The organism is Paenibacillus paridis, assembly GCF_006345825.1.
Lineage (GTDB): Bacteria > Bacillota > Bacilli > Paenibacillales > Paenibacillaceae > Pristimantibacillus > Pristimantibacillus paridis.
In genome coordinates this window covers 1-115,343 of sequence record NZ_VCIX01000079.1, presented here as the reverse complement: position 1 = coordinate 115,343, position 115,343 = coordinate 1, and the positions used below count along the sequence as shown (strand labels likewise).

At 48.8% G+C, this 115,343-nt stretch carries 103 protein-coding genes and 2 riboswitches (1 of these 105 running past the window's edge); of the genes, 83 read left to right on the top strand and 20 right to left on the bottom strand.

Annotation, left to right across the window (positions count from 1 at the left end):
• The 4 genes from FJQ58_RS09165 to FJQ58_RS09150 all read left to right on the top strand — a co-directional run.
• Positions 1-1,466, top strand: partial view of a response regulator gene (locus FJQ58_RS09165; protein ID WP_139992545.1) — the 3' portion only. 79 nt of this gene lie to the left of the window's left edge; only the last 1,466 of its 1,545 coding nucleotides appear in the window; the start codon falls outside the window, past its left edge; the stop codon is at positions 1,464-1,466.
• A gap of 133 nt (positions 1,467-1,599) precedes the next feature.
• Positions 1,600-2,697 carry a D-xylose ABC transporter substrate-binding protein gene (gene xylF / locus FJQ58_RS09160; RefSeq protein ID WP_139992543.1) on the top strand — a complete coding sequence of 366 codons (1,098 nt, stop codon included), beginning with the start codon at positions 1,600-1,602 and terminating at the stop codon, positions 2,695-2,697.
• A gap of 85 nt (positions 2,698-2,782) precedes the next feature.
• The gene (locus FJQ58_RS09155; protein ID WP_139992541.1) at positions 2,783-4,306 is read left to right on the top strand and encodes a xylose ABC transporter ATP-binding protein; all 1,524 of its coding nucleotides are present in this window, start codon (positions 2,783-2,785) and stop codon (positions 4,304-4,306) included.
• A 2-nt stretch (positions 4,307-4,308) separates the two neighbouring features.
• A complete protein-coding gene (locus FJQ58_RS09150) occupies positions 4,309-5,481 on the top strand; it encodes a sugar ABC transporter permease (RefSeq protein WP_139992590.1) in 1,173 nt (390 codons plus the stop codon).
• 102 nt (positions 5,482-5,583) lie between these two features.
• Here FJQ58_RS09150 and FJQ58_RS09145 read toward each other — a convergent pair whose 3' ends face one another.
• Positions 5,584-6,123: a GNAT family N-acetyltransferase gene (locus FJQ58_RS09145; RefSeq protein WP_238403921.1), complete on the bottom strand. Its 540-nt coding sequence runs from the start codon at positions 6,121-6,123 to the stop codon at positions 5,584-5,586.
• A gap of 361 nt (positions 6,124-6,484) precedes the next feature.
• On the opposite strand from FJQ58_RS09145, the gene FJQ58_RS09140 reads away from it, so the two are divergent.
• The 4 genes from FJQ58_RS09140 to FJQ58_RS09125 all read left to right on the top strand — a co-directional run bounded on the left by FJQ58_RS09140 (position 6,485) and on the right by FJQ58_RS09125 (position 10,973).
• Positions 6,485-7,990: an alpha/beta hydrolase family protein gene (locus FJQ58_RS09140; RefSeq protein ID WP_139992537.1), complete on the top strand. Its 1,506-nt coding sequence runs from the start codon at positions 6,485-6,487 to the stop codon at positions 7,988-7,990.
• Between the two features lie 540 nt (positions 7,991-8,530).
• Positions 8,531-10,033, top strand: a complete 1,503-nt coding sequence (locus FJQ58_RS09135) for an alpha/beta hydrolase family protein (protein WP_139992535.1) — start codon at positions 8,531-8,533, stop codon at positions 10,031-10,033.
• Positions 10,034-10,221: 188 nt separating this feature from the next.
• Positions 10,222-10,479: a hypothetical protein gene (locus FJQ58_RS09130; RefSeq protein WP_139992533.1), complete on the top strand. Its 258-nt coding sequence runs from the start codon at positions 10,222-10,224 to the stop codon at positions 10,477-10,479.
• Positions 10,467-10,973 carry a hypothetical protein gene (locus FJQ58_RS09125; protein WP_139992531.1) on the top strand — a complete coding sequence of 169 codons (507 nt, stop codon included), beginning with the start codon at positions 10,467-10,469 and terminating at the stop codon, positions 10,971-10,973. Before FJQ58_RS09130 ends, FJQ58_RS09125 begins: the two co-directional genes overlap by 13 nt.
• Positions 10,974-11,169: 196 nt before the next feature.
• Here the strand turns inward: FJQ58_RS09125 and FJQ58_RS09120 are convergent, their stop codons facing one another.
• A complete protein-coding gene (locus tag FJQ58_RS09120) occupies positions 11,170-12,105 on the bottom strand; it encodes a DUF4358 domain-containing protein (protein WP_139992529.1) in 936 nt (311 codons plus the stop codon).
• 154 nt (positions 12,106-12,259) lie between these two features.
• Positions 12,260-13,147 (bottom strand): helix-turn-helix transcriptional regulator, encoded by an 888-nt coding sequence (locus FJQ58_RS09115; protein WP_139992527.1) that lies wholly within the window; start codon positions 13,145-13,147, stop codon positions 12,260-12,262.
• A gap of 126 nt (positions 13,148-13,273) precedes the next feature.
• On the opposite strand from FJQ58_RS09115, the gene FJQ58_RS09110 reads away from it, so the two are divergent.
• Positions 13,274-14,161, top strand: coding sequence for a sugar phosphate isomerase/epimerase family protein (locus FJQ58_RS09110; protein ID WP_139992525.1), 888 nt, complete (start codon positions 13,274-13,276; stop codon positions 14,159-14,161).
• 31 nt (positions 14,162-14,192) lie between these two features.
• Positions 14,193-15,242, top strand: coding sequence for a Gfo/Idh/MocA family protein (locus FJQ58_RS09105; protein WP_139992523.1), 1,050 nt, complete (start codon positions 14,193-14,195; stop codon positions 15,240-15,242).
• Positions 15,243-15,329: 87 nt separating this feature from the next.
• Here FJQ58_RS09105 and FJQ58_RS09100 read toward each other — a convergent pair whose 3' ends face one another.
• Entirely contained in the window at positions 15,330-17,033 is a 1,704-nt protein-coding gene (locus FJQ58_RS09100) for a methyl-accepting chemotaxis protein (RefSeq protein ID WP_139992521.1), read from the bottom strand.
• A 304-nt stretch (positions 17,034-17,337) separates the two neighbouring features.
• On the opposite strand from FJQ58_RS09100, the gene FJQ58_RS09095 reads away from it, so the two are divergent.
• From FJQ58_RS09095 to FJQ58_RS09055, 9 genes are all read left to right on the top strand, one after another.
• On the top strand, positions 17,338-26,499 hold the full coding sequence (locus FJQ58_RS09095; protein ID WP_139992519.1) for a family 43 glycosylhydrolase: 9,162 nt from the start codon (positions 17,338-17,340) through the stop codon (positions 26,497-26,499).
• A 208-nt stretch (positions 26,500-26,707) separates the two neighbouring features.
• A complete protein-coding gene (locus tag FJQ58_RS09090) occupies positions 26,708-28,240 on the top strand; it encodes a sugar ABC transporter ATP-binding protein (protein WP_139992517.1) in 1,533 nt (510 codons plus the stop codon).
• On the top strand, positions 28,212-29,222 hold the full coding sequence (locus FJQ58_RS09085) for an ABC transporter permease (protein WP_139992515.1): 1,011 nt from the start codon (positions 28,212-28,214) through the stop codon (positions 29,220-29,222). Before FJQ58_RS09090 ends, FJQ58_RS09085 begins: the two co-directional genes overlap by 29 nt.
• Positions 29,219-30,259, top strand: a complete 1,041-nt coding sequence (gene yjfF / locus FJQ58_RS09080; RefSeq protein ID WP_139992513.1) for a galactofuranose ABC transporter, permease protein YjfF — start codon at positions 29,219-29,221, stop codon at positions 30,257-30,259. Before FJQ58_RS09085 ends, yjfF begins: the two co-directional genes overlap by 4 nt.
• Positions 30,260-30,402: 143 nt before the next feature.
• Entirely contained in the window at positions 30,403-31,449 is a 1,047-nt protein-coding gene (locus FJQ58_RS09075; RefSeq protein WP_139992511.1) for an ABC transporter substrate-binding protein, read from the top strand.
• 127 nt (positions 31,450-31,576) lie between these two features.
• A complete protein-coding gene (locus FJQ58_RS09070) occupies positions 31,577-33,352 on the top strand; it encodes a cache domain-containing sensor histidine kinase (RefSeq protein ID WP_139992509.1) in 1,776 nt (591 codons plus the stop codon).
• A 40-nt stretch (positions 33,353-33,392) separates the two neighbouring features.
• The gene (locus tag FJQ58_RS09065; RefSeq protein ID WP_139992507.1) at positions 33,393-34,598 is read left to right on the top strand and encodes a response regulator transcription factor; all 1,206 of its coding nucleotides are present in this window, start codon (positions 33,393-33,395) and stop codon (positions 34,596-34,598) included.
• Positions 34,595-36,478, top strand: coding sequence for a substrate-binding domain-containing protein (locus FJQ58_RS09060; protein ID WP_139992505.1), 1,884 nt, complete (start codon positions 34,595-34,597; stop codon positions 36,476-36,478). The genes FJQ58_RS09065 and FJQ58_RS09060 overlap by 4 nt, the downstream gene beginning before the upstream one ends.
• A 99-nt stretch (positions 36,479-36,577) precedes the next feature.
• Positions 36,578-37,738, top strand: a complete 1,161-nt coding sequence (locus tag FJQ58_RS09055) for a sn-glycerol-1-phosphate dehydrogenase (protein WP_139992503.1) — start codon at positions 36,578-36,580, stop codon at positions 37,736-37,738.
• A 580-nt stretch (positions 37,739-38,318) separates the two neighbouring features.
• Here the strand turns inward: FJQ58_RS09055 and FJQ58_RS09050 are convergent.
• Positions 38,319-39,146 carry an aldo/keto reductase gene (locus tag FJQ58_RS09050; RefSeq protein WP_139992501.1) on the bottom strand — a complete coding sequence of 276 codons (828 nt, stop codon included), beginning with the start codon at positions 39,144-39,146 and terminating at the stop codon, positions 38,319-38,321.
• Positions 39,147-39,171: 25 nt separating this feature from the next.
• Positions 39,172-40,338: an iron-containing alcohol dehydrogenase gene (locus FJQ58_RS09045; protein ID WP_139992499.1), complete on the bottom strand. Its 1,167-nt coding sequence runs from the start codon at positions 40,336-40,338 to the stop codon at positions 39,172-39,174.
• A 185-nt stretch (positions 40,339-40,523) separates the two neighbouring features.
• Between FJQ58_RS09045 and FJQ58_RS09040 the strand changes: the two genes are divergently transcribed.
• The 11 genes from FJQ58_RS09040 (at position 40,524) to FJQ58_RS08990 (ending at position 52,898) form a co-directional block, all read left to right on the top strand.
• Positions 40,524-41,429 carry an ArsR/SmtB family transcription factor gene (locus FJQ58_RS09040; protein WP_139992497.1) on the top strand — a complete coding sequence of 302 codons (906 nt, stop codon included), beginning with the start codon at positions 40,524-40,526 and terminating at the stop codon, positions 41,427-41,429.
• Between the two features lie 666 nt (positions 41,430-42,095).
• A complete protein-coding gene (locus FJQ58_RS09035) occupies positions 42,096-44,165 on the top strand; it encodes a bifunctional aldolase/short-chain dehydrogenase (RefSeq protein WP_139992495.1) in 2,070 nt (689 codons plus the stop codon).
• 15 nt (positions 44,166-44,180) lie between these two features.
• Positions 44,181-44,555, top strand: coding sequence for a sensory rhodopsin transducer (locus FJQ58_RS09030; RefSeq protein ID WP_139992493.1), 375 nt, complete (start codon positions 44,181-44,183; stop codon positions 44,553-44,555).
• Positions 44,556-44,580: 25 nt separating this feature from the next.
• Positions 44,581-45,801 carry an L-rhamnose isomerase gene (rhaI, locus tag FJQ58_RS09025; protein WP_139992491.1) on the top strand — a complete coding sequence of 407 codons (1,221 nt, stop codon included), beginning with the start codon at positions 44,581-44,583 and terminating at the stop codon, positions 45,799-45,801.
• Positions 45,798-47,267 (top strand): rhamnulokinase, encoded by a 1,470-nt coding sequence (locus tag FJQ58_RS09020; RefSeq protein ID WP_139992489.1) that lies wholly within the window; start codon positions 45,798-45,800, stop codon positions 47,265-47,267. The genes rhaI and FJQ58_RS09020 overlap by 4 nt, the downstream gene beginning before the upstream one ends.
• 36 nt (positions 47,268-47,303) lie before the next feature.
• On the top strand, positions 47,304-48,062 hold the full coding sequence (locus FJQ58_RS09015; RefSeq protein WP_139992487.1) for a DeoR/GlpR family DNA-binding transcription regulator: 759 nt from the start codon (positions 47,304-47,306) through the stop codon (positions 48,060-48,062).
• A 673-nt stretch (positions 48,063-48,735) separates the two neighbouring features.
• Positions 48,736-49,458 carry a (Fe-S)-binding protein gene (locus tag FJQ58_RS09010; protein ID WP_139992485.1) on the top strand — a complete coding sequence of 241 codons (723 nt, stop codon included), beginning with the start codon at positions 48,736-48,738 and terminating at the stop codon, positions 49,456-49,458.
• A gap of 2 nt (positions 49,459-49,460) precedes the next feature.
• On the top strand, positions 49,461-50,990 hold the full coding sequence (locus FJQ58_RS09005) for a LutB/LldF family L-lactate oxidation iron-sulfur protein (protein WP_139992483.1): 1,530 nt from the start codon (positions 49,461-49,463) through the stop codon (positions 50,988-50,990).
• Positions 50,983-51,708, top strand: coding sequence for a LutC/YkgG family protein (locus FJQ58_RS09000; RefSeq protein ID WP_139992481.1), 726 nt, complete (start codon positions 50,983-50,985; stop codon positions 51,706-51,708). The genes FJQ58_RS09005 and FJQ58_RS09000 overlap by 8 nt, the downstream gene beginning before the upstream one ends.
• A 97-nt stretch (positions 51,709-51,805) precedes the next feature.
• Positions 51,806-52,531 carry a FadR/GntR family transcriptional regulator gene (locus FJQ58_RS08995; RefSeq protein ID WP_139992479.1) on the top strand — a complete coding sequence of 242 codons (726 nt, stop codon included), beginning with the start codon at positions 51,806-51,808 and terminating at the stop codon, positions 52,529-52,531.
• Positions 52,532-52,535: 4 nt separating this feature from the next.
• Entirely contained in the window at positions 52,536-52,898 is a 363-nt protein-coding gene (locus FJQ58_RS08990; protein WP_139992477.1) for a hypothetical protein, read from the top strand.
• Positions 52,899-52,960: 62 nt separating this feature from the next.
• On the opposite strand, the gene FJQ58_RS08985 is transcribed toward FJQ58_RS08990, so the two are convergent.
• Positions 52,961-53,863, bottom strand: coding sequence for a J domain-containing protein (locus tag FJQ58_RS08985; RefSeq protein WP_139992475.1), 903 nt, complete (start codon positions 53,861-53,863; stop codon positions 52,961-52,963).
• Between the two features lie 258 nt (positions 53,864-54,121).
• On the opposite strand from FJQ58_RS08985, the gene FJQ58_RS08980 reads away from it, so the two are divergent.
• From FJQ58_RS08980 to FJQ58_RS08950, 7 genes are all read left to right on the top strand, one after another.
• Positions 54,122-55,228 (top strand): rhamnogalacturonan acetylesterase, encoded by a 1,107-nt coding sequence (locus FJQ58_RS08980; protein WP_139992473.1) that lies wholly within the window; start codon positions 54,122-54,124, stop codon positions 55,226-55,228.
• Between the two features lie 105 nt (positions 55,229-55,333).
• A complete protein-coding gene (locus FJQ58_RS08975) occupies positions 55,334-55,855 on the top strand; it encodes a hypothetical protein (RefSeq protein ID WP_139992471.1) in 522 nt (173 codons plus the stop codon).
• Positions 55,856-55,998: 143 nt separating this feature from the next.
• Positions 55,999-56,042, top strand: a riboswitch (PreQ1 riboswitch).
• Positions 56,043-56,190: 148 nt separating this feature from the next.
• The gene (gene queC, locus FJQ58_RS08970) at positions 56,191-56,856 is read left to right on the top strand and encodes a 7-cyano-7-deazaguanine synthase QueC (RefSeq protein WP_139992469.1); all 666 of its coding nucleotides are present in this window, start codon (positions 56,191-56,193) and stop codon (positions 56,854-56,856) included.
• Positions 56,856-57,308, top strand: coding sequence for a 6-carboxytetrahydropterin synthase QueD (gene queD / locus FJQ58_RS08965; protein ID WP_139992588.1), 453 nt, complete (start codon positions 56,856-56,858; stop codon positions 57,306-57,308). Before queC ends, queD begins: the two co-directional genes overlap by 1 nt.
• Positions 57,295-58,026, top strand: a complete 732-nt coding sequence (queE, locus tag FJQ58_RS08960; RefSeq protein ID WP_139992467.1) for a 7-carboxy-7-deazaguanine synthase QueE — start codon at positions 57,295-57,297, stop codon at positions 58,024-58,026. The genes queD and queE overlap by 14 nt, the downstream gene beginning before the upstream one ends.
• A gap of 30 nt (positions 58,027-58,056) precedes the next feature.
• On the top strand, positions 58,057-58,554 hold the full coding sequence (gene queF, locus FJQ58_RS08955) for a preQ(1) synthase (protein ID WP_139992586.1): 498 nt from the start codon (positions 58,057-58,059) through the stop codon (positions 58,552-58,554).
• Between the two features lie 219 nt (positions 58,555-58,773).
• Positions 58,774-60,267 (top strand): serine hydrolase domain-containing protein, encoded by a 1,494-nt coding sequence (locus tag FJQ58_RS08950; RefSeq protein WP_139992465.1) that lies wholly within the window; start codon positions 58,774-58,776, stop codon positions 60,265-60,267.
• Positions 60,268-60,363: 96 nt separating this feature from the next.
• Here FJQ58_RS08950 and thiD read toward each other — a convergent pair whose 3' ends face one another.
• Positions 60,364-61,203, bottom strand: a complete 840-nt coding sequence (gene thiD, locus FJQ58_RS08945; protein WP_139992464.1) for a bifunctional hydroxymethylpyrimidine kinase/phosphomethylpyrimidine kinase — start codon at positions 61,201-61,203, stop codon at positions 60,364-60,366.
• 122 nt (positions 61,204-61,325) lie between these two features.
• Positions 61,326-61,428: riboswitch (TPP riboswitch) on the bottom strand.
• Between the two features lie 79 nt (positions 61,429-61,507).
• On the opposite strand from thiD, the gene FJQ58_RS08940 reads away from it, so the two are divergent.
• The 10 genes from FJQ58_RS08940 to FJQ58_RS08895 all read left to right on the top strand — a co-directional run bounded on the left by FJQ58_RS08940 (position 61,508) and on the right by FJQ58_RS08895 (position 69,111).
• Positions 61,508-62,065, top strand: coding sequence for an SLOG family protein (locus FJQ58_RS08940; RefSeq protein ID WP_139992462.1), 558 nt, complete (start codon positions 61,508-61,510; stop codon positions 62,063-62,065).
• 126 nt (positions 62,066-62,191) lie between these two features.
• Entirely contained in the window at positions 62,192-62,686 is a 495-nt protein-coding gene (locus FJQ58_RS08935) for a hypothetical protein (RefSeq protein WP_139992460.1), read from the top strand.
• 441 nt (positions 62,687-63,127) lie between these two features.
• Positions 63,128-63,790 (top strand): hypothetical protein, encoded by a 663-nt coding sequence (locus tag FJQ58_RS08930; RefSeq protein ID WP_139992458.1) that lies wholly within the window; start codon positions 63,128-63,130, stop codon positions 63,788-63,790.
• Between the two features lie 61 nt (positions 63,791-63,851).
• Complete coding sequence (locus FJQ58_RS08925) at positions 63,852-64,253, top strand: NUDIX hydrolase (RefSeq protein WP_139992457.1); 402 nt, start codon at positions 63,852-63,854, stop codon at positions 64,251-64,253.
• 153 nt (positions 64,254-64,406) lie between these two features.
• On the top strand, positions 64,407-64,832 hold the full coding sequence (locus FJQ58_RS08920) for a DMT family transporter (protein ID WP_139992455.1): 426 nt from the start codon (positions 64,407-64,409) through the stop codon (positions 64,830-64,832).
• Positions 64,833-64,862: 30 nt separating this feature from the next.
• The gene (locus FJQ58_RS08915; protein WP_139992453.1) at positions 64,863-65,561 is read left to right on the top strand and encodes a Crp/Fnr family transcriptional regulator; all 699 of its coding nucleotides are present in this window, start codon (positions 64,863-64,865) and stop codon (positions 65,559-65,561) included.
• 20 nt (positions 65,562-65,581) lie between these two features.
• On the top strand, positions 65,582-66,064 hold the full coding sequence (locus tag FJQ58_RS08910; RefSeq protein ID WP_139992451.1) for a DMT family transporter: 483 nt from the start codon (positions 65,582-65,584) through the stop codon (positions 66,062-66,064).
• Positions 66,065-66,237: 173 nt separating this feature from the next.
• Positions 66,238-66,843 carry a DUF2087 domain-containing protein gene (locus FJQ58_RS08905; protein ID WP_139992449.1) on the top strand — a complete coding sequence of 202 codons (606 nt, stop codon included), beginning with the start codon at positions 66,238-66,240 and terminating at the stop codon, positions 66,841-66,843.
• A gap of 128 nt (positions 66,844-66,971) precedes the next feature.
• Complete coding sequence (locus tag FJQ58_RS08900) at positions 66,972-68,345, top strand: hypothetical protein (protein ID WP_139992447.1); 1,374 nt, start codon at positions 66,972-66,974, stop codon at positions 68,343-68,345.
• Between the two features lie 100 nt (positions 68,346-68,445).
• Complete coding sequence (locus tag FJQ58_RS08895; protein ID WP_139992445.1) at positions 68,446-69,111, top strand: DNA alkylation repair protein; 666 nt, start codon at positions 68,446-68,448, stop codon at positions 69,109-69,111.
• Positions 69,112-69,115: 4 nt separating this feature from the next.
• Here the strand turns inward: FJQ58_RS08895 and FJQ58_RS08890 are convergent, their stop codons facing one another.
• Complete coding sequence (locus FJQ58_RS08890; protein WP_139992443.1) at positions 69,116-70,510, bottom strand: MFS transporter; 1,395 nt, start codon at positions 70,508-70,510, stop codon at positions 69,116-69,118.
• A 123-nt stretch (positions 70,511-70,633) separates the two neighbouring features.
• Between FJQ58_RS08890 and FJQ58_RS08885 the strand changes: the two genes are divergently transcribed.
• Positions 70,634-70,939, top strand: a complete 306-nt coding sequence (locus FJQ58_RS08885) for an ArsR/SmtB family transcription factor (RefSeq protein WP_139992441.1) — start codon at positions 70,634-70,636, stop codon at positions 70,937-70,939.
• 80 nt (positions 70,940-71,019) lie between these two features.
• Positions 71,020-72,582, top strand: a complete 1,563-nt coding sequence (locus FJQ58_RS08880; RefSeq protein ID WP_139992439.1) for a sensor domain-containing diguanylate cyclase — start codon at positions 71,020-71,022, stop codon at positions 72,580-72,582.
• Between the two features lie 42 nt (positions 72,583-72,624).
• Here the strand turns inward: FJQ58_RS08880 and FJQ58_RS08875 are convergent, their stop codons facing one another.
• Positions 72,625-73,296, bottom strand: coding sequence for a class I SAM-dependent methyltransferase (locus FJQ58_RS08875; protein ID WP_139992437.1), 672 nt, complete (start codon positions 73,294-73,296; stop codon positions 72,625-72,627).
• Between the two features lie 230 nt (positions 73,297-73,526).
• Here FJQ58_RS08875 and FJQ58_RS08870 point away from each other — a divergent pair, with 230 nt between their 5' ends.
• The 5 genes from FJQ58_RS08870 (at position 73,527) to FJQ58_RS08850 (ending at position 76,017) form a co-directional block, all read left to right on the top strand.
• Positions 73,527-74,093, top strand: a complete 567-nt coding sequence (locus FJQ58_RS08870) for a GNAT family N-acetyltransferase (RefSeq protein WP_139992435.1) — start codon at positions 73,527-73,529, stop codon at positions 74,091-74,093.
• A 146-nt stretch (positions 74,094-74,239) separates the two neighbouring features.
• Positions 74,240-74,473 (top strand): hypothetical protein, encoded by a 234-nt coding sequence (locus FJQ58_RS08865; RefSeq protein ID WP_139992433.1) that lies wholly within the window; start codon positions 74,240-74,242, stop codon positions 74,471-74,473.
• Between the two features lie 139 nt (positions 74,474-74,612).
• The gene (locus tag FJQ58_RS08860) at positions 74,613-75,005 is read left to right on the top strand and encodes a phage holin family protein (protein ID WP_139992431.1); all 393 of its coding nucleotides are present in this window, start codon (positions 74,613-74,615) and stop codon (positions 75,003-75,005) included.
• An 85-nt stretch (positions 75,006-75,090) separates the two neighbouring features.
• Positions 75,091-75,492 (top strand): YhjD family protein, encoded by a 402-nt coding sequence (locus FJQ58_RS08855; protein WP_139992429.1) that lies wholly within the window; start codon positions 75,091-75,093, stop codon positions 75,490-75,492.
• A gap of 135 nt (positions 75,493-75,627) precedes the next feature.
• Complete coding sequence (locus FJQ58_RS08850; RefSeq protein ID WP_139992427.1) at positions 75,628-76,017, top strand: cupredoxin domain-containing protein; 390 nt, start codon at positions 75,628-75,630, stop codon at positions 76,015-76,017.
• Between the two features lie 79 nt (positions 76,018-76,096).
• Here FJQ58_RS08850 and FJQ58_RS08845 read toward each other — a convergent pair whose 3' ends face one another.
• The gene (locus FJQ58_RS08845; RefSeq protein ID WP_139992425.1) at positions 76,097-76,363 is read right to left on the bottom strand and encodes a hypothetical protein; all 267 of its coding nucleotides are present in this window, start codon (positions 76,361-76,363) and stop codon (positions 76,097-76,099) included.
• 107 nt (positions 76,364-76,470) lie between these two features.
• Here FJQ58_RS08845 and FJQ58_RS08840 point away from each other — a divergent pair, with 107 nt between their 5' ends.
• The 5 genes from FJQ58_RS08840 to FJQ58_RS08820 all read left to right on the top strand — a co-directional run bounded on the left by FJQ58_RS08840 (position 76,471) and on the right by FJQ58_RS08820 (position 79,240).
• Positions 76,471-76,758, top strand: a complete 288-nt coding sequence (locus tag FJQ58_RS08840) for a Dabb family protein (RefSeq protein ID WP_139992423.1) — start codon at positions 76,471-76,473, stop codon at positions 76,756-76,758.
• Positions 76,759-76,910: 152 nt separating this feature from the next.
• The gene (locus FJQ58_RS08835) at positions 76,911-77,330 is read left to right on the top strand and encodes a DUF86 domain-containing protein (RefSeq protein WP_139992421.1); all 420 of its coding nucleotides are present in this window, start codon (positions 76,911-76,913) and stop codon (positions 77,328-77,330) included.
• Between the two features lie 80 nt (positions 77,331-77,410).
• Positions 77,411-78,067: a helix-turn-helix transcriptional regulator gene (locus FJQ58_RS08830; RefSeq protein WP_238403927.1), complete on the top strand. Its 657-nt coding sequence runs from the start codon at positions 77,411-77,413 to the stop codon at positions 78,065-78,067.
• A gap of 218 nt (positions 78,068-78,285) precedes the next feature.
• Positions 78,286-78,762, top strand: a complete 477-nt coding sequence (locus tag FJQ58_RS08825) for a DUF948 domain-containing protein (RefSeq protein ID WP_139992419.1) — start codon at positions 78,286-78,288, stop codon at positions 78,760-78,762.
• Positions 78,763-78,811: 49 nt separating this feature from the next.
• Positions 78,812-79,240 carry a YtxH domain-containing protein gene (locus FJQ58_RS08820; RefSeq protein WP_139992417.1) on the top strand — a complete coding sequence of 143 codons (429 nt, stop codon included), beginning with the start codon at positions 78,812-78,814 and terminating at the stop codon, positions 79,238-79,240.
• Between the two features lie 82 nt (positions 79,241-79,322).
• Here FJQ58_RS08820 and FJQ58_RS08815 read toward each other — a convergent pair whose 3' ends face one another.
• The 4 genes from FJQ58_RS08815 to FJQ58_RS08800 form a co-directional block, all read right to left on the bottom strand.
• Positions 79,323-80,540: a sugar phosphate nucleotidyltransferase gene (locus tag FJQ58_RS08815; RefSeq protein ID WP_238403918.1), complete on the bottom strand. Its 1,218-nt coding sequence runs from the start codon at positions 80,538-80,540 to the stop codon at positions 79,323-79,325.
• Positions 80,541-80,739: 199 nt separating this feature from the next.
• Positions 80,740-82,485 (bottom strand): alpha-glycosidase, encoded by a 1,746-nt coding sequence (locus FJQ58_RS08810; protein WP_139992415.1) that lies wholly within the window; start codon positions 82,483-82,485, stop codon positions 80,740-80,742.
• A gap of 46 nt (positions 82,486-82,531) precedes the next feature.
• The gene (locus tag FJQ58_RS08805) at positions 82,532-83,338 is read right to left on the bottom strand and encodes an SDR family oxidoreductase (RefSeq protein ID WP_139992413.1); all 807 of its coding nucleotides are present in this window, start codon (positions 83,336-83,338) and stop codon (positions 82,532-82,534) included.
• Between the two features lie 210 nt (positions 83,339-83,548).
• Positions 83,549-85,189 (bottom strand): MDR family MFS transporter, encoded by a 1,641-nt coding sequence (locus FJQ58_RS08800; RefSeq protein ID WP_139992411.1) that lies wholly within the window; start codon positions 85,187-85,189, stop codon positions 83,549-83,551.
• A 285-nt stretch (positions 85,190-85,474) separates the two neighbouring features.
• On the opposite strand from FJQ58_RS08800, the gene racE reads away from it, so the two are divergent.
• The 8 genes from racE (at position 85,475) to FJQ58_RS08760 (ending at position 90,812) form a co-directional block, all read left to right on the top strand.
• Positions 85,475-86,284, top strand: a complete 810-nt coding sequence (gene racE / locus FJQ58_RS08795) for a glutamate racemase (RefSeq protein WP_139992580.1) — start codon at positions 85,475-85,477, stop codon at positions 86,282-86,284.
• Positions 86,285-86,476: 192 nt separating this feature from the next.
• On the top strand, positions 86,477-87,364 hold the full coding sequence (locus FJQ58_RS08790) for a M14 family metallopeptidase (protein WP_139992409.1): 888 nt from the start codon (positions 86,477-86,479) through the stop codon (positions 87,362-87,364).
• Positions 87,365-87,454: 90 nt separating this feature from the next.
• The gene (locus tag FJQ58_RS08785; RefSeq protein ID WP_139992408.1) at positions 87,455-87,688 is read left to right on the top strand and encodes a hypothetical protein; all 234 of its coding nucleotides are present in this window, start codon (positions 87,455-87,457) and stop codon (positions 87,686-87,688) included.
• Between the two features lie 46 nt (positions 87,689-87,734).
• Positions 87,735-88,037: an iron-sulfur cluster assembly accessory protein gene (locus FJQ58_RS08780; protein WP_139992406.1), complete on the top strand. Its 303-nt coding sequence runs from the start codon at positions 87,735-87,737 to the stop codon at positions 88,035-88,037.
• A gap of 36 nt (positions 88,038-88,073) precedes the next feature.
• Positions 88,074-88,301, top strand: coding sequence for a YuzB family protein (locus tag FJQ58_RS08775; RefSeq protein WP_139992404.1), 228 nt, complete (start codon positions 88,074-88,076; stop codon positions 88,299-88,301).
• 118 nt (positions 88,302-88,419) lie between these two features.
• Positions 88,420-89,034: a DUF3990 domain-containing protein gene (locus tag FJQ58_RS08770; RefSeq protein ID WP_162341399.1), complete on the top strand. Its 615-nt coding sequence runs from the start codon at positions 88,420-88,422 to the stop codon at positions 89,032-89,034.
• The gene (locus FJQ58_RS08765; protein WP_139992400.1) at positions 88,997-89,296 is read left to right on the top strand and encodes a hypothetical protein; all 300 of its coding nucleotides are present in this window, start codon (positions 88,997-88,999) and stop codon (positions 89,294-89,296) included. Before FJQ58_RS08770 ends, FJQ58_RS08765 begins: the two co-directional genes overlap by 38 nt.
• An 82-nt stretch (positions 89,297-89,378) precedes the next feature.
• Positions 89,379-90,812 carry a PDZ domain-containing protein gene (locus tag FJQ58_RS08760; RefSeq protein ID WP_139992398.1) on the top strand — a complete coding sequence of 478 codons (1,434 nt, stop codon included), beginning with the start codon at positions 89,379-89,381 and terminating at the stop codon, positions 90,810-90,812.
• A 63-nt stretch (positions 90,813-90,875) separates the two neighbouring features.
• Here FJQ58_RS08760 and FJQ58_RS08755 read toward each other — a convergent pair whose 3' ends face one another.
• Positions 90,876-92,915, bottom strand: a complete 2,040-nt coding sequence (locus tag FJQ58_RS08755) for an LTA synthase family protein (RefSeq protein ID WP_139992396.1) — start codon at positions 92,913-92,915, stop codon at positions 90,876-90,878.
• A 24-nt stretch (positions 92,916-92,939) separates the two neighbouring features.
• A complete protein-coding gene (locus FJQ58_RS08750) occupies positions 92,940-94,085 on the bottom strand; it encodes a THUMP domain-containing class I SAM-dependent RNA methyltransferase (protein WP_139992394.1) in 1,146 nt (381 codons plus the stop codon).
• Positions 94,086-94,230: 145 nt separating this feature from the next.
• Here FJQ58_RS08750 and FJQ58_RS08745 point away from each other — a divergent pair, with 145 nt between their 5' ends.
• Complete coding sequence (locus FJQ58_RS08745) at positions 94,231-94,863, top strand: O-methyltransferase (protein ID WP_139992392.1); 633 nt, start codon at positions 94,231-94,233, stop codon at positions 94,861-94,863.
• A 935-nt stretch (positions 94,864-95,798) separates the two neighbouring features.
• On the opposite strand, the gene FJQ58_RS08740 is transcribed toward FJQ58_RS08745, so the two are convergent.
• Positions 95,799-97,019, bottom strand: coding sequence for an MFS transporter (locus tag FJQ58_RS08740; protein WP_139992390.1), 1,221 nt, complete (start codon positions 97,017-97,019; stop codon positions 95,799-95,801).
• 400 nt (positions 97,020-97,419) lie between these two features.
• Here FJQ58_RS08740 and FJQ58_RS08735 point away from each other — a divergent pair, with 400 nt between their 5' ends.
• The 5 genes from FJQ58_RS08735 to FJQ58_RS08715 all read left to right on the top strand — a co-directional run bounded on the left by FJQ58_RS08735 (position 97,420) and on the right by FJQ58_RS08715 (position 102,803).
• Positions 97,420-99,087, top strand: coding sequence for a GspE/PulE family protein (locus tag FJQ58_RS08735; protein WP_139992388.1), 1,668 nt, complete (start codon positions 97,420-97,422; stop codon positions 99,085-99,087).
• 32 nt (positions 99,088-99,119) lie between these two features.
• On the top strand, positions 99,120-100,157 hold the full coding sequence (locus FJQ58_RS08730; protein ID WP_139992386.1) for a type IV pilus twitching motility protein PilT: 1,038 nt from the start codon (positions 99,120-99,122) through the stop codon (positions 100,155-100,157).
• Positions 100,158-100,190: 33 nt separating this feature from the next.
• The gene (locus FJQ58_RS08725; protein WP_139992384.1) at positions 100,191-101,402 is read left to right on the top strand and encodes a type II secretion system F family protein; all 1,212 of its coding nucleotides are present in this window, start codon (positions 100,191-100,193) and stop codon (positions 101,400-101,402) included.
• 199 nt (positions 101,403-101,601) lie between these two features.
• Positions 101,602-101,955, top strand: coding sequence for a prepilin-type N-terminal cleavage/methylation domain-containing protein (locus FJQ58_RS33170; protein WP_274382321.1), 354 nt, complete (start codon positions 101,602-101,604; stop codon positions 101,953-101,955).
• 71 nt (positions 101,956-102,026) lie between these two features.
• On the top strand, positions 102,027-102,803 hold the full coding sequence (locus FJQ58_RS08715) for a prepilin peptidase (RefSeq protein ID WP_139992380.1): 777 nt from the start codon (positions 102,027-102,029) through the stop codon (positions 102,801-102,803).
• On the opposite strand, the gene FJQ58_RS08710 is transcribed toward FJQ58_RS08715, so the two are convergent.
• Both FJQ58_RS08710 and FJQ58_RS08705 read right to left on the bottom strand, forming a co-directional pair.
• On the bottom strand, positions 102,796-103,302 hold the full coding sequence (locus FJQ58_RS08710; RefSeq protein ID WP_139992378.1) for a type IV pilus modification PilV family protein: 507 nt from the start codon (positions 103,300-103,302) through the stop codon (positions 102,796-102,798). The genes FJQ58_RS08715 and FJQ58_RS08710 overlap by 8 nt on opposite strands.
• Positions 103,303-103,321: 19 nt before the next feature.
• The gene (locus tag FJQ58_RS08705) at positions 103,322-103,777 is read right to left on the bottom strand and encodes a type IV pilus modification PilV family protein (RefSeq protein WP_139992376.1); all 456 of its coding nucleotides are present in this window, start codon (positions 103,775-103,777) and stop codon (positions 103,322-103,324) included.
• Positions 103,778-103,850: 73 nt separating this feature from the next.
• Between FJQ58_RS08705 and FJQ58_RS08700 the strand changes: the two genes are divergently transcribed.
• The 10 genes from FJQ58_RS08700 (at position 103,851) to FJQ58_RS08655 (ending at position 114,953) form a co-directional block, all read left to right on the top strand.
• Positions 103,851-105,788, top strand: coding sequence for a hypothetical protein (locus tag FJQ58_RS08700; RefSeq protein WP_139992374.1), 1,938 nt, complete (start codon positions 103,851-103,853; stop codon positions 105,786-105,788).
• Positions 105,789-105,825: 37 nt separating this feature from the next.
• Positions 105,826-106,869 (top strand): type IV pilus biogenesis protein PilM, encoded by a 1,044-nt coding sequence (gene pilM / locus FJQ58_RS08695; RefSeq protein ID WP_139992372.1) that lies wholly within the window; start codon positions 105,826-105,828, stop codon positions 106,867-106,869.
• Entirely contained in the window at positions 106,866-107,468 is a 603-nt protein-coding gene (locus FJQ58_RS08690; RefSeq protein ID WP_139992370.1) for a hypothetical protein, read from the top strand. The genes pilM and FJQ58_RS08690 overlap by 4 nt, the downstream gene beginning before the upstream one ends.
• Before the next feature lie 2 nt (positions 107,469-107,470).
• The gene (locus FJQ58_RS08685; protein ID WP_139992368.1) at positions 107,471-108,157 is read left to right on the top strand and encodes a hypothetical protein; all 687 of its coding nucleotides are present in this window, start codon (positions 107,471-107,473) and stop codon (positions 108,155-108,157) included.
• A gap of 212 nt (positions 108,158-108,369) precedes the next feature.
• Positions 108,370-109,440: a uroporphyrinogen decarboxylase gene (hemE, locus tag FJQ58_RS08680; RefSeq protein ID WP_139992366.1), complete on the top strand. Its 1,071-nt coding sequence runs from the start codon at positions 108,370-108,372 to the stop codon at positions 109,438-109,440.
• Positions 109,433-110,386: a ferrochelatase gene (hemH, locus tag FJQ58_RS08675; protein WP_139992364.1), complete on the top strand. Its 954-nt coding sequence runs from the start codon at positions 109,433-109,435 to the stop codon at positions 110,384-110,386. Before hemE ends, hemH begins: the two co-directional genes overlap by 8 nt.
• Positions 110,387-110,391: 5 nt before the next feature.
• Positions 110,392-111,858, top strand: a complete 1,467-nt coding sequence (gene hemG / locus FJQ58_RS08670) for a protoporphyrinogen oxidase (protein ID WP_139992362.1) — start codon at positions 110,392-110,394, stop codon at positions 111,856-111,858.
• A gap of 101 nt (positions 111,859-111,959) precedes the next feature.
• Positions 111,960-113,258 carry a CapA family protein gene (locus FJQ58_RS08665; protein ID WP_139992360.1) on the top strand — a complete coding sequence of 433 codons (1,299 nt, stop codon included), beginning with the start codon at positions 111,960-111,962 and terminating at the stop codon, positions 113,256-113,258.
• A gap of 31 nt (positions 113,259-113,289) precedes the next feature.
• Positions 113,290-114,033, top strand: a complete 744-nt coding sequence (locus tag FJQ58_RS08660; protein WP_139992358.1) for a glycerophosphodiester phosphodiesterase — start codon at positions 113,290-113,292, stop codon at positions 114,031-114,033.
• A gap of 53 nt (positions 114,034-114,086) precedes the next feature.
• Positions 114,087-114,953, top strand: coding sequence for a DUF92 domain-containing protein (locus FJQ58_RS08655; RefSeq protein WP_139992356.1), 867 nt, complete (start codon positions 114,087-114,089; stop codon positions 114,951-114,953).
• The last annotated feature ends 390 nt before the right edge of the window (positions 114,954-115,343 follow it).

Genomic DNA, 115,343 nt, shown 5'->3' with positions numbered 1-115,343 from the left:
CCTGTGAATTTAAGCAAGCGAGAAACGGCGCGAGAGCGATTGAGTTGGCCAGCGAGTGGCAGCCGGATCTTATTCTGATGGACATTAAAATGCCTGGCGTAAACGGAATTGAAGCCATTGAGCGGATATCGGTCTTTTTGCCGGATACAAAATTTATTATGGTAACGGCTTACGACACGTTTGATTATGCCCGCAAAGCAATTAAGCTGGGAGTTAAGGATTATTTGCTCAAGCCTAGCAAGGCGAGTGAAATTGTAGCCGTTATCGGCAAAGTTATCGATGAAATTGTGCAGGAGAAAACCATGGTGGAGCAGCGTTTGGTTGAAGAGGAGAAGCTGCGGAAGATGATGCCGCTCGTGGAATCCGATATTGTAACGCAGCTGCTGTTCGACCATGTTCATGAAGTACATATTGATGACATGCTTCAACTCCTTGGAGGAGAGATTACGAGCGAGGCATTCGTCATGCTCGTCATGCTGCCAAACGAAGGAGCGCCAGAAGCAATCTATTGCGCGTTGAAAACAAAGGTAAGAGAGGTAGGAAAAGGCTGGGTAGGGGCCATGTCGGGCCGTCAAATTCCAATTATCGTGTTCCGCGAGGCGGCCAAAACGTTCCGTGCGCAGGCCGCATCGCTCGTGCAGCAGCTTCTGCTGCTGCAGCGTTCCGCAGGCGGCGACTTTTTCATAGGCATCGGTGGCTGCTACGCGGGACTTGGCAATGTTCGATTATCCTACCAAGAAGCACTGCTTGCAAGTGCGAATACGGAGCAGCCTGCCAAGCATCAATTTTATGGCGAGATGGATAGGGAAGGCACTTTCGGAAGCGGTTATCAGGACAAAGAAACAGAGAAGCAGTTCGTCGACCTAATTCGTTTAGGGCAATGGCCGGAGGTGCGGAAAATGATTATGGGCTTAATTGACCGCTGTGACCAGAATCAGGCTTCCTTGACGGAATCGGGGCAATATGTGCTGGAGCGGTTATGGATCATCGCCCGGGTGGCTATGGAAATGGGAATTGAGATTGAAAAGCCGTTATTTTCCTTTCAAGTACGCCAGTATCAGCAGCTGCGCGCCGAAACCGAGGGTTTGCTAAGCAAGATGATGTCTACAATTGAAGCCCATCAAGCAAAGGTACAGCCTGATGCGGTAGGCCGAATGAAGCAGTACATTATAGAACATTCCGAGAAAGAGATTTCACTGGAGATGATGGCGAATCGAATAGGGCTGAGCCCCTTTTATATGAGCAAGATGTTCAAGGATCAGGAGGGCATTAACTATATCGATTTTCTCACCGAGTGCAGAATTGAGAAAGCGAAGAAGCTGATGGCTGACCCAGATCGCAGCTTAAAGGAGATTACGTTTGAAGTGGGCTATAACGATCCAAATTATTTCAGCAAGGTGTTCAAAAAGGTGTGCGGCGCATCCCCAACTGATTATCGGCGGGCGATTATAGGCAGTAAGCGATGAGAGGGCAGTCCACCTTAAAAAAATGCAGATGATCGCAAAAGAGTGCTGGAAGTGGTTCGCTCACCACTTCCAGTTGCATGCTATATTTGAAAATGTAAGCAGTTACATTTCGTGAGATAAGGGAGCGAAGAAAATGGGGAAACGTTTGACAAGAGGCGGGGTTGTATCCATTGCATTAGCTTTGATTCTGGTGCTGTCAGCCTGCTCAGGCGGCAACGGCAATGGGAAAGAAAATTCTGGATCCGGCACGAAAGAAACGACCGGGAAGGCGAACAATGCCAAGTCCGGAGATGAAAAGCTGGTCATTGGCTTCTCGCTGGATACGCTTCAAGAGGAACGCTGGCAGCGTGACCGGGATTTGTTCATAGCGGCAGCCGAAGCACTGGGCGCGAAGGTAGAAGTACAGGCAGCGAACAGCGATGACGCGAAGCAAATCTCGCAAGCGGAAAATCTGATCAGCCAAGGCGTCGATGTGCTGGTCGTTGTTCCCCATAATGCGGAAGCTACCGCGGCTATCGTAGAAAAAGCCCATGCGGCAGGCATTAAAGTGCTAGCCTATGACCGCTTGATCAAAAACTCTGACCTCGATCTGTATATCTCATTCGATAACGAAAAAGTAGGCGAAATGCAGGCCGAAGCGATCGTGAAGCTGGCGCCAAAAGGGAAATTCGTTTACATTGGCGGTTCGGAAACTGACAATAATGCTCATTTGTTCAAGAAAGGCGCGTTCAATATTTTGCAGCCGCTCATTGACAGCGGTGACATTCAGGTCGTATTCGACCAATGGACGAAGGATTGGAATCCGGCGAACGCACTGACGAACATGGAGAATGCGCTTACAGCAAACGATAATAAAGTCGATGCCGTCGTCGCAGCGAATGACGGTACAGCAGGTGGAGTTATCCAGGCATTGGCTGCTCAAGGGCTCTCCGGCAAAATTCCAGTATCCGGCCAAGACGCCGAGCTTGCGGCAGCACAGCGTATCGTGGAAGGCACGCAAACGATGACGGTTTACAAGCCGATCAAGGATTTGGCTGAGAAAGCGGCCGAGCTTGCGGTGAAGCTGGCTAATGGCGAGGATGTTGGCGCGGATAAGTCGGTCAATAACGGTAAAATCGATGTGCCTTCGGTCTTGCTTGATCCCGTCGCAGTCGACAAATCCAATATCGATGCGACAGTCATTGCGGACGGCTTCCATTCCAAAGAAGATGTTTACAAAAACGTGAAATAGAGGCTGGCGACGAAGAATGAGGGGATGAAGCGATGGGCAATATGACGCGTCTCCCCTCTTTGTTATTTTCGGAGGTGTTCAAGGGATGACGGCTGCATTAGAGATGCGCAACATTACAAAACAATTTCCAGGCGTTAAAGCGCTGAACGACGTAACCTTTTCGGTAAAAAAAGGAGAGGTGCATGCGTTATGCGGCGAGAACGGCGCTGGCAAGTCCACCCTGATGAAGGTACTTAGCGGGCTTTATCCTCATGGTACCTACGATGGGCAAATCATGATCAACGGCGAAGAGAAGCGCTTTGGCAAAATCAAAGATGCGGAAGAAGCGGGCATCGCCATCATCTATCAAGAGCTTGCCCTTGTGAAGGAGCTGTCGATCGGTGAGAACTTGTTCCTTGGCAAGGAGCCGGCAGTCTTTGGCATCATCAACTGGGAACGGGTATTCAAAGAAAGCGAGCGGTGGCTCAAAGAGGTTGGCCTTCATGACGTGAATCCGGAGCAACCGATCGGGGCGCTCGGGATCGGAAAGCAGCAGCAGATTGAAATCGCCAAAGCGCTGTCCAAGAGGGCAAACATCCTGATTTTAGATGAGCCGACAGCAGCATTGACGGAGCAGGAGGTCGAGATACTGCTCGGCATTTTGCGGGAGTTCAAGAAGCGGGACGTTACCTGTATTTATATCTCACACAAGCTTAATGAGGTATTTGCGATTGCGGATACAGTAACAGTTCTCCGTGACGGACAGACGGTGGGAACCTATCCAATTGCCGAAGTCAACGAGGATAAAGTCATTTCGCTTATGGTTGGACGAGAACTGAAGGAGCGCTTTCCTAGGGTGGCAGCAATTCCAGGCGAGGTCGTGTTAAAGGTAACGGACTACACCGTTATGAATCCCGAGCGTCAGGGGAAGAAGGTTATTGATAATCTAAGCTTTGAGCTGCGCAAGGGTGAGATTCTAGGTATTGCCGGGTTGATGGGAGCGGGCAGAACAGAGCTTGTCATGAGCTTGTTTGGCTCCTATGGCGGGCAAAACCAAGGAACGATTGAAATTGAGGGCAAGCGAGTTAAGCTCAAAAATACCCAACAAGCGATCAAGGCAGGCTTGGCGCTTGTATCGGAGGACCGGAAAAAATACGGCCTTGTGCTTGGCATGGATATCAAAAGCAATGTGAGCTTAGCGAGTCTTGGCGCGATATCCTCTGGCGGCATTCTTCGCCCGAATGAAGAAATTGCGGCAGGCAATCAATATTTGCGTTCGCTGCGCGTGAAGGCCAATTCGGTAGAGACGATTGTCGGCACGTTGAGCGGAGGCAATCAACAAAAAGTGGTGCTCGGCAAATGGCTGATGACGGTTCCGAAAATATTGATTTTAGATGAGCCGACCCGGGGAATTGACGTAGGCGCCAAATTCGAAATTTACAACATTATGAATGAATTGATCGCGCAGGGCGTTTCCATCATTATGGTATCCTCGGAGCTGCCGGAGCTGCTTGGCATGAGCCACCGAATTATGGTTATTGCGGAGGGCAAGCATATGGGGGAATTTGCCGCTGAGGAAGCGACACAGGAAATGATCATGACGGCTGCCACAGGAGGAAAAGGAAGATGAGCATGAATCAAGAAACGGTATTGAACCAAACGAAAACAAAGCGGCGTCCGAATTGGTTTAAATTCGATGCCCGTGCCTATACGATGATCGGAGCGCTATTGTCCATTTGGGTGTTGTTTTCATTGCTGCATGAGCGCTTCTTGTCGCCAACGAATATATCAAATTTATTTTTGCAAATGTCGGTAACGTCTATTCTGGCTATCGGCATGGTGCTCGTTATCGTTGCCGGCCAGATTGATTTGTCGGTAGGCTCGCTTGTGGGGTTGACCGGGGGCATCGCAGCGATTCTAAACGTATGGTACGAATGGAACACAATTCCGGTTATTCTTGCTACTTTGGCCATCGGCGCTGCAATCGGCTTCATCCAGGGCTGGATCATTGCCTACCGGGCGGTTCCGGCGTTTATAGTTACCTTAGGCGGGATGCTTATCTTCCGGGGCATTTTGTTCGGGACGACAGGAAGTGTGACGATCGCTCCGCTGACGCCTTCCATGAAAGCGATTGGACAATCTTATGTAGGCGATCTGATTGGCTGGATTTTTGGCATTGCCGCTTTGGCGGTGGCTGGTTATTTGGTTATGCGCAAGCGTGCGGCTAGAGCGAAATTCGGGTTCGATGTCGAGCCTTTTGCGGTAAGCGTGCTGCGTTTGGGTGTCATTGGTGCGCTTGTCATCGGCTTCGTGTATTTGATGAACAGCTATAAGGGCATTCCTGTTCCCTTTGTCATGGTCATCGTATTGGCGCTCATTTTCACCTTCATATCGAAAAATACGACGTTCGGGCGTCAAGTATATGCTATCGGCGGAAATGCCGAGGCTGCGCGCCTATCAGGCATCAACATCAAGCGGCGCATTCTGCTGGTATTCGTTCTCTGTAATACGTTAGCTGCGATTGCTGCGCTTGTTCTGACCGCCCGACTGAATGCGGCAACGATGAGCTCCGGGCAAAACTATGAGCTGGATGCCATTGCGGCATGCGTAATCGGGGGAACAAGCCTGATGGGCGGTACCGGTACCATCGTCGGGGCCATTATTGGAGCGCTCGTCATGGCAAGCTTGGACAACGGCATGAGCTTAATGAATCTGGAGTCCTTTTGGCAGTATATTGTCAAAGGCGGCATTCTCATTCTCGCGGTGTATGTGGACATTTATACGAGGCAGCGGAAGAAGGTTTGAGTTTACAGCAAGTCAGCAAGAAGCTGGAGGACCAGGGAGGCGCATTTGGTAAATGCACCTCCCGTTACTTTGGATAATATAAAAATGTATAAGTTTGTTAGCTTATCCGTTCAAATAGTCCTCGCGCAATAGGCCGTAGTAATCTATATCCTCGTAGTTATCCCATTTCAAATAATGCTGCAAAAAAGTGCCTTCATACTTCATTCCCGCTTTTTTCATGACGCTGGATGAAGCGGGGTTCTTGCTCATTGCTGCCGCATGGATTTTGTGGAGTCCAAGCTCTTCGAAGCCGAATTGAATAATTCTCCGAACTCCCTCGGTTATAAATCCTTGATTCCAGTATGGCTTGCCCAGCCAATAGCCGAGTTCGGCTCTGTTGCTGCTTTTGTTAATCTGCATGCCAATCGATCCCATAAATGCTTCTTTCTCTTTGTGGATGACGGCAAAAGAGTAACCGTCTCCGTCGCCTGCAACCTCTGCGCGATGAAGAATAAAGCTGACGGCGCTGCCTTTAGGGTAGGGATAAGGGATGTTAAGAGTCGTCCGCGCTATCTCGTAGTCGTCGATTAAGAGCTCCAATGCGTCAGCATCTGTTTCCTCTAGCTGCCTCAGTATCAATCGATCTGTCGTTAATAACGTCATGATATCCCTCCTTTAGGTGAAATTTTATTTATTATAAACGAATCTTCGAGTAATAGTAAGTGAAAAGAAACGAGCAGTACAAAGATTTTCAATGTAGTTTAATAGGATATTTGGAAATAGGATGGCAAAATTCCATTATATTGAAGGTATCTGTGAGTTGCTGTCGAATATTAGCTGGTAATAAAGAATCATTTGTTATTAATGCGGCGGCGCTTCGCCAAGATTTCGATCCGTCTTTTAAGGGGTGTTTGTTGTGCTGATAAATGGTGCATTGCTTGTGTTGCCATGTGGTGAATGAAGACAGGCGGGTATCCCGATGTCTGTTAGCCACAGATTATGTGCTGAAATGAGGGAATGAACGATGAGGCTATTTGAACTGCTGTTGCTATTATCAAACGTCGAATTGCTTGCGCTGTCGATCTTGTGGAGAAGCAAATACAAGCTGCTATTTGCCACAAGCGGTGCAAGCGTTTTGCTGTTAATCATTCATTTATTAGTAGAAGGTTTGCGCGTCCAGCTTTTTTTTCCGTATTGCTATACGTTCGTTATGTTCACGATTTCGATCTACCGTTTTTTTAAGCAAACTCCTTCTCTTTCTAGGCATAAAGCATGGGTTGCTGCCGGGTACAGCTTGATCGCGCTCATGCTCGCTGCGACGGGGGCACTGATGTACCTATTCCCTCTATTCAAGCTTCCAGAGCCCACGGGAAACCTCAAGATTGGCACACAAACCTTCCATTTTATCGATGATAAGCGGGAAGAGCTATTCGCTGAAGCTCCGGGTGGAAAGCGGGAACTAATGGTCCAAATCTGGTATCCCGCGCAAAATACAATCGGAAAGCCTTATCCCTTTCTGCCCAATGCAAATCAGTTATTGAAGGTGGAGCCTCTATCGTCCACGATCGGCCTCCCTGAGATGTTCATGAGTTATCTGAAGCAAATCCCAACCCATTCCTACGCAAACGCCGAGGCCGCTAACTCGAGTGAGGCTTATCCATTGGTACTGCTAAATCATGGTTTCGGCATGTCGAAGATATACCAGACCTCCCAAGCCGAAAACCTCGCCAGCCACGGATATATCGTTGCTTCCATCGACCATACATACAGCACCTTCGGTACCGTTTTTCCAGACGGTACGTTGACCTCACTTCGAACCTACGAAGAACAGTTTACTGACAAGGAGTATCGTGACCTGGTAGGCAAAACCTGGACGGACGATGTTCTCTTCACGCTTGATCAGCTTGAGCGAATGAATGCGGGCGAAATCCCAAGCAAGCTTAAAGGCAAGATGGATCATAATCATATAGGTGTCTTCGGGCATTCCTTCGGTGGAGCTGCGTCGTACGACGCTACCTACGATCCCCGGATCAAAGCGGGCATTAATCTGGATGGATCGTTATATCGGACCGATCGAGCCGGCTCGTCAAAGCCATTTATGTATATGCTGGCAGAGCGAACCTTCGACCTTTATAACAAGGCCCGGCAGGATTACGTTTATAGCGATGAAGAGCTAGAAGAGATGGGGGCAAATGACCGGGAAGTATTTGAGGAACAACTTCAGGAAGTTAAAGTAGAAGGCCAGCATTTCGCTAACACGGCCAAGAATGGCGGACAAGTTGTATACATCGAGAACTCCGAGCACTATAACTTTACGGATATGCAGTTGCTTAGCCCTCTTTTTCGGTTCATAAATTTAGCAGGCTCGATCTCACCAGCACGCGCCACTTCCATCGTGAATGCGTATACGCTGGATTTCTTCAACAAATATTTGAAGAACCAAGGCGGGAGGTTGGTTGAGGGACCAACTGGCGATTATCCTGAGGTGAAGTTCGGAACAACGTTATTTGCGGAGGGCAATCTCCATTAATAGATGTCTGGAAAACATGGTAAATGAAAACCAGTTTTCAAAAAAGGGCAGACTCCGCCAATTATAGAAATACGTCACGAATATTTGCTTATTCGCAAGGTTACACCAGAGGATGAATCGTAACTCGGATGGAATGGGACGAGAGCCGCCAAAAATGGGCAACCGACACGCATGCAGGAACAGAAGGGGCGAGTTTTCGCTCCTTTTTTTTGTTGCTTTGCTGCACGCTGCTCTTCTTAACCTCCGGAGGCTTTCACTCCCACACCTCGACGGGACAATGCCCTTTCATTCCTTGAATAAGCCTTTCCAGAGGGTGGTGACCGGTATTCAGAGCTCGACCTGGTTCGTAAGCTTCAGTGCTACGTGCTAAGGCAACCTGAAAATCCATTTGCGAATCATACTGATTGCAACAACAGTAAACCAGATGGAGTCGTCTTACAATATTGTAAGGTAGATGCAAGGCAAATCGATAGCTTAGGCCAGCCTGGCAGGATAATATTAGAAAAACGAAAATAGAAATGTTTCAAAAGGAGAATCGAGATGAGGCTGCTTGAACTATTGCTTTTTTTGTCAAACATCGGCTTGTTTGCATTAACAGTCCTATTAAAAAAAGGACGGCGTGAAATTCCAATATTCGTTGCAAGCGGGATTGCCACACTTTTACTGGTCATTCATTGGACGGTGGAAGGATACAGAGTTCAGCTATTTTTCGCATATGGCATAACGATCATTTTTTTAGCCACTTCCGGTTATCGCTATTTTAAAAAGAACGGCCCCCAAAAAATCCCGCGATTCCTATTGGGTACAGCCAATACCGCTATAGCGATAATGCTGGTCGCAACAGCGGGTCTTATGTATGCTTTTCCTGTATTTAAACTACCTGAACCGACAGGCGAATTTAAGGTAGGAACGCAAACTTTTCATTTCGTGGATCCAAAGAGGGAAGAGATTTTCGGCGATGCCAGTGAGGGTAAGAGAGAATTGATGGTTCAGGTATGGTATCCGGCTCAAGCGGGAACCGGCAAGTACGCTCCCTTTATTCCCGATACCCGGATTTTAAGTTATATGGCCGCGAACTATGGCCTTCCCGGGTTTACTTTTCAACACCTGAAGTACGTATCCAGTCATGCTTATTCGGAGGCTGAAGTCTCTTCGGCACAGACTTCATACCCGCTGATCCTTGCGAATCCCGGGTTCGGCTCTTCCAGGTTCCTCCATACGTCGCAAGCCGAAAATCTCGCGAGTCACGGATATATCGTGGCAGTGATCGACCACACCTACAATACATTTGCAACCGAGTTTCCGGACGGTCGAATCACGACCAGCACAACCAGCGATTTATTCTCGCCCGACCATGATTACCGGACGGAAAGCGGAAATCGCGACAAGTTGGGAAAAGTTTTAACCGACGATGTGGCGTTAGCGCTGGACCAATTCGAGCTCATCCAATCGGGGCAGATTCCAAGTCATCTAAAAGGGAAGATTGATCTCGGCCATGTCGGGGTGTTTGGTCATTCTATCGGCGGAGCGACGGCCTATGACGCTTCTTACGATCCGCGAATCGCGGTTGGAATAGACTTAGACGGAGCGCTTTATCGACTGCGTGAGAGAGAGGCTCTGCGTAAGCCGTTCATGTTCATGAACTCGGAAAGCGAATTCGAAAGATTAAAGCTGGTGAAGGATAACCATGTCTACACGGATGCAGAGCTTAACCGTATGGGCAACACAAGAGAGTGGATGGATCAAGTAACAGAAGACAAAAAGGTCGAGTTTGAACGAATGCGCGAAACGGTTGCCGCAGGGGGACAATTCCTCTATATCGAGAATACGGAGCATTTGAATTTTACCGACGTACAGTTCATTTCTCCGATTTTTAAAATGCTGGGTGTTACAGGAAAGACTGCACCCGATAGAGTAAACTCCGTTATCAATGCCTATATGCTGGATTTCTTCGATATTTATCTAAAAAATCAAGGCGGAAACTTAATGAAAGGACCGGATAGCCGCTTTCCGGAGGTGAAGCTCGTAACCTCATTATTATAAATGATGGTACAGGAACAGAAAAATACTTTGCGCTACCTTGAACGATAGTTGAACAAGAGCAGGTTGCTACGGCGACTGCTCTTTTTTTCGTTAAGCTAACAGACCGCTTAGTTGCAATTATGTTAATATTATGGGTGAATATTGTTTGTTATCAGAATGATGCTAAGGGATAGAAACGAGGGTGCTTGATGAGAAAAAGTAATATTAAGCTGCTCATCGCTCTGGTAGGTGTACTCTTTCTTGCTTCATGTACGTTGAGGGTGCAAAAAACGCTCTCGGACGAAGCGGTGATCCAGGTGGTGAAAGCAGATTGCTCGATATGGTGCCTAGATAATAAAGATCTTATTATTGAAGTGAGTGGATATGACGAGAGAGGCCATGTCATGGTTGGAGTATGGACGGAAGCAATAATCAGTCTGAAGCTGGATATCACGTGGATCCCGTAACGGGAGAAATTACGAGAAAATATATTTTAAACGGTGAGTTGGAATCCATTGAAAATGGTGTGAAAGCATCTGCTTCCCAAATTACCGACGTTACTTTTTCCAAAATGAATGATCTAAGTCACAGCAATGGAACATCGAAGCTATTAAGTGTAACCACGGATCTGAAAGAGATTGCAAAATATCGGGGGAGTTTGATTGCGTTGTTCGGTAATCCTATTCAAGAAACGGTAAACTCCGAAAATGCCTTTGATTATGTGATTCAAGCTCAAAGAAGCGACGGCAGCAAATGGATCATAACGGCTTATCAAGGTCCATCAGGCTTTGCAATCGGTGGCACAGGGGAGATCGAGTTGAGTCATGAATTAGCCTATATACTTAAGGAAAGGCTTTCAGCGACGGCTCCTTCTGATTTTGAGAAAAGAGATATTAGATATGTCGACTCGGGAGATACTTATATCTATGGTTGTCGGAACGGTGAGTGCTATGTGGAATAACATGCCCTAAGTGCGAATTAAAGGCCAAATACAAATCTTAGAGGTAGTTAAAATGCTCAATACAGGAAGGATGCCTGAGCTGACAGAACAAAATAGATAAACTATAAAGCGGCAGACCAGAAATGGGTCTGCCGCTTTATTTTAATTAGTTCAGAATTTCATTGGCTACAATATGGGGGCTTGACCAGAGAGAGGCTTATTTCTTGAAAAAGCTGTTGAAGATCTCTGCCGTTTTCTTCTGGTCAGGCGTAATGGAGAAGAGAACAAAATCTCCGTTTCGGATGATTTGATAGTTTTGGGCTTGCTCGTATTGGTCCTGCAAATAGGACTCGAATGCCTTTTGCACGGCTTCGGCACGCTTCTTGAAGCCGGCTTCGACGTCTGCAAAGTTTTTGTCCGATTTCATCTGGACGACCGAAAACTCGCCAGCTTGGATCATCATTTGAGGCTGCTTAAAGATGCCGTCGACCAGAAGCGCTTCCTCGTCAATGCCGTAGATGTCTTTGACTTGCTCGCCTTCAACGGTTTGCAGCGGCCCTAGTCCTGCGTCGCTTGCAAGCTTAGCCGCGATATCGGCTACCGTAACTTCATTTGACGGATTTTCCGGATCGGGCTTCGTCGTCGGCTTCGGCGAAGGCGATGGAGTCGCAATCGGCAAAATAGAAGGTTGAGGCGTTGCAGTTGGTTTGGCAGTAGGCTTTGCTGTTGCAGTTGGCTTTGATGATGGCAGTACGATAACCGGAGGCTTGGTAGGCTTCGCCGTCGCTGTCGGTTTTATCGTTGGTGTCGGTTTAGGCTTTTTTGTTGGTTTGGCTGTAGCTTCTCCCGCCTGATCTGGTTTTTCTGCCGGCGCTGTGGTTTCATCAGGCTTCACTGTGGCAGGCTCGGCTGTTTCAGCGGGCGCATCGGTGGCTAGAGGTTCAGCAGTGACAGCGGGCTCTTCCGAAATTTCCGGTTCATCCGTTGCAGCGGATTCCACAGGCGCGTCGGTTGGAGAAACGCTGTTCGTAGCGCTGGACGGGTTACCTCCTGCGGCTACTTCGCTTTTTCCGTTGCTGCATCCAGCCGCAATAACGGTGAGCGCGATGGCAAGCAAGGCGAAGATAATATATTTATTTATAGACATAAACATTCATGATTCTCCTCTAATCATAGTTGCAAAACTAGACGTATTTCTAGGACGGAAAGTTGCTTTCCTATTAATTATCCTATACTTCGCACGAAATAAATACGAAAATCGGCTTATTTCCAGAAAATAGTCTTTTTGTCCTAGTTATTATCCGGTTTTAGGTCTTCCGTGTTTGAGAGGGCGTCATGCCTTTATATTGCTTGTACAGTTTTGTAAAATAGTTCGGATTTTCGCAGCCGACCATGGCTGCAATCTCCGTAATCGTCTGGCTGCTCTCGCGAAGCAGCCGTTCGGCTTCATTCATTCGGCTGACGTTGACATATTCAACGAACGTGCGACCGGTCAGTTTTTTGAACAGCTTGCAAAAATGATAGGGATTTAGGCTTACTTGCTTGGCTGCTTGCGTAATGGATAGCTTCTCGGCAAAATCCGACTCAATGCGCTGAATGAGCTGCTTGAAGCGGTCCCGGTTGACGAAATAAGGCTCCGCCGATTTGCCTGCGAGCTGCTTTTGCATAAAAGTGCGGGAGAGCAAGGTGAAGAACGCGTGCAGCTTGGATTTCACGACGAGCTGGTAGGCAGGCGGTTTGGCATCTAGCTCTACAATCGCTTCGTCGAGCAGCGGATAGTAGCTCGCGCATGCTTCATCCTGTTCAGCAGGCATGACCGGAAAGTGAAGCCGGCCTTCCAGATAGGGCGCAACAAACTGGGCATGCACGGGATCATGGACCCAGTCATTGAAGAGAGAAGCGTTCAAGACGACGCAATCATAATAAACATTTTCATGATGCAGGGCATAGCCTACGTGCAAGCCCCCGCCTGGGATAATGAGCACATCGCCGGCTCGCACCAGATAAGGGCGGCTGTCGATATGGAACATGGCGCTGCCTTCCCGCATGACGATGATCTCAAAATGCTCATGCCAATGAAGATAAAGAATGCAGTCATTAGGCTTAGCCTCATGACAGCGGTTTCTAAATAGTTGAAACGGATACGTTTTATGCTCAAGCCGGGTATTTTCCCAGAGCTCCCTCGGATAGGTCATTCCGTGCTTCACCACCACAAGATTAGACTAGTATTGCGCAAGATTGTATAGAGTCATATGCATAACTCCTAGCTATAATGGAGTTGTTAAGAACACTATAAGCCAATATTGGAGTGATATACAAGGATGAATCAACAATTGCGAATCGGAACGCTTGTAGGCGGAGGGAATGCGGACCATGTCATTCCACAAATCGTAGGGCATGGCTTCGAATCGTTTAACCTAACTTTCTGGCAGACGACGGGCGACACGGATCTTGTGGAGATGGCCAAGCGGGTAAAGGCGCTTGCAGAGGAGCATGATTTTGTTGTTCCGGCCGTAAGCATATTCGGAAATCCGCTTACTGGCGAAGGCAATAATGCCGACACGCTGGCGAGCTGGGAACGCCTAATCGACCATGCCCATTTATTTGGAGCTGATATTGTATCCGGTTTCACAGGGCGGTTGACGGATCAATCAATTGACGAGTCGATTCCTAAATTCAAGGAAGTGTTCGGGGAGCTTACGCGCAGAGCTGCCGATAAAGGGGTGCGGATCGCTTTTGAAAATTGTGATATGGGCGGCACTTGGCAGACAGGAGATTGGAACATTGCGCATAATCCTACAGCTTGGGAGCTTATGTTCAACGCGGTGCCGGAGGACAATATCGGCTTGGAGTGGGAACCTTGCCATCAGATGGTCAGCTTGATTGATCCGATTCCGCAGCTTCGCAAATGGGCGAGCAAAGTATTCCATGTGCACGGTAAAGATGCGACGATTGCATGGGATATTGTCAAGGAGCATGGCGTTCACGGCAAGCAGCCGTTTGTCTGGCATCGCACGCCAGGTTTTGGCGATACCAACTGGTCGGATATTATCACGATTTTAAGACAAAACAACTATAAAGGCACCATTGATATCGAAGGCTGGCATGATCCGGTCTACAAGGACGAGCTGGAAATGACTGGGCAGGTTCATGCTTTGAATTATTTGAAGCGCTGCCGCGGCGGGAACTTTGTTCCTAACCCCGTCTAAAGGCAAAATGTAAAAACGAGGAGTGAGAAGGATGACGATCAAGCATCGAGTAGTCGTCGCCGGCTGCGGCGGCATGGCCAATACATGGGTCGATTATGCTAAGGAAAGACCGGATACAGAAATTGTCGGGCTTGTCGATATTAAAGAAGAATTTGCGCAGGCCATGGCGATGCGCAAGGAATTAACCTGTCCTACCTTTACAGACCTTAGGCAGGCCATTAAGGAAACTGGGGCAACGATGGTGTTTGACGTAACGATACCGGCAAGTCATTATGCTATCAGCACCTCTGCCTTGGAGCTTGGCTGTCATGTGTTTGGCGAGAAGCCGCTTGCTGAAACGATGAGCGATTGCAATGCGATTGTACGAATGGCGGAGGAAACGGGACGGACACATGCCGTTATGCAAAATCGCAGATTTGATCCGCGCATTCGCGCCTTCCGCGAGCTGATTGCGAATGATACGATCGGAAAGCCGGGCTTTGTCGGAGCGGACTTTTTCTTAGGCGCTCATTTCGGGGGGTTCCGTGACGCGATGGAGAGCCCGCTGCTGCTGGATATGGCGATTCATACCTTTGATCAGGCCAGATTTATTTCCGGGGCTAATCCCGTATCCGTGTATTGCCACGAATACAATCCTCCCGGCTCATGGTACGCCGGTAATGCGATGGCCATCTGTATTTATGAAATGTCGGACGGCTCCGTCTTTAATTACCGCGGTTCCTGGTGCGCGGAGGGGGCAATAACCTCATGGGAAGCTGCTTGGCGGGTAACTGGCGAGCGCGGGACGGCGATATGGGACGGTCATGGCAATCCCTATGCCGAGATTGTTGCTGCTGGTGACCAAACTGGCAAATTCATTCGTGACTACGAGCGCGTAGAAACAGAGCTTCCCGAAATGGCGAATACGTTCCACAAAGGCTGCCTGGATGACATGTTTGCAGCGCTTGATGAAGGCCGCGAGCCGGAAACGGCTTGCAGTGATAACATTTACAGCATGGCGATGGTGCTGGCTGCGCTGGAAAGCGCAAAGTCGGGACAAAAAGTACAGATTGCTGACTTTATGAAGGCAGCGTCGAAATAGGCAACCTAAAGAGGACGTCCAGGTGCAGCTTGCTGCAGGGACGTCCTCTTTTTGCATGTATTGCTTAATCCATCGAGATAGAATCACTTACTCACTGAAAAGGGAAACGGTGTGGTTTAGCTCTTTCACTTGTCTCGTTAAGAGATTGGAGGAGGCTGCCACCTGTTCAAGAGCAGCTACCTGCTCCTGTTCCATAGCGGAGATGTCGTCCATATCCTGCTTGATGCGATCAGCGCGCAGCTCTACTTGTTTAACGAGCATATGGATGCGCTCCATGCGTTCGCCGCCGTGGTTCATTTCTTCCGTAATCGTTTGAATTTCAGCTTGCACCAAAGAGCTGGCTGCGTGTATGGATTGGTATCCTTGCTGCGCTTGAACGGCTACCTGCTCGCCTACAAACAGCTGTTTGACGCTTTCCTGCATACGATCTTGAATGAGATTGACGGTAACGCGTACGCTGCCCATCTTTTCGTGGATTTGGGTCGAGATGGCTGCGGTTTGTTCGGCGAGCTGCTTGACTCTGCCAGCAATGACAGCAAAGCCGCTCCCCTGCTCGGCTGCCCTTCGTGCTTCAATGGATGCATTGAGTGCGAGAATATGGGTCTCGTTAGAAATTTGCCGAATCTGATGCAGCATCGCTTCCATTTCTTTGGCAAGCAGGTGCAGCTGTTTGGCGTCTTGGTCGACATGAGTAACGGTTGTGGTGAGCAGGGTGAATTGTGCCATAAACTGCTCAAGCTGTTCGTTTCCTTCTTTGGCAATGTGAACGGAATGAACAGCCTGCTTGTTGATTTGATACGAATTGGTTGTAATCGTCTGGAAAAGACGCACGAGCTCATCAAATTCCCTCACCGACATTTGTACATATTCATCATGCTCATTTAATGCTTGAGAAACCTTTTGTGTTGCTGCGGCTATTGCTTTTCCAGATTGCTTATTATCGCCTAGCCCAACGTCCATGTGATGAGAGGAAGTGACAACCTGCCGATTGGTTTCACGGACTCTGTCAATAATGGTTCGCAGCGTGGCAAACATGAGGTTAAAGGAATCGCAAAGCTTTCCGATTTCATCACGGCTGCTGCTATGCACGGCATTTACCGATAAGTTTCCTGCTGCCAATTGGGCTACATTCAAACTTAATCTGCGAATCGGGATTGCGATTTCATTCGAGATTAGCCAGGCAATAGCGAGCGAGGCGCCAATAACGACTGCAAAAACAGCTGTAAATATAAGCATATTTTGCTTGAAACGAGCAGCAATCCGATCTTTCTCAGCTGCATTGACGATTAGCTTTGTGTGAACAAGCTGCTGTAAATCTTGCTCGACTAGGCTTGTAATCTGAACGATAGATTCGTAGGTAGATTTCTGCTCATCGACAGTCGCTTTGGATTGAATTTGCATATTTAGTTTGTTTAATTGCGTATGCAGCGAACTTACCGTTTTATGAAGGGATTCAAATCTCTCTAGCGTAAGAGGCGCGATCTCCGCGTGCTCCAAGCTGCGCAATTGCAGTTCCAGCTGACTCAGGATAGCGGGATGTCGACTCTCTTTGAAGGATTGCCTGCCATTCACGATTCGCTCAATCTCAGAGTTGAAATCGGATGAAAGCGAGCCGGTCAGCTCGTTTGCTTTCAACGTAGAAACAAGCATGAAATCATACGTATGCCTATCATTGTTGAATACGTACATCTGCGTACCGCTCACCCCGCCCATCATAAAGAGAAGGAGAAGAAAAGCGACAATGAGCTTTCTGCGGATAGACTGGTTCCGATACCAGCTGAATACGGTCATGTGTAAAACCTCCCTGGGAAATAATTACTATAAATGTTAAGGGACAAAAGTCCTGAAATCTTTAGTTTATTCGGTTATTTCATATATTTATGCGTTTTATGTCGCAAAACCAATCATTCTCGCTTTTTAGAGCGGAAATATATAAATAAAGACTGTTTATTATAAATACTAGACGGAAAAGAATCCTCTATAATGAATGAACCATGGCTTACTTATGGCGAGGAGAGTAAGGCTTAAGACTTGGTAAGCGTCAAGGTCTAACCATGGTTGTACGACAATTGACGAAACAGGAGGAAAGATTGCGGTGAAAATTTCAGTAATCGGTGCGAAACAATCGCTTCGCAAAGCTATGGCGTTAATGCTATGTGCGAGTTTGTTCGTTTCATTCCTGCCGCCGGCAAAAATGGCAGCAGCAGAATCAGCGACAGAAGCATTAACAGCAGCTGCAGCAGTACAGAGCATCTTTATTGAGGACTTTAATGACGGGGATGCAGAGGGATGGACCTCATATGGATCCATGGATCCGCAAAATCGCGGCGTTTGGGAGGTGAATTCGGCAAAGCAATATCGGATTAACGGCTCTCCCGGTGCCAAAACGGTAGCATCCAGCACTTATTTTCAAAACGTGCAATATGAAGCTGATCTGAAAATCGGAGGCATCAATTCAGATGGCACAGGGCTGCTCTTCAGAGTAAATAACGTATCGGATAATGTGGCTGACGGCTATACGGGCTATTACGCGGCATTAACGGTAGACAAGAAAATGACGCTCGGAAGAGTAACAGGTAATGGCGATGAGTGGAAGGAGCTGAAGATCGTTCCGGTCAAGTGGAACCAAGGCCATGTGAAAGTGGTCGCAATCGGTAACCATATTCAAGTCTTCCTGAATGACATGGTCACGCCAGTGATTGACTTAATCGATAATGACGGCAGACAAATTACGGAAGGCGGCCAAATCGGGCTTCGGACCTGGTGGGGAACCTCTACGGTAGATAATATCGTCGTTAGAGAGCGCTTCGAGCAGACAACAGCCGCACCGGAGTTCAGCATTGCGCCAGGGCAGTACGATTCGTTGCAAACGGTTTCAATCACTTCGGCATCGGTTGGGGCAACGATTCGTTATACGACTGACGGTAGTCAGCCAAACGGGAATTCTCCCCTTTATACTTCTCCAATTACAGTAGGGACGGTCACGAATATTCGTGCCTATGCGGAGAAAGCAGGCGAAACGGTGTCGGATACGGTGGAAGCAGCTTATGTCATCGCTAGAAGCGACGGGGAATTAAAGGATGATTTCGACAATGGGCTTACCCAGCAGTGGTCAACCTTTACCGGTACACAAACAGCGAATTGGCAAGCGGTTGGCGGCAAATACCAAGTAACGAACAGCAGGGGCGACAAGGCGCTGCTTGATGCATCGCCTGAGCATTTCATCGTAGAGGCCGATATTAATCCTTATGCAAGCTGGCAAAACAGCGGCTTCATATTCAGGGTTGCCGATCCGGGCAACGGTGCGGATAAGATGAGCGGCTATTATGCAGGGATTGCTGCAGACGGTACGCTTGAAGTCGGGAAAATGAATGCGGCCGGTAATAATGGCAGCGGAAGCTGGACGGGAATTGCAAAATCATTCGCGGCCGTTTATCCAAACCAGAACAACCATTTGAAAGTGGTAGGCTACGGTTCAACCTATTACATTTATGTAAATGGCAAATTGGAGTATCAATTCGCGGATACGGAGTATCAAGCAGGCAAGATCGGGCTCAGAGCTTGGAATGATAACAATCTTGTTACTTACGATAACTTTAAATTGACGAGCTTAACGAGCAAAGCCGCAACTTTTAATGAAGGCTTTGACAGCGGGAACGCAACGGGTTGGACAACCTATGGCGGTTCTTGGAGCGTGACCGACGGGAAATATAAAGTAGGCGAAGGCTCAGGCTTCAAATCCATTGCAAATAACACCAATTACAGCAATTTCACCTACGAAACGGATATCTCTGTAAGCAAAGGCGAAAGAGACGAGAATGCGGGTGTGCTTTTCAGAGTCAGCAATCCTACGGTTGGTACAGATAACCTTAAAGGCTACTTTGCGGGTATAGCCGTGAATGGGCGTGTTCAGGTTGGGAAGTTCAACAACAATTGGACAGAGCTGGCCTCCATTCCTTATCCGATTAGCCAAAATACGGTCTACCGGTTAAAGGTCGTTGCTGAAGGAAGTAACATCGAGGTATATATCAATGACGAGGTTGTAGTCAGCGTAGTAGACCGTACGTATACGCAAGGCGCAATCGGCCTTAGGACGTTTCTCGTAGACGCAGCCTATGACAATATTAAGGTCACGGACACCGGCGCAGTAACGCTTCCTGTTTTTGACTGGTCATGGGTACAAGGCGCCGTCTTCGTTCCGACTAGCGCAGTCAATCAAATTGAGCAATGGCGCAGCTATGACCATGAAATTAATGATCGTGAGCTCTCCTATGCCAAAACGTATGGCATTAATTTCGTAAGGGTATTTATGCATAACCTATTGTGGGAAAATGATCAGGTGAATTTCTTAGCTAACCTAGAAGATTTCCTTTCCTTAGCAGATCAATATGGCATTAAAGTCGAGCTCGTATTTTTTGACGATTGCTGGGGCGATTTCCCGGTTTGGGGCGATCAGCCAAAACCTAGATACGGCGCGCATAACAGCCAATGGGTCGAAGCTCCAGGCGATACGGTGAAAGCAGATTATGCGGCTAACAAGGAAAAGCTCAAAGCTTACGTGCAAGGGGTAGTAGGCGCATTTAAGAACGATGATCGAATTGCGGTGTGGAACGTCTACAACGAGCCAAGCAATGGCGAAAGCGGCTTGATGGACACTGTTACGAAACAAATAATGAACGATTCGCGAATTTGGATTAAGGAAACGGGCTCCACGATTCCGGTTACCTCCACAGGAGGCCAATTCTCGGGCGGACCGTTCTCTGACTTCATTACGTACCATCCCTATGAATCCGATTACCCTACCTATCCGGACAGATACGGGCCAAATCAAGGCGTGCTTGCCGATGAGGTCATGAATCGTCTAACGCAATCGGTTCCGGGAGTAGTCAACAATTTTGGCAAAAAAGGATTGGGCTTTGTCATGTGGTCACTCGGGATTGGCCGTGATAACACAAGATTCCCTTGGGGAAGCGATGTTAATCCGCTGACGGAAGAGCCGGCCGTGCCATTCCATGGCGTTGTTTATCCAGACGGCCATCCTTGGGATGTCAATGATATTAAAGCTTTGGTAGGCGATGCCTACGATACGCTGCCGATCTTCGGCGTACAGTATTTTAAAGACAGCAACTTCGAACAGCCTGTCAAGAAATCGATCACCCCGCGTGTTGATTTCGACCTTGGCAATGAGAGAGGGACGGGATCGCCTGATTCATCCGTAGGCATTGGCGAGGATAACTTCTCGATCCGGTGGACAGGGACGATCCAGCCCGGCGCAACAGGCAATTATACAATTTTTGCAGACAGCGACAACATTGCAAGAGTATGGATTGACGACATTCAAGTCATCAACAAGCAATCACATGGCAGAGAAGAAGTGAGCGGGACGATCGCGCTGACAGGCGGAGAAAAACTGGCCGTGACGATCGAGTATGTCCATGCTGCCGGAGATGCGAGCATGCACGTGAAATGGGCGGGGCCAAACCTGGCGAAACAAGTGTTGCTGCCGGTTTATTCGGAGATACCGGTTGAATCAGTGAGCTTGACGCCTTCTGCAATTACGGTAAAGGTTGGGCAAAAAGAGACGCTGCTAGCGACGCTTAAGCCGGTAAATGCCTCGAACCAGCAGTTGACCTGGAGCTCCAGCAAACCAGGCATTGCCCATGTCGGAACAGATGGCACTGTAAAGGGAATAGCCGAAGGTACGGCCACGATTACGGTGACTTCAGCCGATGGCGGATTCTCTGCTGCTGCAGCGGTAACGGTGCAAGCCGCAACGACCTTTACTAATCCGATCGTACCGGTATCGGGACCCGCGGGCTCCGCAGACCCGACGATCGTATTCAAGGATGGCTATTATTATTATGCAAAATCAGATAATGACACGTCACTTGTCGTTGCCAAAGCCAAACGATTGGAAGATATCGGATCATCCCCACGGGTAACCGTTTATACGCCGCCTGCAGGAACGATGTACTCGAAAGAAATTTGGGCACCGGAGCTGCAGTATATTAATGGCAAATGGTATATCTATTTTGCTGCGGATGACGGAAACAACAACAACCATCGTATGTATGCCTTGGAAGGCAACTCGCAGGATCCGCAAGGAACCTACACTTTCAAAGGAAAAGTCGCTGATTCAACTGACAAATGGGCAATTGACGGCGCGGTCTTGCAAGCTGACAACCAATCCTTGTATTTTGTATGGTCAGGATGGGAAGGCAACACGAATGTAAGGCAGAACCTTTATATTGCGCCAATGAGCAATCCATGGACGATAAACGGACCAAGAGTATTGCTTTCTACCCCTGAAAAACCATGGGAATTGAATGGCTCGCCATACATTAACGAAGGACCGGAAATATTGAAAAAGGATGGCAAGGTGTTCGTTGTATACTCCGCAAGCGGAAGCTGGACCGATGAGTACACTCTAGGCATGCTTACCAACACAGACGGTAACCTGCTTAATGCCGCATCGTGGACAAAAAGCGGACCCGTATTCACCAAAGCGCCAATGAGTTTCGGACCGGGGCATAACACGTTTACAACCTCGCCTGATGGGAAAGAGGATTGGATCGTTTACCACGCGACCATGAAGTCGGGCGGAAGCTGGGGGAATCGGAGCGTAAGAGCACAGAAATTTACTTGGAATGCGGATGGCACGCCGAATTTCGGCACGCCAGTTGCTTACAATGCGCTGGTGGAACAGCCAAGCGGCACGCCATTGATTGATCGCCATAGGTATGAAGCAGAGGATGCCGTGCTTCATGGCAGCGCAGCTGTCGTCCAATCGGAGAACAGCTCTGGCGGGAAAGTTGTAGGACAGCTCGATGCAGCAAGCAACGACTTTGTAGAATTTAACGTCGAAGCGGCTAGTGCCGGAGAATACAGCTTGATCGTCATGGCTGAGAATGGAAGCTCAGGCGGTGCCATTGCCGAGCATGACGTATCCGTGAACGGAACGAAGGGGCAAGCCATCGCTTACAGAAACTATGGCTGGGGCCATACGAATCCGTCCTCCGTCGATGTGACGTTGGAAGCGGGATCGAACACAATCCGGCTTTCGAAGAAAACGAATTTTGCTCAGATTGACTATATCGTGCTTGAACGTCTTGTGGCGGAACCTGCCAATAAGCTTCCAATTGAATCGCTTAGCTTGGATAAGTCCGTTCTTAATGTAGCGATTGGAGCTGTAACGGCGCTTACTTCAACCATCAAACCAATGATGATTTCGGATAAGAATGTAACGATTACCTCTTCCAATCCGAATGTAGCGACAGCGGCTGTTGTGGGCAAGGATTCATTGACAGGACGCACAATGTTTGAGATCACTGCGAAACAGCCGGGAACGACGCAAATCCGCGTGGTAAGCGCAGCGAATGAAAGCATTTTAGCAGAAAGCACGGTTAACGTACTGCCTGAGTCGCAGGAGCCTAATCTTTCTGCATTTATAGTGGATCATTTTGATGCTCCCGAGCTGAATAAGGATTGGTCGGTGTACCAAGAGCTTGCTTCTAACTGGAGCTTGACGAAAAACCCTGGCTTTATGACGCTGCGAACAACGGCTACGGATATTTATCAAGATAACAACTCATTAAATAATGTGTTCTTGAAAAATGTTGCGGCAGGCAGCGATTTCGAATTGGTAACGAAGCTGACGGCCCCAGTTACCAAAAACCATCAGCAAGCAGGCTTGATCGTATGGCAGGATGCCGACCATTTTGTGAAGCTATCTCATGTGTGGGCTAGCGGCCAAATTATCGAAACCGCGTACGAAATAGACCGGAAATACCAAAAGGCAACTAATTTCGTTAATCATCCTGGAGGCGATACACTCACGCTGAAAATTAAAAAATTAGGCAATGTGTATACGACTTATTACTGGAACGGCTATGAATGGATTCAAGCTGCTGATGCAATGACCGTTGACTTAAGCTCAATAAAAGTCGGGTTTTTCGCGAGCAATGTCGTTGCGCCTAACGATCCTATCGATGCGACTTTTGATTATATCGCGGTTAGAACGATCGAGGGAGGCGTTGATCTCGCACCGAAATCAGCCCATTTGCAGGCTGGCGAGAAGATTCAGCTCGTGAATGAAGGCAAGAGCGGGTCCGATGTAACATGGTCATCTTCTAATGAAAGCATTGCGACTGTAAGCGAAACAGGATTAGTTGTTGGCGTATCGCCAGGCAGAGCAGTCATTAAGGCAACTTCTAAAAATGGGGATTTCACTTCGCGAGCTACCGTCACGGTAGTAGGGGCGATTAAGCCGGGTGAAGTGCTGTACAGTGAAGATTTCTCCAGTTTAGATCCTACCGAATGGAGCACTTACGGCGGCGTATGGTCAGAAAGCGAGGGTGCCTATACGGTATCGAGCGGAGCGGGCTACAAAGCCATCCTGAATAGCATGAACTTTACCGATTACGTGTTGGAAACGGACGTGAAGATTGTTAGCGGAACGGAAGCCGGACTCGTATTTAGAGCTTCTAACCCGGCCGTGGGCCCTGATGCATTGGACGGTTATTATGTCGGCATTAATGCGGCGAACAAGTCTGCTGTTTTAGGCAGTTTCACAAACGGGAAGTGGAGAGAGCTCGCAACAAGAAATCTTCCGATTCAAGCAAACGAATGGTATACCATTAAAATTATTGCGAGTGAAGACCACATCCAGGTTTACATCAATGACAACCCGCTGAATGTCAATCCGTATCCTAAGTTTGACGTAGCGGAATCGACCCACCTTGCAACAAGCTCCATTGGCTTTAGAACGTTTAATGCCAAAGCACAGTTTGACAATGTGAAGGTTAGCGCTTACGCGGAAACGCTCACAGGCCCAACCTATACGAATACGGAACAGCTTCCTGATATTGCTGATCCGCATGTGTTGTTCTATGAAGGCGTCTATTACCTGTACGGTACAAATACCGCCGATTATCCGAATATGCCAAATGGCATTAAGGTGTATTCGTCATCGGATCTTGCTAACTGGCAGGAGCATGGTTATGCGCTGGAAAACAAAAATTCATGGGGTAACAACCGCTTCTGGGCGCCGGAGGTCATTGAGAAAAACGGTACATTCTATATGTACTATGCCGTTGAGGAACGTCTCGCCGTTGCCACAAGCGATTCGCCGCTCGGACCTTTTGTTCAAGAGGTACAAGCGCCTATTCATCTGAATACGCCTGAGATTGACGCGCATATCTTTACGGATGAAGACGGGAAAACCTATTTGTACTTTGTTCGTTTCAATAATGATAACCATATTATGGTTGCTGAAATGAACGATGATATGAAAACAATCAAAGAAGATACGGTTCAATTTGTATTTGCGCCGACGCAGGCTTGGGAGAAAAGCCAGAAGCAGCCGGTCGCTAGCATTAATGAAGGCCCATTTGTCATTAAACACAAGGGAACTTATTACATGACGTATTCAGGAAACCATTTCCAAAGTCCTGATTACGGAGTAGGCTATGCGACTGCTCCTACGCCTACTGGGCCGTGGACCAAATACGAGTTCAATCCGATTATGAAAGCTAATGAGCTCGTGCCGGGAGCAGGGCATCACTCGCTCGTGCAATCCCCTGACGGGAAAGAATTGTTTATGGTTTATCATGTGCATTATGGAATTGGCCAAACAGAGCCAAGAAAGCTTGCGATTGACCGCGTACAATTCGTTCCGCAGGCGAACGGCCCTGACTTAATGGAAGTGTGGGGTCCAACGATGACGCCGCAGCGCATGCCTTCTAATTACAAGGAGATTGAGGTTGAATCTATTGTCATCAACGGCCAAGGCGGTGCTGCTGCGATTACGACAAAAGGCGGCACACTCCAGCTGAATGCATCGGTACTTCCGATTGACGCTACGAACAAACAAGTACAATGGTTGATCGAAAGCGGGGAGCAAGCAGCATCGATTTCGCAAACGGGTCTATTGACGGCTTTGAACGATGGGGTCGTTACGGTAAAAGCGGTCTCCGCTGGCCGTCCGTCCGTCTTCGATACGATTGCCGTTACCATTTCCGGACAAAAGGATTCAGAAAACCCAGGCAATGGCGGAGAGCAGCCTAGCGGAGGAGGTTCTGCACCGGAGCCGGTTGCAAAGGTTGAAGGTCATGTACTGACCTTGCCTGCGATTAAGCCGAATGAAAACGGACAGCTGCTTCTGAAAGTAGCACAAGCGGATTTCGAAGCGGTACTTGCCCAAGCGGTGAATAAGTCCGTGACGATTATGCTGCAAAATGCAGATACTGCTAAAGAAGTCATTCTATCACTGACTGCGGGCCAGCTTGAAGCAGCCAAGCAGAAGGGAATTGAGAATGTAGAGATTGTGTTTGGTTCCACAACGTTTAACCTAAAGACCGGACCAATAGCTCCAGGACTGGATAAAGCTGCAGTCATTGCTCTCTCTTTGTCCGGGGTTAACAAACAAAGTTTATCTTCCGAAGCGGCTGCCGTAATCGGCGATAAGCCTGTCTATGCGATTACGCTAAGCGTTAATGGAGGCAAGCAATCTGACTTGGGCGATAAATGGCTTAAAGTATCGCTTGATTATAAGCTGCTGCCGAATGAAAATCCTAATCAAGTCGTCATTTATTACATCGATGACCAAGGAAAGCTGTCTCTAATTAAGCATGCCAAATTCGATGCTGAAACAGGGAAAGCAGTATTTGAAGCCGGGCATTCTGGTCAATACGCTGCTGTATACAAGCCTGCTGCTTTCACGGATCTTTCCCAAGTCGCTTGGGCGCAAGAAAGCATCCATGCATTGGCAGCTCGTGAAATTGTGAATGGCGTCGGCAACCAATTGTTTGCTCCGAGCAGCAAAGTAACGAGAGCTCAATTCATTACGATGCTGATGAACGCGTTTGCCTTCACGGACAGCAGCGCGACAAGCACGTTTAGCGACGTGTCGCAAGAAGCATGGTATTACCAAGCCGTGGCGCTAGCCCAAACGCTTGGCGTTGTGAATGGCAAAACGGATGGCAGCTTTGGCGTAAATGATGAAATTACGCGAGAAGAGATGGCCGCTATGGCCTATCGCGCATCGAAGCTTGCTGCCGTAGACCTTTCTTCTTCAGAAGAAACGAATCCATTTGCCGATCAATCGACTATTGCCGCATTCGCTGCAGAGAGTGTCAGCGCAATGCAAGCCGCAGGCATTATTAATGGTAAAGGCGCTAGCCGCTTTGCACCAAAGGATCATGCTTCGAGAGCAGAAGCAGCCAAGATTGTTTATGGTCTATTTAAGCTGATTCCTTAATCTAAACCTTCGTTATCTTTAAGCGCCGCCCCTCGCAGATCTATGCGGGAGGCGGCGCTTATTTGCTTATTTCAGCTTATTTCGGATCAAGGAAAAGGACCGAATAATGTATAAAATAGCTTTTGCGTGTAAATACAACGGCTGCTTGAATCCGTAAAATGATAATTGATCATAAAAATAGAGTGTTCATAGAGGAAGGAGTGGCCTAATGAACGGAAACGTTCTACTGAAGATGGATGACGTAAGCAAAACCTTTCCCGGCGTTAAAGCGCTTAGCGGCGTAAACTTCACCTTGCGAAAAGGAGAGGTTCACGCATTGATGGGCGAGAATGGCGCGGGGAAATCTACCTTGATAAAAGTGCTGACTGGCGTGCACGCGATGGATAAAGGTGTAGTGAAATTAAATGGGAGACTGATTACGGCAAAGTCGCCGCAGGAGGCGCAAATGCTCGGAATCAGTACGGTGTATCAGGAAATCAATTTATGCCCTAATTTGTCTGTGGCAGAAAATTTGTATATCGGCCGCGTGCCGAAGCGTAGAGGCTCGATTGATTGGAAACGGATGAACGAGGACAGCGAGCGCTTGCTGAAACGGTTGAATTTAAATCTGGATGTGAAGCAGCCGCTGTCGGATTTCTCGGTCGCCATTCAGCAAATGGTTGCGATTGCGAGGGCGGTTGACATGTCCAGTGGCGTTCTTATTCTCGATGAGCCCACCTCCAGCTTGGACAATCAAGAGGTGCAGCAATTGTTCGATGTCATGCGCAAGCTTCGCGACGAGGGGATGGGAATCGTGTTTGTCACCCACTTCCTGGACCAGGTTTACGATATCACCGATCGGATCACGATTTTGCGCAATGGCGCTTTAGTCGGTGAATATGAGACGAGCAAGCTGTCCAAGAGCAGTCTCGTATCGAATATGATTGGCCGTGAATGGAGAGAAGAGGACGAGCATCGTAAAAAGGAGCAGAGCTATACCTCTGAAGTCACGATGTCTACCCAAGCTTTAACGAGAGCGGGTTCCGTGAAACCGGTCAGCTTATCTGTCAAGAAGGGAGAGGTTGTCGGACTTGCTGGCTTGCTCGGATCGGGCCGTTCGGAGTTCGCCAATCTCATCTTTGGCATTGACCAGTCCGACAGCGGCATTCTGACGCTGGGGTCGGAGACGTTCCAGTCGATGAATCCGAAGAAGGCCATCCGGAAGGGAGTAGGCTTCTGCCCGGAGGATCGGAAAGTAGCAGGCATTGTGGGCGAGCTGACGATACGTGAAAATATTGTGCTCGCGCTTCAGGCGAAAAAGGGCATTTTCAACTATATCCCTTTAAAAAAACAGCAGGAAATTGCGCGCAAATTTATCGAGCTGCTTCGAATCAAGACGCCTAGCATGGAGCAGCGTATCGATAATTTAAGCGGCGGCAATCAACAGAAGGTTATTTTGGCACGGTGGCTCGCTACGGAACCAAGCCTGCTCATTCTCGATGAACCGACAAGGGGGATTGACGTTGGCTCCAAAGGCGAGATTCGCAAGCTGATATTGGATCTGGCGAAGTCGGGGCTTTCGATCTTAATTATCTCCTCTGAGCTTCAAGAAATGATTGAATGCGCGGATCGGATCGTCGTGCTGCGCGACCGGATGCAGGTAGGCGAAATTAGCGGCGATCACATGACGGAAACCAATATTATGAAGATGATTGCAGAAGGAGGCGGTTCACATGAGCAGTATTCGCAAACGGGCAGCTAGTATCATGCATACCAAAATCATTTGGCCAATTACGGCTTTAGCCGCCATCTTGTTGTTCAACTTATTTTTTGTTCCAGGTTTTTTTAATATCGAAATCAAAAACGGCCATCTCTTCGGAAGCTTGATCGATATTTTGAATCGCGCTGCACCCATTATGGTTATTGCCATTGGCATGACGCTTGTTATTGCGAAGGAAGGCATCGATATCTCGGTCGGCTCCGTTCTGGCGATAGCGGGTGCGGTTGCCATCTCCCTGCTTGGCGTCGTACCGCTTTGGCTTGCCATAGTCGCCGCTTTGATCGTCGGGGTATTATGCGGCTTATGGAATGGCTTGTTGATCGCTTACCTGGGCATACAGCCCATGGTTGGGACTTTAATTCTCATGACCGTGGGCCGAGGAATCGCACAATTAATAACGGAAGGCAAGGTGCTTACTACCGACGATAAGGCTTTCGGTTTCATCGGTAAAGGGTTTTTCTTAGGCTTGCCTTTCTCCATCTTTATCGCGGCATTCGTGTTTCTCTTTGTTCTGTATTTGAAAAAGCGTACCGCTCTTGGGCTTTTCCTTGAGGCAACGGGCACAAATAAAATATCCAGTGAGTATGCGGGCGTTGAGCCCCGGAAAATATACTTATTCGTTTACATCGTTTGCGGCCTCTGCGCTGCGATTGCAGGACTGCTTGTCAGCTCGAATATTAGCAGTGCGGATGCGAATAATGCAGGCTTATGGATTGAGCTGGATGCGATCTTGGCGGTCGTTATTGGCGGAACCTCCATGCGGGGAGGACGATTCTTCCTTGCCGGTACGGTAATCGGGGCTTTGTTCATTCAGTCACTAACGACAACGATCTACTCCATGGGGGTACCGCCTGAACGCATTATGGTTGTGAAAGCTATTGTTGTTATCGTTGTAAGCTTGATGCAATCCGACCGTTTCAGACGAGTGTTCCAGCAGAAGAATAAACAGGCGGTGGCAGGATGAAGCTGAATCTTCGAATCAATCAGAACAATATTATTATTCTCTCGACATTGCTGCTTATTATTTTATTATACGGTGCCGGCTCAGTCCTCTACACCGGATTTTTCACATGGCAGGTTTTCTTCAATCTATTTATTGATAACGCTTATCTGATTATCGTTGCGACGGGGCTTGCTTTCGTTATTATTACAGGCGGAATCGATTTGTCCGTTGCTTCAGTCGTTGCATTCGTAAGCGTCGTATCGGCTGCGCTGCTGCAGGAGGGCATGAATGCATACGCGGTTATGGCCATTTGCTTGCTCATCGGCATTTTGTTCGGAGCTGCGCAAGGTTACTTGATTCAACGCTTCGACCTCCACCCTTGGATTGTTACCCTCGCAGGCATGTTTCTTGCGAGAGGGGCGAGCTATTTCATAACCACGCAAAGCATCGTCATCGAGAATGCAACGTATACCGCCATTTCCAAATTCAAAATCAATCTGGTCGGGTCCAACTTCATCTCGGTGAGCGTCGTAATCGCACTCGCGGTCGTCGCTATCGCTATCTATGTCGCCAAATACACGGAATTCGGCAGGGCGGTATTTGCGATCGGAGGCAGCGAGCGCTCAGCAGTGCTCATGGGCCTGCCGGTTCCTCGCATTACCGTATTGGTATACACCATTAGCGGTTTCTGTTCTGCGCTTGGCGGCATTGTATTCACCTTCTACATGTTGTCTGGCTACAATCTTCATTTAATGGGAATGGAGATGGATGCCATTGCCGCTTGCGTCATCGGGGGCATTCTGCTCACGGGTGGTTTTGGCTACTTGGTTGGTCCTTTATTAGGCGTTATCTGCTCCGGCATTATTCAAACCATTGTCATGTATCAGGGCACGCTGAGCTCATGGTGGACCAAAATTGCAGTGGGCTTCCTATTATTCCTGTTTATTCTTCTGCAAAGGGTAATTGTTATTCGCAGGCAAAGACGGCGCATCATCAGCCATGCTGCGGGGAAACCAGCCCCAAACGGCGGGGATCGTCGAGCGCCGGCTTCGGTTTAAAGTTATGAATAAATCATAATCACGAATTACAGATAGTGCCGAATTTAGCAAAATATAACGTTATTATCTAAATACAATAAAATTGAAACGAATTATATTAATAATGTGATCAACACACAGCATATAAAGGGAGGAACAAAAAAATGTTTAAGTTTAAAAAGAGTTCTTTTGTCATGACAACGGTGTTAGCGGTGGGGCTTCTGCTATCGGCATGCAGCGGCAATGCAGCTAACAATAATGGAGGGACTGCGGCAACGAATGCAGGGACGGAGACGACGGCTCCTGCGCCAGAAGACAAAGGATCGGACAAAAAGATCGTCCTGGGCTTCTCGCAGATCGGTGCGGAGAGCGGTTGGCGGGATGCTGAAACGCAATCGATCAAGGACACCTTCGGCAGCGACGCGCAGTTCGAGCTGAAGTTCTCCGATGCCCAGCAAAAACAAGAGAATCAAATTAAAGCGATCCGCACCTTCATCTCCCAGAAAGTAGACGCCATCGCGCTTGCGCCAGTCGTTGAATCAGGCTGGGAAACGGTGCTGGAAGAAGCAAAAGCTGCAAACATTCCCGTATTTCTGCTTGACCGTACAGTAAAAGTAAGCGATGAGTCGCTTTACACTTCATTTATCGGTTCCGATTTCGTGCTTGAAGGACAAAATGCAGCAAAAACGATGATGGAGCTGCTTGGCGCTGACAAGCAAGTAAACATCGTTGAGCTTCAAGGAACGGTTGGCGCGAGCGCTGCGAACGACCGCCAAAAGGGATTCAAAGAAATTGTTGACGGCAACCCTAACTACAAAATCATTAAATCCCAATCCGGAGACTTTACCCGTGCGAAGGGCAAAGAAGTTATGGAAGCCTTCTTGAAATCCGATGGCAAAAATATTCAAGCGGTTTACGCACATAACGATGACATGGCGCTTGGGGCGATTCAAGCGATTGAAGAGTACGGCTTGAAGCCGGGAACAGACATTTTCGTCGTATCGGTGGACGGAATCAAACCGGCGTTTGAAGCCATCCGCGACGGGAAGTTGAATGTTACTGTTGAGTGCAATCCGTTGCTAGGGCCTCAATTAAAACAAGCCATTCTTGACTTCAAAGAAGGCAAAACGTTGGAAAAATGGATCAAATCAGACGAGGATGTTTACTTCGGTCAAAAAGCGATCGATGCATTGCCAAACCGCCTCTATTAAACTCGAATGCAACAAATTGCAAAGGGGCCCATGCCCCTTTGCAATTTGTTGTTTCCCATCAAAAAAAGTCGATATATACTGAGATTAAAAAGAAATAGGTGAGAACGTGTTTGCAGGAATCAAACGCTTGGAGATTATCCAACGATTTCAAAATCGCAGTATTAGGTTCAAGCTTCTCATTTATTTTGTCATTATTATATTATTGTCAATCGTTACGTTAAGCGCAGTCGGCACAGGGGTTTACAAACGTTCCATTGAAGATACGACCAATGAACATACGATTCAGATGATGAAGCAAGTTAAAAATAACATTGTGTATTATTTCGATGAAATGGAAAATATTTTGGCTTATGTCGCGGACGACAACAACGTGATGTCTTTTTTCAGTGAAGGGCTTGTAACGGGGGCGGATGTCACGGGCGCTCGAGAAGCCGACATCGAAAAGGTTATCGCCATGTACGAACGAAGGCATCGCGAAATCGCAGGCCTGCTAATCGTGAATAAAAAGGATCAGTATGTCAGCAATAGACTGGAGAGAATCATTCGGGACCCGTTAACCTCGGAGAGCTGGTACAAGGAAGCGGTTGCTAAGCCCGATGAGCTGCTGTTGATCAGCAAGCCCATTGGAAGGAACATTAAATCGGAATACAATTACAGTGCCGATCAAGTGCTGTCTTTCGTAAAGGCGATTAAGGATCCGCACACGAATGAGGTGCTGGGCGTTATCTTGCTGGATATGGAGCTAAGCATTTTTCAAAAAACGATTGAATCCGTGTCGTTAGGAAAAAGCGGGTTCGTCTATATTACCGATTCGCACGGGGGCATTGTATATTCACCGGTTAACTTAATTGTATATAGGATTGACAACAAGTGGTTAGAAAGCGGTTACACGAGCATGGAGAAAAAGATCAACAATCGAGCCTTTCAAATCATGCAGGATCGATTCGAGCGCACGAATTGGAAGATCGTCAGCGTCTTTCCATTGGATGAATCCAAATCGGTGGTCATCAAATGGCAGCTGTATACCGTTATCGTCGTGCTGCTCACGATCATTTTAGCAATCATCGTCTCTTGGTTCTTTACGAATTCGATCATTAATCCGGTGCGCAAGCTGCGGCGCATTATGCACCGTGTGGAGGAGGGAGAGCTCCATCTGCGGTTCAAAGGCGGCTCGAAGGATGAAATCGGCCAATTGGGCGACAGCTTCAACAAAATGGTACAGGAGATCGAGCAGCTGATCCATATGGTCTATACCGAGCAGAAAGAGAAGAGGGAAGCGGAGCTCAAGGTGCTGCAAGAACAGATAAAGCCGCATTTTCTGTATAACACGCTTGATACGATTCAGTGGATGGCACAGGACAGAGGGGCCGACGATATTGTTGAGATTATAATCGCACTGACCAATCTGTTCCGAATTGGTTTAAGCAAAGGAAACGAAATGATCTTTCTCGAAGATGAGATCAAGCATGTGGACAGCTATCTCATTATTCAAATGATGCGGTATGAGAGCAAGATTAGCTACGAGATTCAAGAAATACCCGAGAGCTTGAAATATAACCGCTTATTGAAGCTTATTCTTCAACCGCTCGTCGAGAATGCGATCTATCACGGCATCAAAATGAAAAAGGGAAAAGGCCATATTCGGATTGAAACGGTACATATCGACAATCACCTTGTCTTGTCGGTTATCGACAACGGGCAGGGCATGAAGCCGGAGCAGCTGGAGCTTCTTGAGCAAGGCTTGAAGGATTCAAGCAATCCAGAACATAAAAACGGGTTTGGTTTATTCAATGTCAATGAGCGAATCCGCCTTACATACGGTCCGTCCTACGGGATTGAAGTGAAGAGCGAATATGGCGTAGGCACAAGAATAAATGTTTATCTGCCGGTAAACAACGATTGAGGCTGAAAGAGCTTGTTACTCACAGAAGGAGGAGAACAGCATGTGGAAATTAGTCATCGCTGATGATGAGCCAAGAATAAGAAGAGGTCTGCTGCAGGTGCTGCCATGGGAAGAGCTGGGCATTGAGGTCGTTGGCGAAGCAGAGGATGGGATCGAGGCGCTAGAGGTTGCCAAGGCAACGAAGCCGGATCTTATATTTGTTGATATTAACATGCCGTTTCTGGACGGATTGGCATTCGTCGAGCAGCTGCAGCTTGAGCATAAATGCCTGGTCGTCGTAATCACCGGTTATGATGAATTTACATATGCACAGAAAGCCGTAAAGCTGAACGTATTTGATTATGTTTTAAAACCGGTGGTCAAGTCCCAGCTTAAGGAATTGATTGAACGCGCTGTCATTGAGCTCGAGAAAAATAAAATAAAAGAAGAGTTCCATGCATTTACGAGCAAGCAGCTGCAAAGCAATTCGCTGCTGATTCGTGACCATTTTTTGCGGAGATGGATGAATGGTTTGTTGGAGTCTGAAGAGGTCGTGAAAAATATTGAATATTTGCAGCTCCCGATTCATGCATCAACCCGGATGGCCGTATTCAAGGTCGTGCAAGGCACTAACGTTGGTACCGTGAAAAAGGAATGGGGCAAGGAATTGCTCGAATTTGCTTCCAGAAACATCATAGAGGATCTGTTAGCGGATAGCGGAACACATATCGTGTTCGAGGATGAGAAGGGGTATATTGTCATTTTCTCGCCAATTGCAGATGAAAGTGAATGGATGAAGCAGTGTATGGCCATTCAGACGAAGTTTGAAGAAATATTAGCGCGAATGGTCATTCACATGGATAGAGTTATGCAGGACGGCTTCTTGCACGCCGATCGTATTTATAACGAGCTTGTGAAGGGAATCAATGCGAAGGGCAGCTTGTCGCCTGTTGTGCTATTAGCGAAGAAGTTCGTTGAGCAGGCTTATGCGATGCCGAACCTTTCTTTGCAGGAGGTGGCTGACCAAGTGAGAGTAAGCCCGACCTATCTAAGCAAGCTTCTGAAGAAAGAGATTGGCGCTTCGTTCATTGATTATTTGACGGACGTGCGGATTAAGCATGCAGTGCTGCTTATGAATGATACCAGCTATAAGGTATATGAAATCGCAGAAAAGGTCGGCTATAACAGCCAGCATTACTTCAGCAACGCGTTCAAGAAAAAAACAGGCGTTTCTCCAAACTCCTACCGCAAAGGAAGCTGGACATGAAGGAAGCAAGGTACAAAATATTATTTTTTTTCGTTGCCTTCATGGCGCTTTTAAGTCTATATTCCTGCAGCAACCATACATCAACGATACCCGAAGAGGGCGTAAAGTATTTGATCGGGGTGTCGCAGCCTAATCTGAACGAGCCATGGCGCGTCGTGCTGAATGATGAGATTAAACGCGACGCGGGCGCTTACCCAGACCTGCGCGTTATATTTACCGACGGAGGAAATGACAGCAAGCAGCAGGAGGAGGATCTTCACAAGCTGGTAGGATACGGCATTGACTTGCTTATTATTTCTTTGGATGATCCAATTCTGCTCACGCCTACGATAACTGAAATCTATGAGAAGATTCCGGTTATCGTACTCGGTCGCGGCGTAACGGGTTATGATTATACGTTGTATATCGGGACGGATAATCGACTCATCGGGAGCAAGGCGGCGGGATACGCCAAGCAGCTGCTTGAAGCAGGGGATAATCGGATCGTCGAGATTCTAGGGCTCAAAGGCTCGCCGACAGTAGATGAACGCAGCGAGGGCTTCCGCGAAGCGCTGACAGACCGTAAAGATATTGTGATTGCGGAGTCATTATATGCGGATTGGCAGCGCGATAAGTCGGAAGATTTGCTATTGGAAACGTTGGAGAAAGACACGGATATCGATCTCATCTTTGCCCATAATGACGCCATGGCATTAGGCGCTTCGATTGCTTTGAAGAAAAAAGGGATAACGGATGTAAAGATAATCGGCGTTGACGGCGTTAAAGGTGACAATGGCGGATTGAACCTTGTAAAGGAAGGCACGCTTACGGGCACTTTTACCAGCCCGACAGGTGGCGGTGAGGCTATCCGTTACGCGGTTGATATTTTAAATAAAGAGAAGGGGATTCCTAAAAAAATTATTTTGAGAAGCCATCCGATTACAAAGGACAACATAAATGAATTTGGTGAGCTGGAGTCGGTTTCTAAAGTGAAGCCGATCAGACAGGTAACCGAAGCAGCGCCTATAAAAATCGGTTTTGCACAGGTCGGCTTGGAAAGCGGGTGGCGGCTGGCGCATACCAATTCCGTTATCCACGCGGCTAAAGAAGAGGGAATCGAGCTGCTTTACGAGAATGCGCTTCAGCAGCAGGATAAGCAAATCGAATTAATTCGAAAATTCATCGCTTTGAAAGTGGATTTTATTGTGTTTTCCCCATTGGTGAAGACGGGCTGGGACGTTGTACTGCAAGAAGCGAAGCAGGCCGGAATCCCCGTTATTCTCTCGGACCGTGAAGTGAAAGTAAGCGACGACTCTTTATGGACCGCCTATATTGGCTCGGATTTCGTAGAGGAAGGCAGGCGGGCGGCTCGCTGGCTCACGCAAGAAATGGCAGCCGGCGCAGGGCAGGTGAACATTGTGGAGCTTCAAGGGACGAGGGATTCCGATCCGGCAGTGGGACGAAAAGTAGGCTTTGAAGAAATTATTAAGGATGAGCGCGGCTATCAGATCGTGCAATCCTTGCAAGGCGATTTTACGCTGGAAAAGGGTAAGCAGCTTATGCTGGAAGCGCTGGATCAACACGGTGAAGATATCGATGTCGTATATTCGCATAATGATGACATGGCTCTTGGAGCCATTCAGGCGATTGAGCAATATGGACTGAAGCCGGGCAAGGATATCAAAATCATTTCAATCGATGCGACTAGGGCTGCATTAAAGGCGCTAGGAACCGGTAAATTAAACTTTGTCGTCGAGTGCAATCCGCTGCTTGGGCCGCAGCTCATGAAAGCCGTGAAGGATTATATGGCGGGAAAGGAGCTTCCTATGAAAATCATTACATCGGAAGGGGTATTCACGCAGGATACGGCGAAGCGAGCGTTGGCAAGAAGGGAGTATTAACAAACCGTATTATTTAAGGAAATGTGGCATGGACGAGTTGACAAGCCGCTCTTCGCAGAGGGACAATAAACAATATCCCAATGAGAAGAGGCGAAGCAGATGTCATCCTTGATCCAGAGAGTCAAACAAATTGCTGCAGGATTCGATGCAGATACGCTGCGATCCATTGAAATAGATCCATTACGGATTGAAGCAGGAGCGATTAACGAGGTTGCTCCCTATTTAAAGGGAAAACAATATGCCCAGGTTGTCATTGCCGCAGATTCCATCACGCATGAGATTGTAGGGAGAACGCTGGAGGAAGCGATTACTGCGCAAGGCATTGCGGTTCAGGTAACGCTCATCAAGCCGAACCCGCAGGGAGATGTCATTGCCGATGAAGCGTCGATCGTACAGCTATTGCTCGATATTCAGCTGAAGCAGGCACAGGTGGTCGTTGCGGCAGGCTCGGGAACGATCCATGATATTTCCCGTTATGCCGCGTATACCGCAGGTATTCCTTTCGTATCGGTACCGACCGCGCCTTCCGTTGACGGATTCAACTCGAAAGGCGCGCCGATCATCCTTCGTGGCGAGAAGAAAACGATTGCGGCGATTGGCCCTGATGCGATATTCGCCGATTTGGAAGTTTTGGCTCAAGCCCCTGCTGCTATGGTGGCCGCAGGTTTTGGCGATATGCTGGGCAAGTTTACTTCCCTTTTGGACTGGAGCTTTGGAGCGACAGAGGGCGGAGAGCCTTATTCGGCTGAGGTTGCTGAAATTACACAAGTAGCATTGAATAAATGTGTCGACCATATTGAACGGATTGCTAGACGCGACCAGGAAGGCATTCGCATTTTAATAGAGGCGCTGATTGAATCGGGGCTAGCGATGCTGCTGTTCGGACAGTCGCATTCCGCCTCGGGTGCGGAGCATCACCTCTCCCATTTCTGGGAAATGGAATATATCCGTCTTGGCAAGAGGCAGCTGCTGCACGGCGCCAAGGTTGGCGTAGCCTGTGCGGAAATATCGAAGCTGTATCATCGCCTCGCCGCAGAGGAAGCGGGTCTTGCTTTTACAGAAAAACCGGAGCAGCTTCGCATGGCGATTGCCGCGCTCCCTGATGAGACAACAATCAGGAACTGGCTCAGGGAAGTCGGCGGACCTTCGACCACCGAGGAGCTAGGCGTTGACGCAGAGCTGCTGATGCGCAGCTTGCAGGAAGCTCATCAAGTCCGCCCGAATCGGTACACGCTGCTGCGGGCGTATAATTCGCTATAAAGAGCAATCAGCGTAATGTTGCGCAGCCGTTGCATACTCGCTAGAGCGATATACTGCGTGGCAGCAGTGATGCTGAGTGTAACGATGCTGGAAAACAACGCCGATTCAAGTAAGTGACAAAAAACTGGCTTCAAGGCGATGCGCCTTGGAGACAGTTTTTTTGATTTGGTGCAGTGGATGGGGGCGTTTACCTCTGATTCTAGGCTGCAAAGTTTATTGGAGAAAAATAGATCTAAAAAATAGACTTAAATTATTGAAAGCCTAATAAATAGTATAAATAGGTCTAAAAAATAGATCTATTATAGTTTTTTTAATGGAAATGGACCTCAAAATAAGGTTTTGAGGAGAAATAGATCTAAAAAATAGACCTATTCCGCTGAAATCAGGGGGAAAGTGGAAAATAGATCTAAAAAATAGATCTATTGATTATCGAAACCTAATAATGGGAGGCGAAAAGAGTCCATTGTTCAGGAGAAACGCAGCGAACCAACGTGGGAATTTGTCATCCTTCAAAAAAACGGCCGGCTAACACATGGATTCCATGCGTTAACCAGCCGTTTATGACGATCTATTTTGTAAACTAGAAATTAAAGTTGTCCGGGTCCGGGCCAAAGCGTTGATCGCGATTAAGCGCACTGATTTGAGCCACTTCCTCAGGCGTGAGCGAGAAGTCGAAAATATCAGCGTTTTCCTGCTGGCGTGCAGGAGTAACTGATTTTGGAATCGTAATGACTTCGTTCTGAAGATCCCAGCGGAGAACAACCTGTGCAGGCGTTTTGCCGTATTTGGCGCCAATGTCGGCTAGAATAGCATGATCGAGATTGCCCTGCATAAGCGGGCTCCAAGCCATTAGCTGAATATTTCTGCTTTTGGCGAAGGAATGAAGCTCGTTTTGCGTGAGTAGGGGATGATATTCAACTTGGTTGACCATAGGGACGAACTCCCCAGATTCAATCACATCCCGGAGATGATGAATTTGGAAGTTGCTTACCCCGATAGCACGGACGTAGCCGTCACGGTATAGTTTCTCCATCGCACGCCATGTTTCGGTGTATTTGTCTTTCACTGGCCAGTGAATAAGTAATAGGTCAACCACATCAATACCGAGCTTGCGGCGGCTGTCCTCGAAGGCAGTCAGCGTCGACTCGTAACCTTGATGTGCGTTCCAAATTTTAGTGGTGACAAAAATTTCATCGCGAGCGATGCCGCTATTGCGAATGCCGGCGCCTACACCTGTTTCATTATTGTAAGCGGCTGCCGTATCGATGCTTCTGTAGCCTGCCTCGATTGCTGAGGTTACCGTTCTTTCCGCTTCACCGTCATCCTTGACTTTCCATACGCCAAGGCCGAGCCAAGGCATCTTAACCCCATTGCTTAACGTCGTAGATTCCGTACGAGCTATTGTCATTGATTTATACCTCCGCTTTTATTTATTAAAGTGACAATTCCAAAATGGCTTTAACATCTTGTTTTTCTAGACGCTTGAAAGAACCAATCGCCCCGTAGCGTACTGCTTCCTCGGCCATACGGTCCAGCTTATCGCTGCCAATCTCGAAATCAGCGAGACGGGATTCGGCGCCAATTCGCGTGAAAAAGTCACGGGTAGCTTGAATGCCTTCAAGAGCTACTTCTTTGTCGGATTTACCTTCGGGATTTACGTTCCAAACACGGGTAGCGTATTGTACGAAACGGTCAATCCGCTCTTCATGCACGTATTTCATCCAGTTTGGAAAAATAACAGCAAGGCCTGCGCCATGCGGGATATCATAGATGGCACTCACTTCATGCTCAATGCCATGCGATGCCCAATCGTTAGCCATGCCTACGCTGATCATGCCGCCGTTCAAAGCCATCGTTCCGGACCACATGAGGTTGGCGCGAGCGGCTGCGTCCTCAGGATTTTCAAGCGCGAGTTCAACATTTTCAATAACCGTTTGCAAAATCGATTCACAGAAGCGCTCCTGGAGCGGAGTGTTTTCTGTTAAGCTGAAATACTGCTCAAACACATGAGACATAATGTCTACGGCACCATTGACGGTATGATTGCGGGGCACGGTATAAGTAAGCGTTGGATCGAGAATGGAAAACTTTGGATACGTGTGCGGGCTGCCAAAAGCACGTTTGAGATTCTCTTCCCAATTTGTCACAACGGAGGAACCGTTCATCTCGGAGCCTGTAGCCGCAAGCGTCAAAATCGTTCCAATCGGAAGCGCCTCTTGAATGACCGCTTTGCCAGTGAAGAAATCCCAAACATCGCCCTCGTAGGGAACGCCTGCAGCAATCGCTTTGGAAGCATCAATGACGCTGCCTCCGCCTACGGCAAGAATAAAATCTACTCCTTGTTCTCGGCAGATGGCAATGCCTTTATTTACTGTCGATAGACGCGGGTTTGGTTCAATATTGGGAAGCTCATGTACCGTAATGCCAGCTTCTTGAAGAAGGCTAACGGTTTTATCGTACAAACCTGTTTTCTTTACGCTGCCTGAGCCATAAACCAGCAAAACGGTTTTTCCATATTTTGAAGTTAATTTGCCCACTTGGCTGGCCGTTCCTTCACCAAAAACGATATGAGTCGGGTTTACGAATTGAAATGAGTTCATAGTGAACCTCCTGTTTGATATTTAGGTAACTTTTAAAGTAACTAAATACATTTTAAGTTATGTATACGCGGTTTATTTTAGTTAAAACGGTCGGGAAAGTCAAGTTTACCTCAAGTAAGGATTGAAAGGATAACTTTTTAGTTATATAATGAGTGGCAGTCAGTTTGAGCAAAGGGGAAACGGTAATGGAAGTCGAAGTAAGCAGTCGCAATATGAAATTTTTGGAATGCTTTTCATCCGAAACAAGAGTGAAAATGATTGAGCTGCTCAGTGTGCAGCCGATGAATATAAAAAGCTTGTCCGAGGCGCTAGCTATAAAGTCTCCTATTGTTACAAGGCATATTCATATGATGGAAGGCGCGGGCATTGTGCGCTGCGAAAGCGTGCCGGGCAAACGCGGGATGCAAAAGATATGCCATTTGCAAATTACGCAAGCGATGCTTCTATTTAAAACGGCAGCAGTCGCGGATGAAACGAAGCGCTATGCCGTATCGCTGCCAGTCGGGCATTATTCTTCCTATCAGATCAAACCGACCTGTGGGCTGGCCTCCGATTCGCAGATGATTGGCATGTGCGATGATCCGCGTTATTTTGCCGATCCCGAGCATGTGAATGCCAAAGTATTATGGTTTGGCTCGGGTTTCGTAGAATACCGTATTCCAAACTATATGGTAAATAACGAGCGCCCGGAATCTTTGGAAATCGCGATGGAGATTTGCTCGGAAACGCCCTGCACCGTCAACCATTTGCCATCGGATATCACATTTACGATAAATGGCGTCGGGATAGGAACATGGACGTATCCAGGCGACTTTGGCAGCACGCGCGGTTTGTACACACCCGAATGGTGGCACAAAAATATTCAACACGGCCTCATTAAGACCATCAGAGTCAATCGGCAAGGGTCATTTATTGATGGCATTCAAGTGTCGGACGTCACAATTGACCAGCTTATGCTGGCCTATGACAAGGAGATTTTGTTTCGTATTTCGAGCAGCGCTACGGCCAAAAACTGCGGCGGCGTTACCTTGTTTGGCAAAGGCTTCGGCAACTATAATCAGGATATTGAAGTGACGCTGCGCTGCTTATAATAACGAACCTCTATCGTCCTCTTGATTCTGCTTTAAGCAGGGAAGGAGGACTTTTTGGCGTACCGGCGTGCGTGTTTTTTAAGCTTGTTATGTTAACACATTTGAAATGCTGGGCTTCTTTCTTTGTTTGTTTTGTTTTTGGCGCCTCGATGGTATGTCAAGCTAAGACTAACGTAGGCGGCTTCACTATAATGTAGTTTTGTATTATGCAGCCCCTATTATGATGATGAGGAGTGCCTATCCTGTAGATCGTACAACGTAGAACGGATGTTTTGACTCATTGGCTATAAGAATCGGGGATTCTCCTGCGTATGTACAGGATAGGTGCGAAAAAAGAGGCGGGGATAGCAAAGCTGCTGCGATTGTGCAGGATAGGCCGATTAAATGGATGCAGAGTTAAAACTGATAGTCAGGTTCAATGAATTCTAAGATAAAACGGATAAGTAGATTCAGTATTTGCTAGGATAAAGCTCAAAGGCTTATTCATTATATGCAGATAAATGTGGTTATCGTCGGATTTAAGTTTTAGTCTGTTTGAATGGGTTGGAATAGCCCGTAGACCTTTATATATATTTCCGTTTTTCTTTGAAATTTTTATATTCAAACAAAAACAAATATGATATGATCAATTCAAACAAATCCAAAACATCATTCGGAGGTATATCCATGGTACAGAGTTTATGGGAAAACGAAAAAGCATCACAGCTTGAGAGCGGACTAGCCGAGCTTGTCTACCGTTCCAACATCATCGGCGCAGATCGCCGGGTTTGCAATTACGGCGGCGGCAATACATCCAGCAAAACAACGGTAAAGGACTTCCGCGGCCGTGACGTCGAAGTGATGTACGTGAAAGGCAGCGGCTCTGATCTTGCATCGATGAAAGCAGGCAACTTCACAGGACTTCGTATGGATGATATCCGTCCGTTGTTCGAGCGCTCTGAAATGCCAGATGAGGAGATGGTTGCTTACCTCGTCAACTGCATGATCGATTCGAAGCACCCGCGCGCGTCCATTGAAACGCTGCTGCATGCTTTCCTTCCATTTAAACACGTGGACCATACTCACCCGGATTCTATCATCAGCCTGTGCTGCGCGGATAACGGCAAGGCGCTTGCGAAAGAAATTTTCGGCGACCGCTTCGTATGGGTTCCTTATGTTCGTCCTGGTTTTAACCTATCTAAAATGATCGCGGAAGGCGTTCTTGCGAACCCGAATGCCGAGCTTGTGCTTATGGAAAAGCATGGCCTTGTCACATGGGGCGAAACAAGCGAAGAGTGCTACGCGCAAACGATCAAAATCATTTCCGAAGCGGAAGCGTTCATCGAATCCCGCTTTGACGAGGCGTCGCTCTTTGGCGGCGTGAAATACGAAGTGCTTGATGCCGATGCTCGCAGAAGCGTTGCCGCACAAGTCATGCCAACGATACGCGGTGCGGTTAGCGATGCGAAGAAAATGATTTTGACGTTTGATGACGAGGCTGATGTGCTTGCATTCGTTAGCGGCCAAGATTCCCCGCAATTGTCGCAGGTTGGCGCAGCTTGCCCGGATCACCTGGTTCACACGAAGGTTGTTCCATTATTTATTGACTGGACGCCGAACGCAGAGGATATCGATGGCTTGAAAGCGAAATTGTCTGAGGGCATCGCAGCTTATAAAGAGCAATATAAAGCCTACTTCGAGCGGAACAAAAACGAAGGCGACGTCATGTTTGAAGCAGCGCCGCGCGTGATTTTGATTCCGGGAATCGGCATGATCAATACAGGGAAAAGCTGGGCAATGGCGCAAGTTAGCGGCGCGCTTTACCACCGTGCGATCGCGGTTATGCGCGGCGCAACGGCGCTAGGCGATTTCGTATCGCTGAGCGAGAACGAATCGTACAACGTAGAATACTGGCCGCTTGAGCTTTACAAATTGTCGCTTGCTCCGGCTGAAACGGAATTCTCCCGCAAGGTTGCCTTTATTACGGGCGGCGCAGGCGGAATCGGAAGCGAAACGGCTCGCCGCCTCGTATCCGAAGGCGCGCATGTCGTGCTTGCTGACCTGAATCTCGAAGGCGCGCAAAAGGTTGCTGCCGAAATCAACGAGAAATACGGCGATCACCGCGCGACAGCAGTGAAAATGGATGTAACCAGCGAAGAGCAGGTTACGGCGGCTTACGCTGAAACGGCGCTTGCTTACGGCGGCGTGGACATTATTGTCAACAACGCGGGTCTTGCGACATCGAGCCCGTTTGACGAAACTTCCCTGAAAGAGTGGAACTTGAACATGAACGTGCTTGGCACAGGCTACTTCCTGGTTGCACGTGAAGCGTTCAAATTGATGAAACAGCAAAGCATTGGCGGCAATATGGTATTTATCGGCTCGAAAAACTCCGTATATGCAGGCAAAAATGCTTCCGCATACAGCGCGGCTAAAGCGCTTGAAGCTCACTTGGCACGTTGTATCGCAGCAGAAGGCGGCGAATTCGGTATTCGCGTGAATACGATTTTGCCGGATGCGATCTTGCAGGGCTCGGCGATCTGGAACGGCAGCTGGCGCAATGAGCGTGCGGCGGCTTACGGCATTGAGCCGGATCAGCTTGAAGAATACTACCGCAAACGTACGACGCTGCTCGTTAACATTTATCCGCGTGACATTGCAGAAGGCATTGCATTCTTCGCATCCTCGAAAGCGGACAAAACAACAGGCTGCATGCTGACCATTGACGGCGGCGTACCTGCTGCGTTCACGCGTTAGGAGGCTGATAGCGATATGTTTCAAGCGCGAGGAGAAAAGCATTGGTTCATTCCGGATGGCTTTATTCCGCCGGATAGCACGGGAGCTCTCACCAGCCATGAATCGGTATGCGTACTGAACTGTTCCTCGGAAGACGCACTTATCCGTTTTACGATTTTTTTTGAGGATCGCGAGCCGCTGGAAGATATTCTGGTGGTTGTCAAAGGCAGACGCACGAAGCATATTCGCACCAGCTCCTTGATGAAGGAGGGGACGCCAATTCCGATTGGCGTTCCTTACGCCATCGAAGTGCAAAGCGATATTCCGATTATCGTCCAATATAGCCGCCTCGATTCGACGCAGGCAGAGAACACGCTGATGTCTACGATGGCTTTTCCAATGAAAAAATAATCACACATGTGAAAGGGTGTTCGATATGTCCGACCGCGCATACGCGTTTTTTGAAGAACAACAGAAAGCAAGAGGCATTAATATTGATGAAGTGAAAGCTAGATTGAAAGCGCTCAAAATTGAGACGCCTTCTTGGGGCTACGGGGATTCAGGCACGCGCTTTAAAGTGTTCCAGAAGGAAGGCGTGCCTCGTAACCCGTTCGAGAAGGTTGAGGATGCGGCGCAAGTGCATAAGCTGACGGGGATTGCTCCTTCGGTAGCCATTCATATCCCATGGGACAAGGTAGAAGATTACGGCAAGCTCAGAAGCCATGCGGAAAGTCTTGGGCTTACCATCGGCGCAGTGAACCCGAACCTGTTCCAGGACGAGGATTACATGCTGGGCAGCGTAACCAATTCCGATGCAGCGATCCGCCGCAAAGCGACGAACCATTTGCTCGAGTGCGTCGATATTGCGAAGGAAACGGGCTCGAATGAATTCAGCTTGTGGTTTGCAGACGGTACGAACTATCCGGGCCAAGGCCATATCCGCAAGCGTAAAGCTTGGATGCAGGAAGCGCTAGCTGAAATGTACAGCGCTTTGACGCCTGACATGCGCTTGCTGATTGAATACAAATGTTTCGAGCCGGCATTCTATCATACCGATCTTGCCGATTGGGGCATGGCTTACAATCTCGCACAAAAGCTCGGACCGCAAGCGGAAGTGCTTGTCGATACAGGCCACCATCTGCCTGGCGCGAACATCGAGCATATCGTTGCTTACTTGCTAGACGAGAAGCGTCTTGGCGGATTCCATTTTAACAGCCGCAAATATGCGGATGATGACCTTATTGTCGGCACGGTAAACCCATACGAGCTGTTCTTGATTTTCTATCAAATTTTGAGCGCGGCTGGAGATTCGGATGCAGGCGTTCGTAAAAATGCTGAAAGCATCACGTATATGATTGACCAATCCCATAATATTGAGCAAAAAATTCCGGCTATGCTGCGTTCCGTCTTGAACGTACAGACACAACTGGCGAAAGCGCTGCTGATCAACCATGAAGAAGTTAACGAAGCAGCTGATCGCCATGATGTACTTGGCGCTGAAGACGCGGTTCGCCGTGCTTTTGAATTCGACGTTACACCATTGCTGCATGCGATTCGCGAAGAGCAGGGCTTGCCGCATGATCCGATGAAAGCCTACCTAAGCAGCAGCTATGGCAAAGACATATTGGCGAGAGGCAAGGGCGGTGCCAGCTGGTGACCATCCTCGCTTATGATCTTGGGGCGAGCAGCGGAAGAGCGCTGCTCGGCCGACTGAATAACGGCAAGATCGAGGTTGAAGAGCTGCACCGGTTCCCGAACGATCCGGTGCAGGTCGGCGATCGGCTGCATTGGGATATTTTGCGGCTGCTCCATGAGCTTAAGCAAGCGCTGCTCCAGGTGAAACACCGCGGCATCGAGCTTGAAAGCATTGCAATCGATTCTTGGGCGGTTGATTTTGGCCTGATCGGCAGCAATGGCGAACTGCTTGGCAATCCCTATCATTATCGCGATCATCATGCGGATGGCGTAATGGAGCAGGTTGTTGAAGAATTGTCGGCAACGGAAATCTTCGCAAAAACAGGCATTCAATTTTTGTCGTTTAATACGATTTACCAGCTAGCTGCCATGAAAAAAGCGGATTCACCTTTGCTGCGCGAAGCCAAGCATTTTCTGATGATTCCGGATTTGCTTCGTTATTACCTAACTGGCGAAATGTTTAACGAATTTTCCAACGCCACGACGACGCAGCTATACAATCCGGTGGCCGGAAGCTGGGACGATGAGCTTATTCGCGCCATTGGTATTTCGCCTGAGCTGTTTGGCACGGTCGTTCAGCCGGGCACGAAGGTAGGAAGCCTAAGTGCTTCGGTTTGCGAGGAGCTGAATATTGAATCAGTGCCTGTTTATGCAGTAGCCGAGCATGATACAGGCTCAGCCGTAGCGGCAGTCCCGGCGCTTGATCGTTCCTTTGCTTATTTAAGCTGCGGCACTTGGTCGTTAATGGGTACTGAAGTGCAGGAACCGGTGATTAACGAGCTTGCGCAGCAGTTGAACTTTACGAATGAAGGCGGAGCTTACGGTACCTACCGGTTGCTGAAAAATATTATGGGCCTGTGGGTATTGCAGGAATGCAGACGTTCTTGGGAGCGTGCAGGAATTACGTACACCTTTCCCGAATTAGTTAAGCTGGCTGGTGAAGCAAAGCCGTTTGCAGCATTTATCGATCCAGATGATCCGTTATTTTTGCATCCAGGCGATATGCCTGCGCGCATAACGGAATATTGTTTACGCACAGGTCAACCGGCTCCGACTGAAACAGGAGCTTTTGTCCGCTGCATTTTGGAGAGCCTGGCATTGAAATACCGTTTCGTGCTAGAGCTTACCGAGCAGTTGTCTGGCCAAGCGTTTGGCGGTCTTCATATGGTTGGCGGAGGCATTCAAAATACGCTGCTGTGCCAATGGACGGCGAATGCAATCGGTAAACCGGTATGGGCAGGTCCTGTGGAAGGCAGCGCGATTGGCAATATGATCGTGCAATGGATTGCAAGCGGCCAGATTGCGGACATTTGGGAGGCGCGCAAAGTCATTCGGGATTCTTTTCCGGTGGACGTCTATGAGCCTCAGCAGCCGGAAGAGTGGGAGAATGCATACGGTTCGTTTAAACAAAAGACAGGAATCGCGTAAGCGCGGATTCAAATATAAGTAAGAAAGAGGTACGCCATGCTGGTCCACGAACGATACGATAAAATTGTACAGCTAGTCAATGAGAGAGGCAGCATAAGGGTAACGGAGCTGAGCGATCTGTGTCTGGTGACTGAGGAAACCATTCGCCGCGATCTTGACCGCTTGGAGCAAGCCGGACGTTTGCGCCGCTCCCATGGCGGTGCAGTTAGCGTAAAGGATCAGCAACCGGAAATTCCTTATTTCGAGCGGGAGATTACCCATGCGGAGGAGAAGCGGCGAATTGCGGAAGCAGCGGTCAAGCTTATTCAACCGAAGGATCGCATTTTGCTCGATGCAAGCTCGACGGCATGGTATATGGCGGCAAGCATGCCGGATATTCCGCTGACGGTGCTGACGAACTCCATTAAAGTGGCTATGGAGCTGAGCAGCAAGGAGAAGATCGAGGTTATCTCGACCGGCGGCATTTTAGCCTCACGTTCCTTGTCCTATGTTGGACCGCTGGCAGAGCGTTCGCTTGATGCGTACCATGTAGACAAAGCCTTTTTCTCCTGCAAGGGCGTTCATTTGGAACGCGGCATCAGCGAGTCGAATGAGCTGCAGGCACGCATTAAGCATAAAATGGTAGGCATGGCCGATCAGGTTATCCTGCTTGCCGATTCGAGTAAATTTGGCGTTCAGGCGTTCACACATGTCGCGGATTTGAGTGCAGTCGATACGATTATTACCGACGGCCAGTTATCCGCAGAGCTGCGGACGCAGCTGCTGGAGCGGCAAATCGCGGTCACAACGGTCTAGAAAGAACGGCGCTGGCTTCAGTAGAAGCGCAGCGCCGTTCTTTCTGTTCATTGGCGGGTTACTTTTTCGAAAACGTGCCGTAAGCGCGTATGTGTTCTTACAGCACGGAAAGTAACGTTGCTTTGTAGCTGTAAGCACTTATGTGTGCTTACAGAACTATTGGTGAGGCTTGTTACTCTCGAAAATGTGCCCTAAGCGCGTATGTGTTCTTACAGCACGGAAAGTAACGTTGCGTTGTAGCTGTAAGCACGTATGCGTGCTTACAGAACTATTGGTGAGGCTGGTTACTCTCGAAAATGTGCCGTAAGCGCATATGAGTTCTTACAGCAATGCAAGTAACGTTGAATTGTAGCTGTAAGCACCTATGTGTGCTTACAGAACTCATGGTGGGGCTAGTCTCTCTCGAAAAGGTGCTGTAAGCGCGTATGTGTTCTTACAGCAATGCAAGTAACGTTGCATTATAGTTGTAAGCACCTATGTGTGCTTACAACGCCCAAGCGCTGTCTGGTTACTCTCGAAAATGTGCCCTAAGCGCATATGTGTGCTTACAGATCGCAAATGTGTTCCCAAAGCTCAAAAATATGTAAAACGATCAAATTTAATTTATCTTTTTCACCAAAGTTGTCTGACAACCTGATAAAATAGAGTTATACAAGACGGAAGGGGTGCGGGTATGAAGGTCTCATTATTTATTACTTGCTTGAGTGATGCGCTGTATCCGAGGGTCGGCGAGGCGATGGTACGCTTGCTGGCGAAGTATGGCGTCACATTGGAATTTCCGACGGTGCAAACCTGCTGCGGACAGCCAGCTTTCAACAGCGGCTATTGGAAGGAAGCAAGAGATTCGGCGAAAACGATTTTGGATGCTTTTGAGGATAGCGATTTCGTGATTTCCCCATCGGGCTCCTGTACAGGCATGATTCATCATTATCCGAAGCTGTTCGAGGATGATCCGGTTATGCTGAAACGCGCGAATCGATTGCAAAGCAAATCATTCGAGTTTACCCAGTTCATGGTACAAGTGCTTGGCGTAACGGATGTCGGCGCTTCGTTCCCTCATAAGGTAACTTACCATCCATCCTGTCATGGCAGCCGGATTCTTGGCGTAAAGGCAGAGCCGCTTGCGCTTATACAGAACGTAAAGGGGCTTGAGCTTGTGCCGCTGCCGTTTGCGGAGGATTGCTGCGGGTTCGGCGGGACTTTTGCGGTGAAAATGGCGGATATCTCGGGCGCGATGGTAACGGAGAAGGTAGATCATGTGCTTGAGACGGAAGCCGAAGTGTTGGTTGGTCTCGATATGGCTTGCTTGCTTAACATCGCCGGCAATTTGCGCTACCGCAATGAGCCTGTTCGCGTCATGCACTTGGCAGAGCTTCTATATGAAGGGGTGAAATAAGCATGGCTGGATCAAAGACGGAAGCTACCGTAAAAGCTAGGGCGGACCTTGCCCTCAACGATGAATTTTTGCGCAAAGCGGTTCGCTTTACGACGGAGCGGCTGCGCAACGGCAAGAAAAAAGCGACGGATGAGCACGGCAATTGGGAAGAATGGCGGGAGCGCGGCAAGCAAATTCGACTTCATACCATCGCGCATTTGGACTACTATTTGAACCTGTTCGTCAATAATGCCCGGGCAAACGGCGTTCACGTACATTTTGCAAATAATGCAGAAGAAGCTGTAGGACTGACGCTCGATATTGCTGAGCATGCCAATGCAAAGTCCGTCGTCAAATCCAAATCGATGGTGTCGGAGGAGCTGCACCTTAACCATGCGCTCGAATCCATTAACGTAGAAGCGGTTGAAACGGATCTTGGGGAATATATCATTCAGCTCGCGGGCGAGATGCCTTCGCATATCGTTATTCCGGCCATTCACAAAAACCGTTATCAAATCGCCGACTTGCTCTCGAAGGAAGCAGGCTATACGCTGCCACCCGATACGACAGCGCTTGCAGGCTTCGTTCGCAAGAAGCTCCGCGAGAAGTTCCTGGAGGCCGAGATCGGCATGACCGGCTGTAACTTTGCGATCGCAGAGACGGGTTCCATGGTGCTTTTTGAAAATGAAGGCAATGCGCGAATGGTCAGCACGGTGCCGAAGACGCAAATTACGCTAATGGGGATGGAACGCATTATTCCGTCTTGGTCCGATCTGGAGGTTATGGCGACGCTGTTGCCGCGCTCGGCAACCGGCCAGAAGCTGACGATGTATATGTCCGGCATTACCGGTCCACGGCGTGATAAGGATGCGGATGGTCCCGATGAAATGCATATCATCATCATTGACAACGGGCGCTCGCTGCAGCTTGGCGATCCTGAATTTCAAGAGCTGCTGAACTGCATCCGCTGCGGGGCTTGCTTGAATGCCTGCCCGGTTTATCGCCATATTGGCGGCCATGCTTACGGCAGTACGTACAGCGGTCCGATCGGAGCTGTGCTTACGCCGTCCCTGAACAAAAACATCGCCGAGTGGGATGATATCGCTAACGCTTCCAGCTTATGCGGAGCATGTTATGAAGCCTGTCCAGTCAAAATACCGCTCCATGACATGCTCGTATACTTGCGCAGGCGCAAGGTAGAGAGCGGCAACGGCAGCAAAATCGAAGCGATCGGCATGCAGGGCTTTGCCACCGTTATGGGCAATTCTTCCCGTCTTGGCGGCGTGCTGCGGCTCGGTAAGCTGGGTCAGAAGCTGGTCGTGCGCAGCGGCGTCATTAAGACAAAGCTTGGGCCGCTCAAAGGCTGGAACACGTACCGCGTGACGCCTAGCTTGCCTAAGGAATCGTTCCGCGATCGTTGGGATACGCTCGACCAAGAGCTGAAGCAAGGGCTGAAGCAGATGGAGCCGTCCATGCAAAATCGCATGGAAGAGCTTGTGCGCAAACGCGAGCAGGATGAAAAGCAGGGTAAAGGAGGACATGGACATGGCTGATACGCATAAGCAGTGGCTAGAGAAGCTAGAAGCGAATTCTCGGACGAAGCAGGAGCAGTTCATGAATGATATAGCAGCCAAGCTCAGGCATCCCCGGATGTACGAGAAGCCGCAGCACCCGTTCCGCGGCGCGCCGGATTTCTGGAATACGTTCGAGTGGACGGAGGAGGAGCGGATTAAAGGATTTACGGAAAACTTTCTATCCGTTGGCGGTCATGTGGCAAGGCTTCAAACGATGGAGGATGCGAAAGCCTATATCGTGAATAAAGCAGAGGAAATGAGCGCCAAATATGTGGTTCGGCAAAATGAGCCCGAGCTGGCTGCGCTTGATCTCGAAGGCTCGCTGGCGGAATCGCAAGTATCCGTTTGGAATACGGATGCGGATCAGTATTGGCGCGCGCGCGCGGCCGAAGCGGATTTTGGGATCGTCATGGCCGATCATGCGGTCGCCTATACGGGTTCTGTAACGGTTTTGTCTTCCCCTGAAAAAGGGCGTTCCGTGAGCTTGCTGCCCACGGTGCTCATTATCATTATTCCGCTGGAGCGTTTGAAAACGAGGCTCGGCGAGGTGCTCGTGACGTTTGACGAGGCGGGTCGCGAGAAGCTGCCTGCGGGCATTCATTTTATATCTGGCCCGAGCCGCTCGTCCGATATTGAAAATGACTTGACGATCGGAGTGCATGGTCCCGGCATTGTGTATGCCCTGCTTGTGGGGTAAAATCCATATATCAGAGGAAGATGTGAAGCGTGATGTTAAGAGTTGTCGCCGCCGCAGGGAGGCGTCGGCTTTTACGCTTGGGAGGTGACCGGCTGCTATGCCGTCATTAGAAGTAGAAAAGCTATCGAAGCGCAATCATTATGAAGAAATTACGGAGCAGGTCAAACGGCTTATCGTCGATGGCAAGCTCAAGGTAGGCGACAAGCTGCCTTCGACAAAGGAGATGTCCGAGCAGTTTGGCGTAGGCCGCTCTACGACGCGAGAGGCGCTCAGCGCGCTGAAAGCGATGGGGCTCATCGATATTCGGCAGGGAGGCGGCTGTCGCGTCATCCGCAGCGCTCCTGTCGACGTGGAGATTCCTGAGCTGGCCTCCCTAAGGATGAACAGGAATACGGTTCTTGAGCTGCTGGAAGCTCGCGAGTCGTTAGAGGTGTCTAATGCAGCGATTGCAGCCGCCAAGCGGACGGAGCAGGATATCAGGCAGCTGGCTAATCTGATAGCGGAGATGAAGCGAACGGTCGGAGATGAGTCGGAAGGTGAGAGATTAGATCTCCAATTTCATCTGACGCTTGCCAAAGCGACCCATAACTCGATTATGGTTCATTTATTCGAATCGATTATGAATCATATTGAAACGGCGATTCACGATATTAGACGGGTTGAGCTATATGCAAGCACAGCGGTGGCAGAACAGCTGTATACCGAGCACTCCGCCATCTTCGAAGCGATATTGCAGCAGAATGCGGAGCTCGCAGCCGAGCGGATGAAGCAGCATTTGCAGCATATTGAGAGTATTGTGCGCAAGCATTTGGGAGAGAGCTAGCAGTTTGGAGAAGTATATCTTGGGAGGAATCGGTTGCCTGTTAGTGCTGTGCTCCATCTTTAGCGCAATCGAAGGGATCAAAAACTACAGACGGTATGTTTTCATAGAAAGAATAAAATATTATGTTATCGGTGCATTAATTTCTTTGTTTATCGACTTGTTAGTCTACTTGTCGTCAGGAGATAAGGATATTCAAATGCTGCTTTTCATTTCCCCTGCATTAGCCATTATATTTGGGACGATCTTTTATTATATCAAAGTCTTGAAACTGAATGCTCACGAAGCGAATTTTAGGTTACTGAAATACATCCTGTTTATTTTCTTTGTTATGGCGATCTATTTGCTTGTTTTTGCTGTCGTTTCATAAAAAACCAAACGGCCGCCTGCATCATCAAGATGCAGGCGGCCATTTGGCTTATTGCTGATTGATTAGTCAATCGTAGCAAGATATTTTTTAATGAATGCCTTCGCTTTTTCCGGGTTTTTGCTGTCAGGACGAATCCCGACGATCATGCTCTCTTTGTAAAGCGGCAATTGGTCGGCAAGCGCACTGTTTGTCAGGTCAATGCCGTAAACATGCTCTGCCGTATCCTCGTCGGTTTTAAGCGTTTTGGCAAGTCCGCTTTTTAACAGTGGCTTCAAGTCTCCGTTTACATCATCATCGAGGTTGATCAGAACACCTTGCGCGCCGACCCACTCGAAAATGTTTTTATCCATGACGTAAACATCGGGATGCTCGGTAGCCAGAATTAGAACCGCCTTCTGCATGTAAGCGTACTGAGACTGCTGATCAGCGGGAACGAAGGTCAGCGTTGTAACGAATCTCTGCCATTCCGGAAACGCTGTCAAAAGCGCGTTTTCAAGAGGTTCTTCCTTTGGAGCATCGTCCTTCAGCATGTAATTGCCCATGAAGGAGACGTTCAAATCAATGGGCGGCAGATTGGCTAGCCGTTCTTGTTCCTCGCGATAGTTCATGAAGCTGATGACCCCGTAGATGATAAGTGCGACTGCTGCAATGGCCCCAAGCGTATGAAATTTGTAATAACGCCAGAAATGGTCCATCTTCTGGGCTTGTCCAGCCATTTTCTTGTATTTTCCATATTCTTGTTCGTTGAAGGCGTCGGTCAGCTTACGATCCTCATACTCGAGAATCAGCCGGTACGCTTGCGTAATTTTCGCGAAAGAATCCTCCGCATCCGCTGTGCCTTCCTTTTGCTGCTGCGTTCTTGAGCGGGCTTGGCGCATCAGTGTTGTATAGCGTTTCTCTACTTCCTCTTTGGCCGCAAGCTCCGGCAGACCCATCGTTTGATAGGCTTGTTTCAACTCTTCCACCTGTGTCACCTCAATTAGTAAATAGGTCCTGAATGATTCCTATCTATAAGTATACGGAATTCCGCAGGTAACGCAAACTTTGCCGCCAATCTACACCTTTTTGTCATATCCTGCTCCAGGTGATGCACACGATCTAACTGGTGAAGAAAGCTGAAGCTGGTCTGAATTTTAAACAAATTAACCGAATTATTGACTTCCTATCGCAATGGGATTTGATATGCTATTACTAAAACAATCATAGTATAGGATGGTGCAGGTATGGCAATTTCGTTAAAATTCGATTTTGGAATCGGTAATGCTCCGGCTTCCCCATATATCCAAGTGCTTCCCACGACGCTGTACAGCGAGGTGCCGGGCTACGGTTTCGAGTCTGCTGAGCGTGTCAGCTCCCGCAACCGGGACGAGTCGGATCGCCTGCACGGCGCATTCTGCATCCCGCTAGAAGCGGTGTTTGCGGTTGATCTGCCAAATGGCCTATACACGATAACCGCAACGGTCGGAGATGCAATTGCACCGACCAGCACTTCATTAAAGTATGGAGTAGGCCGGATCGTGCTTCATAAAGTAACGACTTCCGCAGGGCAATATGCGGTGCACAGCTTCACAGTCAAGGTTACGGACGGATGCCTGAGGCTCGCCTTCTCGGGCATTGCGCCGCGCATTAACGCGCTTTGCATCGATGAGGCGAAGCAGGCGACGACGATTTATTTGGCGGGCGATTCCACCGTAACGGATCAGGACACGTTCCCGTATGCCGGATGGGGACAAATGCTGCCGCTCTATTTTAAAACCGACGTGGCCATCGACAACCATGCCATGTCGGGCAGAAGCTCGAAGAGCTTCATCGACGAGGGCAGGCTGGCTGCGATTGTGGAGCAAATCAAGCCGGGTGATGATTTGTGGATTCAGTTCGGGCACAATGATGAGAAGCCGGACGCGGAACGAGCGACGGAGCCGTTCGGCAGCTATAAGGAAATGCTGGCTGTCTATGTAGAGGAAGCCCGCGCACGCGGCGCAAGGCCGGTGCTGATTACGCCGATGCATCGCCGCAAATTTGATGAGCATGGCCGGATTATCGACACGCATGGCGATTATTTGCTAGGGATGAAGGAGCTGGCATCAGAGCTGGCTGTGCCGCTCATTGATTTGGCTGCGAAGAGCAAGACGCTCTATGAGGTGCTGGGAGACGAGCCCTCGAAGGCTTTGTTTATGTGGGCGTATCCCGGTGAGTTTATTCATTTTCCTGAAGGCGCCAAGGACGATACCCATTTGCAAGAGCATGGAGGCATCGTTATCGCAGGTTTAGTAGCGGATGGTGTGCGCGAGCTGGGGTTATCTCCGCTATCCCTTTACTTGAAATCGTAAGCATAACCTAGCTGTCTAAAATAATTGCAAAAGAACTCTCGATTCTATCGTCCATTTGGACTACAATAGCTAACATAACCAGGCAGCAAAAGAGAGGAAGCAATCATGTTTGATCCCACCGTTTTTGAAAATTTAAAGGTAGCCTTTGAGAATCGTCTTTATGATCTGGACACGCTGGATCGAAAGATTGATATAACGAACCGAATTGACCGGCTGGATATGGCTGTCATGTCACGCGAGTTTACGCTTCAGTTCAAGCTGACGGAACGTCCTGAAGCTTTCGCTGAAATCCAGTTGACGGCCTCCCTTAAGGAGCTAGCAGCAGAAATATTGGAGCTTAAGGGAGAGGAGCCAGCCTGCACTCTCCGGCTTCGGTTCCATATGCAGGTTCGGAATATGGACGAGCAATGCCGGGAGGTGGAGCAAATCATGCAGCGGATATGGGAGCCAGAGCTCGCACCGACGCAAACGATCAGTTATCTGTTCGGAGCAGAGGTGCCCATCTACACGAATGTCATCGAACTGAACTTCAACCGTAAAATAAGCGAGGAGCAAATGGATGACATTCGAGATCTGGTCAAGCATATGCTCCAGACGCTGAAGAAACTGGGAGAGCTTACGATCTAAGTTCTCGCAGAAGATTAAGCTCAACAGGCACTGCAGCCGTCAAATTCTGTCTGTTTCCATTCAGGCGGAGCTATGCTATAGTACAGGAGAATAAACAACTAAAGAAGAAATTCCGGAGCCCTGCCGCAAGGCGGAATAGGCAGCCGGGAGAGGTTCGCGAACTCCCTCTATAAAAAACTATGCAAAACGATTGTCCCGTCAGGTGACAGCGTCGTTTTTGCGTTCGGCGCGAAGTGGGCGTGTTACTGCTTCGCGCCGTTTCTTTGGTTTTTTAGCTACATACAGAAGGATGTCAGGCGATCTCTGTCTTCTCAAACCAGAGAGGGAGATGCAGCATGAAAAAAGAAAAAGCGGTTGTCGTATTCAGCGGCGGCCAGGACAGCACGACTTGCCTATTTTGGGCCATGGAGCGTTTCTCCGAGGTAGAGGCAATCACGTTCAACTATGGACAACGGCATAAGCTGGAGCTCGATTGCGCGGCCGATATTGCCAAGGAGCTCGGCATCAAGCATCATGTGCTTGATATGTCGCTTCTTAATCAACTGGCGCCTAACGCGCTTACGAGGGACGATATCGCCATTGAACAAAAAGAAGGCGAGCTTCCGACGACCTTTGTGGACGGACGCAATCTATTATTTCTCACCTTTGCGGCTATACTCGCCAAGCAGCTTAGCGCGAAGCATATCGTAACGGGCGTGTGCGAGACGGATTTTAGCGGATATCCGGATTGCCGAGATATTTTTGTTAAATCGCTCAACGTCACCTTGAATTTATCTATGGATTATTCGTTTGTCATCGAAACTCCGCTCATGTGGCTGAATAAAGCAGAGACATGGGATCTCGCAGAAACGCTAGGCGCATTCCAATTCGTGCGTGAGAAAACGTTAACCTGCTATAACGGCATCATCTCGGACGGCTGCGGGCATTGTCCGGCATGTCAGCTTCGAAAGAAGGGGCTGGACGATTATTTGGCCAGACGTATTCTGGAGTTGAAGCGATGATGCTTCAGCAGGTATATCCTGCGCCCCTCCATAATTATAGTTATGAGCTGAACAAGGATTTTCATTTTGCGGCGGCGCACTTTATACCTGCCGAGGAAGCCGGCAAATGCCGCCAGGTACATGGGCACACTTATTATGCGAATGTAACGGTAGCTGGGGATGAGCTGGATACAGCTGGTTTTCTTGTTAATTTTGCAATCATAAAAAAGCTCATTCATGATCGCTTTGACCATACGCTTCTTAATGACGACAAAGTGAGCTTCCGGGACGACGAGCCGGAACGCTTTCCGACGACCGAGGTTGTAGCGCGAACGATTTATGAGCTCGTGCAAGCTCATTTGGACGGTATGCCAAATCGCCCACAGTGCATACAAGTGTATTTGCGGGAGACGCCTACGAGCTATTGCATCTATCGTCCGCGCAGAAAGGCGGGGCAAGATGCAAGCCATTAAACGGATTCCGGTATTGGAAGTGTTCGGGCCAACCGTTCAAGGGGAAGGCATGGTCATTGGCCGGAAAACGATGTTTATCCGTACGGCGGGCTGTGATTACAGCTGCTCCTGGTGCGACTCGGCATTTACATGGGACGGCAGCGCCAAAGGCGATATTCGCATGCTGACGGCTTATGAGGTTATGGAGCAGCTCATGCAGATCGGCGGAAATTCCTTTGACCATGTTACGATTTCCGGCGGGAATCCGGCATTGCTGCCTCAGCTCGGAACCTTGATCGAGGAGCTTCATGAGCGGGATATTAGCGTTGCTCTGGAGACGCAAGGCAGCCGCTGGCAGGATTGGTTTTGGCTCATTGACGACCTGACCCTCTCGCCCAAGCCGCCGAGCTCTGGCATGAAGACGGATTGGGCGGTACTCGATGATATTGTAGCCAAGCTGGAAAAACGAGCTGTGAGCTTTTGCCTAAAGACGGTCGTATTTGACGACGAGGATCTGGAATATGCGACTTATGTCCATTTGCGGTATCCGAAGGTTCCTTTCTACGTGCAGGCGGGGAACGGACAGCTGCAGGAAACGGAGCCGCAGCGCATGCTGCCTTATTTGGTAGAACGCTATGAATGGCTGATCGATAGAGTGATGCCTAACCCCGAGCTGAATCGGGTGCATGTGCTCCCGCAGCTGCATACGTGGGTATGGGGCAACAAAAAGGGCGTATAAAAGAAGGAAATGGAAAGGATGGCGCTGGACATGGAAGGAAGAAGCAAGGAGGAGCTAAGCGGTGTAACGCTGCTTGGCAATCAGGGGACACAATATTTATTCAATTATTCACCGGAAATTTTGGAGGCCTTCGATAACAAGCATCCGAACCGGGACTATTTTGTTAAATTCAATTGCCCCGAATTTACAAGCCTATGCCCGATGACGGGACAGCCTGATTTTGCAACGATCTATATTTCGTATATCCCGGATCAAAAAATGGTAGAAAGCAAGTCACTCAAGCTGTATTTGTTCAGCTTCCGCAATCACGGCGATTTTCACGAGGACTGCATGAACATCATCATGAATGATTTAATTGCCTTGATGAACCCTCGATATATCGAGGTATGGGGTAAGTTCACTCCGCGTGGCGGAATCTCCATCGACCCTTACTGCAACTGGGGACAACCGGGAACAAAATACGAGCAAATGGCGGAGCATCGCTTGATGAATCATGATCTTTATCCAGAAAAAGTAGATAATCGATAGGTGTATGCAAAAAAGGAACATCTCTGGCGGGATGTTCTTTTTTTATAGAAATCCAGGGGTTCAAAGCGTTCTCTTGCTGAACGAATTCGCAAATTCTGCGATAAGGGACTACGTTCAAGCCAGCCTAAAGTCCAGTAAGCCGTCATGCCCGGAGTCCATTTCAACGGGAAGCAAATCGCCTATACTTATTTTTATCAAAGATAAAGAGTAGGTGTACAGATGAGCGGACAATCTATTTTTCGAAATGCGTTGTGTATGTCGGTATTGCTCTACACGATAGCGGCGGCGCTAACTAGCTACGGGGTAACGCCGGAGAGAGCTTACGCTGCGCAAGAAGGCGGAGAATCGGCATATGCCGAACTGGATAGCTATATGGAGACCGCTATGGAGGCGCTTGATATTCCGGGTGCTGCGCTAGGCATCGTTCAGAAGGATGCGCCATTATACATAAAAGGATACGGAACGGCCGATTCCAAGAATACGGCCATCACGCCGCAAACGCCATTCATACTCGGATCAACGAGCAAATCATTTACGGCGATGGCAGTCATGCAGCTGGTAGAAGCGGGAAAGGTTGGGCTGGACGCTCCCGTTCAGCAGTATTTGCCGAGTTTCAGAGTCGCAGATGAGCAGGCGTCTTCGGAGATCACGGTGCGACAATTGTTGAACCAAACTAGCGGCATATCGGCCTTTGCGGGCAAGGATCTGCCTTCGCATGAGCTGACGCTTGCGCAGTATCCGGCTGCGAAGCAGGAGGCGAAGCTGAGCGGGCCGGCAGGAAGCCAGTTTGAATACTCCAACATGAACTATGACGTTCTTGGTGCCTTAGTTCAGAAGGTATCCGGTCAATCGTATGGGGAATATGTGAAAAGACAAATTTTCGAACCGCTTGGCATGGGGCAGACGACGACTTCTTATTCCGAATCATTAAAGCTGGGTTTATCAGAGGGGCACCAACCGATATTCGGCTGGTTATTTGCGACAAGCCCGAAGGAGAGGGCGGCTAATGTTCCATCAGGGTATATTCAATCAAGCGCAGAGGATATGAGCCATTATTTAGTAGCCCAGTTGAATAATGGGGTGTATGAGGGCAAACAGTTGGTTTCTGGGGAAAGCGTAGCGCTTATGCATGGCGAGCAAGGCGCTCGAATGGAAGAGGGCGGCCTGTATGGAATGGGCTGGATGAGCCAAAACGGGGCGGTTTATCATCAAGGCAGCGTAGAAAATTTTCAATCGAATTTGTTCATCGAGGGTGAAACGGGCATCGTGCTTCTGCTGAACGCGAATGATCCTTTAGTGTCTGCTGCAGAAATGATGACGGAGGGGATTCGGCAGATCTTGGCGGGAGAGAAGCCATCGCCGGCTGATTTGCCTTCGATGGGGATCGTACATTGGGTTATGCGAGCCGCAGCGGTAGCCATCGTGCTGTTTATCATCCGTTCCATCTATGTATCGGCGGCATGGAATAAGATTTATCGCCCGAATCGGCCGTTTATCGCACGGCATGCTATCTCGATCATGCTCTTTCACCTTCTTATTCCGCTTGCGGTTTTGTTCGCTTTGCCGCTGTGGATGGATGCGCCTTGGAAGCTGCTGCTTGCGTTTATGCCGGGCATGACCCATTTGTTATATATGGCTTCTATCGTGCTTCTTGCGTATGGAATGGTGAGGTTGATTTTGCTATTCAAGAGCATGAGCATGAGCAGGCCGTAAGCTAGTGTAATGTAAAGATTCAATTCGCCACAGGATGAGGCTGTCTTCCGCGCAGGTTTGATGTGCGAGGAGGCAGCCTTGTTTTCCTGGTTCATCCTATGACGTTCTAAAATTCGGATGCAGAAGTCCTTCTCGCACCCGGTGCTGATAGGCAAAATGATTCGTGGGTCCATGTCCTCCGCCAATGCCAAGCTGATCTTCGATCGCTGCTTGTATGAAGGCTTTGGCTGTCTGGATTGCCGCGCGAACGGATTTGCCTTGCGCGATTTCAGCGGTTGCCGCCGCGGAGAAGGTGCAGCCGGTGCCATGGGTATGGGGAGTGATGATTCGTTTGCTCTCCAAGTATTCAAAGGTCTGTCCATCATAAATCAGATCGACAAGCTGCTCGTTTTCCTTGGTGTGGCCGCCTTTGATTACAATATAACGCGAGCCCATTTGATACAACCGCTTTGCCGCTTCTTCGCGATCTTGGAGGTTGCGAATCGGCATGCGGGCAAGCAGCTCGGCCTCTGGGATATTTGGAGTCGTGACCAGTGCAAGCGGCAGCAAGTGCTTCACAAGCGATTGAATCGCTTCCTGCTGAAGGAGGGGGGAGCCGCCCTTGGCAACCATGACCGGGTCAATAATTAGATTCCGCCATTGGTACTGCTTGATTTTGGCAGCGACAAGCTCAATAATTTCCGAACTAAAGAGCATCCCCGTCTTCAGCGCATCCGGTTCCAAATCTTCCCCGATCGCATCCAGCTGCCCTTGAATCGCTGCGGCTTCCATCGGATAGACGCCATGAACGCCAAGCGTATTTTGCGCGGTCACTGCCGTTATTACCGACATGCCATAAGCGCCGAGTTCCTGAAATGTTTTTAAGTCTGCTTGAATACCTGCGCCGCCGCCGCTGTCCGACCCTGCTATCGTTAATGCTTTGAACGTCTTTGTCAATTTCTTATCCCCCAATCATGTGAATGCGCCCATAGGCTGTAACCTCATTGAAAAAATAAAAAAACCGCTCATTTCCGGTGGGAAATGAGCGGGTCGTATGTCCAGCCAAGCTTGCGCGTGTGTAGGGTCCTGCTCCACTTCCCTCCGCTGGAATGATCCAGATCAGGTTCCAAGGGTCCGAAGCATTTGCCCCATCTCAGCCGTTAAGCTCCCCTAGTGAAATCAATATTCAGTTTGTATTTTTTCTACTATAGCATACACTGGAGAGATGTAAACCATAATTATCGGAAAAGGCGTGGAATCGATGAAAAACTTACTCGTTAGCGGCTACCGTGCGCATGAGCTCAATATATTCAGCCAGAAGCACAAAGGTATCGTTTATATAAAAAAAGCGTTAACTGCTAAGCTTATCCCGCTCATTGACAACGGATTGGAATGGGTGATTACACCGGGGCAATACGGCGTCGATCTATGGGCATGCGAGGTGGTTATTGAACTAAAGGAACGATATCCGCAGCTGAAGCTTTCTATCATTACGGCCTACAGCAACCAGGAGGAGAAATGGAAGGATGATAAAAAGGATTTTTATCATCAGGTATTAAAGGGGGTCGATTATTACGCCTCTGTCAGCAACCAGCCGTATGACGGCATTTGGCAGCTTACGGCACGGGACGAGCTGCTGTTCCGCAAGACGGATGGCATATTGCTCGTCTACGACGAGGATGCGGGAGAAGGAAGCCCCAAGTTTTTTAAGCAAAAAGCTCTCAAGAAGCAGCAGGCAGGCGACTATGAATACATTAGCATCAGCTCGGAGGATATTCAGAGCATTGCGGATGATGATCATTTGTATTCGGATTATTAGCATGTAATCGTTAATTTTATTGCTAGTTTTTGCTGTGGAGTAAGCTGGCATTAGTTCACTAAACGTGAAGAATACGGATTACCATGTAAAATGAAAGGTAGAGATAATGTGGAGAAGATAATAAAAATGATGAAAGATTATTTGTTTGAAGAAATATATTTAATTGGCATTGTAGATATTGAAAACGATACTGCTGAATTTGTAGCTAGTGATATGTTTATGTATTTTGAGTTTGGAAAACAATTTCTTGAAATTGAGGCCATAGACAGCTTTGGTCGACTAAGAATTACAATTGTTGAACGTCTAAGAACGGACTTTGGATTTGAAAATGTTCCTTCCGGGAAAGTAAAAGTTGGTCAAATTGTTTTTATGAATCCTATGGCTAATCATACTGTGGAAAGTGTAGTTTTCTATAACCTGGAAGTAATAGATGAAGGAATCATAAGCGATGTTCTGCTGATTAAACTAACGAATGGTGAAGATTTATTTGTAGATCCACAATATTTAGGAATTACAATAGGTGGATTGCAACAGAAGCATCTCTGGGAAGAACAGTATAGGGAGCGGGTTTTAACAAGAGTAGGTGAAATGCCATTTGAAACTTATATTAAGATTCAATGATTCTGAGTGGTATTTGAAATCATTCTGCAATCGTGGTGTGTAACAAAATAGAAGAGATGAGTAAAGATACGCCCGAATGTTATTTTTGCGTGGATAAAGCAGAATATATTGAAGATAGTCTGTACTTAACTGTTTCGCTATATAAAGAGGAATTTGGAAGTAGAGTGGGGATTTATGGTCAATGGCAAATCAAATGTGTGGTTCTGTGCTAGACCAAAGAATTAGATTTATTCTTGCATTCGGGTATTTTCATTTGATAGATGATCATCCATATTTATTTAAATATAATAAAAGAGAATATATGATTTATGGACCGGAAGAGACATTTCGTAACGATGAGATTACTTATGTATGTAGATGATGAGCCTATTTATATCATTGCAAAAAGCTTTTCATAATAAGGAAATATATCAATCTTAGTTTAAAAGGAGGAAGCCCTGCTTGTCGTATCTGCTATCTTTCATAAAGCGTTTGCTCAAGAAATCTCCACAAAGCAAGAGAACACCACCAGCACTGACTTTCAGCAATGTGCCTGGTACTCCGCACTCCTTCGGTTATAAATGCCAGTGGTTGACGGTGAAAACCGCAGATACGGAAGCCGTGGCGAAGGCGCTTAAGCTTGTTGACATTCAAGCGGCTAACTGGGCAACGGGGATTGCAGGAGCGTATGAGGGATATTATTTTGTTAGCCCACCAGTGGAAGGCTGGACCTTTGTAGTCAATGCTTTAATGCCTGATGCCACGGATCAGTTGGAGTCGGGACCGCTGCAAACGGTAACTGATTTAAGTGTCGTTTTTGAAGAAGCCTATTATTTTGGAACTCATAGAGTTGTATCGTATCACGCTTGGGCGAGAGCTAGGCACGGGAGATTGACCAGGGCATATGGTTATCTAGGGGAAAGAGGAGAAACATTATTTAATCATGGAGAGCTGACAGCAGAGGAGACAAAGCATGATTTGTACTTCACGGAGCAGGAAGACGATATGCAGATGCTGCCTGATGAAGAGCATGTGCTGCTAATCGCGAGGGAATGGTCTCTTGATCCTCTAGAGCTGGGCAAAGTCCAGAAGGTTGGAGTAGGGCTTGTAGGTATTAAAGAGTGAGGCAGCTATTGATTAGTTTGCACAGGCAAAGCTGCGGTCAAGGCAGAGGAAGGAGAGCAAAATGAAAACAATCATTGATAAAATCGCATGGATCCATATGGTGGATGGACGAGTATTAGCCGCGCGCTCCAAAGGGAAGGAATTATATTATATTCCAGGCGGCAAAAGGGACCCGGGGGAGACGGACCACGATACCCTTATTCGTGAGGTGGAAGAGGAGTTAACCGTTCGGATCAAGCCCGAAACGATCACTCATTTTGGGGATTTTGAAGCGAAGGCCGATGGCAAAGAAGAAGGCGTTATGGTCAAAATGGCTTGCTACTTTGCGGATTTTGAAGGAGAGCTAAACGTTTCCTCGGAGATCGAGGAATTGGCTTGGCTGTCCTATCGTGACCGCGAACGCGTCTCGCAAGTCAGCCAGCTCATTTGGGATCGATTACATAAGCTGGATTTGCTTTTATAGCGGCACAAGCCTGTTTCAAGCCTATTTTAGCGCTTGGGACAGGCTTTTTATCTTTTTGAGTGTAATATTTCGATCTTGGGACATCGGTCCTTTCCTTGCAGGCTGCATCTATTGTTTAATAATGGATAAGACTTCATAGAGGGGAAGAAACGTATGCGTGGAATCGTGTTTGCTCTTTTTGGCGGAGCTTTTATTACTTTACAAGGGGTAGCCAATTCTCGGATCAGCCAGGATATCGGTACGTGGCAAGCGGCGGCGCTTACGCAATTGACCGGATTTCTTATTGCTTTAGCGGTGCTGTTCTTCGTACGTGACGGCAGCTGGCAGGGGGTTAAAAGGGTCAAGCCGATTTATCTTATGGCAGGCGCGCTTGCGGCAATTATTATATTCAACAATGTGACGGCGATACACCGGATGGGTGCCACTTTTACGATATCGGCTGTGTTGATTGCCCAGCTTTGCATGACTTTCCTCGTTGACAGCAACGGCTGGTTTGGCGTCGTAAAGAAGAAAATGAAGCTGCCGCAATTTATCGGAATAGGCATGATGGTGGCAGGTGTAATCATCCTGAAGTTTTGACGCGTAATACGACGAAAGCGAGGCAGGGATATGAAAGAAAAGCAGGATAGCGACAAAATTGATCGATATCTTCAAGAACTTCAGCTGGAAGCGGTATTTAACGATTCCATTAAACCTTATTTGTCGCTATACCGCTTTGAGCAGGGTGAGCCGATCTGTACCCAAGGAGAGCCTTCGCAGTATTTGTATGTGCTGGTTAAGGGGAAGATTAAAATTTATACGACTTCGGCTGAGGGGAGAACACTCGTTATTTCCTTTAAAACGCCGCTTGAAGTGATCGGCGACATTGAATATATTCGCAGCATCGACATCATTAATACGGTAGAAGCGGTATCCGCTGTTACGATGATTGGCGTTCCCTATCGCGAGCTGAAGAAGCACAGCAGTGACCATGCCCCGTTTTTGCAATTTTTGCTGGAAATCATCACGCAAAAGTTTTTTATTAAATCCCACTCGATGAGCTTTAATTTGATGCATCCGGTCGAGGTACGGCTGGCTAGCTATTTGCTGTCGGTTTCCTTCGATGAGACAGATGCCATGTTCAAAGGCCATCTCCGTGCTTCGGGCTTAAAGGACGCGGCCAACCTAATTGGAACGAGCTATAGGCATATCAATCGCGTTTTGCAAAAGTTTTGCGCGGAAGGCCTGATCGAGCGGAACCGGGAATTGATTATCGTGAAGGACAGGAACGGGCTTAGCACGCTGGCCGGGGAAAATATGTACGAATAGAGGATTGGAGGCTGCAATCGATGATTTTAGCGTTAATACTGGCTCTAAGCGCGGGCGCTTTGGTCGGCATGCAAAATATTTTTAACAACAAAGTGAATGAAAAAGCAGGCTCTTGGACGACGACGACGTTAGTTTTAGGCATGGGGTTTGCGGCATCTATGGCGATGGGACTTATCTTTGAAGGAAAGCAAATGTTCGTTCTGCAAAATATGCAGCCTTGGTATTGGGGCAGTGGCTGCCTCGGCGTTGGCGTGGTCGTTTGCTTAGTGCAGAGCTACCGAAGGCTTGACCCGACCTATGCGGTTTCCATTGTTCTGACCTCAGAGCTTTTCTTTGCTTTATTGTGGGATTCGCTTGGCTGGCTGGGTCTGGAGCAAATTCCGTTTACGCTAAACAAGCTGATTGGTGTGCTGGTTATCGTTGGCGGCATTTTCGTCTTTAAATTAAGCGGGGAAACCAAGAAGCAGAAAAAAATGCAGATGAAGCTTGACTATAACGCTTAAAGAAACTCGAAAACTCGTGAGTTTCTCTAGCATTCGAAAATCGGCCATCAGGCCGGTTTTTTTTTGTAATGAGCGGGCGTTGTTCCAATTGACAAAAGATAGGTGATCCATTATCATCTTATTTAATGATCATCTAATTAGATATATATTAAATCGAATGGAGGAGGCCTTTCATGCAATTAGACAAAGTTGTGGCATATCACAAAGCGCTGGCGGACGCAACGAGAATCAAGCTGCTGATTTTATTGGCAGAGGGAGAGCAGAATGGCCAGGTACTTGCCGAGAAGCTCGGGGTGACGCCCGCTACGATAACTCATCATGCGACTAAGCTGCGGGAAGCAAGCTTAATTAACGAGCGCAGGGAGAAAAACACGATTTATTTTTCGCTGAATCATTATTTTATAAAGAGCAATGCTAGCGCTGCGGAACAGCTGATTTACCGCAATAAAGGTGAAGAAGAGAGGGTGGAGAAGGTGGAGGAAGAACGTATTCGTTTAAAGGAAACCGTCGTGAGAAATTTTTTTACAGCAGATGGAAGGCTGAAGCATATGCCTGCCCAGCTTAAGAAAAAATTGATCGTGCTAGAGCATATGATATCGAAGCTGGCCCTTGGACAGAAATATTCGGAGAAAGAAATCAACACGTTCATTAAAGATTTTCATGATGACTTTGCCACGATCAGACGGGAGTTCATTATGCATCAATTCATGTTCAGGGAAGCTGATATTTATGAGCTGAATCCACGGGAATTATGGGCGAAATGGGAGACTTTAGCTTAATTGATAGGTAATAGGTTTCAAAAAAATATATTCGTTGACACCTGTGTTTTTCTGTTGGTATACTATGAACCATTACATATTCCCGATTAAACACGTCGGAATTATAAATCATAATGGAGGTCATGTACATGAGAAAAACACAGGCTAATTACACCAAATTGCTAGCAGCACTCCTCTTGTCATTTTCAGTTCTATTTACGCAATCGACAGCTTTTGCTGCAACAGCTGTAACAACAGCAGCCGTAACGGCAACGACATCACAGGAGGATGGCGTTCCGCAGTACAAGCAATTTTTGAAAGAGAAATTTGATGTTAGCCTCTCTGGCACAGTAACAAAAGGCGATTTCATTAAAGCGGTAGCGGATGCGCTTGGTTATAAAGCTTCGGGCAAAGAAGTTGTTTTCTCCGACTTGAAGTCAGGCGATGAGTTGTTTGCTTCGGCGGCAGCTTTGTATGAAAAGGGCATTTTGTCCGGGCCATCCATTCAAGGCGAGCAGGTGCTGACTACATCCGTAGCGGTTGCAATCGCGGTAAGAGCAGCGGACCTGAAGGAGCTGGCTTATACGTACCCTGCGGCTAAAGTTAATAAGGCTCTTGCCAAGCTGAATGTAGCAAGCAGCGTGCTTGGTACTAAAGGGGCACAAGAGGTGGCCGTTGCGGTTGACAATGGTTTGCTGACCTCTGACCTGTATGCTAGCTTTAAACCAAAAGCAGCTGCAAGCGACCAATTGATTCACACCTTGCTTGGTAAAGTGTTGATCACGAAGGGCTTGTATAAGCAATACCTTGGTTACATCAACGATGCCGATATCTTTGCAAAGCTTAGCACGGCATATGAGACTTCGGATATTATCAATGCGCCGAAGCTTCAAGAGCTGGTGAATACGGCTTTGAAGCAAGATCTGATTACGGGCTACAATATCAAGGATTCCCGTTTCAACGCGAACTTTATTGATGAGCTGTCGCTAATCTATGGACATTCCAATTTCAAGCATGCGATTCAGCTTATTGGCTTGCTTCGCAGTGAAGGCATTAACGCTAAAGTACAGTTCGAGCCAAAAACATCTGCATTTATCTTTTTGGCAGAGTGGGGCACGCCAGGACCAAATGTAGTTAAGATCGAAAATGGCAACTACATTAACTACGACAAAGAATACGATTTGGAATTTGAATTCGCCAATGCGTCTGATAAAGCAGCATTTAACGATATCATTAACAAATATGCTAAGAAAAATGAAGATGGTCAAACCGGCCTGATTGCTTCCTCTTGGTGGCAGCCGCTTTATTATTCACAAACTAAGCTTGCGGATTATGAAATCATTACAAACAACTTTATTACCGATCCAGACAGCCCTTATACCGTAAATCCATTTTCGCTGAATGAAAATTCCGAAAAAGTAGTTGCAGGCCTGAAAGCGATCGATCCTAATGCGACTATAACTCCGACTCAATTCTGGGTGGATAAACCGTTCTTCCGTTATTTGCACGGTGAATCGCTTTAATTAGAACACCATACCTGAATGCAAGATAAGAAGAAGCTCTGGCCGTCATTGATGGCTGGAGCTTCTTTATGTTATCGTTCAAGGAAAGGAGGTCGCTGGTATGACAACAATAGCAGACGGGCTCGAAGCTCTTTTTCGGAAAAATGCCAATCCCGAAACCGCTTTGCCGATGGAAGCCTATATGCGCGGCCATTTTATATTCTTGGGCATTAAGATGCCGGAACGAACACAGCTGCTTCGTGATTTTTGGAAGGAAAACGATAAGCCGAAGGGAGACTTACTGCTTCGTACCGCAGAGCAGCTGTGGCAGCTGAATGAGCGTGAATTCCATTATGTGGCGATGGGACTAATGGAGAAATACGGAAAAGAAGCCTCGGAGCCTCATATCGACAGGCTGGAGCGCTGGATTACGACCCATTCATGGTGGGATTCCGTTGATTTTATAGCGGCGAATCTAATTGGTTACCACCTCTCCAAATACCCGGAACTAATAGCTGCGTATACGGAGCGTTGGATCGTATCCGAGCACTTATGGCTGCGGCGCGCTGCACTGTTGTTTCAGCTCAAATATAAGCATGCGACCGACAAGGAGCGTTTGTTCCATTACATTGAGCTCACCAAAGAGGAAAATGAATTTTTTATACGGAAGGCGATCGGTTGGGCGCTGCGGGAATATGCCAAAACCGATGCAGCCGGTGTGCATCGGTTTGTGATGGAAACGCCGCTCTCGCCGTTAAGCAAGAAGGAGGCGCTTAAGCATAAATGATCGTTTATGGCTGGCTTTGATTCGGAGCGGGCTGTCTGGAGGACACATAATAAAGCCAGGACGCGATAATGGCAAATCCGGCAATAACGGCCATGCCCCAGAAAATATTAGAGAATGCGCGTCCGAGGGGAAGCGAGCTCTGGGCGGTGAGTACGATGCCGCTAATGGCAACGCTGAAAGCTCCGCTGATGAATTGAGACAATTGGAACAAGCCCATGCCTGCACCGACGTGCTCGCCGGGCAAAATTCTCGATAGCTCGTTGGAAACGCTCGAATTCAAAGCAGAGAAGCCTACGCTCATGAGAATGTAGATCGCCATGATCATATAAATGGAGCGATCCGCGAATAAAGCGAACGAAATGGCTGCGATGAGCAAAGGCCACGGCGTTATGCGAAGCAGCAAGCTGTTCCCGCGACGGTCAATGATTTTGCCGATGCGCTTGGAAGCCAGCATGGCCACGAGCGCTCCAGGGAAAATGATTAGGCCAGCTTGGCCAGGAGTTAGCTCAAATAAATGAATGAGCACCTGCGGCAGCAGGAACAGCGTTGCAAAATTGTTGATATAAGAAACGATGCCGAGCGTAATGAGGCGTATATACCGTTTGTTGCGGAACAAGGAAGGCTGAACAAACGGATTAGAAGCGCGGTTGATGCGAATCCAAAAGAGCACCAGCGCAGTAATCCCGCCAATTAAAGCGATCCAAAAATGATTCGTAATGTAGAGCAGCACACCTGTCGAGCCGATTCCGACCAGTGCCGCGCCCAAGACGTCGAAGGACCCTTTATTCGAGGTTTCGTCAGGCAGCAGGCGATAAAACACCGGAATAAGAAGCAGTGATATGCCGGTGACGATAAACAGTTCATTCCAGCCGAGATATTGGGTAATGGCGCCGCCAACCACAGGGCCAAGCCCGAGGCCAAGCGAAGCGGCGGAGGTAATAAGCGCCATGGACTTGCCCCGTCTTGCAAGCGGAATAAATCTTGTAATCAGCACGATCGTCAAGCTCAGTACGGACCCCGCGCCCGAGGCTTGAATCAGCCTTGCAACCAGGAGGAGCATATAATGATGGCTGAAAAATCCAAGCACCGATGCTCCGCCCATGGCAATCAGTCCAATCGTGAGCAGCAGCCGGATGGGAACGAAGTCGGATAAACGGCTATAAGTAATGGATGAGATGGCAAAAATGATGGAATAACCGGTGATGATCCACGACGCCGCCGAGGAGGAAAGCATAAATTCCGCCGTGACTTGAGGCAGCGCAAGGTTGAACATCATCGTATTCATTATGACAATAATGACGGTTAGCCCTAATAAAGGAATGACGATTCCATCTCGAAAGGCAGGACGATCGTCTCCGTTGGTAATCAGTGGGGCAGTTAAAGCAGCAGCGTTTCTCATGGAACCTCCTAATCGAATGGTGAAGTTTACGTTTCTAAAGTACGATAATCATCGTACTATGAAAATATAGCATGACTTGTGTTATAATGCAATGAGTGCATGACGAGAGAGGAGCGAATGCGTTTGAAAATTTTATTCCATCCCAATCGCGATGATATTGAGCTTACTTCCGTGCTATATGCGTTAAGCGATCCAATTCGGCTAAGCGTGGTCACTGCTATTGCACACAGCGGCGAGCAGGCTTGCGGCCACTTTGAATTCCCCGTAGTGAAATCTACGATGACTCACCATGTTCGCACCTTGCGTGAGGCAGGGGTGCTGAATGTGCGCAAACAGGGCACTCAGCATTTTTTGACGCTGCGCTCTGATGACCTAAATCTGCGTTTCCCAGGACTGCTGGATGCGATTGTCCGCTCTGCTTCTTTATAATGGAAAAGAACGGCTATTTATTTTCTCTTCCATTTACGCTAAAATAAAGCAGTACTTTGGCAACGAGAGAAGGAACATCTGTGCGTACACGCAAAGGGTTGAAGCTTCGATTTGTATTAGGGCTATTAGTCATTGGCTCTGTTCTTTTAACCGCCGTTATCGGCGGTTATTTTGCATTGTCGGCTAATAAAGCCTCCTTGACGGCCGGATATTTGGAAAGCAATTCTCAGTATGCCAAGAAGCTGGCGTCCAATACGAGCGAATTATTGCAAATTATGCGCAATAATATTGAAGCCGTTGCATCGATGGCCAGCAAACAAACTATATCGCAAAAGGAACTGGATATTTGGTATGCGGCGAATGAGCAATATTTTAATTCCATTCTGCTCGTGGACGCTGATCGCACAGTAAAGGCCACCAGCTTCAATAGCAAAGGTATCGAGATCGGGATGGTTTTATCCTCCGTAGCTTCCTTCCAAGCGGTCCAACAGAAGCGAACCTTAATTTCGGAGCCTTACGTAGGTGCGATGACGCATCATCTTTTAGTTCTGATTTCGTCGCCTATATTTAATGAAGCGGGAGAATACGAAGGTTTTGCTGCCGGTACCATCTACTTGGACGACAGCAATGCACTTAATAAATTGCTCAGTGAGCATTTTTACGGCAATGGCTCTTACGTTTATGTAGCTGATAAGTATGGGCATCTTATTTTTCATCCAGATAAAGCAAGATTAAATGAATCCATTACGACTAATGAGGTTATCAATAAAGCCATATCAGGGCTTAGCGGAGCCCAAGAGATTATTAATTCGCAAGGGGGCTCTTATTTTGCAGGTTATGCGATTGAGCCGATGACAGGGTGGGCAATCGTGGCGCAAACCCCAACGTCTATTGTAGATAAACCTCTGAGAAAGCTCATCTGGGACATTGTGCTGAAATCCTTCCCGATCTTTGTCATCATTTTATTGGTGGCATGGCGCGTCTCTTATTTGATCTCCAAACCTTTGTTTGAATTGGCGGCTTTTTCCGAGGAGGCGATCTTATCCACGGGGGCAGCCTACTCGAAAATGCCAAAAGCAAGCTCCTACATTTATGAAGTTAGGCAGCTTAACCAGAGCATTAACAATCATCTCGCTTTGTTGAACAAAGAGATTCGCTTGGACGGCCTAACTGGCCTTGCGAACCGAAAAACGTTTGATCTGACGATTCAGGAGTGGTTGGCAGACGATATTCCGTTTGCGCTTATATTGCTCGATATTGATCATTTCAAAAAAATTAACGACCAGTACGGCCATCTTATCGGCGATGAGGTTTTGACCGGCATAGCTTCTGTCATGAAGGCCTTCTCTAGAAGCAATGATTTGTGCTTCCGCTATGGTGGAGAAGAGTTTGGCATACTAGTGAAATTCGGGAATGTTCAAACAGCTGTGCAGATGGCTGAGCGTTTGCGTGAAGCAGTCGCTGCTGAAGCGAGCCCGACGGGAAATCCGATCTTCGTGTCTATCGGAATCTCTTGCAAAGATGGAAAAGACGTGAGTGCCAAAGAACTGATCGAGATGGCGGACATCGCCTTATACCAATCGAAAGCGGACGGCAGAAACCGCACAACGGCATATCAAGCAAATAAAACAGGACAGCCATAAATGCGGCTGTCCTGTTTTTTGGATCAATTATTAATATTAAGGCTAAAGCGGTTTTCTTAGCAAAGCTCGAAAACAAAACAGTTTTCCCCACAAGTCGGATTGTATGGCATCCGGAGGGGGAGTAAGCGCAAATTCATTGGCAAAGGTTAGGCCAGCCGATTCCACCGCGCGTGTCAACTGCTCCAAGTCAACGGTAGGATAGTCGAAGGTGAGTGCGATTCTGCCTCCAGGCTTGACCGTTCTGGCGAATTCCTTGAGACTGAGATCCTGATCGACATGCCGCAAGTGTTCCAGAACAGATATGCAGAAAATAATATCAAAATAATTGTCCTCGTAAGGGAGATCCGTTATGCTGGCCTCGGCATACTGAACTCTTGACCATCCCGGATGGGCAACGATCGAATGAAGCGCTTGCGGGCCGACATCTTGGATAATTTCTTGTTCAATCGTGGTCCATGAGTTGATCCGGGCATCGAAATCGCAAGCGTGCGTCTCATGGCAGACTGCGCCTAAATAAAACTTTAAGGGGTGAGAAATTCCGCAAGCAGCATCCAGCGCAATATCGCCAGGGTCAATTAGCGTCCTGCACCATTCATATTCATAGGGACGGCTCCACCAGGTTGCGGGCAAGGGATAAATCAGCGTATCTGTCCTTGCGTCTGAACTAGTAAAGAAGCGAGCTTCTTCAAGGCTGTTCACATTCGGATTTGTCATAGGCAATTCTCCTCCCGGGGATGCAATTGTACATCGCGCGTCAACACGAAGCTCATTTTACAAGCTTATTTGTTGCAATAGAATAATATGTGTGTTTTGAGCCGTTTCCGAATCGATACTATTTGTTAGGAATATGTGGTAAGTTATGATGACCATACAGAGGCAAAACCGGAGACAAGGATGACGAATGAAGCAAACCGGTGTTTGGATTAAGCAAAGGGGCTGGGTGGATGTCTGTACCATCGTATTTGTTTCAAACGTTTCCTAGGATGGAGACGGAACGGTTTATTTTACGAAAGACGGAAGAGCGGGATATCCGCGATTTATACGAGCTATATTCCAGCGAGGAGGTCGTGCGCTATACCCCGTTATTGCCATTTGCCGCTGAGGAAGAGGCATGGCACGAAATGAACTGGCACTGGGAAATATTCGCTCAGCAGGTAGGCATTCGCTGGCTTATCGAGGAGAAGCGCACAGGCAAGGTTATTGGAACCTGCGGTTTCCTGCACTACTTGAAAGAGTACGCTCTTACCGAAATTGGCTATGATCTATCCCCTAGTTACTGGCGCAGAGGCGTTATGAGCGAGGTTGCAAGGCCAATATTGGCGTTTGCTTTCCGGGACATGGGACTGCAGCGCATTGAAGCGAAGGTTGATACGGCTAATGCGGCATCGATTGGGCTGCTTACGAAGCTTGGCTTCAAGCTTGAGAATGAGCTTCGGGAGTATGAATTTGAGAAAGGGCAGCATATCGAGCTTATGATCTTTTATATGCTGCGGAAGCAGTTCTCTTATTAATGGCAGGCCAGAATATCTTTCGCAAAAGACATAAACCGCGTATAATAAGAGAAGCGAATGCTTACGAAGTAAGTTTTGCTGCACAAAACGAAGCGAACGCTTACGAAGTAAGTTTTGCTACACAAAACTTTAAGGAGGACAAAATCATGTCCATGAGCAAGGCGAAGAAAGCCAGGCAGAAGCTGGCCCAGCAGGGGCGCATGACGCCGGATGTGCTGCGGGGAAGCTGGCAGGGAATCCATCCAACGATTAAACGCACTCCTACGCTGCAAGAGAAACAAACAAAGCTGAATAAGAAACACCGAAGGAATCACGCGAATTACAGCGATGGTTCCTTTTGCATTTATATGGGGACATTGCCCTGCGCGACAGTGGTCTAGCTTTCTTTGAATCTCTTGATCAGGGCGGCTGCAGCCGTGTACTCTTTCAATATTGTATCCGCGAGTGTGCGAGAGAACGGACAACCTTCTCTATCCATGCATATAGTATAGGAAACGATAGGTAGAGGAGGCAAAGGCCATGCCGTTAGTGTGGGTTTGCTCGATAAGCGGATTGCTGGGTTTGGTTATTACGTTTGCTTTTGGCAGTTGGGTGGAGTCCCTTACCTTGCTTGTTGTCGCGATGGGAATCGATTATGTTACAGGCGTTACGGCATCTTTAAAAGAAGGAAAGGGGCTGAATAGCGCGTTCGGAGCGTGGGGCTTGGCTCGGAAAGGGCTGATGCTGCTCGTTATTTTGCTGGCTCATCGCATTGATATTTTGCTTGAGCTTCCCAATGTGACGATGGGGGCGGCCATCTACTTTTACATCGCCAATGAGCTTATTTCGATTACAGAAAATTATGGACGAATGGGGCTGCCGCTCCCGGACCGGGTTCGCAAAATGATTGAGGTGCTTAAGGATAAGCGGTAATTGTTGGATAAAAGCGGATTGGCTTGCATAAAATGATCGCCACTCGCTATAATAAGAACATATGTTCTTATGTGGAGGGGTGGCAATGGCCGCTAATGAGGAAGCTTCCGTAGGAAGCAGGAGAACAGCCTTGCATCCGCCGATCCAGACCGAGGAAGAGCTAGAGCTGGTGAAGCGGTATGTGCTGCTTGGCATTGTGATGCGCATTTTAGATCATGATATTCGCGTCATCGGGACTTCAGCCATAAAGCTGCCGAGGTTCTATGAATCCATGCTGCGCGGCATGCAGGACCGCGTGTTGCTTGAGCTTGCTGCGATCAGAAGGCGATTTCGCGATATGGGCATTAAAGTGTATGAGGAGAAGCGGGAAAAGGACGGCTTGCACGCCCAATATGTTTGCCGCGGGTACCATCATCAGTTTTTTATGCTGTGGGGCTTCGTCAAAGCGGAATCCGAGCAAGTGTTAAAACAGTATTTGTCCAGCTAATTTCAAATTTGTTCATGGTTTTGTCAAAATAACGAAAAAACTTTTCTGCTTTGTGTAGTTTAAGGTTGAGAACTTCGGACGATCTTATGTAATATAAGAGGTAGACATTATGATCGCAAAGGGGAGCACATAGCAATGCACAAGTGGATTATGTTTACTTTATTTGCAGCGGCGTCGTTGCTGGGCTTATATTTGCTCACATTCGCCTTGCCTGCTAAGCCAGTTGACGAGTCAGCCTCGTTGCCTGAAGGCATGAGTTTGCTCAAAGTAGTTGCATCCAATGATTTCGTATTTGATCAAGAAGAGTACAAAGTTAAAGTTGGAGACAAAGTAAGGCTGAAGCTTTCCAATAAAAGCGGTATTCATGGGCTACATATTGATGAGCTGAAAGTAGTTTTGGATAACGACCACCCGGAAACGGATCTTGAATTCACAGAGCCAGGCACGTACAAGATCTATTGCTCGATTCCATGCGGTCAAGGCCATACAACGATGCATTCAACATTGATTGTTGAAGCAGCCTAACGGCAGCAAGTTAATCACGGCATGAACTGTGAAGTGAAAAGAAAAAGGAGCCGAAAGGCTCCTTTTTGTTGAATTCATGTTACCTAGCTGAACGGCGATGACGCTCGCTCTCGCGGCCGCGCGAAATGAGCACATCGGCAACGAAGCCTAGCAGCGCCCAAGTTAGAACGGTGAGCACATACATAAGCAGCACGCTGACCTCATGGATATCAACAAATAAATCAACGACCCAAGCAGGAATGCTTAACATGAAAAAAACGAAATTATGCGGGTCATAACCCGTGTAATTAAACAAGCAAATAGCAAGTCCAATCAAAGTTGCAACAATTGTAACCGGATAGCGCATAACGTACCGATCTCCTTCGCGTTAAAGATTGCCGTAATGCGACTGCATAGGTTATTATGTGACAAACGGACGAAATTCATGCGATAACATTAGAGGAGGAACAAGGAATGTTAACTCATATTGTATTTTTTAAATTGAAGGACGGCAGTAAAGAGAGCGTAGCCCGCACGGCACAGGTGCTTAGAGATATGGAAGGCAAAATTGAGGTTTTGAAGTCGATTGAAGTAGGCATTGACGTTCTGCATTCAGAGCGTTCGTACGATATCGCGCTCATCACAAAATTTGATTCAATGGAAGCGCTGGAGGTTTATCAAATACATCCTGTGCACAAGAAGGTTATCGAGCATATGATGCAGGTTCGTGAAGCTTCTGTCAGCGTTGATTTTGAAAGCTGAGAGGCAGGTTAACGGTTTATGAGCGATATGAGGGACGTTTATGAAATAATGACCTATTTGCTGGTTATTATTTTTAGCAGCATCATTATGGTAGCATGGTTGAAACGAAAGTCGAAAAAAAAGAAGCAAGGCTGAAAGCGGGCGACTGATGGATGTATTATGTGAATCGCGAACAAATTGCCGTGCGGCTGGATTCGATCGCTGAAATTACAGCAGCGCTGGACAAGCTTGCGGCGGATTGGCAGGGCACGGTGCTGGAGGGCTTGGCGCAGGAGAGAGCACTGCACCTTGCCATTGAAACGGTAACGGACATCGGGAGCTTCCTGATCGATGGATTTATTTTGCGGGATGCAAGCAGTTATGAGGATATCATCGACATTACGGGCGAGGCAGGGGCGTTTCCTGCTGACATGCAAAGGACGTTGACGGAATTGGTCAAGCTGCGTAAGCCGCTCGTTCAGGATTATTACGTATGGCAGCGATCGGAGCTTCATCCTCTCTCGAAGACGATGGCTTCATTATTGCCTATCTTCAAGAGATCGGTTGAGGAGTATTTGGATCGTGAGCTGTAGCTAGGCTTGATTTACGAAATAATCAAAATACGTTACAATGACGCTATCAAGCCTGCAGAGGTGGTGAAGGGTTGAAGCGGATGAAAACAGTAAGTGCCGCAGGCATGACGGCAGCAATGCAAAGAGACGGCTCCACGCGTGAGCGCATACTGCTGCTGCTGAAGACTGGCGGCAGAATGAACGCAACCGAATTGGCGAACGAGCTCGGGTTAACGGAGATGGCGATCAGGCGGCATATTTATGCGCTTGAAAGCGAAGGCAGCGTAACCATTGTTTCGGTACGCCAAGCGATGGGTCGGCCTCTCCATGCCTATGAGCTCACGGCTGAGGCAGATGAGCTGTTTCCGAAAAATTATCATTTGCTCGCTTTGGACTTGCTGGATGAGCTGGCGGATGACCCGGATACTGCAGCGCTAATTGATCGGATCTTTGAAGGCCGAAAGAAAAAGCTGCTAGACCGGTACGAGCCCCGCATGACTGGCAAAAGCTTGGAGCAGAAGGTGAGCGAGCTGGCTGCTATCCAAAACGCCGGCGGTTATATGGCGGAAGTGAACAAACAACAAGATGGCAGCTATATGCTGTATGAATATAACTGTCCGATTGCTCAGGTTGCCGGCGTGTACCAGGAAGCCTGCAGGTGTGAGCTGTCCCTATTCCGATCTTTGCTTGACGTGCCGGTCGAGAGAACGGAATGTTTGGCAAAGGGTGGCGGAAAGTGCAGTTACCATATCGGCTGACCATACGAAATGCCCATTAGAAGGCTGTTTTGCGAATCTGAGAAGATTGGCAAACAGCCTTTTTTTTGTTGATCGAAAAAATTCCGGAATAGTTTTTTTTTGGCTTTGCTGTGTCATGCCAAGCCCATGCTGATTATACTGTCATTACGCAAGTGGGCATTCGTCTAGAAGCATATTGCGTTTGGCTGTGCAATGGATGGAGGAGGAGGGATACGGGGATGGTCATAACTTGGAGCGCGGCAATTGCTGCGGGTGCATTTGTCATTCTGGTGGGGGGCATACTCTTCATACTACGAGCCGCTTTAAGAAAGCTCGGGCAAATGCAGGCGATGGCTGAAGCCATGCAGTCGGATTTGCATAAGCTTACCGCCGAGATTGGCGGGCTCGTCCAACCAACAGAGGAAACGATACGCGAGGCTCATCGGCAGCTGCAGGCTGCGAGCAAGCTATTTGAAGCGGTAGGGCAGGTCGGAGGGGCGATTGCCCATACGACCTCGGCAGCTGAACGTATAACATCTGTATTGTCAGAATCGGCAGAGGAGCATGCCAAGCGGCATGAAACCAAGCGGCAGGTCGGTGAAGCGCTGGAGTGGGCAGAACTCGGAATGGCAGCGTGGCAGCTGTGGCAAACTAGCCGAAAGTCAGCAGCGCCCTCAGCAAATGAACAGAAACCCGGATTCGAATCGGATACCTAAATCAACCGTCAAGACGAAGAGCACGCTATCCATGAAAGGAGAAATTGACATGTCAACACGTAAACAAACAAAAGGATTTTTGCTTGGTGCAATAGCTGGAGGTGTAGTTGGATCGGTAACGGCACTGCTGCTTGCGCCGAAGCCGGGCAAAGAGCTGCGTCAGGACATTTCAGCAGGCGCACAGAAGGTAAGTGACACAACAGCGAGAGTAGCAGGCCAAGTAACGGATACAACCGGACGGATTGCCAGACAGATTGGCGATCAAGCGGTGCAGCTTGCCGATCGCACCAAACAAGCGGCTACGAACGTGGTAACCAGCGTGAGATCGCGCAGCAAAGGCACCGAAGAAACAGAAGCGGTTGCTGATTTCATATTGGATAAGGAAATAGGCGAAGATGAGGAAATAAGTGCGATTGACAATGTTGAAGCCGGTGAGGCTGAAGCTGCGGTATCGAAGGAGCTTCAATCGATTAATTAACAAAATAATTCGCTAGCAAAATGAAAGGCAAACGGCATGAGCATGTGCTCAAGGCCGTTTGCCTTTTTAAGTGGGAATACCATTAGCTCAGAACATTGCTGTGCGCACGTGCCGCAGTCGTATGCAGCAAGCTGGAGAGAGGCTCCATGTTATAATCACTAATAGCGACGGATGGTGTGGGAATCGTTTCGCCAGGTCCCACAACAGCAATTTGATCATTGAGCTTACCGACAAAAGCTCCATCCTGGATGACGGCTCCTTCACCAATAATAGCCCGGTGGATAGTCACGTTTTTTCCGATTCGGGCGCCTGGCATAATAATGCTCTCGCAAATTTCGGTGTCCTGTCCGATCGTAACGCCTGCGCAGATGACTGAGCGTGTCACTTCAGCTTGAATCATGCATTTTGGATGAAGAAGGGATTCGGAAATGATAGCGCCAGACCCAACCGAAGGCTGATAAACGCTTTGGTTGTTAGAAATGGCTGTAGCTCTTTTGTCTTTAAGTTTGAATTCGCCATCGAGCAAATCCATATTTGCTTCCCACAGGCTATCGATCGTGCCCACATCTCGCCAGTAGCCTTGGTAAGGATAAGCGACCATCTGGGCTTGGGAAGAAAGAATCGCCGGAATGATGTCTTTGCCGAAATCATGGGTGGAGTGAGAATTTGCCGCATCCTCAAGCAGAAAGCTCTTTAAATCTTTCCAGCGGAATAAGTAGATGCCCATAGACGCAAGGTTGCTTTGGGGCTCTGCAGGCTTCTCGTGGAAGGAGCTAACATGGTACTGCTCGTCCACAGAGAGGATGCCGAAACGGCTGGCTTCCCGCCATGGCACTTGCTTGACGGCTATCGTAATGGCCGCATCGCGATCTTTATGGAAATCAAGCATTGGCTTATAATCCATTTCGTAGATATGATCTCCGGAGAGTATGAGGACATGCTCAGGATTATGCTTGTCAATATAGTCTATGTTTTGAAAAATTGCGTCTGCGGTTCCGCTATAACCCTCTAACGCTTTGCGGGAAGAAGGGAGAAAGGAAACGTCTTTAAGCGTTTCTCTTCCTTGCGAGTCGCGACTCGAATGCCTTACATATTTATGAACCGTATCAGCGCAATACTGCGTTAGCACGCCGATCGTGTTAATATTGGAATTTAAACAGTTGTTTAGCGGGAAATCAATCATCCGGTAACGGTCGCCGAACGGAACGACCGGCTTGGCAAATTGGCCCGTAAGCGGAGCCAAACGTCGTCCTTCTCCACCCGCTAACAACATGGCTAAACATTCAATATGACTTTTCAATTTAATTTCCCCCTGTCCGGATAAGTTTGGTTGTGATTGCGAACAACATTGTACTGAGTGTTTAACCTACTATCGCAGCTTTGAAACCGATGGTTCAAAATTGATTGGGGTGTGTAAATGCATAAGTTGAGGAGTATTGCATAGGCCTGCAAAAAAAAGACGTTTCCCTTGCAATGGCAAGAAAAACGTCTTTGAAGCCTTAAATGTCCCGGTATATGATCCGAAAGTCTAGCGGAGCCAGCTCGATTTGGAGCTCGCCATCGCAGGTTGAAACCTCATCGTTTGTCAGGGCATCGCGCCAGTCATCGGCTTGCATGGGGTGGGCAAGGCTGACGGTTTCTTCCGTGTTGTTTATCCATATCGTGAAATGCTGACGGCTGTTCAGCCGCTCAAAAATCAATGTGCCGTTCTCGTTATCGGCATGGAGGAACCTGAAACGGCCATCGCGCAAGGCGGGGTGCGTCTTGCGAAGCGCGATTAAAAGCTGGTAGAAGTCAAAGAGCTCACGATCCTGCCTTTCCGTATCCCATTCCATGCATTTCCGGCAATCGGGATCATCTCCCCCGTCCATGCCAATCTCATCCCCGTAATAGATGCAGGGGATTCCCATGGAAGTGAGCATAAAGACGACGGCAAGCTTCAGCCTTGGAGTATGTCCTCCTAACCGTGTAGCGGCACGCGGAATGTCATGGCTGGACAGCAGATTAAATAAAGCTTCGTTGGTCTGCTGAGGGTACCTCATAAGCAAGCGATTGATCTGGTCGGCAAAATCGGATGCGTATCCATCGGAGCTTGAGAAGAAACCGAGTACTCGGTCAGTAACCGGATAATTCATAGAAGAGTCAAATTCATCCCCGTTCAGCCAGTTGAGTGAATTGCCCCAAACTTCCCCGATAATAAAAGCGTCGGGCTTGGCTTGCTTCACCGCCGTACGGAAATCCCGCCAGAAGGCATGGTCGATTTCGTTGGCGACGTCAAGGCGCCAGCCATCGATATCGGCTTCTTGGATCCAATAAACCGCTATATCCAGCAAATATTGCTTGACCTCGGGATTAGCGGTGTTGAGTTTAGGCATGTTTCCAAAAAATCCGAATGTGGCATAGTTCGCCACGCCATCCTTCACTTCGACCGGAAATCCGTTCAGATGGAACCAATCTTTGTATTTTGAGTTTTCACCGTTCTTCAGCACGTCTTGGAAAGGAGGGAACTGCTCGCTTGTATGATTGAACACAGCATCGAGCACCACCCGGATATTAGCCTCATGGCATGCTTTTACGAGCTGCTTAAGCAGCTCGGTATTGCCGAATTGCGGATCGATCTCTTTATAGTCAATGGTGTCATATTTATGGTTGGATGGCGCGGTGAACAACGGCGTCATATAAACGGCATTGATGCCAAGATCGGTCAGATGTTTCAAATGATCAAGAATGCCTTGCAAATCCCCGCCAAAATGGTCTTCTCCGCCGGGCGTCTCGCCCCACGGCCGAATTCCTTCCGGATCATTGCTCTGATCCCCGTTAGCGAATCGGTCAGGCATAATTTGATAGAAGATGGCATCCTTTGCCCACTGCGGAGCGTCAAACAAGTCGATAGCGTGAATAAACGGAACCTCGAAATAACCGCCTGCTGGTGTAGGCTGCTCATCAAAAATACCGTTTTCGACAAGCCACAGTGTTTCATCGCCGCTGCGAACACGGAACCCGTAAGAAAAACGATGAAACTCCGGCTTAATGACGGCTTCCCAGTAATCGAAAAGCGGATCTGCCGCTATTTTTTCCATTTGGACGTCGAGGGAGTGGCTGTCCCAGTCATATTTGTCTCCCGTTACGGCAACAGCTTCCTCAACATCGTCTCTTTTGGTGCGGAGCCTGAGATGAAAGGTATCGCAATCGTAAGCATAAGCCCATTTCAGATCCGGTGAGTGATGCAAGCATTCTTTGAACATTGGCTCCCGCTCCTCTTCAGTTATAGTGGACATCAAAAAAATGAAATTACCCGCGAAGCAGCGATTCTGCGCCGTCGATATAGACGGTCGTGCCTGAGATGTGGCTTGAATCCTCAGACGCCAGAAATAATGCCAGCTTGGCTACCTGTGAAGCGCTGCCGGGCCCATCCTCAAGCGGCTGGCTTCCCTCAGGGTATTCAACCGGGATCGTGACGCTGTCGAGCTCGGGCGTACGCTCGGTGCTTTCGCCGATATTGGTATCGATGGCACCGGGACAGATCACATTAACGCGAATGTGATACTGAGCCAACTCCAGCGCAGCCATTTTTGCAAAGGCAACTTGTCCGGCTTTGGTGCTGCTGTAAGCGCTGAACCCGATATTGGAAAATACGCGGTTGCCATTGATGGAGCTCGTAACCAGAATGCTTCCGCCCTTGTCTTTCAGCAGGGGCACAGCATGCTTAACGGTCAGAAAGGTTCCGCTCAAATTGACTTGCAGCGTCGTATTCCAGTCGTCATAGTCCATTAGCTCAATCGGAGCCAGTACGCCATTAATGCCAGCATTGGCATAAACGATATCCAGCCGGCCGTAATGATCGCGGATTTGCCGAAATGCGCTTGCCAGCTGTATCTCACTCGAGACATCGGTTTCTATGGACAAGCAATTAACATTGTACTGCTGCACCTTGCGGCAAACCTCTTCCATCGCCTCTTCTTTGATATCCAGGAGGACAAGATCAGCACCCTCGCTTGCGAATTTCAAAGCGGTAGCTTTGCCGATTCCGGAGCCAGCGCCAGTAATTAATGCGATTTTTCCTTGTAAACGCCCTATTGCGGCTTGATGAGTTGTCATAGCAGAAATTTCCTCCTTTTGATGGATGCTTATGGGACCTGCTTGTTAAGGTTTAAATGGTATTTACCCGATATGTTGCAGTCTAAACAGCTGTGTATACGATAGATGAAGCTCCTTGGGCAAATGATCAATAAAAAAAGGACCGTGACGCTGCTTGCAGCAGCTGTTCACGGCCCTTGTTCAAACGATAAGATGTTGTACACGAAGAGGTTACATATGATTCAATTGCGGTTCAGCCCCGTCAGCATTCTTGTCTTCCTTTGTTTGCTGCACAAGCTTCACGTTTCGCAGCAGCAGGGTAAGTGCGGTCCCGATTAAAATGAACACTAGCCCTACCCAAAACACGGTATGAAGCGAGTCGATCAACGTTGACTTTACGACTGGCACCATTTTGTCGGTGAGCTCTTTCGGAAATTGCGTAAGCATCTTCGGATCGAGCAGCGTAGAATAGATCGCTTGTGGATTCGAAGCTACCGTTGCCGAGGTTTGATCGGCGAACGCTTTGGCATCCTCAGGCAATTGACCGAGAAGCGGCACCAGCCTGTCTTTCAAATGACTGCTCGACTGCATATTCATCACGGCACCAAGCAGCGTCATGCCGAATGTACCGCCAATTTGGCGGAAAAACGTGCTGGAAGACGTCACGACGCCAAGCTGCGATTTTGGATACGATTCTTGAAGAACAAGCGTAAGGAGCGGCATGACAAGACCGATCCCGATTCCGAGCACAACCATGAACGATGAAGCGGTCAGCTTCGCGGTTGAGGCATCAAGCGTAGTAAGCAGGAAGAAGGCGATCGCGACAATAATCATGCCGATGGCCAGCTGCAATCGTACGCCTATCTTATAAACCACCTGTCCGCCGACGACACTGAAAATCATCATTGAAATCATCATAGGCATCATAACGGTGCCTGATTCGGATGCCGAAATGCCAACAATCCATTGCATGAAAAGCGGCACGAACATAATGGCGCCAAACATGCCGAGGCTCATAAAGAAGCCGATGCCGTTAATCATCGTAAAGGTTCTGTCTCTAAACAGCTTAACGGGTAAAATCGGCTCTTCCGTCCTCGATTCAATGCGCACGAACCAGATAAGCGAAACAATGGCAAGCGCGAACAATCCAATGATTTGCCATGACAGCCAATCGAATTCACTGCCTCCGAGCGACAAGCCAAGCAGAAGGCTGACCACACCGACAACCATGGTGGAAATACCGGCCCAGTCGAATTTGACGCGGCCCTCGGCTTTTTTGCCGCTAAGCGAAATCGCAATAAACACAGCAGCCAGAACACCGACAGGCAGGTTGATATAAAATACCCAGCGCCAGTTCCAGGCGTCAACGATCCAGCCGCCGACCTGTGGCCCAAGCACGGAAGAGAGGCCGAATACGGCTGCGAATACGCCTTGCCATTTGGCGCGCTGCTTGCCTGTGAACAAGTCCCCGATAATAATCATGGCCATTGGCATCATAATGCCGCCGCCGAGACCTTGAATGGCACGGAAGATAATGAGCTGTTCGATATTGCCAGCTAATCCGCAAAGCGCGGAACCCAAAATGAAAATCATAATGCCGCTGACGTAAACGAGCTTTCGGCCTAACAAATCCGCAAGTTTGCCTGCAATCGGCACGATGGTTGTAGAAGTAAGCATGTAGGCCGTAGTCAGCCATGCCATCAGCTCAAGCCCGCCCATTTCTCTAATGATCGTAGGCATTGCTGTACCGACAATCGTACCGTCAAGCGCGGCAAACAGCATTGCGATAAGCAAGCCTATAATGAGCAGTCCTCTTTTGTTGCCGCCATCTGCTGAAGCGAGCGGAGCTGCAGCTTGTTTAGTGTTTTCCATCTGTCTTACTCTCCTGTCATATGGTGGTTAGTCAGTCGTTTAACGGCTTATTTATTGTCCTTTGGAAGCGCGGCCGCTATTTTATCCTTTAGTCATTAATATTTAAAGCATTTAAATATTAAGTGATATATATTTCAGTTGTCAACAGTGAAAAAAATCCGTTATTGGGCATGCCGCCAGAGGACTTGTCCAATGATTTCGATAAGTGACAGGTACGTTTTTGTGCCTGTATTCATATGCTATTTTGTCTGGATTCATTACTTTGTTCAGGAAAGCGGTGTGTTTGTGCAGCAACCGATTGCGATACTTGATTCAGGCGTAGGCGGGCTTACCGTTGCCAAGGAAGTGATGCGTCAACTGCCGCTCGAGAAAATCATTTATTTCGGAGACACGGGGCGAACGCCCTATGGTCCGCGTTCTTCCGAAGAGGTCGTTCGCTTTACGCGGGAAATCGTCGACTATTTAATTCAGTTTAATCCCAAAATGATAGTTATAGCATGCAACACGGCGACGGCGGCTGGTCTTGAGGATATTCGGTCAAGAGTTGAAATTCCCGTCGTGGGCGTAATTAATCCGGGCGCGAGAGCGGCAATCGGGTTGACCGCCACTGGCTGCGTCGGGGTAATCGGTACGGAGGGGACGATCAAGAGCGGTGCTTACGAGCATGCGCTCAGAAAGATTGCTCCACAGATTCAGGTAATAAGCGAAGCTTGCCCGCGCTTTGTTCCGCTAGTGGAAAAAGGGAATTTTCGGTCTCTGGAAACGTACGAGACGGTCCGCAGCTCTATCGGGCATTTACGGCATTTCCCGATTGACACGCTCATTCTCGGTTGCACGCATTATCCTTTCCTGACGGAAACGATATCGGAGGTTATGGGGCAGAATGTCACTCTTATTAGTTCGGCTGATGAAACCGCGCGCGAGATCCGCATGATTTTGGAGGGAAAAAATAACCTTGCGAGCGGACAGCATCTGCCCTTGCACCAGTTTTATTGCAGCGGTGACCAGCAGCTGTTCAGATCCATTACAAGGCAGTGGTTAGGCCAACAGATTGAGCTTTCACCGGTGCTGTGGCAAATTCCGACGATTTGCTAATACGAGCAATGAAGTCAGGTCCGTGAGCGGATCTGGCTTTTTTTGCAGCCAGCGCGCTGCTTTTGGGCTTGTTTTCTTTGGCAAGGAAGACTGCTGCTCTAGTCCATTAGTTCGATGGTAAGCCCCACATAGGACAAACTAGGCAGCGCATAACCTGATAGGAGCACAGTCAGGTGACAGGAGGCGATAAGGATGTACTCCGTTCAAAACTATAGCCATCTTGATTTAATGGAAGGCGTAAGACAGCTTGCAGGCAAGTATCGATTTGTGTCCGCTCATGTCATTGGGGAAAGCGTGATGGGCAAGCCGCTATTGGCGGTTCGGTGCGGCAGCGGCCCGCGTCGCATTCATATTAATGGCTCCTTCCACGCGAATGAATGGATCACCTCAGCTTTGCTTATGCGCTTTATTGCGGATTTGTCCGCTGCTTACTGCAACAATGAGCCGATTGGCGGGCAACGAGTAGAGGATCTATGCAGGAACGTGACGTTATGGGCCGTTCCGATGGTCAACCCCGATGGCGTGGAGCTTGTGCAGGAAGGGCTCGATCCGGCCCGTCACCCCTACCATCAACAGCTGCTTCAGTGGAACGGCGGCTTGGAGCAGTTTAGTGGCTGGAAAGCGAATATTAGGGGGGTGGACCTGAATGACCAGTTTCCTGCTTATTGGGAAGAGGAGTGCAAGCGTAGAGGCATCGAAGGGCCGGGCCCCCGCGATTTCCCAGGGCCATATCCGCTCAGTGAGCCCGAAGCCTTCGCGATGGCGCGCTTTACCGAAATGGTCGGCTTCGATGCGGTGGTTGCGCTTCATACGCAGGGGAGGGAGATTTATTGGAACTATCGCGATTATGAGCCGGCAGAGGCGGAGCAGCTAGCGAAAAGATTAGGACGGGCGAGCGGTTACGAGCCTGTAAAGCTGTCGGGCAGCGATGCCGGTTATAAGGACTGGTTTATTCAGCATTTCCGGAGGCCTGGTTTCACAGTGGAAGCGGGCTATGGGGAAAACCCGCTGCCGATGAGCCAGTTTGACCAAATTTATGTAGAGCTGCAGCCGTTGCTATTGGAAGCCCTTCGCCTTTAGCGGCGGCATAGGGCCGTATGCACGCAGTAGGTAAACCTGCTGCGTTTATGCTATAATAATCGGAAACGGTCGGCAAAGGTGGGATTTATGATGCGTAAGCTGTTGTCGCTGCGCCACTGGCGGCAGACGTTTGTCCGGATTTTTCAACTGCTGCGCTCGAAGGACGTATCACTGCTGGACAAGCTGATTTTTTCCGTGCCCGTGCTGCTCTATTGGGTTCTGCCTGACGTGATGCCGTTTATGCCGGTTGATGATATAGCGGTAACGATGCTGCTAGCAGAATGGTTTGCCCGTAGAATGGAGACCAAGTATAATATAAAATAATGAACATTGCCTAAAAGGCATTACCATAAGAGGAGCTGGATGAACGATGAATTGCAAAATTTCAAAAAATGCAGCAAAAGTTATACTTGCAGAGCTGGCCAAGCCTGAGAACGAAGGCAAATTGCTGCGTGTCATTGTCACGCATGCACATGGCGATCATGCCCATTACGGCATGGGAATCGATGAGCCAACGGATAAGGACGTTGTGGTCACTACAGACAAAGGCATCGACATTATTTTGGAGAAGGACAATCCATATCTTGACGGCGTTCGCATCGATTATTTCTATGTGCCTGAAGAAGGCTTTGCCATTACCAATCCAACCAAGGGCAACCACGGGGATCACTAGGATTCATTTGTAATAGGTTGAATAGGAAGATGAACGATGGCTAATGATATTCGGGTATGCGACAAATGCAAGCACATGAAGATGAAGTCGATTGTGCCCAAGCTGGAGAAATTAGTGCCTGACACAGAAATCCGCGTCGGCTGCAAATCTTATTGCGGGCCTTGTGCCCGCTACGCATTTATTTTTATTAATGGCCGCTATGTGAAGGCAGATAACGAAGATGAAGCGATCCAGAAGATTCTTCCTTACATCAAAAAAAAATAACACCAGCACATCCTGACCCTACGCATGCTTGACTCGTAGGGTTTTTGTATACCTAGACGCCTATACGCGCCGAATCGGAATGGCCGTGGGCTGAGGGATGAACGAAAGGAGCAAAAGAGTGGATATAACGACGCCGCAATTGCTTTACCACGGAACGACAAGCGATACGGTACAATCATTTGGCCTGAAGCTGCTGAACTCGCCTTATTGGCGGGCAGGGAAAGATTTCGGCGAAGGCTTCTATACGACGATATCAGCGGATCAAGCCCGGAAATGGGCGCATAAAGCGGCGAAAGAATCTTGGAATGGCGGCCGTCCCTGCGTGCTTGTGGTTGAACTGACGTCAGTGCCTGAACGGGTGGACCCGCTGCTGTTTCTATCCGATTCGCCGGCATGGGCGTCCTTTATCTATGAGCACCGCAAGGCAACGATAAAAGGCAGCGATCCCTGCGAGAGCCATCCCGACATCATTATCGGACCGATGGCGGACAATGACACTGGAAAAATCGTACATAAAGCAGTACAATTAAATAAAGATGAACATTGGTTTTACGAACAGATTACACTATCGCGCAAAGGCAGGAAGCTTGATTCGCTGCGACTCGGCAACCAGGTTGTTTTTTGCAACGAGCAGTGGGAGTCGCATTTGAGGCTGGTCGGCTACCATATTTATACGGGAAGCAGGTGGATGTACCATGAAAGCGAAGGCGCAGGTCAGGTTAAGCTTGTATGAACGAGGCATCGTTGAAGCGTTGACAGCGGAATACGGTTATTCCCAACCCGATGCGAGGACGCTTGTCGTAGACTACATTGAAGTGGTGCGTAAGCTCGGAGGGTATGATAATTGCGGCCAATATGCCCAGCTTCTCGATCATGCGCGCCGGATGCATCATTCTCCCGCGCAGTGGCTGGAACATATTCAAGCCATAGAGAAAGGCGAGCTTCGAGACAGAGGAATCGATTCGGAGGAAAGCCAATATTTGCAAACGAAGTAGGACCCGCGATTGGGATCGTCGGGTCTTTTGTTTATAATAGGCTGAGGCAAATGCTGGATAGAGAGCTTAGGAGGAGAAATAAATGCTGAAGCCAGCACGTTTTTACCTATTCGGAATCGCATTGGCATTAGGTTGTTTGGTAGCGGCAGAGCTAATATGGGTGCCTGCGCCCATTCGGACATCGGGCGGCATGCAATGGATTGAAATGATCGATTGGTTGTTTAATCTAGTGGCGCTTGTGCCGCTTGCTTGGGCGGTGGGCGCACTTCTTGGTCTATTTAGGGACAAGCTATGGAGAGGCGTTGGCATTCTCTTGCAGCTTCTGCGCATCATGATTGCAGGGCTTGGCTTCGCGGCAGCAGGTTACGTGTTTTTTGCACCAAAGCTGCTGTTTCTGCTGCTTGTTCTCATCGGAGCTGCAGCGCCATTCGTTTTTGCCGACATGTTGATTAGCGAGATGCGAAACCGCATTAAGGCCGATGGGCAAGCTGAAGGCGCAAAACCTGCTGCAAGTATGCAGACAAGGCGGGGCAGGTTGATTTGGCTGCCGAAGCGAAGCGGTATCGCCCTCGTTCTTACACTGCTGCTGCTCCTAGCGCTATTGTGTCCGACGGGCTACCTGGTCACTTACCCGGGCATGACACTGAATTTAAACCGTTATGCGCACGTGGAAGGCGGGGGGAGAGGCGGTACGATCAACGGCGTTCTCGTATTTGACAGGCCAGCGGTGCCGGCCGATTGGCTGTTTGCGAAGCTGCTGCCGATGTACAGCTTCGAGAAAACGCCTGAGAATGAGCCGCCGCTGACAGAGACCTATGCGCAGGTCGTACTCATGAAGACGGATGCCAATGCCGCAGCGTCTGCGATCGCGATGAAGAAAACTGGTTTCGGTAGCGGGATTACTCCGGAAGGGGTTCAGATCGTTGCCGTGATCAAGGACAGTCCGGCTGATCAGCGGCTGCAGGCTGGCGATATTATTGAACAATTGAATGGGCAAGCTGTTCGTTCGATAACGGAACTGTCAGCTTATATGGCGACAGAGGTTAAACCAGGAGACAAGGTGACGGTGACCTTGAAGAGAAAGGAAAGCGAACAAGTGGTTGACCTAGTGACCGAGGCGTCGGCCGACACGCCTGAGAGGCCGGTATTCGGGATTTCAGTAGAAACAAAATGGCATTACGACATTCCGAAGACTATCGACTACAAGCGGTTTATGGCGCATCTGGGAGGCCCCTCGCATGGCGCCATGCTGACGTTGGCGCTCATTGATCAGCTGACTCCCGGGGGCATTACCCATGGGATTAAGATAGCCGGAACGGGCACGATCGAACCAGACGGCTCCATTGGACTCATTGGGGGCATCAAGCAGAAGGCATATGCGATTAGTCGTACAGATGCGGATGTATTTTTCGTACCTGCAAAACTAGAGGAGGCTGCTCGCAGCGGGGCGCCGGAGCTGAATATCGTACCGGTGAATACGATCGACGATGTGCTGGCATGGCTGGCTCAGCATTGACGTGAAACGGAACAAGGACGATCCTGCACGAGTCTGTGACTCGCGGGATCGTCCTTCTTTTTTTTAATAGGGCCGGTCAGCCGTTTCTAGGTTAGAAGGGAGACTAGCTTCAATTGTCGATTGCTCCTTGAAGTCGTTGATCAGATCATTCATGACGATTTGGTCGGACAGGCTGAGCTCGCCGCGAGCATCATCGATGGCATTCATACAAGCGTTCATATCGCTCACTGTATTCGTAGTAATACTCCAGCAAGCACCATTTGACGCAACGCCATCCGTGGAAGGAATATAGTAAACAGTTCCGTCCGTGAAGGCGCCGTTTCTCAGCACCACTTTTTTGCCGCTAAGAGGCTGGTCGGTGAGCAACGGTGAACCCAGCAGGTACTGGTCTGCGGTTGAGAAGCCAAGCAGATGCATAACCGTTGGAGTGACATCGATCTGCCCGCCAACCTGCTCATAGATCCCGGCATGACCGTCTTTGGGTAGATGAACGAGCAAAGGAACCTGCTTCAGGATCATTTGCCGTTCCAAATCATTAAGCGGCTTGTCCAGAAATGTCTCAAACAGCGTCCAGTCCTTGATGGAATTATCATGGTCCCCATACATGACAAGAATCGTATTATCCCATAATCCTTCAGCTTTCATGCGCTCTACCAGCTCGCCGAGAGCGGCATCCACATAGTGGATGGCCTGCAAATAATCTCCCATTAACGTACCGTCCAGCTCGCCGAGATTAAGCACTTTCTCCTCCGGCGGCATCGTGAAGGGGTAGTGGCTGGAGAGCGTAATCAGAAAGGAATAAAACGGCTGCTTTTGCTCAGAAATGACATCAAGCGACTGCCGGAAAAATGACTTGTCGCCGAGCGCCCAGCCAATTTTCTCATCCAGCGTAAAATGCTTTAGGCTGTAGAATTGGTCGTATTGCATATTTCGGTACATCGTGTTTCGATTCCAAAACCCGCCCTCATAGGAGTGGAAGACAGTTGTCCCATAATCATTAGCCTTAAGAGTGCTTGGCATGCAGTCGAATTCATTCGGCGAATATTGAATGAATACGGAGCCGTTGGCTACCGGCTGCATGGAGCAATTGGCTGTAAAATCAGCATCCGAGGTTCGGCCTTGCGCAGTCTGGTGATAAAACTGGCTGAAATAAGCGCTTTTCTCAATCAAGTCATTCAGATGCGGTGTAATTTCCTGCCCGCCGATCGATTGATGAATCATGAAGTTTTGAAAGGCTTCCAGCTGCACCATCAGCACATTACTGCCTTTGTAGGCGCCGAACAGCGAATCTTGCTCCAAATTGCCCCGAAGCTCGCCACGAGCTTCAATCCATTTCTGAGCTTCGGATAATTGTTCCGCAGTTACGGTTTCCGTATCAAGCCAGTGCTGCTTCACATAGCGATAGACATCATAGCCATGAAAACCAAGCCCTCCCGTGACATTATAAATAGAGAGGTTCCACCAGTTGCCTTCAAAAATCCCTTGCCCCCATGTCCGCTTTGCCTCATTTACGTTCGTAAACACAAGCGACGTGCCGATAAAAAAAACGACAGCGCTTAGCGAGATACGGATCAATGCTTTCCGCCAAAGCGGCGGAGCCGAGCGATATTCATTGGCATGGCGCAGATCAGTGCGTCCTTGCCAAATGATATAAACTGCGAAAGGGATCATGATGAGCCAGTCCAAAAATAAAATAAAATCCTTCACATGCAGCAGCGTACCGATGCTTTCTCCGAGTGAGTCTACCTGTCCGAGCTGGAGCAGCACGGGAACGGAGATCAAATCTTGGAAATAGCGATAATAAATCAGATCGGCGTAAAGCACGAAGGTGGCGATCATGTTTAAAAGAATAAGAGAAACCATTCGTCCGCGTGCAGGGAGCCATAGGGTCCAGAAGCTGAACAGCAGCACGGCTCCCACTTCAATCCAAGCGTCCTTAGACGTCATTTTCATATTGGCGACATTTAGAAACGCGTTGAACAAATAAAGCTTGCAGAACATCGCGCCAACAAACAACGCCAGATCCACAGCCTTAAGCCGCTCGAATCCAACCAGCAGCAAGCTTAGCAACCGACGTACTGGCGTTTGTCTAGGAGATTGCATACATAAAATATCCTTCCTATTCCGTTACGGCCTGTTCCCGCGCGGGGGAAGCGGACCGAAAAACTGCAAGTAGTTACATTCGATCCGGCCATTGAACAGTTTCCGTTTCTTGTCGGCATTTCGTCCGAAATAATGCTCGATCGTCGTAGATGGACTAATCGAGAAATAGGACCATGTCGGATAGTGCAGCGCGGTAAGGCCGAATTGGCGCAAGGCCGCTTCCGCTTGCACATCGTCGCCTAGCCGTTCGCCGTAAGGCGGGTTTGTAATGATAACGCCGTAGTCGCCTTGCAGCTTAACCTTGGCGACAGGCTGTACGGATAATTTGATTTCTTTGCCGAAGCCTGCCTTCTTGATAGCGGCTTCCGCAATTTCAATGGCGCCGGGATCAATGTCCGAGCCAGCGATTTGAAGCGGAATATCGTCCTTTACGAGGTCGAACGCTTCATCGCGCGCCTCATCCCAAAGCTCGTTTGGAATAAGCGGCCAGCCCTCGCTGTTGAAGCTTCGGCGAAGCCCAGGGGCAATATTCCAACCGATCATGGCAGCTTCGATAAGAATGGTGCCCGACCCGCAAAACGGATCATAAAGCGGCCGTTCAGGGCGCCAGCGGCTAAGCTGGACCAGTGCGGCAGCAAGCGTCTCCCGAATAGGCGCTTCCGTCGCAACTTTGCGGTAGCCTCGTTTGTGCAAGCCATCGCCAGTGGTATCCAGCGTCAGCATCGCGCGGTCATTCATAAGCGTTACTTCAATAACGTAGCGTCCGCCGTCTTCCGGAAACCACTCCGTACCGTAGCGTTCGGTCATTTTGTCAACAACCGCTTTTTTGACGATGCTTTGGCATGCCGGTACGCTGGTTAGTTGAGACTTTTGCGAGCGTCCATTGACGGGGAACTCGCCGTCATTCGGAATCCAAGTCGGCCAGTCCAGCGCTTTGGTGCCTTCAAAAAGGTCTTCGAAGGTTGTAGCAGGGAACTCTCCCATTTTGATGAGGACTCGTCCTGCGGTGCGCAGCCAAAGGTTAGTGCGGCAAATATCGAGCGGTCCGCCCGTAAAATTAACCCGTCCGTTTTCTACTTGCAGATCATTGTAGCCCAAATCCTTCAGCTCGCGTGCGACAACCGCTTCAAGTCCCATCGGTGCGGTTGCGATTAGCTGTAACTTTTCCATTATACACTCTCTTTTCATTAATTCTTAGCGATCAAGGATCGTCGCGCCATAAGCCTAGGCTTGTAACCCCGAGAACAAAAACATACAATCAAGTATAGGACAAACTAGCTTGTTTTTACAAATTGTAAAATTGGAGAGAGATAGAATGACGTTGACGAATGAGGAATATGTAGATTCCCTTTACGGGGCTGACGCAGATCTAGAACGCACAAAAGCAGGAATAGCTGCAAACGGAATGCCGGAGATTTCGGTTGCGGATGGCTATGGAAGGCTGCTCACGATGCTGGTCTCGCTAACGAAAGCGCGTAATATTGTAGAGATCGGCGCTCTTGGCGGGTACAGCGGCATTTGCTTGGCGCGCGGCTTGCCGGAGGGCGGCAAGCTGATCTCGCTGGAGCTTCTGCAAAATTATGCCGACGTGGCCAAAACGCATATGGAAGCGGCTGGTCTTGGCGACAAGGTCGAGTACAGGATTGGCGATGCGAAGCAAAGCTTGGCGGAGCTTCAAGCGGAGGGCTTGAAGTTTGATTTCTTTTTTATTGATGCAGATAAAGAAGGTTATCCCGTCTACTTGGATTATGCGATCGCTCTGGCGGAGCCCGGCGCTATTATCGTAGGGGATAATATTTTGCTGCGCGGCAGAACAACTGACCCAGCCAAAGCGGGCCCGTCCGTGCGCGCGGTGCGCTCCTTTAATGAAATCATCGCCTCCGATGCGCGTCTGCAAAGTACGGTGCTGCCGGGTTATGACGGTTTAGCCATCGCAATCGTTAAATAATGAGAGCTGCCAAGCAGCGCCTTTTTTCCGCGACGATTGTCGGGCGGAAGAGGGCGCTTTTTTGGTTATGAACGCGGATCTAGGGGATCGCAGGATAAGGCTAATAAGAGCGAGTCGTTGGTGGCTGCGTCGTCGGTTCATGAATACTTATCTGTTTGGATTGCTCGAAGAAGCGGTTGGTTACTTGTGATGGGAGTGCCGTAAGCGCATTGAGTTCTTATCGTACGAAAAAGGGGCTGGTTACTAGTGGTGGGAGCGCTGTAAGCGCATATGTGTTCTTACAGTAGCTGTCTAGCTAGTTTTTGAGGTCTGTAAGCGCATATGTGTTCCTATCGCATGGAAAAGGAGCCGACTAATGGTGCTGGGAGCGCTGTAAGCGCATATGTGTTCTTACAGTAGCTGTCTAGCTAGTTTTTGAGGTCTGTAAGCACGTATGTGTTCTTAACGTGCGAAAATTGGGCTGATTACTGGTGATGGGAGCGCTGAAAGCGCATATGTGTTCTTATAGCAGCTGTTTAGCTAGTTTTTGAGGTCTGTAAGCACATATGTGTTCTTAACGCACGAAAAAGGAGCAGGTTACTGGTGGTGGGAGCGCTGTAAGCGCATATGTGTTCTTACAGTAGCTGCTTGGCTAGTCTTTGAGGTCTTTAAGCACGTATATGTTCTTAACGCACGAAAAAAGGGCCGGTTACTGCTGGTGGGAGGAAAGAGATTTTTACAATGATAGCTTTGTTGTCCTACTTGTGAACAGGTAAGCTTCGAGTGTGGCATAGAGACGTCAATTGGGCGAGTGATCAGTGGCATGATATGTCAAAAAACGACAAATGTCATCATGGGATTTGAGCTTGAATTTCCAGTTAGGAATACATTAGAAAAAAGGGCATGCGGGGAAGGAAGACTTCCCGCATGCCCTTATCTATGCCCGTAAGAACAAGTCAGCCGTCTTTGCCTTGATGCAAAAGCGGCCGTTTGCGCAGCAGCGATTGGTAAACCCATGCCGCATTGATCATCAGCATGACCGCCGAGAGCAGGAACAGCCCTTGAATGCCGATCCAGCCTGACAAGGCGCCGCCCGTGATCGGGCCGATCATATTGCCGAGGCTCATTGTACTGGTATTGAAGCTGTAGGAGCGGCTTTCCATGCCGTCCGGCGTATATTTTCGAATTAGGGAGTTTACGGCTGGAATAAGACCCCCCAGAAAAATGCCCAGTACAAAGCGCGCGATCAGCAATTGCCAGACAGTTCCCGCTAGCGCCTGCGGAATAAAAGCAAGCGAGGCTCCAACTAGTGCCACGCCAAGCACACGTTCCGCACCGACCTTATCGCTTAACTTTCCTAACAGCGGCGAGGCGATTAGGTTGGAGAGACCAGTGACGGAGCCGACAAACCCTGCAAAAAAGGCGAGGTTCGCAGTCGTACCATGGAGCTCCTGCACATAAAGCGGAATCAGCGTCATCGGGCTCATCATCGCGAACTGGATAAGGAAGGTGACGGCAAACAGCGCAGTAAGCTGCGGGATTCCGCTTAGCTTGCGAAATCCTTCAATGACGGAGGCTTGCACGCGCTGCGCGGCTTTCATGCGGTCAAAGGGCTCTTTGACTACGAGTAATGCAAGTAGCGAAGCGGCGAAGAGCAAAGCTCCCGTCAGATAGAAAATAGGGCGAAAGCCTATGCTGTCTGCGAGCAATCCGCCTATAAACGGGCCGAGTATCGTGCCGGCAATGCCGCCGGATTGAATGGTTCCCATGGCGAAGCCCATTTTATCTTTTGGCGTCGTTGCCGAGATGAGGGCGATGGAGGCCGGATTAAAGCCGGAAATCGTGCCATTCACCATGCGCAGCAGCAGCAAATGCCAAGGATTTGTGGCAAAGCCCATGAGGACCATAACGACGGACATGCCAAAGCCTGAGCGGAGCAGCATCATTTTTCGACCGTATCGGTCGGCCATTTTGCCCCAAATCGGTTGAAATATAAAGGAAGTAACGAAGTTTCCGGCAAAAATAATACCGGCCCAGATGCCGATCTCATGCTTGTCGGACAAGCCTAAATCAAATTGCAGGTAGAGGGACAGGAACGGAATGATCATCGTCATTCCAGCCATAACGAGAAACTGTCCGAACCACAACACGATCAGATTTTTTTTCCATTGTTCCATTTCCAAAGTATAGCATAAGTGATTGCATGATTTCTTCAAGCGGATCTTGACCAAGAAAAGAGGAGCAATTGCATTAAAAATGAAAAAAATTAAGAACGAGTCCCAATTAATTGGGAAATTGGACACTACTTATTTTGTCGAAATGTAGTAAAATGAAGACAAGATTCGACAAAATATTCAACTGGTCGTTTAGTCGCAAAAAAGCCTATAGTCATATGGTCTTGCGTGGAAATGTTTACAAAATCTTATGGTAAAATATACTTATCCATAATCAGGGAAAATAGGTCGAAAGTCATTGACAGGAATACTATTCCTTGTTTTAATTAAGTCAAGTTTCAACATGGTAGCGGAGCATTCTACTTTATTTGCAAATCTATGATCAGTTAGTTGGTGATGAATGATGTCAGGAGCCCGTAAACGAATAGGAGATTTGCTAGTCGAGTCCGGGGTAATAACCGAGGAGCAGTTGCAGCAGGCACTCATTCAACAGCGGGAATTAAAGACAAGACTTGGAGATGTGCTCATTTCCAAAGGTTACATAACGCAGCAGCAGTTTATTGAGGCGCTGGAATTCCAGCTCGGCATTCCGCATGTACAAATTTATCGCCAGAAAATTGATCCGAAAATTATTCAATTAATTTCACAGAAGCTAGCTGACCAGCATTGCGTCATGCCGCTTCGTATGGAAGGCAATAGACTGATTCTTGCCATGGCCGATCCACTGGATTACTTTGCGATTGATGAGATCAGAATTGCTACGGGACTTCGAATTGAACCGGTAATTGCATCCAAAGATGAGCTTGTTCGTGCAATTAATCGTTTTTACGGATTGCAGGATACGATTGAGCAAATTAGCCAGAACCTGCAGCTAAAGGATATAGACGAGGATCACGCGATTCAGGATGAGGATTCGCCTGTCGTGAAGACGGTCAATCAAGTGATTGCACAGGCCGTTCAGCTCGGAGCGAGCGATATCCATTTGGACCCGCAGGACGGAAGCTTCCGCATCCGTTACCGGGTGGATGGCGTGATGCGGACGGAGAGGACGCTTCCTCCCAATATGCATGGGATTATCGTCGCACGCATCAAGATTATGGCCAATCTAAACGTTGCCGAGCGAAGGCTTCCACAGGATGGACGGGTAGAGCTTGACATCGATTTTCGGAAGGTGGATGTCCGGGTATCTACGCTGCCAACGATCCACGGGGAAAAAGTCGTTATCCGGGTGCTGGATCTTGGCAACTCACTCGCTGACATCTCGAAGCTGGCGCTTTCGGAACGGAACGAACAGGTTTTTCGCAAAAGCATTGAGATGGCTTATGGGGTCGTATTGATTACGGGGCCAACCGGCAGCGGTAAGTCGACTACCTTGTATTCGGCGCTTGCGCATCTGAACAAAGATGATGTCAACATCATCACCGTAGAGGATCCGGTAGAGTACCAGCTTGAAGGGGTCAATCAGGTGCAGGTAAATCCTCTTACTGGGTTAACCTTCGCCAGAGGGCTGAGAGCTATTTTGCGACAGGATCCGAACATCGTCATGCTAGGAGAAATCAGGGACTCGGAAACCGCAGAAATATCCGTAAGGGCCGCGATGACCGGTCACCTTGTTCTAAGTACGTTACATACAAACAATGCGGTCAATTCCATAACGAGACTGATCGATATGGGCGTCGAGCCGTTTCTCATTTCCTCTTCGGTGAATTGTATCGTAGCCCAGCGGCTGGTAAGAAGGATTTGCACCCATTGCAAGCAGCGTTACACGCCAATTGACAAAGAGCTGGAGCTTGTTACGAGCCACGGGATCGAAACCGAACAATTATACAAAGGAGCAGGCTGCGGAGAATGCGGCCGAACCGGCTATAAGGGAAGGTTGGCCATCCATGAGGTACTGATGATAGACAACGAGCTTCGTTCATTAATTATTTCAAAGCGGTCGGATAACGAGTATTACGAGCATGCGCTGAAGCAGGGAATGATCCCGATTTTGGCAGATGGTCTGCAGAAGGCCGTTGAAGGCCATACGACCGTGACCGAGGTGTTTCGTGTTCTTGGGCATGGCGAGTAAAAGGTTACCGTTCAGCAGGAAGGGTGCTGTCCATGCAGGCAGAGGAATTGCTTTATTTAGCTCATTCAAAACAAGCATCCGATATTCACATCACGGTTAACTCGCCCGTTATTTTTCGAATTCATGGAGAACTGCAGCCAATCAACGATACGTTGTTAAAGCCCAATGACACGCTTGAGCTGGCTAAGCAGTTTATGACGGACGAGCGGTATGAGACGCTTCAGCAAAATGGCGACGTTGATTTTTCTTATGGCGTTGCTGGCCTTGCAAGGTTCCGGATCAACGCCTATAAGCAGCGGGGAAGCGTTGGGCTTGCGATCCGAATCGTACCGAGCGTCATTCCGACGATGGAAGAGCTTCGCCTGCCGCGCATCGCAGCTGAATTTGCTAAGAAGCCGCAGGGCCTGCTGCTTGTTACCGGTCCTACCGGAAGCGGGAAGTCAACGACATTAGCGTCCATCATTGACCATCTCAATCGAACGGAAAACTCGCATATCATTACGTTGGAGGACCCGATCGAGTTTATTTATGATCATCGGAAATCGATGGTCAACCAACGAGAAGTGGGGCTCGACACGCCGTCCTTCTCCCATGGGCTCAGGGCTGCGCTGCGGCAAGACCCCGATATCGTGCTTGTCGGCGAAATGAGGGATTTGGAGACGATCAGCACCGCCATCAGCGCAGCCGAGACGGGACATCTCGTATTTGGAACGCTGCATACGGCGGATGCTCCGCAAACGATCGACCGGATCATTGATGTATTTCCTCCCGCCATGCAGGCGCAAATCAGAATCCAGCTGGCGGCGGTTTTGTTAGGCGTTATCTCGCAGCGGCTGCTGCCGAGGGCTGACGGCAAAGGCAGAACGGCTGCCTTCGAGGTGCTTGCGAATACGCCAGCCGTCGCTAACTTGATCCGCAGCGAGAAGATTTATCAAATTCGTTCGGTCATGCAAACGGGCAAGGCGCTAGGCATGCAGACGATGGAGTACGCGCTGAGGGATCTCGTTAACCAAGGGCATGTGAAAATCCAGGATGCGCGGGAAGCTTTGTTCGGTTTTGGGGAGCTTTAAGATTAACAATTGAGTTTCAGTGGAGTTGATTCGATGCCGAAATACCGGTATAAGGCGGTCACATCCAGCGGCAAGAAATCGATGGGCATCTTGGAGGCCAATTCGATGCAGCGCGCCCGCGAGGCGCTAAGTGAAAAGGGCTTATGGGTAACGGATATTTTAGATACGAACGAGACGACGTTATACAAGGATATTTCGTTCGGCGGCCCAAGGGTCAAAATGGATCAGTTTACGGTGTTTTGCCGGCAGCTGGCTACGATGTACCGCGCAGGCGTGAGCTTGGTTGAATCCGTCCAAATTCTCAGCGAGCAGACGAATAGCAAAACCTTGTCCAAGCTGCTCGTTACGATTGCCGAGGAGATGCGGGGAGGCAAGCAATTCTCGGAATCGGTAGCTGCTTATCCAACCGTGTTTACCTCGGTATTCGTCAGCATGGTACAAGCCGGCGAGGTAGCGGGTAACCTGGACACGATGCTGGATCGGCTCGCTATATTTTTCGAGAAAGAGCGCAACACGAGGGAAAAGGTCAAATCAGCCATGGTCTACCCGGCAGTCATGCTCGTCATGATGGTGCTTGTCGTTATTTTTATGATGCTGTTTGTCATTCCGCAGTATGTGACCAGCTTCGCAGGCATGGGAATCGAGCTGCCGCTGCCTACGCGCATCGTCATGGCTGTCAGTGAATTTATGCAGGGCTATTGGTACATTGTGATTGCAGCAATGTTTGTGCCGACTATCGTATGGAAGCTCATTAGACGTACAGCAGCAGGCAGGCAACAGCTGGATTATTGGCTGCTCAAAATACCGGTGTTCGGCACGCTATGGCATAAACAGGCGATCGCCCGGTTTTCGCGTACATTCAGCTCTTTGATTGCAGCGGCGATTCCGCTTATGCAGGGCTTGTCGATCGTCTCTAACGTCGTTGGCAACGAGGCGATCGGCAAGGTTATTTCCGATATTCGGGAAAAGGTGCTGAGCGGGGAGACGATGTCAGAGCCTCTGAAGCAATCGAAGCTGTTCCCGCCGATGGTCGTGCAGATGATCGCGATCGGCGAGCGCTCAGGCGCGACAGAGGACATGCTCGACAAGGTCGCCGATTTCTATGAGGCAGACGTGGACCAGATGGCGGACCGCCTGAAGGCGCTGCTGGAGCCGCTGATGATTGTTCTGCTCACGGGCGTCGTAGGCGTCATCGTTATGGCAGTCATGATGCCAACGTTCAAAATGATGCAGAGCTATTTGTAAGCTGAAGCTAAAAAACTTTCTGAGCATAGATGTACCCCTTGCTCAGAGCTGCTATACCTATAGTTGCTAGTCTCTTTATCTTGGAAACTAGCAATGATAGAGAATGGAATGTTAGTAGGCACAGGCGTATGATGCTGTCCTATTAATATAGCTTTACATGTGTTACCAAATTGTTTCACAAATTGAGAGGAGAATGTTTATGTTGATGGCATTGAAACGGAATCAAAAGGGTCTTACGCTTATCGAGTTGCTGGCTGTACTAGTTATTGTGGGGATTATTGCTGCGATTGCTATTCCGGCTATTGGTGGGACGATAGAAAAATCGAAAACTAAGGCTGACACGGCAAGTGAGACTTTAATAGTAGAAGCGGCGGTTCGTTATATGGTTGATAATGAAGGTGCTTCAACCCCAGTAACTACAGTTACTGTCGATCAACTTGTTTCAGGTGGTTACTTGACGAAAGCTCCGACCTTCAACAAAGGTGGTAATACTGTAGTTTTAACGCCAACACAAGCAAATGGTGTTTGGTCGGTAGGGTTAACTCGATCTTAATAAAGTTGAATGAAGAAAGGCAACCCATCAGGGTTGCCTTTCTATAAATTTCCCAGCAAGGAAGAGAGAAAATGACCGCACCTTATATACTTGTTTTCGCCCTTTTAGGATTGCTTGTAAGCGGCTTTCTGAGTGCGATAGCCATCCAGTGGGACACGCGTTTTCAGTCTGTGAACCCGCAAGCGTATGCTCTAAATAAACAAACCAAACAACGTTTCTTTGGCCTTATGCTGATCATTAAAAAGATAATGTCCGGCATTAATCAACGGAAAATCAAACCTTCCTTGGCATGGCGCTATGCGTTAGGCGAGTTGATCACGACGGTTTTGTTTGCGCATGCCGCTTACGCGATCGGCTGGCAGCTCGAATTGATTGCCGTTTTATTTTTTATTTGTATTCTCGTCATCATCGTGCAAACCGATCTGACCGATATGATTATTCCAAATAAAGTGGTGGCGGCCGGGGTAATCGGGGCAATCGTTATCCGATTATTCGTTCATCCGCTTCCGTTATTGCATTATGGAATTGCTGCGTTAGTTGGCAGCGGAGCTTTGCTGCTCATTGCTGTGATTGGCAGTTGGATTTTGAAGAAGGAGACGATGGGTGGGGGGGATATTAAGCTATATGTGTTCATTGGCTTAATACTCGGCGTAAAGCTTACCTTGCTAAGTCTGTTTCTCGCCAGTTTATTTGGATTAATCGGTGGGCTCGCTTTAATAGCAACGGGGGCTCAAGCTAGAGGCAAAACAATACCGTTCGGCCCCTATATCGCCCTAGGAGCGCTAGCGGCGTATTACTGGGGGAACGGCTTCATTGAGTGGTATTTGTCACTGTTGTCATTTAGCTAATTCGCTGAGTGGTATAAACAACGGTAGACGTTTTCTTTGTTTGCTGGTTAGGCAGCTTCATCTCCAAGGTGATTTCGATTCGTCCGTCTTTGGCGTCAAACAGGATGCTCTCGACCTTGTCCGAGAAGGTATAGCTGGAGGTAGGGGCTGAGAGAACTCCGTTGCCGTCAATGGATCGATGGGTGACCGTTAAAGACTTGGCAGCACTATCGTAGCTGTAATCAACGGCCTTGTCGTTATCGGCGCTGACCAATCGCAAATTGCTTGATTTGCTAACCAGCGGAGAAGGGGCATAGCCGTCGCGGACGGTTTTGACAACCTGACTGACAATATCTCGTGACTGCTGCAGCGTTTTCTCCCTAGCGGACACTTGCTGAAGGCTCGTATTGGAATAATTCAGAAGATAGATTAAGAATCCTAAAATGACGACCGAAAGTACCAGCACACCGGTTACTTCTACGAGAGTGAGTCCCTTTTCATTTTTCAATCGTTTGTGCATCGTGCTCACCTCTTCCGCTCTAATGGTATTCAATGTAGGCTTCAAGTTCAAATGTTTTCGAGGTGGATAGTTCCTTGCTGGTGACGGTCACCCTGCGGAATATCGTATCCAGATTGGAGCTTACCGTATCTGTAATCGGTACCGTTCCTAGCGAAGTTGCATAAGAGTGGACGACTAGCTCGTAACGGCGATCGGTAGAGCTTGGGTAATACAAGGTGGCCGACGAACGATTGCGAAGATTGGAAAGCGATAGGGCTTGTCCATAGACAGTTGTATCGGCAACGTTTGATTTGAGTTTGCTCTTGATCTCTTCCATCACGTTACGAGCCGCAACTACGGCATCATCTGTTTTCTCGTTGGACTTCGTATCGATGGAGGATTGCTGCAAAATATAGGTGATGCCTAGGACGGCGATACCTAGCAAGACGATCGAGCCCATGACTTCGATCAATGTTAACCCCTTCTGATTACGCATCGGGCAGCTCCTTTATAGTAAAGTAGTCGGATTGATTTACTCATAGAATAATATGCTTAAGGAGGAAAAGGCAATGATTAAATACATACAGTCCGAAAAGGGCGGGACGCTAATGCTGGTTTTTGGCTTTATCGTCATGCTCTCCATTGTTGTCGCTCCGCTTGCTATGAGTACGAATATTGGGCTGCTGCAAGCCAAAACGAACGCAAATTCTGAGAAGTCGTTTACGGAGGCCCATTCCGGCATGACGATCTTCGCCAGAATGTACGAGGATATGAAGAAACTCGATGATGCCAACAATACAAAAGCGAACATTGAACGATTAGTAGGTGTCATCAATGGGATGGACGGATTAAACGTGCGGGCAACCGTCCTAAACAACAGCTCAAACCAACCGATAGCCGTCACCTTTGAAGCGAACGCCGGAGTAGGCAATCAGGTGCGAGTGAGCAAAGTCAAATATAAGCTGCTGCCGCTTCATGTGGCTACGGCACCTCCGGTTGTCGTTGTGCCAACCCCGACACCGGGCCCAACGCCAACCCCAACGCCTCCGGCCCCGGGTACAGGCAATAAGGTACTGATGAAAAATAACACAACGGTGCAAAACAACAAGCTGTTCGCTGCATGCTACATCTCGCCAGCAACAGGCCAAGCTTTGCCGCTGACGCATATTTTGAACAGCTTTACCGATCAGCAATTTCAAGAATGGTTTGGCGGTACGGCCGATTATTATATTAATCAATCTTCCAGTGCGATAGCGGGAGCGTTTCAAAATGTATTTACGGATAGCCGCTTTAGTCAGCCAGCAGCGCTGGCAAGCACTGTGACATCGGCTGACGTATCGAAATTTCAATCCGGGCCAGCCATTATCCATTCGGGAAATGTGAACATTAGCGGATCTGCTAGCACGGTCATTAACCAGAATGTCATCATCGATGCGGACAGTAACGGGAATTCGGTCGTCGCGAATGGAGATTTATATTTTAAGGATATTGTTGATGCCCAGATTGTATTTAGCGGAGATGTTCGTGTCGGAGGAAATTTAAGATTTAGAGAGCTCAAAAGCGCGAAGACCATTTCATTCAACAAAAATGTCATCGTCAAGGGCAACGTCGTGATCGGTGAAGGCGGCGTCAATGAAACGATTGTTATTGAAGGGGATCTCATCGTAGGCGGAAACGTAACGGTAAGCAATACCCTTAAAGATTTTATTGTCAAAGGCGATATTATCGTTAACGGCGACATTAATTACAACAGCACAGTCCTCCGTTGGCATGTGAACGGCGGCATGGCTGTAAAAGGGAGCATTAAAGCGACGAACGGCATTACAAGCTTTGACGTGAAAAAGGATGTAGCCGTGCAAGGCGGCATGCTCTTCCTGAATCCGGTGTCGGAGCAAAGCCAAGGCGTGGCAGGGATGTTTGCTATTGGAGGTTCCCTAAAGGTAAATGGACTGCTTGAATTCAGAAACACCGTGTATGGCTTCGTCGTTGGCAGGGATGTTATCGTGAATAACCATATGATTTTTTACGATGTGATCAACAAAAACTTTCAGGTCGGCGGGTCTATGTTTATCAAAGGCAACCTACAGTTGAAAAACACGGTTTATGATTTTAATGTCAAAGGCAATGTGGTCGTGGAAGGCAGCTTCACGGTGGAGAGTACGCTGGAGAAAACGTTCAACATTACGGGCTCGCTGGTTACAAAAGGCGATATTACTTTTAAAAACACCGTTCAATCGGCAACCAAGATTAAAATTGGCGAGAATTTAATCAGCAAATCGAATTTGAAATTTAACGATTGGACGCTGAATGGCAGCTTGGATATTGGAAATATGCTGCTGGTGTTCAAGGATGCAACCTTTCATAACGTTACAAAGGATTGGAACAGCAACCAAATGAAAGGTTTTTATGTCGGCGGCACGACAAATTTTAATTCGCAATATGCAGAGAGCTGGTATGTAAGCGGGCTGGATAACGGCCAAAGACAAGAAAGCTTTTGCATCAAATAAGAAAATTTCAGGACGCTGCCACAAGGGGAGATAAGAGATGAATCCATCCATACTGCGAAAACTAGCGAACGGGCATCAAACCCTGGGCATCGAAATTACGGACAGCGGCGTGAAGATTTGCGAGATTCAGCAAAAGGGCAAACGGTCGATCCGGCTGCTGAATTATTCATCCAGGCCGCTGCCCGCAGGCGTCATCGATGACGGTAAGGTGATCGATAAGGAACGGCTGCGAGAGACGATCAAGATGGCGCTTGATGCAAGAAGATTTACGAGCAAATATGTACATTTTGCGATACCGAGCCAAATGGCGATGGTCCGAAGCATTAAGCTGCCGGATCTGGTGAACGCGGAGCTGAAGAAGCTCGTGCAGTTCGAAATGAAAAACAACCTGAGCATGGCGTTTGATGACCCTTCATACGATTTCATTAAGCTTCCGAAGTCAACGCAGGATGTAGGGGAAGTGCTCCCAGAAGAAGCCAATCTATGCGAGGTGTTGGTCGTTGCGGCGCCAACAAGCATTTTGCAGGATTATGTGGACGTGCTGGAACAGCTGAAGTTGATTCCGTGCAGCATTGAAATCAAGTCGTTCTCCTTATTGCGGTTGATTGAATGGGGCAAAATCAACGCCGAAGGCATCAATATTATCATCAACGTGAACGAGCTAAATACGGAAATTACGATTATTGACGAAGGCCATTTTAAAATTACGCGTAATGTTGAGGTATCGTTCAAGCCTGTGGTCAACGAAGCAGAGGAAGAGCATAACAGCTGGCTAGACAGCTATTCCAGCCCGGAGCAGACCTTCATGAACGCTGCCCAGGATTTGATAGCTGAGCTGGAGCGGCTGATGAATTTCTACTATTATAATTTGAATAAGAGTGAACGAACATTTAACAAAATCATGCTTTCCGGCGATATCCCCGAATTGGCTAAGCTCGCCGCTATGATGGAGGAAGACGTAACCCCTCCGGTAACGCTCGTTAGCTGGGACTTGCTGTCGGTCGCAGGCAATTCCGCAAGCTGGGATGTGCCGACCTACGCCGTGCCGCTTGGACTGGCTTTGAGGGGGAAGGAAGCATGAAATCGATAAACTTATTGCCTGCCAAGCAGAAATCCGTCTCCAAAAATCCAAAGCTGATGCCGCTGCTGCTGATCATTACGCTGATTGCGCTGGCTGCTCAATTCTATTATGTGATGACATGGAGCGCGGAGAAGGACGGCGTAGGGCGGGAAAGCTTGCAACTGAATGAGGAGATTAACGCCATCCGCAGCAACGGGGATTTGAAAGTTAAGGTGGAGGGTTATAAGCAGGCCGAGCAATCGATTGCCCAACTGGAAGAAGCGCGAACCGAGTGGAAGCCTTATTTGGGAGCGATTATCGGAAATTTGCCTGCAACGACCAAGATCGTATCGATCAGTGCGGATGACCAGCACAAAATAAAGATGGAGCTTGATTTTAAGGCATATGGCGAGGTCGTTGACTATATGAAGAAGCTGGAGAAGGACAGTAAGCTGCAAGATGTAGCACTGACCAGCTTCTACAAAAAAGTGGACGAGCAGACGACGGCTGAGATCGTTCCATCGGGAACGGATGGCGGCAAGGCGATACAGACGACGAGAAAATCCGTTTATAAGCTGATGCTGGACATTATGCTTACTAACGATAAAGGAGCCGAATAGCTATGCAAATCAAGTTGAACGGCTCCAAGCCTTCCCTTTCTCAAGGCCAAATTATTTTTATTTCCGCGATTGCGCTAGTGGTGGTACTGAATGTTGCTGCGCTATTTCTATATCTTCTGCCGGAGCTGGACAGCTTAAAGCAAGCCAAGCAAGGGGTGGAAGGGCAGAAGCAAACACTGGAAAGCGTGAGGAACGATTACACGGATGAAAAGATTACCGATGAACAGCTCGAGAAACTAACTAATCGCGTACCTGTGGTGAGAGACGATTCGAATAATCTTATTTTCTTCTACGATGTGGGCCAGCTATCAGAGGCGCCTCCTACGCTAATTACCCAGTCAAGCGGAGCGGAAGAAGGACAATCGGCAGAGACTGACGCAGCGGGATCGGGAACCGTCACGACGAGCTTTGAAGTTACGGTAGTCGGCCACTTGCCGAATCTATTGTCGTATATCGACAATCTGCATCATTATGAGCGGTTGTACACTTTGCAAAAATGGAGCCTGACAGAACTGACAAAAGAAGCGGCGAATCAGGAATATCCAGACTTGTATTCACATCCATTTATTAAGAAGGATAAACCGCTTTTGACCTTGCGCATGAGCATACAAGCCTATTATTTCCCGCAATTCAAGGACGCTTTCAATAAGCAGGAGTTGGAGAAGGGCAATGCTGAGCAGACCGCATAAGCAAAAATAAAGCAAATGTGATAAGATGGCTTTTTGATAGGGGCGAGATTGCTCTTTGTCATAAAGTCATCTTTTTGTTCATAGGACCTTCATGCAGAAGCGAGCTGATTGTCATACTATTGTCATAGGAAGTCGGCGAGCGGCGGTTGTTAGGTTTGACGAAAAAGGGCATAATGGAAGCATAGGAAAATACATAGAAATGGGGAACGGGAATGTCTTATAACGACCGTTTCATTCGGGCTTGCCAGAAGGAAAACGTTGATCAAATCCCTGTATGGTACATGCGGCAGGCAGGAAGATACGATCCTGATTACCGCAAAATTAAAGAGAAATATTCATTGCTTGAAATATGCAAGCAGCCGGAGCTGGCGGCTGAGGTTACGATGATGCCGATCCGCAAGCTGGGTGTAGATGCCGCCATATTATATTCCGATATTATGAATCCTGTTGCCTCTATCGGCATTGATTTTGATATCGTTGCTAATATCGGCCCCGTCATTGCGAATCCGATACGTTCTGCTGCGGACATTGAGAGACTGACACCAATAGACGTAGAGCGCGATCTTAGTCATGTCATCGAAACGATCAGTATTCTGGATCGCGAGCTTGAGGTTCCGCTCATTACATTCGCTGGAGCGCCGTTTACGATTGCCAGCTATTTAATTGAAGGAAGACCTTCGAAAAACTATTTGCGAACGAAAGAAATGATGTACAGTGAGCCGAAGCTATGGCATGAGCTGATGCGCAAACTTGGCGATATGGTTATTACTTATTTGCGCGCGCACATTGCGGCAGGCGGCAAAGCTTTTCAATTGTTCGACAGCTGGGTTGGCGCATTGACGCCGGCTGACTTCCGGAAGTTCGTATTGCCTACGATCGAGCGGATTTTTGCAGAGCTTTCGGATTTGCCACAGCCGAAAATCTACTTCCCGGGCGTAAGCTCAGGAGAGCTTCTGCCGGAATTGCATCAGGTAAAAGCCAATGTTATTGGCCTAGACTGGCGCGTATCGATTGCAGAGGGCAGACGAAGGCTTGCGAACGGGTTTGCTGTGCAAGGCAATCTTGATCCTACCATTCTTACGGCACCTATTCAGGTCATTGAAGAATACGCGAAAGAAATTATGGATAGCGGCATAGAGGAGCCTGGCTTTATTTTCAACTTGGGTCATGGCCTTTTCCCTGAAGCATCGATTGAGAAGCTTGCACAGCTTACCGCTTTCGTGCAATCCTATTCCAAAAAAGCCATCGCAGCACGCAATGATAAGGAGGCAAGTCATGTCTGAGCAGCAAGCGAAACAAATCGGAGTACTCGTCATGTCTTACGGCACGCCGGAATCGATGGATGACGTTGAAGCTTACTACACACATATCCGCAGAGGAAATGCACCCACTCCTGAATTGCTTGCCGAGCTAAAGGGACGTTATGAAGCAATTGTGGGCGGTGTATTTCCGCTGCGTGAAAATACAAATGGACAGGTTGCCGGCTTGCAGGATAAGCTGGAGCAGCTCGCTCCCGGAAGATTTGTTTGTTACCAGGGCTTGAAGCATGCGAAGCCTTACATTGAAGACGGTGTCGAAGAAATGGCCAAGGCTGGCATTACGGAAGCTGTAGGCATTGTGCTGGCACCGCACTTTTCCACGATGAGCGTGGGCAGCTACATTAAACGCGCGGAAGAGAAGGCGAAGGAGCTAGGGGTCGCCATGACTTTTGTCAAGCAATACCATATGCATCCCAAGCTGCTTCAGGCGCTTACGGACCGCGTGGTGGATGGGTTAGGACGCTTGGCAGCCGCAACGGACGGCGAAGAGAACGTAAAGGTGCTGTTCAGCGCGCACAGCTTGCCTGTGAAGATTCGGGAGGTTGGCGACCCTTACGAGCAGCAGCTGCTGGAAACGTCAGCGGCGGTTGCGAAGGCGGCGAATGTGAAGGATTGGCAGTTCACGTGGCAGAGCGCAGGGCGGACCAGAGATCCATGGTTAGGGCCGGATATTTTGGAAACCTTGCCTGAGCTTGCGGAACAGGGCGTGAAAGCGGTGCTGGTCGCGCCTGTTGGCTTCGTGTCGGATCATTTGGAAGTATTGTATGATCTGGATATTGAAGCGCAGGCCGCATCGAAGCAGCTGGATATTACATTGGATCGCATTGCGATGCTGAATCGCGATCCTCTTTATATGGAAACGTTGGCGGAATCAGTCATCGAGGCGTTGGATAGCCACGGGAAGGAATGAATGGGATGCGGAGAATCGGAAAGCCTGATCGAATTGTCATTATTGGCGGGGGGATCAGCGGACTGAGCTCCGCTTTTTATTTGCAGCGGGAAGCGGAGCGGCAAGGCAAGGACATTGAAATCACCATCGTAGACGGTGCTCCTGCCTTTGGCGGAAAAATAAATACGCTGCAGCGTGACGGATTCGTCATTGAGAAGGGACCGGATTCTTTTTTGGCGCGCAAGCTGGCCATTATTGATCTGGCGACGGAGCTTGGCTTAGAGAACGAGCTGACGACAACGAATCCGGGAGCGAAGAAAACGTATATTTTGCATGAACGAAAATTGTTTCCGATGCCTCCGGGACTTGTTCTCGGCATCCCTACGGAAATAGGGCCATTTGTCAAAACAGGGCTATTGTCCTGGGGAGGCAAGCTGCGGGCGCTTATGGATTTGGTTATCCCTGTGCGCAAAGACGAAAGCGATGAATCACTTGGCGGGTTCTTGGAGCGCCGGGTCGGCAATCAGGTCATGCGGCGGATCGCTGAGCCGCTGCTTGCAGGCATCTATGCGGGTGATTTGAAGAAGCTCAGCCTGCAGGCTACTTTTCCGCAATTCGGAGCATCGGAGCGCAAGCACGGAAGCTTGATCCGCGGCATGCAGCATAACCGGAAAGCAACAGCCGCTGCGAACTCGCTCCCCGCAGTGGCAAAGGGAGGAACCTTCCTCACCTTTAAGGGCGGCTTGTCGACGTTGGTAAACGCGCTTGATCAAGCGCTGAGCAAGGCGCATAGGCGTCTTGGCACGAAGGTGCTTGAGATTAAACGCCATACGGGCAGCTCGGATGCGAGCCATGATGAGCTTTCGAGCGAGTTGCAAGCCGCACGTTATGAAGTTGTGCTGGATAGCGGGGAAAGCCTACTGGCAGACCGCATCGTCATGACGGCGCCTGCTTATGATGCGGCCGATCTGCTTGAGCCGTTGACCGATTGCCATGAGCTCCGCGGAATTAATTATGTATCGGTTGCTAATGTAGTCATGGCATTTGATAAAGCGACGTTTGGGCTGGATTTTGACGGGTCGGGCTTTGTTGTGCCTCGTTCCGAGGGGCTGCACATTACGGCTTGTACATGGACCTCCAATAAATGGCTGCATACGAGCCCGGATGATCGGGTGCTGCTGCGCTGCTACGTCGGCCGCTCTGGCGACGAGGAAAGCGTGAGGCTCCCTGACGCCGAATTGATCAAGGCTGTTCGAAGAGATATTGAAGAAACGATGGGCATTAAAGCCAATCCGTTGTTTACTGAAATTACGAGACTGCCGCGTTCGATGCCGCAATACCCGGTTGGACATTTGACGAACATGAAGGCGCTGCGCGATCGTTTGGAGAAAGAATTGCCTGGCATTTGGATTACCGGTGCAGCCTTCGACGGCGTTGGATTGCCGGATTGCATCAGGCAGGGCAAGGAAGCGGCGCAGGCGATCTTACAATAGAAATAGGAAGAATTGTTCTCCCATCCAAGGTGGATCATTGCTATAATGGTAGAGTCTAGCGCTTGTTGGACTTTAAGCCTAATGCAAAGGAGCCATTTTCGATGCAAGTATCCCGTTCTGAAACGCACTCGCAGGACAAGCTTAACCGCAAAAAAAGGCTCAAAAGACGGATGATTGTTAATTTTACGCTGCTTGGTATCATCATTATATTGTTAGGCGGATGGTTTGCCGTCTCGAAAGCGGATCAACTGAAAGATTGGTTGAGCTTCTCGGGAGGAGGCACGAAAGAGCAGGCTGGTAAATCCGGAAACGAAGGAACAGCCGGCGACGACGAAGCAGTGAATGGAGACAAATCTTCTGCCGAAGAGCCTGATAGCGGCAATGACGGCGAGGCGGCCATTCTTCCGGAGGAGGAAGAGGGGGGCGCGGCTGATCCGGGAGCGGAAGCAGGTGCAGAGGACCGAGTCAGCTTGTCATTCGTCGGGGATTTGCTAGTTGCAGATTATGTAGCTGCGGTAACCGAGCGAGAGGGTTATGATTATTTGTATAAGCAGGCGCTGCTCTATCTCAGCGAACCGGATTTGACGGCGGGAAATTTGGAATTTCCGGTGACGACCAGGGGAACCCCGGTGACGGGAACGCCCTATGTATTTAAAGGCTCGCCCGATGTGCTTCCATCTATGCGCAATGCGGGCTTCGATATTATGAGCCTGGCGAACAACCATGCGCTGGACCAAGGTGTGGAAGGCATGCTGGACACCATGAAGTATTTGGACGAAGCGGGTATCGAGCATATGGGCGCAGGGAATGATGCGGCGGAAGCTTTTGCGCCGGTGATTAAAGAGGTTCGTGGCATTAAGATTGCTTACGTCGGCCTGAGTAGGGTCGTGCCTTTTAGCTCGTGGAAAGCAGACAAAAATACGCCGGGCCTCGCAGAGAGCTATGATATCAAACGGGCGACGGACGCGATTTCCAAAGCGAAGGAGCAGGCGGACCTTGTCGTTGTCATGGTTCATTGGGGCAAGGAGCGCGTCGACCAGCCGGAAGCGTACCAGACGGACTTCGGCAAGCAGTATATCGATGCGGGGGCTGACCTTGTGATCGGGAGCCATCCGCATGTGCTGCAAGGGTTTGAAATGTATAAAGGCAAATGGATTGCATACAGTTTAGGAAACTTTATTTTTAGTTCGTATCCAAAGGAAACCGCTGGCGAGACCGGGGTGCTTGACGCTTTATGCACGAAGAGCGGGGACTGCGAGTTGACGTTCCATCCGATGTTTACGGTCGCAGCACAGCCGACTCCGCTTGAAGGAGAAGCGGCCCAAACGCTGTTGGATCGCCTGTCATCGATATCCTTTGGCGTAAAGCTGAAAGCGGATGGCCGCCTCGTTGCTGAATAACGGATACCGTTCTTGAAAGGATGATCGCTTGATGAGAAATCCGTGCGTAGCGCATAGAGGCTGGTCTAGCCGCGCTCCGGAAAATACGATGGCTGCGATTCGGATGGCCATTCAGGATCCGGACGTGGAATGGATCGAAATTGACGTGCACCTTTCGAAGGACCATGTCCCGGTTGTCATCCATGATCCTACGCTGCGTAGGACGACAAACGGGAAGGGTGACGTGAAGAACCTGACCGCAGCCGAGCTCACGTCGCTCGATGCGGGCAACTGGTTTTCGCAAAAGTATCAGGGAGAGCCGGTACCGACGCTTGATCAGGTGTTGAAGGAGACGGTTGGCCATTGCAAGCTCAATATCGAGCTGAAGACCAACGGCATTCGCTACCCTCTAATTGAGCAAAAGGTACTGGAATGCATTCAGTCGTATAAGGCAGAGAAAGAAGTCGTTATTACTTGCTTTCATGAAGGGACCTTATACCGAATGAAGAAGCTTTCCGGCGTTATTCGCACGGGCTTGATCATCGACGGCTGGCGCAATACGCTTCCTAAGGAGCTTAAGGAGCTAGGTTCGGATTTTCTATCCATTGCCTACACGAAGCTGAATAAGGAGCGCGTAGCGCTGCTGAGAGAAGCAGGCATTCAAATCATGGCGTGGACCATAAATGAGAAACGCGCGATCCGCAAGGTTGCTGAGCTTGATCCTGAGATCTTGATTTGTACAAATTATCCTGATCGTTGGCATGAGGTACGGCAGCGGACGGTTAGCCATAGGTAAGGGGTAACTAGCCACTTGAGTAGTTTACCGCTAAACGGGAGGTCGCGATTGGCATGGTTGGTATTGTGGAGGAATGGTGGTTAAGGTTGCTAGCCGGTTTAATCGGCAGCGGCCTTATTGCTGCGGCAGCCTATCGCTCGCGTTCGCTCGCGCTTTCGGGCGCGTGGTCGGCCGTTGTTATGGGCACGGGCTTTGCGGTGCTGGGCGAGCCGGTATGGTTTTGCTTGCTGATCGCTTTTTTCGTTTCTTCGAGCTTCTGGTCGAAGTGGAAGCGGAAGCACCGGGCCAAAGCAACGGCGGAAGCGAAATATGAGAAAACCGGCCGGCGCGATGCCGGACAGGTATGGGCTAACGGCGGCGCAGGCTTGCTTCTCTGCGCCGCGAATGCGCTGTGGCCGGATCAAGGCTGGCTGTTTGCGTATATCGGCGTGATGGCTGCGGTTAACGCCGATACCTGGGCCACCGAGATCGGGGCCCTCAGCAAGACGGCGCCGCGATCGGTAACGAGCGGCAAGCCGGTAGCCCCTGGCACGAGCGGCGGTGTCACGCCGCTCGGCAGCGCAGCAGCGCTCGCAGGCGCCGTGTTCATCGGCGCCGTTGCCGCGCTGCTGCTGGCGGCCCCGCAGCCTGCAGAGGCTGCTGCGGGTACGCCGGGCGGCGGAGCCTTAGCGGCGGCGTACATCGCCGCCGCGGCCGCCGCCGGCCTGGCCGGCGCTTTCGCCGACTCGCTGCTCGGCGCAACGGGCCAGGCCATGTATCGCTGCCGGGTATGCGGCAGCGAGACCGAGCGCGCCGCGCATTGCGGGAGCGCGGCGGAGCGTGTACGCGGCTTCGCCTGGCTGAACAACGACAGGGTGAATCTCCTGTCGTCCCTGTTTGCAGGCGCGCTCGCCTGGGGCATTGGCTATGTGCTGCTCTGAATAAGCATTATAGGCTAAGCTTGCTGAGTGAGACGGAGTTGTGGTGTGCTTGGTTCATTCCGGGGGTTGTTAAAACCGGTTTGCGACAATGTTTTCGCCATTAATTTAACTTATTCTTTAGCATACGCTTGGTCAAGTGCGTAGTTTCATGCTTCAACTCGTGCTCGCTCCAGAGCTCACTCATGGGAACTCCCGCGCGAGCTTGCCAACGGACGAAGGCAACTCAACTCAGCTATCCTGCACTTTTGCAGTGAAATTGTAATTTTTGTTTATCAAGACACTGCTATCTTGTACAAACGGCCAGGCCCCCTAAAACCGGAGTCTTACCTAACAAAAATGGTTCATTCTCAGGTAAGCTCTTTTTTTCGGGCGGTTACACCTTCCTATGGA

Coding starts and splice junctions, on each gene's coding strand:
- FJQ58_RS08725 (WP_139992384.1), top strand. CDS start 100,191: ATGCCGAAATACCGGTATAAGGCGGTCACATCCAGCGGCAAGAAATCG.
- FJQ58_RS08790 (WP_139992409.1), top strand. CDS start 86,477: ATGTACTCCGTTCAAAACTATAGCCATCTTGATTTAATGGAAGGCGTA.
- FJQ58_RS08730 (WP_139992386.1), top strand. CDS start 99,120: ATGCAGGCAGAGGAATTGCTTTATTTAGCTCATTCAAAACAAGCATCC.
- FJQ58_RS09140 (WP_139992537.1), top strand. CDS start 6,485: ATGAGGCTATTTGAACTGCTGTTGCTATTATCAAACGTCGAATTGCTT.
- FJQ58_RS09040 (WP_139992497.1), top strand. CDS start 40,524: ATGGAAGTCGAAGTAAGCAGTCGCAATATGAAATTTTTGGAATGCTTT.
- FJQ58_RS09110 (WP_139992525.1), top strand. CDS start 13,274: ATGAATCAACAATTGCGAATCGGAACGCTTGTAGGCGGAGGGAATGCG.
- FJQ58_RS09000 (WP_139992481.1), top strand. CDS start 50,983: ATGGCTGATACGCATAAGCAGTGGCTAGAGAAGCTAGAAGCGAATTCT.
- FJQ58_RS08865 (WP_139992433.1), top strand. CDS start 74,240: ATGTCCATGAGCAAGGCGAAGAAAGCCAGGCAGAAGCTGGCCCAGCAG.
- FJQ58_RS08905 (WP_139992449.1), top strand. CDS start 66,238: ATGCAATTAGACAAAGTTGTGGCATATCACAAAGCGCTGGCGGACGCA.
- FJQ58_RS08710 (WP_139992378.1), bottom strand. CDS start 103,302: ATGCACAAACGATTGAAAAATGAAAAGGGACTCACTCTCGTAGAAGTA.
- FJQ58_RS08705 (WP_139992376.1), bottom strand. CDS start 103,777: ATGCGTAATCAGAAGGGGTTAACATTGATCGAAGTCATGGGCTCGATC.
- FJQ58_RS08840 (WP_139992423.1), top strand. CDS start 76,471: ATGTTAACTCATATTGTATTTTTTAAATTGAAGGACGGCAGTAAAGAG.
- queE (WP_139992467.1), top strand. CDS start 57,295: ATGCAAGCCATTAAACGGATTCCGGTATTGGAAGTGTTCGGGCCAACC.
- FJQ58_RS09135 (WP_139992535.1), top strand. CDS start 8,531: ATGAGGCTGCTTGAACTATTGCTTTTTTTGTCAAACATCGGCTTGTTT.
- FJQ58_RS09085 (WP_139992515.1), top strand. CDS start 28,212: ATGAGCAGTATTCGCAAACGGGCAGCTAGTATCATGCATACCAAAATC.
- FJQ58_RS08660 (WP_139992358.1), top strand. CDS start 113,290: ATGAGAAATCCGTGCGTAGCGCATAGAGGCTGGTCTAGCCGCGCTCCG.
- FJQ58_RS08665 (WP_139992360.1), top strand. CDS start 111,960: ATGCAAGTATCCCGTTCTGAAACGCACTCGCAGGACAAGCTTAACCGC.
- FJQ58_RS08780 (WP_139992406.1), top strand. CDS start 87,735: ATGAATTGCAAAATTTCAAAAAATGCAGCAAAAGTTATACTTGCAGAG.
- FJQ58_RS09090 (WP_139992517.1), top strand. CDS start 26,708: ATGAACGGAAACGTTCTACTGAAGATGGATGACGTAAGCAAAACCTTT.
- FJQ58_RS09005 (WP_139992483.1), top strand. CDS start 49,461: ATGGCTGGATCAAAGACGGAAGCTACCGTAAAAGCTAGGGCGGACCTT.
- FJQ58_RS08700 (WP_139992374.1), top strand. CDS start 103,851: ATGATTAAATACATACAGTCCGAAAAGGGCGGGACGCTAATGCTGGTT.
- FJQ58_RS08825 (WP_139992419.1), top strand. CDS start 78,286: ATGGTCATAACTTGGAGCGCGGCAATTGCTGCGGGTGCATTTGTCATT.
- queD (WP_139992588.1), top strand. CDS start 56,856: ATGCTTCAGCAGGTATATCCTGCGCCCCTCCATAATTATAGTTATGAG.
- FJQ58_RS09045 (WP_139992499.1), bottom strand. CDS start 40,338: ATGAACTCATTTCAATTCGTAAACCCGACTCATATCGTTTTTGGTGAA.
- FJQ58_RS09060 (WP_139992505.1), top strand. CDS start 34,595: ATGAAGGAAGCAAGGTACAAAATATTATTTTTTTTCGTTGCCTTCATG.
- FJQ58_RS09055 (WP_139992503.1), top strand. CDS start 36,578: ATGTCATCCTTGATCCAGAGAGTCAAACAAATTGCTGCAGGATTCGAT.
- FJQ58_RS08925 (WP_139992457.1), top strand. CDS start 63,852: ATGAAAACAATCATTGATAAAATCGCATGGATCCATATGGTGGATGGA.
- FJQ58_RS08870 (WP_139992435.1), top strand. CDS start 73,527: ATGTCTGTACCATCGTATTTGTTTCAAACGTTTCCTAGGATGGAGACG.
- FJQ58_RS08875 (WP_139992437.1), bottom strand. CDS start 73,296: ATGACAAATCCGAATGTGAACAGCCTTGAAGAAGCTCGCTTCTTTACT.
- FJQ58_RS08845 (WP_139992425.1), bottom strand. CDS start 76,363: ATGCGCTATCCGGTTACAATTGTTGCAACTTTGATTGGACTTGCTATT.
- FJQ58_RS08715 (WP_139992380.1), top strand. CDS start 102,027: ATGACCGCACCTTATATACTTGTTTTCGCCCTTTTAGGATTGCTTGTA.
- FJQ58_RS08920 (WP_139992455.1), top strand. CDS start 64,407: ATGCGTGGAATCGTGTTTGCTCTTTTTGGCGGAGCTTTTATTACTTTA.
- FJQ58_RS09150 (WP_139992590.1), top strand. CDS start 4,309: ATGAATCAAGAAACGGTATTGAACCAAACGAAAACAAAGCGGCGTCCG.
- FJQ58_RS08855 (WP_139992429.1), top strand. CDS start 75,091: ATGGCCGCTAATGAGGAAGCTTCCGTAGGAAGCAGGAGAACAGCCTTG.
- FJQ58_RS08935 (WP_139992460.1), top strand. CDS start 62,192: ATGATGAAAGATTATTTGTTTGAAGAAATATATTTAATTGGCATTGTA.
- FJQ58_RS08860 (WP_139992431.1), top strand. CDS start 74,613: ATGCCGTTAGTGTGGGTTTGCTCGATAAGCGGATTGCTGGGTTTGGTT.
- FJQ58_RS09035 (WP_139992495.1), top strand. CDS start 42,096: ATGGTACAGAGTTTATGGGAAAACGAAAAAGCATCACAGCTTGAGAGC.
- FJQ58_RS08890 (WP_139992443.1), bottom strand. CDS start 70,510: ATGAGAAACGCTGCTGCTTTAACTGCCCCACTGATTACCAACGGAGAC.
- FJQ58_RS08995 (WP_139992479.1), top strand. CDS start 51,806: ATGCCGTCATTAGAAGTAGAAAAGCTATCGAAGCGCAATCATTATGAA.
- FJQ58_RS08820 (WP_139992417.1), top strand. CDS start 78,812: ATGTCAACACGTAAACAAACAAAAGGATTTTTGCTTGGTGCAATAGCT.
- FJQ58_RS08750 (WP_139992394.1), bottom strand. CDS start 94,085: ATGGAAAAGTTACAGCTAATCGCAACCGCACCGATGGGACTTGAAGCG.
- FJQ58_RS09155 (WP_139992541.1), top strand. CDS start 2,783: ATGACGGCTGCATTAGAGATGCGCAACATTACAAAACAATTTCCAGGC.
- pilM (WP_139992372.1), top strand. CDS start 105,826: ATGAATCCATCCATACTGCGAAAACTAGCGAACGGGCATCAAACCCTG.
- FJQ58_RS09065 (WP_139992507.1), top strand. CDS start 33,393: ATGTGGAAATTAGTCATCGCTGATGATGAGCCAAGAATAAGAAGAGGT.
- FJQ58_RS08850 (WP_139992427.1), top strand. CDS start 75,628: ATGCACAAGTGGATTATGTTTACTTTATTTGCAGCGGCGTCGTTGCTG.
- hemE (WP_139992366.1), top strand. CDS start 108,370: ATGTCTTATAACGACCGTTTCATTCGGGCTTGCCAGAAGGAAAACGTT.
- hemG (WP_139992362.1), top strand. CDS start 110,392: ATGCGGAGAATCGGAAAGCCTGATCGAATTGTCATTATTGGCGGGGGG.
- FJQ58_RS08835 (WP_139992421.1), top strand. CDS start 76,911: ATGTATTATGTGAATCGCGAACAAATTGCCGTGCGGCTGGATTCGATC.
- FJQ58_RS08915 (WP_139992453.1), top strand. CDS start 64,863: ATGAAAGAAAAGCAGGATAGCGACAAAATTGATCGATATCTTCAAGAA.
- FJQ58_RS08830 (WP_238403927.1), top strand. CDS start 77,411: ATGAAAACAGTAAGTGCCGCAGGCATGACGGCAGCAATGCAAAGAGAC.
- FJQ58_RS09105 (WP_139992523.1), top strand. CDS start 14,193: ATGACGATCAAGCATCGAGTAGTCGTCGCCGGCTGCGGCGGCATGGCC.
- FJQ58_RS08785 (WP_139992408.1), top strand. CDS start 87,455: ATGCGTAAGCTGTTGTCGCTGCGCCACTGGCGGCAGACGTTTGTCCGG.
- hemH (WP_139992364.1), top strand. CDS start 109,433: ATGTCTGAGCAGCAAGCGAAACAAATCGGAGTACTCGTCATGTCTTAC.
- FJQ58_RS08760 (WP_139992398.1), top strand. CDS start 89,379: ATGCTGAAGCCAGCACGTTTTTACCTATTCGGAATCGCATTGGCATTA.
- FJQ58_RS08950 (WP_139992465.1), top strand. CDS start 58,774: ATGAGCGGACAATCTATTTTTCGAAATGCGTTGTGTATGTCGGTATTG.
- FJQ58_RS08910 (WP_139992451.1), top strand. CDS start 65,582: ATGATTTTAGCGTTAATACTGGCTCTAAGCGCGGGCGCTTTGGTCGGC.
- FJQ58_RS08690 (WP_139992370.1), top strand. CDS start 106,866: ATGAAATCGATAAACTTATTGCCTGCCAAGCAGAAATCCGTCTCCAAA.
- queC (WP_139992469.1), top strand. CDS start 56,191: ATGAAAAAAGAAAAAGCGGTTGTCGTATTCAGCGGCGGCCAGGACAGC.
- FJQ58_RS09075 (WP_139992511.1), top strand. CDS start 30,403: ATGTTTAAGTTTAAAAAGAGTTCTTTTGTCATGACAACGGTGTTAGCG.
- FJQ58_RS08975 (WP_139992471.1), top strand. CDS start 55,334: ATGTTTGATCCCACCGTTTTTGAAAATTTAAAGGTAGCCTTTGAGAAT.
- FJQ58_RS08685 (WP_139992368.1), top strand. CDS start 107,471: ATGCAAATCAAGTTGAACGGCTCCAAGCCTTCCCTTTCTCAAGGCCAA.
- FJQ58_RS08755 (WP_139992396.1), bottom strand. CDS start 92,915: ATGCAATCTCCTAGACAAACGCCAGTACGTCGGTTGCTAAGCTTGCTG.
- xylF (WP_139992543.1), top strand. CDS start 1,600: ATGGGGAAACGTTTGACAAGAGGCGGGGTTGTATCCATTGCATTAGCT.
- FJQ58_RS09145 (WP_238403921.1), bottom strand. CDS start 6,123: ATGACGTTATTAACGACAGATCGATTGATACTGAGGCAGCTAGAGGAA.
- FJQ58_RS08655 (WP_139992356.1), top strand. CDS start 114,087: ATGGTTGGTATTGTGGAGGAATGGTGGTTAAGGTTGCTAGCCGGTTTA.
- FJQ58_RS09030 (WP_139992493.1), top strand. CDS start 44,181: ATGTTTCAAGCGCGAGGAGAAAAGCATTGGTTCATTCCGGATGGCTTT.
- FJQ58_RS08740 (WP_139992390.1), bottom strand. CDS start 97,019: ATGGAACAATGGAAAAAAAATCTGATCGTGTTGTGGTTCGGACAGTTT.
- rhaI (WP_139992491.1), top strand. CDS start 44,581: ATGTCCGACCGCGCATACGCGTTTTTTGAAGAACAACAGAAAGCAAGA.
- FJQ58_RS08805 (WP_139992413.1), bottom strand. CDS start 83,338: ATGACAACTCATCAAGCCGCAATAGGGCGTTTACAAGGAAAAATCGCA.
- FJQ58_RS08775 (WP_139992404.1), top strand. CDS start 88,074: ATGGCTAATGATATTCGGGTATGCGACAAATGCAAGCACATGAAGATG.
- FJQ58_RS33170 (WP_274382321.1), top strand. CDS start 101,602: ATGTTGATGGCATTGAAACGGAATCAAAAGGGTCTTACGCTTATCGAG.
- FJQ58_RS08735 (WP_139992388.1), top strand. CDS start 97,420: ATGTCAGGAGCCCGTAAACGAATAGGAGATTTGCTAGTCGAGTCCGGG.
- FJQ58_RS08800 (WP_139992411.1), bottom strand. CDS start 85,189: ATGGAAAACACTAAACAAGCTGCAGCTCCGCTCGCTTCAGCAGATGGC.
- FJQ58_RS08745 (WP_139992392.1), top strand. CDS start 94,231: ATGACGTTGACGAATGAGGAATATGTAGATTCCCTTTACGGGGCTGAC.
- FJQ58_RS09115 (WP_139992527.1), bottom strand. CDS start 13,147: ATGACCTATCCGAGGGAGCTCTGGGAAAATACCCGGCTTGAGCATAAA.
- FJQ58_RS09120 (WP_139992529.1), bottom strand. CDS start 12,105: ATGTTTATGTCTATAAATAAATATATTATCTTCGCCTTGCTTGCCATC.
- FJQ58_RS09015 (WP_139992487.1), top strand. CDS start 47,304: ATGCTGGTCCACGAACGATACGATAAAATTGTACAGCTAGTCAATGAG.
- FJQ58_RS09130 (WP_139992533.1), top strand. CDS start 10,222: ATGAGAAAAAGTAATATTAAGCTGCTCATCGCTCTGGTAGGTGTACTC.
- FJQ58_RS08810 (WP_139992415.1), bottom strand. CDS start 82,485: ATGTTCAAAGAATGCTTGCATCACTCACCGGATCTGAAATGGGCTTAT.
- FJQ58_RS08895 (WP_139992445.1), top strand. CDS start 68,446: ATGACAACAATAGCAGACGGGCTCGAAGCTCTTTTTCGGAAAAATGCC.
- FJQ58_RS08940 (WP_139992462.1), top strand. CDS start 61,508: ATGAAAAACTTACTCGTTAGCGGCTACCGTGCGCATGAGCTCAATATA.
- FJQ58_RS09100 (WP_139992521.1), bottom strand. CDS start 17,033: ATGACCGTATTCAGCTGGTATCGGAACCAGTCTATCCGCAGAAAGCTC.
- FJQ58_RS09050 (WP_139992501.1), bottom strand. CDS start 39,146: ATGACAATAGCTCGTACGGAATCTACGACGTTAAGCAATGGGGTTAAG.
- queF (WP_139992586.1), top strand. CDS start 58,057: ATGGAAGGAAGAAGCAAGGAGGAGCTAAGCGGTGTAACGCTGCTTGGC.
- FJQ58_RS08765 (WP_139992400.1), top strand. CDS start 88,997: ATGAAAGCGAAGGCGCAGGTCAGGTTAAGCTTGTATGAACGAGGCATC.
- FJQ58_RS09010 (WP_139992485.1), top strand. CDS start 48,736: ATGAAGGTCTCATTATTTATTACTTGCTTGAGTGATGCGCTGTATCCG.
- FJQ58_RS08980 (WP_139992473.1), top strand. CDS start 54,122: ATGGCAATTTCGTTAAAATTCGATTTTGGAATCGGTAATGCTCCGGCT.
- FJQ58_RS08900 (WP_139992447.1), top strand. CDS start 66,972: ATGAGAAAAACACAGGCTAATTACACCAAATTGCTAGCAGCACTCCTC.
- yjfF (WP_139992513.1), top strand. CDS start 29,219: ATGAAGCTGAATCTTCGAATCAATCAGAACAATATTATTATTCTCTCG.